Source organism: Pseudomonas sp. GWSMS-1, from assembly GCF_049847425.1.
Classification (GTDB): Bacteria; Pseudomonadota; Gammaproteobacteria; order Pseudomonadales; family Pseudomonadaceae; genus Aquipseudomonas.
This window is the reverse complement of record NZ_JBMHHV010000005.1, coordinates 396,202-510,038: the sequence shown is the minus strand read 5'-3', so window position 1 is coordinate 510,038 and position 113,837 is coordinate 396,202. Positions and strand designations below refer to the sequence as shown.

Below are 113,837 nucleotides of genomic sequence, written 5' to 3'. Positions count from 1 at the left end.
CCAGCGACTACCCGGATTACACCGACATCCCCGATAGCGCCTATTACGATGTCGAGCCGAGCCGCAACGAATACGAAAACCCCAGCCCAACGCCACAATTCGAGCGCAACAACGGCAAAGGCAGCAAGGGCAACTGGAAGAAAGATGGCGGCAAGTGGAACAAAAAGGGCCAGGGCGAGTTCGTCCAGCGCGCACCCCGCACCGCTGTCAGCGTCGAATCGCCACACCTGAGCGCCCTACGCACCCTGCTGCACCACCCGCAGCTGGCGCAAAAAGTCGAAGATGTCAGCCACTTCGCCGCCGAAGACGACACCTACGCACAATTGCTGGTCGCCTTGCTGGGCGCGCTACAGAAGAGCCCAAACCTGCGCTCACTGCAGCTGATCGCGCGCTGGCACGGCACCGAACAGGGCCGCCTGTTACGCGCCCTGGCAGAAAAGGAATGGCTAATTTCAGCCGACAACCTTGAACAACAGTTTTTCGACACTATAACTAGTCTGGTAGCCCGCCAACGCGAGCGCAGCTTGGAACATTTGCTGCGCAAAGCCCGTCAAAGTGAGCTGAGCGCAGAAGAGAAAGACCAGCTGCGCAACTTGCTGAGCCGTAATGCATCACCAGTAATCCCAAGCCCAACTGGCGCTTAGGGGAACTACTCGGGTATAATCCGCGGCTTGTTTTTTGCCCGCCAAGACCTTCAGTGGATAGGGTGTTATGTCCGGAAAAGCGCAACAACAGTCTCGTATCAAAGAGTTGATCACACTGGGTCGTGAGCAGGGTTACCTGACTTACGCAGAGGTCAACGACCACCTGCCGGAAGATATTTCTGATCCGGAGCAGGTGGAAGACATCATCCGCATGATTAACGACATGGGGATCAACGTATTCGAGGTTGCGCCAGATAAGGATTCTCTTATGCTGGCCGACGCCGACACCGACGAGGCAGCAGCTGAAGAAGCCGCTGCAGCGCTTGCTGCGGTTGAGACGGATATCGGCCGCACGACGGACCCGGTACGCATGTATATGCGTGAAATGGGCACCGTAGAATTGCTGACCCGCGAAGGCGAGATCGAAATCGCCAAACGCATCGAGGAAGGCATCCGTGAAGTGATGGGCGCTATCGCCCATTTCCCCGGCACTGTCGACAGCATTCTTGCCGAGTACACCCGTGTCACCACCGACGGTGGTCGCCTGGTTGAAGTTTTCAACGGCTATATCGACCCGGACGATGGTATCGCCCCGGCCGAAGCAGCCGCACCTGTCCCCACCACAGACGGCGACGCTGATAAAGACAGCGACGACGACGACAGTGATGACAGTGACGAAGAGGAAGAAGAAGGCGACGGCGGTCCGGATCCTGAAGAGGCCCTGCGCCGCTTCACCGCGATTGGCGAAGCCCTTGAAGCCGCTAAGAAAGCACTGAAGAAGCATGGCCGCAGTAGTAAGCAAGGCATTGCCGCGCTGAAAGAAATGGCCGAGCTGTTCATGCCAATCAAGCTGATACCCAAGCAGTACGAAGCGCTGGTTGTACGCGTTCGTAGCTCCCTTGAGCGCCTGCGCGCCCAAGAACGCGCGATCATGCAGCTCTGCGTTCGTGATGCTCGGATGCCGCGCGCGGACTTCCTCAAGCTCTTCCCCGGCAATGAAGTTGACCAGGAATGGGCCGCTGGCCTGGCCAAAGGCAAAGCCAAGTACGCAGAAGCCATCGGCAACCTGCAAGGCGACATCCAACGCTGCCAGCAAAAGCTGTCTGCCTTGGAAGCCGAGTGCGAGCTGACCCTGGCTGAAATCAAGGACATCAACCGTCGCATGTCGATCGGTGAGGCCAAGGCCCGCCGCGCGAAGAAAGAGATGGTTGAAGCCAACCTGCGTCTGGTGATCTCGATTGCCAAGAAGTACACCAACCGTGGCCTGCAGTTCCTCGACTTGATCCAGGAAGGCAACATCGGTTTGATGAAAGCGGTAGATAAGTTCGAATACCGTCGCGGCTACAAATTCTCGACTTATGCCACCTGGTGGATCCGTCAGGCGATCACTCGCTCGATCGCCGACCAGGCCCGCACCATCCGTATTCCGGTGCACATGATCGAGACGATCAACAAGCTCAACCGTATTTCCCGGCAGATGTTGCAGGAAATGGGCCGCGAACCGACCCCGGAAGAGCTGGGTGAACGCATGGAAATGCCTGAGGATAAAATCCGCAAGGTATTGAAGATCGCTAAAGAGCCGATCTCCATGGAAACCCCGATCGGTGACGACGAGGACTCCCACCTGGGTGATTTCATCGAAGACTCGACCATGCAGTCGCCAATCGATGTAGCCACCGTAGAGAGCCTTAAAGAAGCGACTCGCGACGTACTCTCCGGCCTCACTGCACGTGAAGCCAAAGTACTGCGTATGCGCTTCGGCATCGACATGAATACCGACCACACCCTCGAGGAAGTTGGTAAACAGTTCGATGTAACGCGTGAGCGGATTCGTCAGATCGAAGCCAAGGCGCTGCGCAAGCTGCGCCACCCGACGAGAAGCGAGCACCTACGCTCCTTCCTCGACGAGTAACACCAAAACCCCCGGCCCTGCCGGGGGTTTTGCATTGCGCCCTGCAAAAACACCTAAGCGCAACACACCTTCCTCACCGCCCAGCAAACGAGCCAACCCAGGCTCGCGCATTCGGCCACCCTTCTGCCGCTTTGGCGAGCAAGGGCTCAGCCAGCGTTGATAGCGGCCGAGCAGGCATGGCGACCTGCCAACCGTACCAAAGGCGCCGCATCATCAGCCTGCCGAATACCACGCCTTCATTCAGGGGATGACTCGCAGCGCGCTGCTACCGGATCAAAGTGGGCGCTGAGGCGGCATATGCGGGGATGGCACTCAGTTTCAGTGGTGACCAATACGGTGACCCAAAACCCTTAGCGCAGAAAAGAAAAAGGCCAGCTCGAAGGCTGGCCTAACTCTTTGCATTTTATGGTGGGCCCACACGGACTCGAACCGTGGACCAAAGGATTATGAGTTGCCTAGAAACGCTGCAAACCCAGTGAAATCGTGCGTAGCTTAGCGCAGGTACAGTTAGCTGAAAGCATCGTCGTAGAGCGGGTTAAGCGTAATTTAGCGAAATCTGTAAAAGCTGGGCACTGTACCGCTAGTGTACTTCTTCTGCACCTCTAGCACCCATAGGTGCAGCCGTTGGCAGTCTGTAGTGGTTTACCAGCATGGTCTGCCTATCGTTTCGGGCTGGTGAGCCTGAGGCGGATTCGGCAATGGCTTGAGAAAAATATTCGCCATGAGCGAATTTTTCTTGCGTTAAGCGAAGTCCTCATCTACTATTTGCTTGCGGTTGATGATTTGGCTCGATTGTTGTTGGCAGCTATTGACGCTGTCGTGGAGGATTTAAACCCTCTGTCCCCCGTGCCTGCGCGGATCGGTGCCCTCGGGTACCACGTTCCCCGTCAGGGCTGTGCGTCGTCGAGATCGACGCACAGTGGCTCTTAGGGGGGGGAAAGGCGCTGTTCGTACATCATCACTTTGTACCTTAGGTTGTATCGAGACGGATTTGGAGTGGTTCCAGATCTGACAACCGTAAATAAGGAGTTTGTATGCAAAGTGAAAAAGAAACCGCTGAACAGCGTTTGGCTAAACGTAAAAAACCTTTGAAAGGTCTTGATCTCGCAATGCTTCTTGTCAGGCTGATTGATATTGGCCTGAGGCTGGTAGAGAAGTTTTCCGGTGATGGCGGCGGAGGTTGATTTAGCATACCCCCCTTTTAATCCACTATCTGTAGGTGGTTATCATGCTTTCTAAAGCGCTCTTGTTACTCAGAAAATATCACGATCTTACTCAGTCTCAGCTCTCATCTGAACTGGGAGTTTCTAATTCTTACTTGTCGGAAATTGAGTCTGGCAAAAAACAGCCCTCTCTAGAAGTTCTGGGTAAATATAGCGATTATTTTGAGATTCCGTTGTCATCTATAATTTTCTTTTCAGAGCATGTTGACGATAAGAAGATTACAGAAAAGGCAAGGCTCGGATTCGCAGGGTCTATTTTGTCTATGCTGGAATGGAATCTCACAAGACATGAAAAAAAGAAAAAGCTTACTGCATAAGAAAGCTATTCCTGTCGATCAGTGTGCCTTGTATAAAGTAAGGTCAAAGCGCCGCTTATGTCAGATTTTGAACGTCCCCATCGCCTCCCTGAAAGGGCTCATGGATGATGAGCAAAACTATCATATTGTTGAGATCGAAGAGTTTGTAAATGAGTTAACTGGGCAGAGGCGGAGGGCTAGGACTGCTAGCGTCCCCAACTTCTGGTTAAAGCGACTTCACTCTAGAGTGCATGGATTGTTGTCTGCTATTGCTCCGCCTGACTATGCGCATGGGTCTATAAGGAGTCGTTCGTACATAACTAATGCGTTGGTTCATGTTAAGTCGAAAGAAGTGCTTACCATGGATTTGAGCGACTTTTTTCGATCTGTGAGAAGACATCATGTTTATTTCTTCTTTAAAGACAAAATGTGTTGCTCTCCCGACGTGGCAGGTGTGTTGAGTAACCTGCTGACCTATCAGGGGGCATTGCCAGTGGGTAGCCCTGTTAGCGCTTCACTTGCAATGTGGGTTTGCCATGATATGTTTGAGCGGTTGAGTAAGCTCGCGTCGGAGTTTCAGCTCAAATTCTCTACCTTTGTAGATGATCTAACGTTCTCAGGTGATCTAATCCCGAGTGGATATCCGCTGTTGGTGGAGCGTGCTTGCGTTAAATCTGGGTTGTCAGTACGTGAAGATAAAACGGTTTTGTATAGGAATGGTATGGCCGCTTCAGTTACTGGAGTAATAATTCATGGGGGTGTTATTAAGGCCCCACACTCACGTTATCAAAAACTTAGAAAATTGTCCGCTGTACTTAGCCAGCAAGGGGTCCACGCAGTTGTTAATGGGAAATTTGCGAAATATTCGTTCTTAGGTGGGCGAAACGAGGCGGGGCTATTGAGGAGAATAAGTCGCGCTCAGCATTCTGTCGCTACGGATTAAATTGCTCCTGATGTCGTATCTGGGGGCAAGGTGGTGAACCTCTCCTACCGTCATTCTTCATCAAAATTGTCGCTGTCCAGCTTTGCTAGCTAGAGTGTCCCTGCACTCGATAGACAGATAAATAGGATTCTCGCGATATTCCTTGCGAAGAATCCTAAATAGTCTGATTTTCCGATAGCGAAGAAATTTCAGGCCTAGTGAGCCCGGAAGGCTACATAGCCAGGAAGTCGTTTTCAGATAGTTATCCAAGATTTCTCGATCTGTGAAGACCAGTCTAAGAAGGCGAATTTGCTGTTGACTAACGCCAGGCGCAATGAGTAGGCGGTGCGGGTTTAAGTCAAGACAAATTCCACGCTTAATTGGAGTGAATGTATAGTTGCTTGGTTTAAATGCCGGTTGGCCATACCAGCCGATAACTAAGTCTACCCCGCGATCAATGCAGGGGTTCATGTTCATATCAGTATTGAGGTCCCATACATTCATCCCGCCGTCAGCGTTGAGAGGGTCATCGCTGATCGGTCGAAAATTGCGATCACGAACAATGCTGAGAGCTTTCTCTATAGATGTCGTATGACGGTAAATCGCTGTAGGGGAGGGCAATAGATTAAAGGCCACGATTTAAATTACACTCCTGAACGAAAAGGGAACGGATTTATTTTCTCCCCAGTCATTCCTCATCGAAGTAGTCGCTATCCAATTTCGGTAGTTTAAGCAGGCGTGACGTTACGCCAACCTCGTGATCCATCATCAGGTTGACCAGTCGACTGCCATCAACCAGCACCATGCCTTCTACAGAGCGAGCAAAGTCGATTGCCTGTGCTGTGAAACCTGAGGTGGTGATAAATACGCCACGCTTGGCCTTCTGCCCTGCGAGTGCGCCGTAGAAAGCCTGTAACTCTGGTCGGCCAACCGTGCCCTGCCAGCGTTTGGCTTGGACGTAGACCTTTTCCAGACCGAGCTTGTCGAGAGAGATAACCCCGTCGATACCACCATCGCCGCTGCCGCCGACGCGTTGCAGGTCGTTGCGACTAGCGCCGTAGCCAAGGCTGTGCAGCACATCCAGCACGATGACTTCAAAGCGGTTGGGGCTGACTTGCAGAAGGTTATCTAGTAGGTCTGCAGCCGTTGCCTCGCGTAGCTCACGTAGAGCCTGTTCCAGGCGGTCGTCAGGGCTAACAGTGGCTGAGCTGAGCGCCGGTGCAGGTTGCTCTTGCCCATCAAGGGGGATGGCGTCGGTCGGGCTCTTGAGTTTCACGTCCATAAAGCCGATGGCGAGCTGTTCGACCTTATCCGCAGCCAGAGGGGCAGCATGCTGGGCAGCATAGGTAATGCCTGCGTCAGTCAGCTTCCAATAGCCACGCTTTGCGCTACTGGATAGGCCGGCACGCTTGAGGCGGTCATGGGCCCAGCCTGCACGGTTTTTGTAGGTGGCCTGGCCGCTGGCAATCAGTTCTTGGCGCTGTGCTTCCGATAGGTTCAGTGCATCGGCGGCGGCCTCATGGGCGTCACGTGCTGTCGCGCCTTCGGGCGTGGCGGCTAGGTAGCGCAGGATCGGCTCAATAAACTGGTCGTAGGTAGGGACGGACATTGCGACTCCAGGCGCAGGGTGAATATGTCGTTAGGATTGGTCTGCAGTCACAGGCTCGGCTCGACTAAGCGCCCAAGGTCATCGGCACGCTGCTTGGTCATATCCAGAAAGCACGAGGCGCTGTTTATGCGGTCGATGCTGCCGCCCGTGAGGCTGCCGAGTAGGGCGCAGTCGGCATCGCGGAATTTGATCCATAGCCGCTGGGCGTCGCGCAGTTGTGTTTGTTGCGCGGGTGTTAGCGCTTGCATGGCAGCTTTGTAGTTTTGGTTCAGGCGGGCGTCTTGCTGTTCTGTCTCGCTGCCCATGCAATCGAGCATATTCATCGTCACACCGCCGGACTCATCCATGCAGGCGCTGTAGGTGGTGCTGTAGCCATCGTCCGCCGCGTGTGCGCCAGCGCTGAGCGTGGTAACGGCAATCGCCAGTAGCCAGTTTTTGCTTGAGTGCATGATGAGCGTCCTGCGTATCAGTGGATGAGGGTTAAAGGCTCTGCATGGTTCTGCACTTGGGGAATGCCGAGCATCCCCAAAACTGCTGCCCTACTTTTGCTCCCGATTTCACGGTGCGGATCAGTAGGGCGCTGCCGCATTTCGGGCATTGCCGTTCGGCTGTCGGATCGCTACGGCGTTTCAGGTTTTGCACATGCTCGCGGTGGGTGGCGAGCGTCGGTGCGCGGCGGCCGGATTGCAGGGCCTGCAACATGGCGTCGACTTCAGCTTCGCTGAATAGCGGCTGCTGGAATGACTTGATATAGCGGATAAAGCCGATGCCCTGGGTCACGTTGGCCGGCATTTCGGTTTTGAAGGTGCTGCCGCCGATAAAGGTGATGACCGAGTGCAGGTGCTCGGGATTAACGCCAAGGGTAGCTTCCAGTGCTTTGAGGTGCTTGTAGTTCTGCCTCAAAGGGTTCTGGAATTTGAAGGTGCGTTTGTAGAGCTTCTGCGTCCACTGCGCCTGCTTTTCGCTGCCGAAGATCCAACCGCTCATGTTCTTCGTTTCCAGTACGAAGATGCCGTAGGGCGAGATAAATACGTGGTCGATCTGGGTGGTGCCGTCAGGCGTGTTCAGGGTGACGTTGTGCAGGCGGCGGTAGGTCTGCTTATCCAGCTGCCAATGGGCAAACAGCCGCACCAGGAGTTCGCCGATATGGCCCTTGGCCCAGGGCGACTTGAGTAGGCCGATTAGCAGGGCCGCTGGGATGAACCAGGCCAGCATGCCCCAGACCTGAGCGACGATGGGGGAGAAGTCCATTTCCTGTCCTTGGTAATCCTGAGTTAACCGAATAGTACCGAAACTAAGCGCAAATGGACGAACGTATTCAATGGCGACAATCGGCTCATTGCGTGAGCCGAATATTCCGGCTATTCGGCTCACTCGCCTCTAGGCATCCTTTCAGGCTTGAGTTTCAGGCGCCGCGTTGATTTTTGCTGAGGTCGGCATAGTCGGTGTCGCTGCAGGCTTGGCTTTTCGCCTGATTCATCGCCTTGGCTCGCTCAGCCACTTGCCGTGCGCGCGCGATATAGTCGGTATCGCAGGTTCCTTCCGCTTCGGCCAGAAACACCTCTATATCCTCATCATCGGTCAGGTATTTGGCAGGGTCATAGGGTGTCAGCAGCTCGCTGCTCATGGCGGTACTCCTCGCTTGTCCAGATTTTCGCGTCGCGAAAATGAGGGTGTGACTTCATGGTCATGATTTTTTCGCGTGGCGAAAATCCGCAGCGGGTGATGACCTTTACCTGATTTGGAACTCACCGAGGCTGTGAGCGGTACGTCCACTGTCCATGGACTGAGGACGGCTACCCGTGCGGCTAGTCACGCCAGTATGTCACGGGTAAGGAATTTGATTTTTTACTCACAACCCTAAGAACGTGGGTAAAAAACTGGAAAATCTACCCACGTACTGCAGGCGGCAGATTGTTTATGGCATCGCAAGGCGGCGTAGTTGAGCGCAGCCTTGCGATGACGTATTGCTCAGTGCTGCTCGTCCATTTGCTGTAGGCGATTCAGCACCTCTTCGCGAGATCGTGGGTAGTAGATCCAGTTTCTGAACTTGGGGTTGTACTCGCCGCCCAGCTCGTTACGCCAGGACTTAAGCAGCTCAGCGATCTGCGGGTTGAATGACCAGGAGCCCACTGCAACTGAGCCTGTAGGTAGTATCCGGGCGAACATCCACATGCCCTTGATCTTATAGCTATGCACGATGCATTGGACTTGAGATTCCGCTGCAGGGGGCTTGGCCGGAATGGATTGCCAATCGGTTGCTGGTAGCAATGGCATTGGTGGCGGTTCGGGGTAGATCCACGATTTGTTATGCGTCTGCTTGAGGATATGGGCTGTGGCCTCTTCCGAGGGAATAGGCAACTTGCTGTAGAGCAGTTCGCTGAGGTCTATTTCGACAGTATTTATGCCAACGGTTTTGATCCGCTCCAGCTTTTCCTCGCCAATAAACGAGGTGACTGCGATTTCAATGAATAGCTGGCTGCCGTCTCTAAGGTGAGCGACCAGGTCTGGTTGGAATCCCGGCTGCGGGACTTCCTCATCCACCCGTTCGAAATCCCACCAGCTGGTTTGATCTTCGCTCTCCGGCCAAGTGCCTGGCATTGGCGGCAGTTGAAGGCCGAGGTGATTGCGGATGACTTGCTTGGCGTAAAGGTGCAGCAGGCTTTCGCGCTGGATGGAGCAGCTTTCCTTGTTTGAGTGATGGGAGAAGTGATGCTCACGAATCAGACCTTTGCGAGCGACTACCGGCTCACCGCAACATATGCAGGTGCAATTACAGGCCAGCCCGCGCAGGGCGGTTTTAATGGTGATTAGTTGGCCGTTTGGGTCGAGTGCAACGAACATGCTCATGGGCTAAGCCTCTGGTGTTAAGACGGCTTCAAGAGTCATGATTCGAGCAGGTTAAAACCTCCCCCGAACCCTGCATAAAGGGTTCGGGAGGGTTCATGGAGATGCTTGGGCCCCTTTATTTACGTGGCCTCTGGAGGGATTGTGCTGGAAGTGATGCGTTGTCTGGATGAAGAGCTGCGGCAGTCGCCTGCCCCCGATGTAAAGGCCTACAAGGTGATCCGGGTTTTGCTGGATGCCAGTATTAACGCCCTGGAAAAGGGGAACCATGACCCACAGACTTTTGATCGCGCGACCTTACTGGAAATCTGCGATCCGAAGGTGAAGGCAGCCGGCCGCGATCCTGCGCGCTGGCTATCAACCTCCACGCTGGAAACATTCCTGGACGCTCGAATGAACTCGATTCGGCGGCGTGCGGAGCAAATGGGTTTGAAGCATTTGCCGGTGATTGCCAGCAGTGAAGCGAAGGGCGGAGCAGGCAATCAGCGGATCTATTGGCTCGCAACTCGGCCGGTAGAAGCCAGTGATGGCGGCTCGTTGGTAGGGCAGGCGCATCGGCAGATCATCTACACCAGGACGGAAAACGGCGAAGTTAAGCCGGCATTATTCTTAAGGCTGTTTTTTCGCAAAGGGGTTCTGGAGAACCGAAGTTGGCGCGGTGTGTTGATGCTAAGCGCTGTACTGCTTGGTATGGGGTTCCTATTGCTTTGGGTTTTGGCATCGATATGGAGCCTCTCCGCTCTTGACCAGGCGCTCACGCTTCGCCAGCTGACAAGCAGTGCTCTCGTGGCCTTTATGGCTTGGTTCATGTGGCGCCACGTGCATCAGCCTTGGTTTCAGCTGGTAGACAATCGAGTCGTGAAGGCACCGGCTCCTTTGCTTTCACTAAAGGAGGATTCTGCCGAACTCGAAATGTACCGTGATGACGCGAAGAGACCTTGGACAAGGTTCGTGCGTTTCTCAAGCGACTGCCCATTCTGTGGCGGCCGGATTTTGCTGGCGGATGGTAAGCCCGATCACCAGATGCCGCTTGTAGGCCGATGTGGTGAAAGCCCGCATGCGCATGTGTTTAGCTTTGACCGGGCTAGGTTGTCGGGGGTGTATATCGGCCCGAGGCTTCAGGCTTAGATTTTCGCGTGGCGAAAACAACGTGGTGACTCGGAGGTCATATTTTTTCGCGTGGCGAAAATCCGAAATACGTGATGACTTCTACCTGATTTGGAACTCACCCATGATAGGAGCGGTACGTCCACTGCCCATAGACTGAGGCTGGCTACCTGGCCGAAGAGACTGGCTTCCGCCCGGAGTTGATCATCACGTTTTAGTTGCGCCTTAGCTGACCAGGCGAGCCGTTTGCGGGTCATACGCAAAATCGGTAATCGACCCATCCCGAATGCGCTCAACTGCTTCGTCGATCACATGTAGCGGCACGAGAAACCATTCCCTTGGTTTAACCGGATGGCCGAAGCGGTCTTCGATGGTCAAGTCCAGCTGCGCTGCGCCGAACAGGCGGTGGAAGATGTTTTCCAGCCTGGTGCGGTTCAGGTTGTGCAGCTTGTAAGTAGCGACCACCTCCACATCAGCCAGCAGGTAGGTGGCGTCTTTGTCTGCGCCTGCGATACGGGTTTCTACTCGGCCTCCGGTTACGCCGATCTTGTGGATCAGATCGCGGTGCTCGGCTACGAAGGGGTGGCTGGACTGGCTGCGCAGCACATAGATAGTGCCGCTTTCTATGTCGTCCGGCTCGGCGATGTCGCTGAACAGTGGGCCTGAGTCGACCTTGATCAGCCGAGATCCGGCGCGCCCCTCACTGTCCTTATAAAGCGCCCGCTGCAGGGATCGTAGCAATAGATCGCTTTCCGTCTCATTGGAGTAGATGACGCGCAAACGTCCATTGGTCTCCGCATTCGGCGTTTTGTAGGTGTCCCCGACTTCTGCGACGTAGGCAATGAGTCCGCTCAGAATAAAGAAGTCTCCGGCCTCAATACTGGCGTTCTTGCCAAAAGGCTTGGTCACCCAGCGTTTTTGCTTGAGGCCTTCTTCCACTTCATCAAACAGCGGCTTGAACTTCTCGAAGTCTTTACATGGGTTCCGAGCGGCCATCTCTTCTGCCGCCTTGATTGCCGCGCTGGAACGCACATGCCGTAGTACCGTGATGTCGTCCTGATCGATGGACTCACTGCCGATGCCCAGCTCGGCGAGCAAGGCGTCCTCATCCAGGTCATCCACATTAGTCGTGGTGACAGCAGTGCCTGACAGTAGGCCGTGACTATCGAGGCCGGCCAGAAGAGTTTGCGCCTCAGGCAGCTTGCGCAGTTGATCCAGGCGCACGGCATACAAGCGCTCGAAGATGTCGCGGTCTTCGCCATGCAGTGGGGCGCGGCCGTGGGTCTGATAGAAGCGCTGAATATCCTCGAAGCCAGCGATGATGCGCTCTTCGCGAGGAGTTCGAGTGGCTGTCTTGAGCGTGGGGACTTCTATCCCCAGCGCATCCAGCAGGTCGTCATCATTCATATCAGCCATTGGCGGATTCCCCCTGCGCCGCTTTGGCCTGGGCGCGGTAGCGTGCCAATGCGGCTACGCCTTCAGCCATGCGCTTTTCCCAGGCATCGGCGGAGTTGATATCGGGCAGGCGGCCGCGCTCGTTCTTGAACTGCAGAGCACGTCTGGCTAGCTCTCGCGCCTCATCTTCGGGGATGCTCACCTTCTTGGCCGCAATGCTTGCCTGCACCTGGCGCAGAGACTTTTCATCCATTGCCTTCGCCAGTACCGCATAGGCGGCATCGAAGGGGTTGATGCGGTCGATCAGGTCAATATCCAGCTCGCGCACGTTTACGAACTTGCGCACGCCATCCAGCAGTGCCGTGCTGCCCTGTACGTTGTCGCTACCGTTAGCATCGACCTGCGCCAGAGCCAGCTTGGCCTGCTGGGTAATGTTCATTGCGGCGATGGCGTGCTGGCGAATGGCTTCCTGGTCAATGTCGCTCAAGTCGGGGTAACGCTCGCGCACGATCTTGCCCATGCGCAGTTGGGTTAGCTCTTCCGGCAAGGTGTTTTCCTTGTCGAACAGGCCGCGCTCCAGCACGGTTTTGTCCTGCAGGAAGCTGGTTACCACCTCGTTCAAATCTTCTTTGCAGATGCGTGTGGCTTCTGTGCTCTGCGGTGTGGTCAGGCCATTAATCTCGACATGGAATTGGCCTGTGGTTTCATTTACACCCAGGTTGGTGCCACCCGTTTGATACCCCTCCGGCCCGTAATTGAAGCCTTCTTTCGGCCCGGTATCTTTCGGAGTGAACTCATAACGCGGGGCTAGCACCTGTTCCATCAGCAGGCTGGCGGAAATGGCCTTGAGCATATCGTTCACTGCTTCGGCTACAGCTGCTTGATCGGCCATAGGTTCGGCGATCAGGTTGGTGAAGCGCGAGCGTTCCTTGCCCTCGGCGTCGCGAGTGGCACGGCCAATGATCTGCACGATTTCGGTCAGGCTCGAACGGTAGCCGATGGTCAGCGCATGCTCGCACCAGATCCAGTCAAAGCCTTCCTTCGCCATACCCAGCGCGATGATCACATCCACGTTGTCGCGGTTGTTCTTCTGCGCCGGGTCTTTCAAAGCGCCGAGCACTTTGGAGCGTTTGCCTGGGTCGCTATCATCCACCAGGTCGGCCACTCTCAGCGTGCGTCCGTCCTTGGCTTTGATCAGGTGAAAGCCGGTGACCGGGTCGACACCCTGCCAATCACCCAGCGCGCTCATGATCTCGTTGACCTCGCGCTCCTTGTCCTTGAGGCTCTCGCGGGCATTTACGTTTGGAATGTGGACGATGGTTTTCAGCGCAGGGTCCAGCACCTTAGCGACCGCATCCACGTACCTTCCGGTGTAGAAGAAGTAGCCAATATCCAGAGACTTGAGCCAGCGATAGCCGTTGAGCTGTTCGTAGTAGGTGTACGTCACGGTTTCAAACTTGTTCTCTTCCGAAGGGGCCAGCACGGCCTCGCTGTCACCACGGAAGTAGGAGCCGGTCATGGCAACTAGGTGCACCTTGTCGCGATTGATAAACGCGCTCAGTTGGCTGCCCAGTTTGTTGTCTGGGTTGGCGGAAACGTGGTGGAACTCATCGATGGCAATCAGGCGGTTGTCGAATGCGTCGATGCCCAACTCTTCCACGGCAAAGCGGAAGGTGGCATGGGTGCAGACCAACACCTTGTCGGCGCTATTCAGGAAGGCGCGGACGGCATCTACCTTGGACTTGGCCACACGCGGCTCATCAATGCCAGGGGCATTACACAGGTTCCACTGTGGGGCCACCTGCCAGTCCCAGTAGAAGCCGTGCTGGCTCAGCGGCTCATCGGCAAAGCTGCCGCCAATGGAGCGCTCGGGCACTACGACGATGGCCTGCTGCAGGCCCTGGTTATTCAGCTTGTCCAGGGCGATAAACATCAGGGCGCGAGACTTGCCCGAGGCAGGGGGCGATTTGATCAGCAAATACTGTTCGCCGCGCTTAGCAAAGGCCCGTTCCTGCATGGTACGCATGCCCAGCTCATTGGCTTTGCTGGAAGCTCCGGTGTGCGCCGTGGCAATGGATACCGATGGAACTGTGTAAGCGTTGGTCGGATTGGTTGTTGTATTCATGGCATCCTTAGTCGGGCTACAAGGTGTTTGATATAGGTAATCAAAACCGCATCAAAACTTTGCGGGCCTTAGTGCTTCCAGTAACCTGTTGTTTCATATTGAATTTATTGCCTTTCGGCCGAAAAGATTCATCTGCGGATTAGCAAAATCAAAATCCGATCAAAACTTTCTGCATGGACTCATAACCGCACATAACGGCTCATAACGGCTCATAACGGCTCATTTTCTGTCGGGGTATAAAAGGCCCCGCGTCGCTCCCCATGCTGCGCCAACTTACCTGCCTCCTTTAAGCGCTGCAAAAGTTTGGCGGCCTGATCCGTGCTCAACTGACACAGCGCGATAACATCACGGCGCCGAACGCGGCCATGATGTCGTGCATGGTTCAAGACCCGAAGCTCATGATCCAGGCTAGTGAATCCGGCCTGTAGGGTGTATGCAACTTCCCCACCCTGCGCCCGATAGACTGAAGCCGACAAGGTATAGCTGCGATTACGCGCACTACCGTGGGGTTGAGCCAGCCCCGCTTCCACCAGTTGTTCTACGGTGCGGCGCGCACGGCCTGTGTCGCTGTGGATATGTCGCGCAAGCTCCTCGATGTTCAGGCGTCGCTGTTCACGCAAGGCAGCCATTACGATCAGGCTATCGATGGGTAGGGATTTCCCACTTTGTCGGTTTTCCTGCTCAACCACCAGTTGCAAGAAAACCTCGTCTGCATCCACGGTTGCGAGTTGAAGTACCACATTGTTGGCGTCGGTGCGGCTGTAGTCCGGTTCCGGACGGCCAAAACGCAGCATTCCTCGGTAAATTTTGTCCACGCCACGGCCTGAGCGTTCGACTATGCCGATGCGCTTCATGGCATCGGCCAGTGCCGGATTACGAGGTCTGGGCTCGGTCGTTAGCAGGTTGTTCAGTGTTACCCCCTCCACCAGACCACCTGGATTGCTGACTGTCAGTCCCTGGTCATCCAGCCGAACGTGTACAGCGCCAAGGCGGTGATAATCCCTATGTACCAGCGCGTTGGCCACGCCTTCACGGAAGGCACCCAGATCGACCTTGGGCACAGGTACTCGGAAAAGTCCGATTTGGATCTCTTTCTCCGGGTTATAAGGACGGAAGTTGGTTTCCAGCCATTCCAATGCCTTCAGTAGGGGATAGCGCCGAAACTCATTGAACGTTACCGTCTCACGCGCCAGTACCTGAAAGGCAAATTCATGGGTGGGCAGCAGCTCGCGTAAAGCGCTTTCTCGACCGATCACCAGCAAGCCGCTAAGAGTGGGGACTCGCTCGCCAGCCGGCGTGCGTGTTGTGAAGCCCAGCGCACCGTCCAGAGCCTCATCATCCAGCTCTAGCAGAACACGGTCACCACCGTACTGACGCACTGCCTGACGCAGGCGTTCGCGCTCCAGTGGATCAAAATCAGCCAGTGTGGCGCCTGCAACGGGCTGCGCGGAGGCATCTGCCAGCCCGAAACGGCCAGCTCGACTCAGGCGGTCATGTGGCAACATCGGCACGCATTCAGGAGTGCCATCCTGCTTCAGCCGACGGCGCAGATACACACCTGCGGTGGTCGCCACTTCGGTCGTGGACTTCGGTACGATGATCTTCGCCACGGTTGTGCCCGAAAGTTCCAGCACATTGACCGTCACCGTCAGAGAAGGGGATGTTTTGGCCGCCACGAGTCCCGGCAAGCCTGCCAGACTCTGATGCGCCGGATGCAGGCCGGTGGGTGTGCCGTCATCCTCCACGCCGAGCCAGAGTTCTCCGCCCTCGGTATTGGCCAGGCATACCAGCGCTTCCACCAGATCATCATCGGGTAGACGTTTGCGATCGCTTTTGAACTCAATCGTCAGAGTTTCAGTTAGCGGCAGGCCGGGCCATGTACCGGTATGTTCCGTGCTCATTGAGTTTTCTTCTCTTTGGCTTTTGCACCCGCCTCGGGTTGCTTGGCCGTCATCTTGGTATAGAGGTCAAACAGCTTTTCCAGCCGCTCGGTGTCGTTTCTAAAACGGCGACCAATGTAGATACGCTCCAGCACTTCATCGTTGCGCTCGTGGGCATGGCGCAGGTTGTCCGGCATATTCTCCGGGTCGTACAGGTCGGCAATGGTGGCGGGGAAGTGGGCTTCGCGGGCCAGCAGAATGGCTTCGGCACAGACTGTCAGGTCTGCTTTGTTTTGCTGGGTAAGTAAAGGTAGGGGAAAGCTGTTGTAGCAAACACCAGATGAATAACGGAAGTCGGATTTCATTCTTCCAGCGGTTAGGGCAACCCACGATAGATGCAGTCGTGAGCAAATTACTGAGAGTACATACAGCGGCGCATCGTAAATAGCTTGGGCGGCATCCGAAATGACAATGTCACTTTTCAATAGGCCGACAGGTATGTAGTTTCGCCTTTCAGAGGATACTCGCGGCACAATTATCTGAGTCTTCTGGCCAGTGATAGTGCGCTCGAATCTGTGAGGCGTATCAATGCCGAGCTTTCCGCGTTCACTGCCAGACTTGCGATAATCAACAATTGCGTCAAGACGCCTTTCAACAAAGGGTATTGAATGGGCGAGCTTGGCGTGATTATCCTCAATCCAAAGGCATGATCTCTCAATTCCGTTGATAAACTCCATTGATCCCATAACTTTTCTTACAAGTACCGAGGCTTCTGGATGGGCTTTTAGAAGAGCATCCTTCTCTTCATTTGTAAGCATGAAATTGCCTTTGTCGCGCGGAATGTTGCCTGCGACCATTGGAGGTAGTGTCGAAATGGGGGATGGACTTTTATTGATGATTATATTTGGGCCGCCCACCAAATAGGCGTTTATTCCTTTGACTGTTTGGCACTGGCTGTCGTCATAAATGTGCTTCGGTTTATTGCTTTTCTTTGAGACACCAACAACTATGCAAATAACATTTGCGTTATGAGTTGCATTGTTCGACCAGTAGAAGTCCTTGTGCGCAAAGAAAATCTCTTGCCCTCTTGAGAATATTGGCGGCCAGATAATAGGTACTTGGACGCCTTGGCAAATTGAATTAGTTGAGACAAAAGCAAATGATCCTTCGTGAGCAATATATTCGGATGCCTTCCAAAGCCACCCCGCAATATAGTCCATCGCTTTATGGCTGCTGCTTCCAGCTAGTACGCTTTTTAAGTCAGCTTTCTGCTCATTATTCTGGAATTTGTCGCCTACGTAAGGTGGGTTCCCACAGATATAGGTCTCGCCACCTTCGTTCTCAAAGTCGATTTCTGACTGATTGAGCGGTGTGCCGAATAAATCATCAGCCAGTACCTTCACTCCTGTCCCGGTTGGCGGGCAGATGCTCAACCAATCTAGCCGCAGCGCATTGCCGCAAATAATCCAGTTCTGCGCATCCAATGGTAAAAACTCAGCCAAAGCATCCTGCTGTCCGCGATAAAGCACGTCACATTGAAATTCGGCGATGATAAGCGCCAGGCGGGCAATCTCTGCCGGGAAGTCGCGCAGCTCGATACCACGAAAATTGGTCAGCGGGATTTCCGATTTATTGTGAGCCTCGCCCCGGCGACGATTGATTTCCGCCTCAATCTCGCGCATTTGCTTGTACGCGATAACCAAGAAGTTGCCGGAGCCGCAGGCGGGATCGAACACGCGAATATGTGCCATACGCTTGCGTAGGTTCAGCAGCTTGGCCCTATTGTCTCCAGCCGCCTCCAGTTGCGCACGCAGGTCATCCAGAAAAAGTGGATTCAGCACCTTAAGAATGTTGGGCACGCTGGTGTAATGCATGCCCAGGGCGCCGCGCTCTTCATCATCGGCCACGGCTTGGATCATGCTGCCGAAGATGTCCGGATTGATTTTTTGCCAGTTCAGATTGCCGGCGTGCAGCAGGTAAGTACGCGCCATGCGGGTAAAGCGCGGCACCTCGGTGCTGCCAGAGAACAAACCGCCATTCACATACGGGAATTTGTTGGCCCAGCCAGGCAGGCGCGGTTCTGCACTGGCGCGTTCGGCCAATTTGATGTTCATGGCGCGGAAAATTTCCGACAGCACCTGGTCAGTGTTTGAGCCGTCGCGCTCGCTGTAATGCTCAACTGTTGTGGTAAACAGCCCATCGCCAGTGAAGATGTCGGTGTCTTCAGCAAAAAAACAGAACACTAGCCGAGACATAAAGTGGTTCATGTCATGACGGCGTTCTGCCTTGGCCCAGTCTGGGTTTTCGTTCAGCAGTTCGACGTATAACTTGTTCAGGCGGCTGGTGGCGCGCACGTCGATGGGGTTGTCCTTGATCTCCTTGATGGTGGAGATGCCGGCCAACGGCAGCAGGAAACCGAAATGGTTGGGGAGATCCGGGTAGTCGCAGGTGATGGTTTCACCCGTGACCAGCTCTTCCGCCTCCAATGTTTGCCCATCAGTGGCAAGGATGAACTTGGCTTTGGCTTTTGTGGTGGCCGGGCTGGCACGCAACGCCTTAAGCGTGTCGCCTACTGTGCCGGGCTCGCAGGTGGCGATATGAATATTGCTGCGCAGTAGTACGCCGCCCGGTACGTCCGAGGTGTTGTTGTTGCCGGCGCGCAGACGCTTGAGCGCGGTTTCCTTGTTGCCAAATGCGGCTAGGAAGGTGAACGGAAACTCCGCCGCGTCAAATGGCTCTAGCGCCAGGTCAGAAATAGCGGACTCAATTTCTACTGCATTCATGGTTTACCACTGTCCAGATCGCTGATGCGCGAGGCGGCGATTTTAGCCGCTAAAATTTTGGGTGATGGCTACATGCTGCTCTATCGGCGTTCGTCAGCGTCGATTGCCCAGTTCTGCTCAGCCGTATTGGTTTATCCAGGATGCCACTGGCATGCGACAGCTAAGCGCCCTGAGCCAGTAGCCAAGGACTCACCCCGTACACGATGTTCGGGATGATAAAGGAAGGCGCTTCCGTAATGCGAAAAAGCCAGAGACCTAGGCGTTTGGGAGCTTGGTCCATAACTCTTCGGCAGGCATTGGGTCGCGTTCTTTCCTTGTTCCAACGGTGCTGGTCGTGGTGCTTTTTGTCGCAATGTGTTTTTTCGCGTGGCGAAAATATGGGCATAACCAAAGATTGTCGCGACGCGAAAATGGGGCTGCAGCGGTTTGTGTAGGGGGGAGACTCTACTGTTGCTTGTGCCACAGATCGTAAGCGGCCTGTTCTGCCAGCCAGATACTGGCCATGCCCAGTCCGGCCTGCTCCAGGCATTGAGCAAGACCGGTGCTGATCGGGTTGCAGCCGTTCAGTGCGGCAGCAAGTCGCTCGACAGGATATCCGAGGTGTTTAGCGAATTCTGCTTCGGTCATACCCAAGGCCGGCAGCACGTCTTCGCGTAACGCTTCGCCAGGGTGGGGCGGGTTGTGCATCGGCATTCGCGAACTCCTTTTATGGTCGCAGTCATCGGCGTGGCTGGCCGTCATGCGGTGTTGCTGGGTTTGTCTGTGGCTGAAGACGAGGAGCAAGTTGGGTGCTCATTTTTGCCTCTCGATGCTTGCTGGAACTGTACGCCCCCGCTGGCTGGTCGACTCGTAGAGGCGTCTTTTCAGGGTTTCAAAGGATCTCCTTTGGCGCGGGAATGTATACATTCCATGACGTGCCTATTGATAAAAAGGCTCTTGTTCCTTCTTTGTGCATTTGTGTGACTCTTGTGGGGCTTATGTAGGGCTTATGGAAGCTTATGTAGGGCTTATGTGTGACTTATGTGTGGCTTTAATATGCAGATGTATGTCTTTTCTGTTCTTTTGTGGTGCTAATGTATGTCTGATATGTAAAAAGTAATCAGGGTTAGGCCATGACAAATCCCCACCTTCGGGCATTACTAGAAAAGCATCGGGCACAACTGGAAACAGGCAAGTATTTCGGTTACAAGCGCGACTATTTCCAACGGAATCTAAAGCAGATTCTGGAGCTGGTAGCAGCAGGTGTGCAGCAAGAAGAAATCCTCGTAGCGTTTGAGCAGGACGGCATGAGAATGAGCAAGCGCTACTTCTCCAACTTGCTTAACGAAGTGCGTCAATACGGCCATCTGTCAGCGCCATTGCGGCAGCAGGTTCCCCAAGTGGAGGGTTGAATGAGTTTTTGGATCACTGTCTACCGGAATCCGGACGAAGAAGAGCGCAACGTGGAAAATATCCTGGCTTCGTGGGAAGGCTCCCTGCACCGTTGGGTCGACGCGTTAGACGACCTGATGAAGGCCGGAAAACTCACGCAGACGCGCTCTGACTATTTCCCGAGCCTTTACAGGGGGCTGGCGCGTGACCTGCTGCCTATCCTGCCAGCGAATAGAAAACCCAGATACTCGATCCACTTCACGCCCGAAATGCTCCAGGAGCGATTCGACCGATGCCCGCCCGATGCTGAGCTAGGCATAATGATTTGGGATATGGGCTGATGCCCACAGCAAGTGAGGTCGCCCCCTACTGATTTGCCCGCAAGTGAAACGCACAGGTCGAATGCAGTGGCATGAGGGCGCGAAGCAGCTCTTGCGCTGTGCCAACGCATAGGCTTGGTATCCGTAGGACGTGCAGCGATTCGGAGTTCGCGACGTCTGGATGAGCGTTTGGGCACCACAAACGCGCTTATCTTGTTTGGCGTCCACCAGCACCGCGCCTGCTTCGCAGTCACTGCACTGATAGCCGCCTCTTATCAGGGGCGAGTGCATGGCTAAAGGGGGGGAGGATTCCCGCTGTGGGGGGCTGCAGATCACCTGTGCTGAGCTATTTGTCGTCCGGCTCATAGGCAGAACACGTCTGCACCGTTCGGTCATCGTCATGGCTGTTATATACCCGTCGACCTAGGGCGCTGCAGAAGGCTGCCAGGACGCCTTCAGGGGGCTGCCCGCCACCTCTGTACCAGATTCCTTGCTGGCAGCTTGTGCAGGGCGTTTCTGGGCGTTCTGAGGTGGGTATTTTGGCTAGCACGGGGTTCATTGGCTCAATTCCTTGGTTTTTCGGCTGCACAGTGGCTACCCAAGTGCGGGCACCTGCTTGGTCATTACCACCTTCTGCCCTGTAAGCGCTCTCCAAAGCATCGACGTTCAGTACTCCAGGGCGTTCGTATGTGGCGTCTCTGAGCTTGGTCGTCCAGCCGTAGCCCTCGCCATTCCAGACCCCTAAGGCACCCGTGTTATGGCGGAGCCAACATAGAACGGCAAACAGTGGCGGCGATGCTGGCGTCCAGTGTGTAGGTCGTTATTGCAGCCTCTCTGCTGGGCTCGCTTTTGGCTGAGGCGCATATCGCTGATCTTTCGGCCGTTAGATTAAAATGATTAATAAGATTAAGGCGTTGCGTTCTCGATCTGGAGGCCAGAAGCGGCGAGGGCTGCAGCGGATTCAGCCTGTGGATAACTTAGCCAACAGTACGGTATTTTCTAGCCAACAGTACGGTAATTCCTAGCCGACAGTACGGTACTGCCTAGCCAACGGTACGGTACTTTGTAGCCAACGGTACGGTATCTATTTTCCGTTCCACTTGGCTTTGGATTGCTTCCTGCCCAAGTGCCGGGATTGGCTGCTGCTTGGTTTTCTCTTGATGTGCAAGTGGCCGCCACAGATCTCGTAGCTGAATGGTTGCTCATGTAGGTTGCTGGCGAGCTGCAAGGCGGCCAGTGCTCTGCGCAGGTTTTGTTCCCGACTGGATGCTGAAGTATCAAGGCTGCCTGCCATCAGCATGATTGTGTCTACTGACATAGGGATCGGTTCGGCGTGGCTAGATAGAAATCCGTGCAGCCACTGTGCAAGCGGCTTGGAGTTCAGGCTTCGACGAATAGACCAGTCAACGAGGGTGAATTCGTTTGGCCCAAACAGCTTGCTTAGCTCGGGGTTAAGGGAGATGACCAGCTCGTGCGTAATCTCGTCCCTGTAGATCGAGTCAACCAGACCTCCGGTGTAGGAATATCGTGTTGCGCTTATCTCAAGTGTGGCTGCGGCGAGGCGAAAAAGCCGCTTGTAGAGCGTTTTCCTGTTGTTGCCGGCGTCGGTCTTGCCTTGTTGTTTCAGAAGCTCGTAGGCACTGGTCTTGAAGGATTTCCCCAACATTTTTCGACGCGCGATATGCAGTAGCGCGATCCAAACATCCAGGTCGCCCTGATCCAATCGCGGCCCGGTATATCGAATCTGTGTCGGGCGTTGGCTATAAATTTCGGCGCGTTGCAAATACGTGTGGCAACTGGATCGGCTGGAGCTAAAGATCGCTGAGCGTAACGTGATATTGGGCACGCCCCTCACGCCATCTGGCCATGTAGTCAGCTGGATCTCAAGCTGTTGGGCATTGCTTTGTTCTACTGGTCGTTTGACCGTGCGATTGGAAAACGATTCTTCCAGTCGTGTCAGTGCGGCCAAGGTCGACACGGGCAGCTCTTAAGCTTCGTCAATAAAGCGTGCGATGCCGGCGACGCGGAAGTAAACGCGGCGACCGATCTTGATCCTGCATGGTTTTAGACTTCGGGCGATTTCATTATCGCCTGACAGGGTGATGCGCAGCCCTTCAGGGCTGCGATGAAGGATTTCTGCTACCTGCGACAGTGAAAGGAGAGGAGAGCCGCCATTGCTGGTCAGGATTAGTTCTTCGGTTGTCATGTTCTTGTACCTACATTGAGTAATGTAGGTGGAACAATACGAATAACTACGTTTAGATTAAGAAGAGTATTTTTAACGTTTAGGTTGACATGAAGCACGCCGATTACCTTCGCCACCGTCTGACTTGCTTCGCCAGCGATCCCCGCTGCCCGACTGATTTCGACTTGGGTCTTAAGGCAGTTATTTCGGGTATTTCAGTATCCTCCAGCCTGACATCTAGACGCTACCCAATCTGGCCTTTAGTTCGTGAACACTTAGATGGAGTCTTTGAGGACTGTATCAGGCGCTATAACAGCAAGCTGACAACGATGTTGCTGGCGGGTATTCCGCTGTCGGAAATGACACATCGCCCCCCGATCTATATGCCCCCTCCCATTATTCCCGGGCAGAGTGTTGATACCTACCTAAATGGAAAGATTACGCAGAGTTGTTTAGTGGACGTGAAGCCAGAAAATATGACCGAGATCGACTGGCAACTTCTGAACCTTGACTACTGGGATTCAAATCTGAGGTTTGTCTTACGCAGTTTGCTTCGTCCTGCGGAAGTTTTGCTTCCTAAGCTTGATGCTCTATTAGGCACTCTTGAGTCGGTGCGTGAACTGTTCCGACTCTTCAGGGGTTTTAGGCCGAAACTTACGAAGGCGCTCTGGGATTTAGATGCACTAATAGATAGCCGTACTCGTTCGCAGGGCACGGCGCACTGTGAGCTTTGTTGGCGAGAGAGCATCAGATCTAAAAAGCTGGAGGAGATCGATGCTAAACAGCGAGATGCGGTTAGAGCAGTGCTTGGCACTAGTATTGTTGATGAAGATGGAAAGGACATAATGTGGGTGCAGGCTTGTATGCCGAAGGTAGATCGGCACTTTCCCCTGAAAATTACGAAGATCCCGAGCTTAGAGGCTGCAGAGATCAATCAATTAGTTGAACGGTTCAAGATTGAGCGATTTTTTGCTGGGAATCTAAGTGATCGTTATTGCTCTATCCATAAGCCGGGCTCATCTAAGTACCATGCCGATCTACGCTACAAGTCTGCGTTTCAGCATCAACTCAAGGTGCTTATGGGCATGGCCAGGTCAGAGTTCGCGGTCAACTTTAGCCCTCCTGATGCAGCTGATATCCAGGAGGTGCGTAAGGCGGCCTATGACCAAGTGCATTCAGGCCTGCATGCAATTGCTCCAAGCCGCGGCAAGGTAATGGGGCTGCGTGAGAAAGTCTGGCTTATGCGTGATGAGGGGCTCAGTCAGTCTGAAATGGCAAGGCGCCTGGGTGTTTCGCGTCAGGCCATATCCAGGGCCAAAAAGAGCCTAGAGGAGCTGCTAAATAATCATTTCGCGGGCAACCGCCTTAATCAGATAACAGGCGAAGCGGATGTGTCTGCGCGAGTTTTGGACGAAATTCGAGATGGATTGAGGTGTGGACTGCCAATCGCAGCCATCGCAAAAGCAGTGAGGCTTAACAAAGGAACGGTAGATGGGCTGGCTCGTCTGATTGGCAGCAGTTAGCCCTGGAGTATTTTCAAGTGGAAGCCGCTTTTGTCCCGGCGAATTTTCAGTCGGAAGAAGTGACTGGAGCTATTAAAGGCTGGTGATGACTCAGGATTGTCTAGTGTCCAGTTTGTCCAATTTACTAACTAGATCCTCAGCCCTCAGGTGCGTGTAGCGCTTCAGCATCTGCATCGACTTGTGCCCGCTGATCGCGGATACCTCCTGGTCGGATAGGCCGCCCTCGACCAGCCGGCTCACAGCCTCATGTCGAAGATCGTGGAAGCGCAGGTCGGGCATGCCTAGCTTGGTTTTCAGCAAACCCCAGGTCTTAGTGAAGGCGTAGGGGCCGCGCTTGCCGCTTTTGCCCGGCTCGCCAAAGAACACTAGGTCACAGTCAATCGGGCGGATCGGGTTGTTCAGCGCCGCCTGGAATGTCTCTGTGGCCCATTTGCTGAGCGGAACAGTGCGTGCGCTGTCGTTCTTGGTGTCTGAGAGGCGCACCACGCGCTTTTTCATGTCGACCTGTTGTCTGCGTAGGGATGTGATCTCAGACGAGCGCATGCCGGTTTCCAGGGCAATGCGGACGATCCAGCCGAGCATGGGGTTGCTGTGATTGTTTACGGCTGTCAGCAGGCGGCGCTCTTCTTCTGCGGACAAGCGTCGGTCGCGGCCCTCGCCGGGGCTGGGTTTGCGGATGTTTAGCACTGGGTTGAAGCTGAGGCCTAGCCCCCATTCCTGAATCGCTACAGTGAACAGGTGGCTAAGTAGGGCAAGCTCCAGACGCACGGTGTTGTTGCTAGTGGGCTTGCCGCGATTGGTGATCGAGGCCAGGCGCGTATCGCGGTAGCTGGCGATGATTTCAGCGGAGAGCGCGGCCATGGAGTATTTGCCAAGGTGGCTGATCAGCTGTTGGGCTTTGGTGGCTTCGGCGCGCTGGGTGGTCGGTTTCTTGGTGGGGCTGATTTCGCTGAGGTAGCGTTTCAACGCCATTTCCAAAGTCATACGCTCGGAGCCGCTGCGTTGGATGTACACGCCCCTGACCATTTCGTCTTCGGTGCGGCGCGCCCAGTCTTCGGCATCGCGCTTGGTGCGGAAGGTTTTGGTGTTAGTCGGCCAGCCGGTTTTGCGCACCAGAGCCTTCCAAGTGCCGGCATCCGTTTTGACGATGGTGGCCATTTTTTCTACTCCAAAAGCGTACCGCTGTACCGGCACTGTACTGAATTTGTACCTTTGGACTATAGGACTGGTAAAGCTGTTTTTCTCGCAGACATGAAAAAGCCGCGCAATGCGCGGCTTTAAAGGTGGTGGGCCCACACGGACTCGAACCGTGGACCAAAGGATTATGAGTCCTCTGCTCTAACCAACTGAGCTATGGGCCCTCAGAGGCGGGCGGATTATACCGGTGCCTTCGCGGTAGCGCCAACCGAATGGCCTGGAGTGAGGCAGTTTTGTACGAAGGCGTCAGTTTGGATGGCGGCTAATAACAAAAATAGAGATGCCTGCGGCCTTCGGCAACGACAAGCCTCAGGGCACAACCAGCCAAATGAACGCGATTAGACCGTGAGCCGAATAGCCTCGCTAATCGGCTCACCGATTAGCAAACCCGTGAATGCCCCTGGCTCTGGCTGCAGCCCAACTGCTCGCACTTCAGCCGGCAAGCCGAACCGAGTGCTCAGCCGCCTACTCGATGGCAGTGAGCGTGGCGTTGAGACCGGCATCAGCGCCGCTCAATACCAGGCAGCAGCCAAGGCCTCTAAAGCAACGGCTACTCGCCACCTAAGCGACCTTGTGGCGAAAGGGCTGCATCGCCGCCTGCCGAGAGGTGAGCGCAGTAGTCGCTAACCGGTAAATAGCGCAGGCAATGCTCCCGCCTAAACGTCACAACGGCGCAGGCCCGCGACTACGGCTGCAATACTATCGTGCCATTACGCCAAATTTCGGTACTATCCGGTTAACTCAGGATTTTAGAACGCGAAGAAATGGACTTCACACCCGTCATCGCCCAAGTCTGGGGCATGCTGGCCTGGTTTATCCCAGGCGTACTATTGATCGGCCTGCTCAAGTCGCCTTGGGCCAAGGGCTATATTGGCGAACTCCTAGTAAGGCTGTTCGCCCATTGGCAGCTGGATAAACAGACCTACCGCCGTCTGCACAATGTCACCCTGAACACGCCAGACGGCACCACGCAGATTGACCACGTATTCCTCTCGCCTTACGGCATCTTCGTGCTGGAAACGAAGAACATGAGCGGCTGGATCTTCGGCAGCGAGAAGCAGGCGCAGTGGACGCAGAAGCTCTACAAACACACCTTCAAATTCCAGAACCCCCTGCGGCAGAACTACAAGCACCTCAAAGCCCTGGAAGCCACCCTTGGCGTGAACCCCGAGCACCTGCACTCGGTGATCACCTTCGTTGGCGGCAGCACCTTCAAAACCGAAGTGCCGGCCAACGTGACCCAGGGCATCGGCTTTATCCGCTATATCCAGTCATTCCAGCAGGCGGTGTTTAGCGCAGCTGAAATCGACGCCATGCTGCACGCCCTGCAAACCGGCCGCCGCGCGCCGACGCTCGCCACCCAGCGCGAGCACGTGCAAAACCTCAAGCGCCGCAGTGATCCGACAGCCGAGCGGCAATGCCCGAAATGCGGCAGCGCACTGCTGATCCGTACCGTTAAATCAGGGGCGAAAGCGGGGCAGCAGTTTTGGGGATGCTCGACTTTCCCTAAGTGCCGAACGATGCAGAATATTTGAGCGGCGGAGAAATGAAACGGTCAAGGACTCCCAAGGTAGAGAATAAATCTGCCTCCTTTTTCTTCTAGATTTGAAAGGTTGAATATGGCCAATGCAAGGACAACTTATCATCCCGAAGAGCACAGTATGCTTTATGCCGAGACGGGGGGAATCTGTCCGCTTTGCACTTGCGAAATAATTTATACAAAACCAGGTTCCAAGAGCCCGAAGAAAGGATACGAGGTAGCCCATATTTACCCCTTGAACCCAACTCCCGCTCAGATACTAGCACTCGTAAATCATAGCCCCCAGTAGATATCAACGGACTCGCCAATGTGATCTGCTTGTGCCCAACCTGCCATAGAAAATACGACAAAGACTTCAAGATTGAAGAATATGATAGATTGCGAAGTATAAAAGACGGATATATCCGAGATGCCAAAGCACGTAAATCAATCTCAGAACACAGCCTTCGAGAAGAAATCAAAGAACTCATTGAGACCATTTGTAACCTTGATGATGAAAACATCAACAGCTTTGATCTAAAGCTCAATGCATCAACACTGAATGACAAGCTAAAAACCGGTGCCAGCCCCTTACTCAGAAGAAACATCCGAAATGATGTAGTCGATTATTTTTTCACTATCCGGGACGAATTACGGCTACTAGAGCACCGAGACCAAGCGGCTGTAAAAATTCTACTAAATCAAGTGAACACATATTTCTGGGATATGCACAGCCAGTACCCAGCGAGCAAGGATGCTATCTTCAACTACATCGCACAATGGATAAGCACCAAGAGCGGGAAATCAATAGAGGCATCAAAAATCATTACTTCATTTTTTGTGCAAAACTGCGAGGTATTCGATGCTAGTACCAAGTAAATTCACAAAGCTTGAAGAGTCCACTATATTCAAGATGCATGTAATTTTGGCAAAAAAGCAATCTGGTGAAACAGTGGCACATGCCCTAGAGAAGACCAAAGAACATTTTCTGGACGCGTCTGAATTCCTCGCAGCAATGGACGTTTTATTTTTCCTAGGTTACCTAGACATCCAGGAAGACACAGGAGTGATTGAATATGCTTAAACAAATTAAATGCAGTCTATTCAATCAAGAAAAAATAGACTTCCAAGCTGGCCTGAACGTTGTGCTTGGTGATGATGAGGCGAAAAAACTCTATTGGTAAATCTTCGGCACTCCTAGTGATCGACTTCGCCATGGGGGGACGGAGTCTACTGATGGACAATGCAGGTGTAATCAAGACACTTGGAAATCACACATACAACATCACGTTTGAATTTTCCGGCAAGCCGCTTTATATAAATAGATCGACAGAGCACCCTGATGTCGTCGAAATATGCAGCCCCAACCACATTAAGTTCGACGAGATACCCTTGGAGGCATACAAGGAATCTCTAAAGAACCTATATGAATTAAGCTCACTCGATAGTAAATTTCGCTCTTTAGTAAGCCCTTTTTCCAGGATTTGGAATAAGGGCGAATACGATCCTGACTCTCCACTGGCGGGTGCCCCTAAGGAAAAGCTTAGCGTCGCAATTTCCAGACTTCTTGACCTATTTGAACGCACCAATGATGTATCTACCGAGCGTGCAGTTTTGCAGTCATTGAAGGAAAAGAAAGATATAATTAGAAAATCAATGACTGCGGAAATCATTCCACGGATTACGAAGACACAGTACAAAACTAACCAGCAGTTGATCACGAGTAACTCGCAAGCTATTAGTGACCTCAAGGATAATTTTGCGGGTGCAATCTCAGCATACGAAGCTCTATTTGACGATAAGTTGCGCGAGATTCAACAAGGCAAAAACGAGTTAATCCAACAGAAGAACCTAGTTTCTACGAGAAGGGAAAAACTTCAACGAGACATTTCCGGGGTTTCTCCTCGACTCACAGCAAACATTGCACTCGTAGCTGAATTTTTCCCATCTGCGAATCTCGAACGGTTGCAAGAAGTAGAAAAACTCCACGAGAAAATTGGAAAATATGTAAGCAGAGAATTAAAAACCGAACTTGAAAACCTAACCACTAGAGATATCGAGCTTACCGCAAATATAGCTTCACTCGACCATAAAATAAAACTAGCACTCAATGCAAAAGGAACACCTACAGACTTATTCTCCAAGGTCTTTGAAATCAAAGAGGCGACCGACAAGGCCAGAGATGAGAACCGTTTCCATGACCAAAAACTCTCCATTGAAGAGGGCGAAGCAGCCTCCAAAACACGCCTTGATGCTATTTATGACCAAATATTTATAGACATCGAAAACTCAATTAATCACAAGTTGAGACACTTCAATAAAGTAGTGTATGGGCCGGAGCGAAACCCGTCACAGCTTCGCATAAAGAGTGCAAACGCCTACAACTTTACCTCCCCTCTAGATACTGGAACAGGCAAGTCATACGCGGGCCTTGTAGGCTTCGATCTAGCGATACTCTCGCTTACTCGCCTCCCCTTTGTAATTCATGACTCCATGATTTACAAAAATATTGAAGTCGCAGCGACCGAAAACATTATTCGAATCCTAGGTTCGGTTAAGCAAAAACAGATATTCCTCGCTTTTGATGAAGCTAAGAAGTTCAGCAAAAAAGCTCAAGAAACTCTGCAGGCCCACAAAGTTCTGCAATTGCACCGCAATCAGTTGCTCTACATACAAGACTGGAGAGATAAAGCAAAAACGACGTAGGGTCGGCACCTTTCAACGTCGTGTCGCACCGATATCATCACGTCCATACTAAATTATTCAACCCGCGATTGAGGCGAAACTGCCGAAGCTGCTCACCAGATAAAAAGTGGACAGATTTATTTTCTTCCTTCGTCCGGTTGATCCCACTAAGTATAAGCAACGACCAATCTATGGCCGCACCCACACCTCAATCCCCGCTGTACCTTTCCCGCATTTATACGCAAAAAAGGTACAGCACAGATACACACGTGAGTTTTTGCTAATTACGCCTAAATACGCTATCGCCCAGTAACCACAATACTTTCAGCTCACTGTACCTGCACTTAGCTACGCACGATTTCACTGGGTTTACAGCGTTTCCAGGCAACTCATTATCCTTTAGCACACGGTTCAATTCCGTGTGTAACCAGCAAACAAAAAGCCGCGCATTGCGCGGCTTTTGCCTTTTTGCCCATAAACGCGAGTTGGGTTCCAGCTCAGCTGTTCTGCTGCGCTACATAGGCTTGGAACGCCTGCAGCGGCAGCGGTTTGCTGAACAGGTAGCCTTGGAACTGCGTGCAGCCGTTGCTGAGTAAGAACTGCTGCTGTTCTTCGTTCTCTACGCCTTCGGCGATCACCGTCATGCCCAGGCTTTGCCCCAAGCCGATAACCGTACGCACGATGGCTTCGCTGCTGCTGTCGGTGAGTACGTCGCAGATAAATGAGCGGTCTATTTTCAGGGTGTCGAGGGGCAGGCGTTTGAGGTGGCTGAGGGAGGAAAACCCGGTGCCGAAGTCGTCCAGCGAGAAGCGCACGCCACGTTCGGCCAGGGCGCTCATTTTGTGCTGCAGGTCTTCGAGGTCTTGCACGATCAGGGTCTCGGTTAACTCCAGGTCGAGACGCCGCGCATCAATGCCGTGCTCGTCGAGCAGCATGAGGGTGTCCGCCACAAAGCTGGGCTGACGGAACTGCTTTTGGCTGATATTGACCGCGAGGCCGATGCCTGCGAATAGCGGCTCGTTCTTCCAGCAGCGCAGTTGCCTGACGGCTTGCTCAAGCACCCACTGGCCAATCGGGATAATCATCCCGGTTTGCTCGGCATGACCAATAAACTCGGCCGGGGCTACGAGCCCACGCTGCGGGTGCTGCCAGCGGATCAACACTTCGGCACCGATGACCTGGCCCGTACGGTTGAGCTGAGGCTGGTAATGCAGCACGAATTGCTGCTCACACAGCGCCACGTGCAAATCGCGGTCAAGTATTGAGCGCTCGACGGCATCGCTCTGCAGAATATGTAGCAGCACAAACAACATCAGCATGGCCACGATGCTCTGCACCCAAGAGCCGGTCACGCGCACCTCATCCGGTAGGTTGTAGGCGCTTGATGGGGCCCAGGGTGATGAGGCCAGCGCGGTGAATAGCCCGAGACACAGCAACGCAACGCCGTAGCGCAACCACATCGGCTCATCCCGGAACGCCATCAGCGCGGCTACCGCAATGGGCAGCAGGTAAAGATGCGTGGCCCGTGGCGCCGCTGTGGTGTTGGGGTCCAGCAGCAGGGTCATGCCGACAATCACCAGGATAATCACGCCAAACAGCAGCAGGTTGGCCAGGCGCACTTGATTGCGCAGGGTCAGGATAAATACACCCAGCCCACAAAGGATCAGCAGCAGGTCCATCAAGACGATGCCCCAGCCCCCCTGCAGGGTGAAAAAGACGCCCCATAAACTACCGACAAGCACCAGCACCAGACTGGCGAGCATGCGCATACGCCGCTCACGGCGCTGACCGATCAAGAGCAGATCAGGCGAATACCAGAGTTTGGCGACCTGTTTGGCAAAGGACGAAAGAATGGTCATGAAGAATCCCTGATTGACCTATTGATTCGTGAACCGCGCCTTGGCGCACTGAGTTTTCAGCGCGGCGCTGGGGGTTACCGAGTGAGTGTAGTCGCCGCTGTGGGCGCCCTGCACGATTGCAGGCCCAGCTTAGAACTCGCTGAGGCGAACGCTAGGCATTGCGCGGCCGACCAACTGGTTACGGCCCTGTGCCTTACCGCGATACAGGCGCTGGTCGGCACAGTGGTAAAGCTGCTCGGCAGTTTGGCCGTCGCTGGGCCATTCGGCCATGCCAAAGGTCACTGTCAGCACGATCTGCTTGTCGCCGTAAGTCAGCGGCTTACTGGCGATTTGTTCGCGCAGCATTTCCACTAAGGGTTCGGCCGCACTGTGTCCGGTATTGCGCAGCAATAAGCCAAATTCCTCACCGCCCAGGCGGCCTAGGGTGTCGGTGTTGCGTAGGCGCTGGCTGAGGCTGTTGCAGATATGCTGCAGGGCCTGGTCGCCGGCAGCGTGACCGTATTGATCGTTGACCCGTTTGAAGTGGTCAACATCCAGGATCACCAGCACCAACTTGGCCTGGCTGCGCTGAGCCTCTCGTACGCTCTGCTCCAGGCTCTGCTGAAAACTGCCCCGATTAGCCACGCCCGTCAGGGCGTCAGTACGCGCCATGAGCTGCAACTGTTTATAAGCAAAGGCACGGCGGGCTTCGTAGAGGTGCACAAAAACCATGAGCAACACACCACACAACAGCGCATTACCCAGGTCGATCAACCCCTCAGCATCTAGACGCACGGGATAGGTATTGAGGTAGAGCAGGCAGGCGGCGAGCACAAAGGGCAGCGCCAGCATACTGCCGCGCTTACGCCCGAGCAGCAGGTAGGACATGACGGGAATGATGTAGACCCAGACAAATGCGGTCTTGGAGGCATTGGGAATAACGATGATGTACAGCATAAAACTGAAGGTCGGCAGCAGGTAGAGGTAGATCCAAGGCAACAGGTTGCGTGCCCTGACAATGCCCCATACACCCCACAACAGCGCCACGCAGAAGATCAGCTCAATGCTCGCAAACAGGTAATTGCCGGCCATAAACTGCAACGCGCAGAACACCCCGAGGGTCAGCCCGGTGCAGGCATAGATCATCCGAATTAGCGAACGACGGCCGAGATACTGCAGGTCGTCGACTGCAACGTTGTTATCACCGTCCATGTTGGCGCTCGACTTAAAGGGCATAACTTGCCACTTCATAGATGCTTGGTAACCTGCACTTTGCCTGAAAACCTAACCGATTAGCCAGGCTGGCAACAGCGCTCGCTCGCCGAGGCACAACAATCAGCGCGCTCACGCCCTACACCAGGCACTGATGCATCAGGCATGCAGCGCGGCAATGGCCCTACCCCTATCATTCGGCGTCCACCTACATAGCCAGTGCGAGCGTTTACCCTCGCGTTAAACCGGCTCCTGCAGACACCTCAAAGAAGCATCAAGGCCAGCCGCTCAGGCACGCGCTGCGAGCAGGGGCGGCATCGGGCAATCAAGAATATCGGCCACAGCGCGCAGCAACTCGGCCTCAGCGGCATTGATCTGGCCGTCATGTTCGATGCAGCGCGCCATGGCCTTGAGCAACTGCGGTTTCTGCAACGGCCGCAGCAGGCTTAAACGCCGCAGTGCACGTTCTAGCGCAGACAAACCACTGGCATCGGCCGCTAGCAGTTGGCCAACACTGAACGGCAGTTCGCTGCCCGCCTGGTTGAAGGCGCGTTGCGCGGCCGCCTCGTCCACGCCACCCGCACGGGCCAGCAGTGACAACACCACGCGCACTTCAGCGGCCAATTCCGGCAGCGCGTAGCGGCTGGCTTGTGCGCGAACGCCTTCGACATTGCGCTCGACAATGCGCAGCAAGGTCCACTCCAGTAGAGCAACCCGGCCATCGGCGCGAATCAGCAGCGCCAGGTTGGCTTTCAGTGCGGCGAACTGATCGACAGCCAATTGCTTGAGCGCCGGCATGGCCAAGTCCAACAGGGGTAAACGCATACCCGCGGGTAACTGACGCAGCGGCGCGCGCACGCATTCAAGCTGCGTCGCCACTTCGACGCTGATACGCGGCTGCAGCAGGGCCAACTGCTGCGCCGATTGCGCCTCAGCCGAGTCGAGCAATAGACCGTAGAGCAGCGCCTCTGCGCCATTGCAGCTGTGCGCAGCCGTACTCAAGGCCTCATCCAGCTGTGCCAGTGAGCGACGCGCAACGACAAGGTGCGGCGCCTGCGGATCACCAATGGCGCCAATTGCCTCACTCGCCGAGGCTGAGCTTAAACCCGGCACAAAGGCACTCGCACCAGACCCACGGGCGGGTGAATCACTGCCCTCTGCGGCAGGCACTGCAGCGCTGAGCGCAGGCACCTGCGGGTAACGGCCATCCCAGCCGGGAGTAATCCGGCGAATGCGCTGATCCAGTGGTGGATGAGTGGCCAGCATGCCCTCCAACGCCTGGCTGATGCCGGCGGCAAAGTACATATGGCTGAACTCGGCAGCATGCCCGGCTTGCAGTTGCGAGCCGTAGAGGTTGCCGCCGATTTTCTTCAACGCCCCGGCGATGCTCTCCGGATTGCGGGTGTACTGCACCGCCGAAGCATCGGCGAGAAATTCGTGCTGGCGGCTCACCGCCGCTTTGATCAAGTTGCCGAAAAAAGTCCCGGCATAGCCCAACACCCACAGCGTGACACCGATGGCGAGCACCACCGCCACCGAATTATCGCGACTGGAGCGACGACCGCGACCGCGACCGCTGCTGCGCAGCAGAAAACCACCGATCAGCCCCAGCAGCAGAATGCCGTGCAGCACCGACACCAGGCGGGTATTGAGGCGCATATCGCCGTGGAAGATATGGCTGAATTCATGGGCAATTACGCCCTGTAATTCATCGCGGCTGAGCTGGCAGATCGCCCCTCGGGTTATCCCAATCACCGCATCCTGCTGCGTCAGGCCGGCGGCAAAGGCGTTGATCCCGGCATCATCGAGCACATACACCGGCGGCACCGCGGTGCCCGAGGCCAGGGCCATTTCCTCGACCACATTGAGTAGCCGGCGCTCTTCGAGGTTCTGTGGCGACAGGTTGATCAAGCGCCCACCGAGACGCTCGGCAATCGCCTGCCCGCCACGGCTCAGTTGCAGCTGCTTGTACAGGCTGCCCAGCAACACCACACCGACAACCGCCAGCGCTACGCCGCCTACCAATGGCCAACTGGGCAGTAGGCTACCCGGGCCATCAAACAGGCCCTGGGAGCTCTGATGATTGCCAAATAGCTGCCAGATTGCCCCCAGCGCCAGGCTGGTCAGGGTAATCAGGCTCAGAACCGCCAGCACCATCAACATCAATAAACGCCCGCTGTGACGCCGGGCGCGATCCTGCTGCTCGAAGAAATTCATCCCAGTGCGCCCTTAGTTCAGAACGACACCTTTGGCGCGTCTTGAATCGCGGCGCTGTCGGCGAACTCCAGCAGGCTGGCGTCTTGCGCGTGACCGAAACTGGCGGCCAGTAACACCGGCGGGAATGACTGTTTATAGCTGTTGTAGGCCATCACCGCGTCGTTGAAGGCCTGGCGAGCGAAGGCCACCTTGTTCTCGGTGCTGCTCAACTCTTCACTGAGCTGCTGCATATTCGCCGACGCCTTGAGGTCCGGGTAGGCCTCAAGCGTCACATTAAGGCGGCCCAGCGCACTATTCAGCAGACCTTCTGCGCCGCTCAGTTGTGCCATGCCCTGAGCATTGCCCGGCTGCGCTGCGGCGGCCTTGAGCCCGGTTACCGCGTTATTGCGCGCGGCAATCACCGCTTCCAGGGTTTCCCGCTCATGGGCCATATAGCCCTTGGCGGTTTCTACTAGGTTAGGGATCAAGTCATAGCGGCGCTTGAGCTGCACCTCGATCTGCGCAAAGGCATTCTGAAAGCGGTTACGCAGCTTCACTAATTGGTTGTAGATACCAATCACGAAAAAAATCAGCGCGGCGATAACGGCCAGGAAAATCAGCGTGGAGATGGACATGGGGGAAATCCTTATCGCATACAGGGGAATGACCGATGGTAGCGGAAAAGCGCGTGGGGAAATGCTCACCCGCGCACCCCGCACGTGGGTCAGGACTGCGTCGCCCCACAACTCCACTTATGTCACGCCATCGCGGTGAGTGGGCGCTACTATCCGCGCGACTTCTTCGAGGCCTGCAGATGCCAGGCCGCACAAGCGCGGCGGGAGGAGACGCTGAGCTGGTTTGCCACTCTGCAGGCGCAAGGTCAAAGCAGCTGAACCACAAGCAGACTGGAGCAATCGGGCAAAGGAGAAGACGTAACGGTTGGGCGAGTGCCAAAAAAGAAAACCCCGCGATTGCGGGGCTTTTGCAGACTGTTTGCTGTCATCCTTGATCTGCTTGCCGTCCTGGCAGCTATCCCACGTATCCGTTTTTTTCAATGCGCTTCCTGCGCGACGTCCATGAGCACAGATTAGCCATCGGCCGATGCCAGGCATAGTGGCGATCCGCAGCACAGGGTGTAAGCAATGGCTTACATCGCCACAACCAAGCACCTGCTCGGCTTTATTTTGTGACGCAGGTCTTGTTAGACTCGAGGCGTCTTACCAAAACAACAACAGAGCCCGTCAACGGCGGTCACTGGGGCCACTTATGCGCTCACTGCTTCTTGTCATCGGCTGCCTGGCAGCCAGTATCAGCCCGCTTGCATTCGCCAATGGGCAAAACCAACTTTCCGATCCCAAAGCCGCCGTACAACTGTTCTGGAACCCGCTTTATGCCCAGGGCGGTACCTCGCTGTATTGCGGCAAAGCCTTTAGCGGGGAAAGCGGTCAGTTCAAAGCCAGCCCGGTTTACAGCAGCAAGCAGCTGAAAAGTGCCCTGCGCTGTGTCACCAACCGCCAGTGCGCGATCATGAATCCGCGCTACGTCTATATGGCGTCTGACCTGCACAACCTCTACCCGGCCCTGACCCGCGTCGAGCTGGTGCGGCGTAACGCGCAGTTCGGCGATCTGGACGACAGCGTGCCAAGCAAATTCGATGACATCGGCTGCGACATGAAAACCAGCTTCCAACTGGTAGAACCACGTGACGACGCCAAGGGCAACGTCGCACGGGCGATCTTCTATATGCACGTCGAGTACGGCCTGCCCATCGTCGGCCAAGTGCAGGTGTACAAGCAGTGGCACCAGATGGACCCACCGGACGCCGACGAAATAGCACGCAACGACAAGATTGCCGACCTGCAGGGCACACGCAATCGCTTTATCGACAACCCCGAACTGGTCGAGCAGCAGATCAACAACTGATCCGCAGCCTCTCGGCGCGCAGCGATTAAGCGCTACACCCAGGCACAAAAAAACCGGCGCACTGGCCGGTTTTTTTGTTATGCCAAAACGCTTAGAACTGCGCAGCATCCAGTAGATACAACGACTCGCTACCGGCTTTAACCGACGCCGTCAGCGAGTAAATACGCGGCAGCAGGCGAGCGAAGTAGAAACGCGCGGTACCCAGCTTGCTGACGTAGAACTCGTCCTGATCCTGCTTGGCCAGCGCGGTGCGTGCCATCAGGGCCCACATGTAGGCGTAGGCGGTATAACCGAACACCTGCAGGTACTCGACCGAGGCGGCGCCGACTTCGTTCGGGTTGGCCTTGGCGCGTTCCAGCAGATCGGCGGTCATCAGTTCCAGGTTGGCGATGGCGTCTTTCAGCGGCTCGATAAACTCGGCCAGGCTGCTGTCGGCGGAATCGGTGAAGGCTTTGATCTCTTCGGCGAAGTGCTTGTAGAACGCACCGCCGCTGCCAACCACTTTACGGCCGACCAGATCGAGCGCCTGAATGCCGTTGGTGCCTTCGTAGATCTGGGTGATGCGGCAGTCGCGGATCAGCTGCTCCTGGCCCCACTCACGGATATAACCGTGGCCGCCGAAGATCTGCTGGCCGTGGGTGGTGGTTTCCAGCGCCATATCGGTGAGGAAGGCCTTGGCTACCGGGGTCAGCAAAGCCACCAGCTCTTCCGCGCGTTTGCGGGTGGCGGCGTCTTCGCTGAACTTGGCGGTGTCCAGCTGCATGGCCACGTAGCTGGAGAAGGCACGGCCGCCTTCGTTCAGCGCTTTCATGGTCAGCAGCATGCGACGTACGTCCGGGTGCACGATGATCGGGTCGGCGGCTTTGTCCTTGGCTACCGGGCCAGTCGGCGCACGGCTCTGAATACGGTCGCGGGCGTATTCCACGGCGTTCTGGTAGCTGCGCTCGCCCAGAGACAGACCCTGGATGCCAACGCCCAGGCGCTCGTAGTTCATCATGGTGAACATCGCGGCGAGGCCCTTGTTCGGCGCATCGACGATCCAGCCGGTGGCTCCGTCGAAGTTCATCACGCAGGTGGCCGAGGCCTTGATGCCCATCTTGTGCTCGATGGAACCGCAGGACAGCGAGTTCTTCTCACCCAGGGAACCGTCGGCGTTGACCATGACCTTCGGTACCAGGAACAGCGAGATGCCTTTCGGCCCAGCCGGTGCGTCCGGCAGCTTGGCCAGTACCAGGTGGATGATGTTCTCGGTCAGGTCGTGCTCACCGCCGGTGATAAATATCTTGGTACCGGAAATCTTGAAGCTGCCGTCAGCCTGAGGTTCAGCCTTGGTGCGGATGATGCCCAGATCGGTGCCGGCATGCGGCTCGGTCAGGCACATGGAGCCTGCCCACTGGCCGGAATACATGTTTGGCAGGTACTTTTCTTTCAGCTCTTCGCTGGCGTGAGCGTTGATCGACAGGCAGGCACCGGCCGTCAGCATTGGGTACAGGCCGAAAGAGAGGTTGGCCGAGTTGACCATTTCCTCGACCTGGGCCGAGATCGCCTTGGGCATGCCCATGCCGCCAAAGAGCGGATCGCCACCCACGCCGACCCAGCCGCCATCGGCGTAGGTCTGGTAGGCCTCGGGGAAGCCAGCCGGGGTTTTCACCGCGCCGTCTGCCCAGGAGCAACCTTCTTCGTCGCCACTGCGATTGAGTGGGGCGATAGTACCGGACGTGACCTTACCTGCCTCTTCGAGAATGGCTGCGGCGGTGTCTTCATCCACCACTTCCGCCAGGGCCGGCAATTGGGCCCACAGCTTGGAAACTTCAAACACTTCATTGAGTACGAAGCGCATATCACGCAGGGGGGCTTTGTAGTCAGCCATGGGGCAAATCCTCGGACGAACCAGCAGGTATAAAGATGTGCAGGGAGTCTAACCGAACAACTTTTTAGACACATAGCGTCACGTAATGACCAAATAGTCACCCCGTATTTAGCCGGCCACACATAGCAAAAACCCGCCAAACGGCGGGCTTTTAGCAACACGTACCGCCTGTCAGAGCGCGAAGTGCTCGGCCGGCAAGCGCATCAGGCATTCGCTGCCCGCCTCGACACCGGCTAGGTGCATGGCCGTACGCGGCAACAGGCGCTTGAAGTAGAACTCGCAAGTGGCCAGCTTGGCCTGGTAGAACGCCGCCTCGCTCGTGCCTGCCGCCAACTGCTGCTCGGCTACCTCCGCCATGCGCAGCCAGAAATACCCCAGGATGACGTAGCCGGAGTACATCAGGTAATCCATCGACGCCGCACCGACTTCGTCCGGGTTCTTCATCGCGGCCATACCGATCTTCTGGGTCAGCGCGCCCCATTGCTGGTTGAGTGTCGCCAGTTGCGTGACATAGCCCTTGAGCTGCGGATGCTCGGCCTGGGCCTCGCAGAACTTATGCACGATCTTGGTAAACCCGCGCAGCAATTTACCCTGGCTGCCGAGCACCTTGCGCCCGAGCAGGTCGAGGGCCTGGATACCGTTGGTACCTTCGTAGATCAGGGCAATGCGGCAGTCGCGCACCAGCTGCTCCATGCCCCATTCGCGGATAAAACCATGGCCGCCGAACACCTGCATACCGTGATTGGTCACCTCCAGGCCGGTCTCGGTCATAAAGGCTTTGCAGATTGGGGTGAGGAACGCCAAGAGGTTTTCCGCCTCCTCACGTTGCTCGGCGCTGGCGCCGCTGTGCGCCTGGTCGATTAGCTGCGCAGTGAAATAGGCCAGCGCACGATTACCTTCGTTCAGCGCCTTCATGGTCAGCAACATGCGCCGCACATCAGGGTGCACGATGATCGGATCGGCGGCTTTGTCTGGCGCCTTAGGCCCGGTGAGTGCGCGCATCTGCAACCGCTCACTGGCGTACTTGATTGCCCCCTGGAAGCTGGTTTCACCCAGACACAGCCCTTGCATACCGGTACCCAGGCGCGCGTGATTCATCATGGTGAACATGCAGTTGAGGCCCTTGTTGGCCTCGCCGATCAGATAACCGGTGGCGCCGTCGAAGTTCATCACGCAGGTGGCTGACGCCTTGATGCCCATTTTGTGCTCAATCGAGCCACAACTGACGCCATTGCGCGCGCCCGCTTCGCCCTGCGCATCCGGCAAAAACTTGGGCACGATAAACAGCGAAATGCCACGCGTGCCGGCTGGCGCATCGGGCAGTTTTGCCAGCACCAAGTGAACGATGTTCTCGCTCATGTCGTGCTCGCCAGCGGAGATAAAGATCTTGCTGCCGGTGACCGCATAGCTGCCGTCGGCCCGGGGCACGGCGCGGGTCTTGATCAGGCCCAGATCGGTGCCGCAGTGGGCTTCGGTGAGGCACATGGTGCCGGTCCAGTTGCCTGCGGTGAGCTTGCTGAGGTAGGTCTGCTTCTGTGCTTCGCTGCCGTGGGCATGGATCGCCGACATCGCGCCATGGGTCAGGCCGGGGTACATGCCCCAGGACAAGTTACTGGAGCCGACCATCTCGCTGACGATTAACCCCAGTGAGGACGGTAAGCCTTGGCCGCCGTAAACCGGGTCAGCGGACAGGCCATTCCAGCCGCCTTCGACGTATTGAGCAAAGGCCTCCTTGAAGCCCTTGGGCGTGGTCACTACACCGTCATTGATCTGGCATTCTTCTTCATCGCCAGAGCGATTCAGCGGCGCCAGCACCTGCTCGCAGAATTTCGCACCTTCGGCCAGGATGGCACTGACCATGTCCGGGGTGGCATCGCTGGCACCCATCGCGGCGTAGCCTGCTTGAAAGTCGAAGACCTCATTGATCAGAAACTGCATATCGCGCTGGGGGGCTTTGTATTCGGGCATGCCGGCTACTCCATGATCTAGAACGTGGGTCAGCTCACTACGCTAAGCCTCACGCCTGACCACAACAATCACCTTGCGAATGCTGAATACACAGCCATTAGCTAGCTGCCTTAGGCGCGCACTGCCGTGCTCACAGGCTAGCGCGTGCTTTCTTTACCACCATAACCTTGTCCGAAACGCCACTTAACCGTCACCGGATGGCCGCGAATGAGCGGCCATAAAAAAACCGCCACCCAAGGGCAGCGGTTTTTTTGACCGGAAACGGACTGAGGCTTAGTAGCCCAGCGCGAAGTCTTCTTCGGCCATGTCCATCAGGTTGTTGGCGCCAGACAGCATCGCTTCTACGTGCGTACGGGTACGCGGCAGAATACGCGCGAAGTAGAAGTTTGCGGTCTGCAGCTTGGCTTTGTAGAACGCCTCGTCTTCAGCACCGGCAGCAATCTTCTCGGCCGCCAGACGCGCCATGTCAGCCCAGAAGTAAGCCAGACAGGCATAGCCGGAGTACATCAGGTAGTCCACCGAAGCGGCACCGACTTCTTCACGGTCCTTCATGGCGGCCATGCCCACTTTCATGGTGATGTCGCCCCACTCTTTGTTCAGCTTAGCCAGCGGCTCGACGAGGCCTTTGATGGCTTCGTTGGCTTCATTGGTCTGGCAGAACTTGTGCACGATCTTGGTGAAGTTCTTCAGCGCGCCACCCTGGGTCATAAGGATCTTGCGACCCAGCAGATCCAGTGCCTGAATGCCGGTGGTGCCTTCGTACATCATGGAGATGCGGCAGTCGCGAACGTTCTGCTCCATGCCCCACTCAGCGATAAAGCCGTGACCACCATAGATCTGCATGCCGTGGTTGGCGGCTTCGAAGCCCACTTCGGTCATAAACGCTTTGGCGATCGGCGTGAGGAAGGCCAGCAGTTCGTCTGCAGCTTTCTTCTCGGCTTCGTCTTTGCTGTATTTGACGATATCAACCTGCTTGGCGGTGAAGTACACCATCGCGCGGTTGCCTTCGGCGAAGGCTTTCATGGTCAGCAACATACGACGCACGTCCGGGTGGACGATGATCGGGTCGGCGGCCTTGTCCGGCGCTTTCGGGCCAGTCAGGGAACGCATCTGCAGACGCTCACGAGCGTACTTAAGGCCGCCCTGGAAACCCAGCTCAGCATGGGCCAGGCCCTGCAGAGCGGTACCCAGACGTGCAGTGTTCATAAAGGTGAACATGCAGTTCAGGCCTTTGTTGGCTGGACCGATCAGGTAACCGGTGGCGCCATCAAAGTTCATTACGCAGGTGGCGTTACCGTGGATGCCCATCTTGTGCTCGATCGAGCCGCAGGTAACGGTGTTGCGCTCACCGACATTGCCTTCAGTGCTGACCGTGAACTTCGGCACGATAAACAGGGAAATGCCTTTGGTGCCTTGTGGTGCGTCGGGCAGACGCGCCAGTACGATGTGGACGATGTTATCGGCCATGTCGTGTTCACCAGCGGAGATGAAAATCTTGGTGCCGGAGATCTTGTAGGTGCCGTCAGCTTGAGGCTCGGCCTTGGTGCGCAGCATGCCAAGGTCGGTACCGCAATGTGGCTCGGTCAGGCACATGGTGCCAGTCCACTCACCGGACACCAGCTTGGTCAGGTAGGTGTGCTTCTGATCATCGGTGCCGTGCTCGGCGATGGTGTTCATGCAACCGTGCGACAGGCCTGGGTACATGCCCCACGACCAGTTAGCGGTACCGACCATTTCGCTCAGCACCAGACCCAGCGACTCCGGCAGACCTTGACCGCCATGGTCGGCGTCGTGCGCCAGGCTCGGCCAGCCGCCTTCAACATACTGCTGGTAGGCTTCTTTGAAGCCGGTCGGAGTTTTCACGCCTTCTGGGGACCAGGTGCAACCTTCGGTGTCACCTACACGGTTCAGCGGAGACAGTACTTGCTCACAGAACTTGGCGCCTTCCTCAAGGATGGCGTCGACCATGTCTGGAGTAGCGTCCTGGCAGCCAGGCAGGCTCTGATAATGCGCTTCGTAGCCGAGCAGTTCGTCGCGTACGAAACGGATATCACGCAAGGGGGCCTTGTAATCAGGCATAGCGGTTGACCTCTGCGGTGGATTCTTAATGTGTAGGTGACCGGATATTCGGTCGTTTTCGGGAGCAATCCCGGTGCCCGACTGCCGTGTTGGCAAACAGGCTAATCAAACAAGCGTTTGAAACATACGTTTATGCCTATTTAATGTCAAGCGCCCCAAGCGCCGCTTAAGTCATCAGGTCGACAAGCGGGGTTGGCTCCTGCAAACCACTCAGCTGCGCGTACAGATCAAGACTAGGTGGCGGCGGCCGGTTCTGCTGGGTAGGCGCAGCGGACTGGCTCTCATCGACGGGCTTGCCTTCATCCTCTTGCCGCAGCTCAGCGCGCGCATCCGTGTCGGCCTGCACTTCACTGCGCTGCAGTTGCGCCAGCTGAACGCGAGCCTCGGCCTTCTGCCCCAAGGCTTGCGCCGCCACCTGACGGTCTTGCGCCGAGGGTTCGGCGGGCGCCAAAGCGGCGCGGATCACCACGTCCATTTTGCTCAGTGTGGCTTCGGGGTCATTCGCCACGGGGCCGGTATCGATACCCACTTCGCCGCCCACTGCATAGCGTTTGCCATCCGGGCCACGCGTGTAGGTATAGGTGGGTGACCCCGCATATTGTCCGCCAACCGCCGCATGAGCTTGCTCATGGCTGCGCACCTCCAGATCACGGCTGACCAGTTCAGCAATTTCGAGCTGCTCACGTTGCTGCTGCTCGGGGCTTGGCTCGCCTTGAGTGCGCGTAGAGGTATCGGCGTTGGTAGAGGTGTCGGCGGGGGTGTCGGCTTCTTCGCGCGCAGAAGCCGATTGCTCATCGGCTAACGCCTGAGGAGCAGTGACGGGGGCTTGAGTGGCGCGGGTAATGTCAGGGGAAACATCGGGGGAAACGCTCGCCGCAAGGAGGCGAGCCGGCAGAGGATTGGCTACAGCCGCAGGATAGGACGATACGCCGCCAATCTGCATGCAATGATTCCTCGCCCGGAGTTGCCTGCCCCTTTAACAGCCTTGAGTGCGTCCGGGGCGGAGACTCAGGCCGTGGTATCAATAAGAGTGCCTAAGACCTCATCGGCCGTTTTGACCACCTTGGCACCCGCTTGCGCCTCATTCTGTCCTTGGCGCAGGGCGACCAGGCTTTCTGCCAAATCGGGACGAGTCTGTTCGGCCGAGCTAGGCGCAGGATTGACCTGATTGGCCGGCGGCGTGGAATTCGGCTGCTGCGGCTGGGTGAGCGCATTGCTGGCGATGTTCGCTGCGGCCTGATCGACCCGGCGCTGGCCGGATTGAATGGTGCTGATGCCCGAGTTGAAGGCGCTGCCTGAGATTTCCATGCTTAAGCTCCCGCTTTAGCCGACCACTAATGGAGTTGATTTAAGCAGAATTTGCTCGAAAAACGTACAGACAAAAGGCTATGGTAATTCGCCTGCTTATAGCGGGTTACGCAGAATATCGAGGTTGAGATAACTGGAAACCGCAGCCGGCGTAGCCTCCGCCAGGCGCGGTACATAGCCCAAACAAGGCGCGGGCAACCACTCTGCCAGCGTTGCTAAATTGTCTTCAAGGCGCGAGGTCAGTGGGTCGACAATATTGGCTACCCAGCCGGCCAGCGGCAAACCGTCACGCAAAATCGCCTCGGCCGTCAGCCGCGCGTGATTGATACAGCCCAGCCGCACACCGACCACCAGAATTACCGGCAGCTGCAAGGCAATGGCCACGTCCGACAACGTCGCCTGTCCGGCTAGCGGTACGCGCCAACCGCCCGCGCCTTCGACCACGGTGAAGTCCGCACGCTTGTCTAGAATGGCTTGCACCGGCCCTTGTAGCGCCGCTACATCCAGCAATACATCGGCCTCGCGTGCAGCCAGGTGGGGGGCAATGGCGGGCGCAAACGCTAGCGGGTTGACCTCCTCGTAGCGCAGCTTGAGGGTGCACTCACCCAGTAACGCCAGGGCATCGTCATTGCGCAGGCCATCGGTCGTCAACACACAGCCCGAGGCAACCGGTTTGGCCGCGGCCGTAGACAAACCCGCCAGTCGCGCTGCATGTAACAGGGCGGCAGCGACGGTGGTTTTACCGATTTCGGTATCGGTCCCGGCGACGAAAAATGCCTGATTCATCTAGTTAACCTCCTTACGCAACACGCCGTAGAGCACCTGATAGGTCGCTGGCAAGCCTTGCGGCTGGCGAAACTGCTCATAGGCCTTGAGCAACGCCAGCATGCGCGCCCGCCCCGTCAGGCCACCCGGCCGACCAGGATTAAGATTGTGCGCGCCGAGGGCTTTCAGCTCATGGGTCAGGCTGCGCACATCGGGGTAATACAGCGTTTCAGGCGTGGTGTGCAGGCTTAATAGCGCCAGCTCGCTGTCGCCACATAGGCGCTGATAATCCTCAAGCTGGCGGAAGCGATTGACGTGCACAAAACCGTCCACCGCCTGCCAGCTGTCACGCAACTCCTGCAGGGTGCCGACGCACAGGCTGCTAAACGCCAGCACACCACCGGGGCGCAATACGCGCGCGGCTTCACTGAGCACCGCCGAAAAATCCGCACACCATTGCAACGCCAGACTGGAAAACACGAGGTCGCAGGACTGATCCTGCAGCGGCAGGTGCTCAGCATCGCCGGCAACAAACTGCTGCGCGCCGCCCAACGGCCGGGCGTGCTGCAACATGCCTTCGGCGATATCCAGCGCCACGCCCTGACTGGCCGGGAAACGCTCGCCCAGGGCACGACTGAAATAGCCGGTGCCGCAGCCCATATCAAGCCAGCGTGCGGGCCTGATCGAGGTGGGCAACTGCGCCAGAAGCTGCTGGCCGACCTTGCGCTGCAAAGCAGCCACACTGTCGTAGCTCTGCGCCGCCCGGGAAAAAGAGGCCGCTACCTGACGTTTGTCAGGCAGGCCGCCGCGTGCATTTTCGGCTAGATCAGTCATGATCGGCCCCCTGCAGAAAACCCTGAATAGCTGCGGCGATTGCATCGGGACGCTCAAGGACGAAGGCGTGGCTGGCGTGCTCAATCAAACCGATCTCAACATGCTTCAGCTCCGCCAATAAAGCCTGGGCCACGGCCGCGGGGACCAGCGCATCAGCGCCAGCGAACAGGTGCAGCTGCGGGCCGACAAACGTCTGCAGCGCAACTCGCGTGTCCAAGGCAGCCAGCACATCCAATCCAGCCAGCAGCGTGGCCGGCTGAGACAGCGGCGCAGCCGCGAGCAACTGCCGCGAAAGGCCACGTGCATCCGCCGCCCCTTGGGCGCAAAGCAGGGCAAAGCGCTTCACGGTAGCCACCGTATTGGCAGCACAGCCCTGACGAAATCCAGCAAAGGTTTCGCCAAGCATGGCGCTTGGCCAACTCGGCTCGGCAACAAAACGCAGGTTACTGGCCAACGTCAGCACGCCGCGACAGCGCTCGCCACGGCGTGCCGCCAGTTCAGCCGCAAGCATGCCACCCAGGGACCAGCCGCCCAGCCAAGCGTCCTGTGGCAGCCTGGCATCCAACTCATCCAGCCAGTCGGCAGGGTCGCTGGAATCCAATGGCGGCAGCGGCTCAATCGCCACATGCAGATGCGGATCAAGCCCGCGCAAGGCATCGACCAGCGGCTGCAATGGCGCAGTTCCCAAGCCCCAGCCCGGTAACAAAATCAGCTGATCACGCATGCAAGGCACCCTCGCCCGCCAACAGCGGCCAGCACTCGGCCAGGGCTTCCAGCAATAACTCCAGCTGCTCCAGGCTATGGGCTGCGGACAGGGTCACGCGCAGGCGGGCGCTGCCAGCCGGCACGGTGGGCGGACGAATTGCGGTGACCAACAGGCCACGCTCACGCAACATCTGCGACAGCTGCATGGCACGGCCACTGTCGCCAATCAGGATCGGCTGGATCGGTGTGGCGCTGTCCATCAGCTCAAGGCCGATGGCTTGCGCACCCTCACGGAAGCGCTTGATCAACGCTTGCAAATGCTCGCGCCGCCAATGCTCGCTGCGCAGCAGTTCCAGGCTTTTCAACGTGGCGCAGGCCAGCGCCGGCGGCTGGCTGGTGGTGTAGATGTAAGGCCGAGCGAACTGCACCAGGGTTTCGATCAATTCCTCGCTGCCGGCGACAAAGGCACCGGCCGTACCAAAGGCCTTACCAAGGGTGCCGACCAGCACCTGGACATCATCTATACCGAGGCCGAAATGCTCGACGATGCCCGCGCCGGTTGCGCCCAGCGGGCCGAAACCATGAGCGTCATCAACCATCACCCAAGCATTGGCGCCACGCGCTTCGGCGCACAGCGCCGGCAGGTCGGCCAAGTCACCATCCATGCTGAATACACCATCGGTGACCACCAAGGTATTGCCCGTAGCTTTGCGCAGGCGATTGGCCAGGCTCACCGCATCATTGTGCAAATAGCGGGAAAACCGCGCGTTGCTGAGCAGCCCGGCATCCAGCAGCGAGGCGTGATTAAGGCGATCTTCCAGCACGCTGTCGCCCTGCCCGACCAACGCCGTGACCGCGCCCAGGTTGGCCATATAGCCGGTCGAAAACAGCAACGCACGCGGCCGTCCGGTGAATTCGGCAAGCGCCTCTTCCAGCTCGTGATGCGGGGTGCTGTGGCCGATCACCAGATGCGACGCACCACCGCCAACGCCCCAACGCGCCGCGCCAGCCCGCCAGGCTTCAATCACCTGCGGGTGATTGGCCAGACCGAGGTAGTCGTTAGAACAGAAGGCCAGCAACTGACGGCCATCAACGGTGACCAACGGGCCCTGCGGCGACTCAAGCAGAGGGCGCTGGCGATAGAGGTTGGCGCTGCGGCGCTCGGCAAGGCGAGTGGCAAGATCGAAAGACATAGGCAAGACCCGGTGGATAACCGCAAGCGGGTTAGCCACCCTACAAAGGACTAGGTAGGGCGGGTGAAACGACGCTCACCCGCCCTCCGACTTCAGACGGCAGCGTTATAAAACAGCATGGAGTCGCGCTGCTCGACCAGGGCTTGCTCGATAGCGGCCTGGTGCACTTCATCGGCATGCTCTTCGCGCTCTTCCGGCTTGATGCCGAGGCGGGCGAACAACTGCATGTCCTTGTTGGCCTGCGGGTTGGCGGTGGTCAGCAGTTTCTCGCCGTAGAATATCGAGTTGGCGCCAGCGAAGAACGCCAGGGCTTGCATCTGCTCGTTCATCGCCTCGCGCCCAGCCGACAGGCGCACGTGCGACTGCGGCATCATGATCCGCGCGACGGCGAGCATGCGAATAAAGTCGAACGGGTCAACGTCCTGCTCATCGGCCAGTGGCGTGCCTTTGACCTTCACCAGCATATTGATCGGAACCGACTCCGGATGCTCCGGCAGGTTGGCCAACTGAATCAGCAGCCCGGCGCGGTCATCCAGCGACTCGCCCATGCCGAGGATGCCACCTGAGCAGATCTTCATCCCCGAATCACGCACATAGGCCAGAGTTTCTAGGCGCTCGCCGTAGGTACGGGTGGTGATGATGTTGCCGTAGAACTCCGGCGAGGTATCCAGGTTGTGGTTGTAGTAGTCGAGGCCCGCCTCGGCCAACGCCTGGGTCTGGTCTTTATCCAGTTTGCCCAGGGTCATGCAGGTTTCCAGGCCCAGAGCCTTCACACCTTCAACCATCTTCAGCACGTAGGGCATGTCTTTAGCCGACGGGTGTTTCCACGCCGCGCCCATGCAGAAGCGCGTGGAGCCGATGGCCTTGGCCTCAGCGGCAGCCTCCAGCACCTTCTGCACTTCCAGCAGTTTTTCCTTCTCCAGGCCGGTGTTGTAGTGGCCGGACTGCGGACAATACTTGCAGTCTTCTGGGCAGGCGCCGGTTTTGATCGACAGCAGCGTCGAGACCTGCACGCGGTTGGCGTCGAAATGCGCGCGGTGCACGGTTTGCGCGGCGAACAGCAGGTCGTTGAACGGTTGCTCGAAGAGCGCCTTGACCTCAGAGAGAGTCCAGTCGTGACGCAGGTTGGCAGCGGTGGTGGCGCTCATCGGTAATTCCTTATTGTTGGCGGCGCACTGCTAGATTCAACAGGCGCGACACGGATGCTCGGCATAATTATGGAAGGCTTATGCGCTGTCAACCTCACTCAAACCGCCAGGTTTACAATTGGTTAAAAAACAAACAAACCTGCCTACTCTGTGATGAAGCTGCAGATGGCGCACTGCCTATCTGCACCAACTGCGAGGCAGAACTGCCCTGGCTCGGCGGACATTGCCAGGTCTGCGCCCTGCCATTACCCAGCCAGGGATTGGTGTGCGGGGCCTGCCTGAAAAAGCCACCGAGCTTTAGCAAAGTTGAGGTGCCTTGGCGCTACGCCTTCCCCATCGACAGCCTGATTACTCGGTTCAAGCACCAGGCCAAGTGGCCATTGGGACGTCTGCTCGGCGAGCTTTTGTCACATCATTTGCGCCATGCCTTTGATGATGGCCTGAGCAAACCTGATCTACTACTGCCCGTGCCGCTGGCGGATAAACGCCAACGCCAGCGCGGATTCAATCAAGCAGGGTTGCTCGCTCAATGGCTCAGCCACCCGCTGCAGATACCCCTGCAGCCGCACTGGCTACTGCGGACTGTCGACACGCCGGCGCAGCAGCAACTGGACGCTGCCACACGCAAACGCAACCTGCGCAAGGCCTTTGCCTTGGCGGCGGATAGCCAGGTCAAAGGCCTGCATGTAGCGCTGGTTGATGACGTACTGACCACCGGCGCCACCGCCGAAAGCCTGGCGCGCTTATTAAAGAAAGCCGGCGCGGCGCGGGTGGATGTGTATTGCCTGGCGCGCACTCCCAAACCGGGCGACTGAGCGCGGCCAGCCATCCGCAGCGACATAAGGGTTACACTTTGCGGCCCACTCACCGGAGTCGCCCATGTCCCATCCATTTGCTGCACTCACGCCCGACCTGGTGCTGGATGCCGTGGAGAGCATCGGCTACCTCAGCGATGCCCGCGTTCTCGCGCTAAACAGCTATGAGAACCGCGTGTATCAGGTGGGTATAGAGGATGAAACGCCGCTGATCGCCAAGTTCTACCGCCCGGATCGCTGGACCGATGCCGCGATCCGCGAAGAGCACAGCTTCACCTTCGAACTGGCCGAATGTGAGGTGCCGGTGGTGGCCCCACTGGTGCGCGATGGCGAAACCCTGTTCGAGTATTCCGGCTTTCGCTTTGCGCTATTTCCCCGGCGCGGCGGGCGCGCACCGGAGCCGGGTAACCTCGACCAACTTTACCGCCTCGGCCAGCTGCTCGGCCGCTTGCATGCCGTGGGCTCACTCAAGCCGTTTGCCCACCGTGAAGCCTTACAGGTAAGCAACTTTGGCCACGCATCACTGGCCACCCTGCTCGATGGCAACTTTATTCCGCGCAGCTTGCTGCCGGCTTACGAGTCCGTCGCACGCGATCTACTCAAGCGCCTAGACACGCTGTTCGCCGCCAACCCGGTGCAAGCGATTCGCCTGCACGGTGATTGCCACCCCGGCAATCTGCTGTGCCGCGACGACACCTTCCACATGGTCGACCTCGACGACTGCCGCATGGGCCCAGCCGTTCAGGACTTGTGGATGATGCTCGCCGGCGACCGCCATGAACGCCTCGGCCAGCTCTCGGAGTTGATGGACGGCTACCAGGAATTCCACGACTTCAACCCGCGCGAGCTGCCGCTGATCGAGGGTCTGCGTGCCCTGCGCCTGATGCATTACAGCGCCTGGCTGGCGCGGCGCTGGGACGACCCGGCCTTCCCCATGAGCTTCCCCTGGTTCGGCAGCGAGCGTTACTGGGGCGATCAGATTCTGATCCTGCGCGAGCAAATGGCGGCACTGGATGAAGAGCCGCTAAAGCTGTTCTGATCGGCGCGCTGCCCCGCACCTCACAATGGCAATGCCCTGGAAGGCGAGAGCTCGAGGCGCCCCCCATCAGCGCGTAATACTGGGGATCGCGCCGCGCCCCGAACCTACGACCTGCGCCCAACGACAGCGAATAGAGGGCGCAGACCTAACAGTTACTCACACCGTGTAACGTCAGATTTACACTAATTCTGTGCAGGCCCCTGACAGCCAAGCTGAACGACCAGACAAGCCCCTGCGCCGCGACTAGAATCCCCGGTCTTTAGTTAGCAGCCTAAGCAAGGACCCAGCATGACCACCGTCAACCCGCGTCGCGGGTACATTCTCGGCATAACCGCTTACATCATCTGGGGCCTGTTCCCGCTCTATTTCAAAGCCATACAAAGCGTACCAGCGGTGGAAATCATCGTGCACCGCGCGCTCTGGTCTGCAGTGTTCGGTGCCTTGCTGCTGTTGGTGTGGAAGCACCCCGGCTGGCTACGCGAGCTGCTGGCCAACCCCAAACGCTTTGCCGTGCTGGCACTCAGCGGGCTGCTCATCGCCAGCAACTGGCTGGTCTATGTGTGGGCGGTGAATGACGGGCGCATGCTCGAAGCCAGCCTGGGCTACTACATCAACCCACTGGTCAACGTGCTGCTGGGCATGCTGATTCTCGGCGAGCGCCTACGCGGCTTGCAGTGGCTGGCCGTGGCCTTGGCCGCGCTGGGCGTGCTGCAGCAACTGTGGCAGGTTGGCAGCATTCCGTGGGTATCCCTGGTGCTGGCACTGACCTTCAGTTTCTACGGGCTGATTCGCAAACAGGCGCCTGTGGCGGCCCTGCCCGGCCTGGTGGTGGAAACCTGGCTACTGCTGCCTCTGGCAATCGGCTGGCTGCTGCTGAACCCCGTCGCCATGAGCACTCAAGCGGACTTCTGGAGCACCCCAGAAGCGCTCTGGCTGATCGTCGCGGGCCCGATCACCCTGGTGCCCCTGGTGTGCTTCAACGCCGCCGCCCGCCACCTGCCCTACACCACCCTGGGGTTTCTGCAGTACCTGGCCCCGACCCTGGTACTGCTGCAGGCGATCTTCCTGTTTGGCGAGCATTTCGACCCGAGCAAGTTGCTGGCCTTTATCTGCATCTGGGCTGGCCTGGCGATCTACAGCCTCGACGCCTGGCTGACCCTGCGCAAACGTCGACCTGTTTAAAAAACAACCAGCCCGCTGCAACACATAGCCCGCCTGGGCTGCAGCGGGTTGCCCCACGGTTATCCACAGAAGCATCCCCGGCCTTTGTGCACAACCCTGCGTTAAGTGCTTATTTTTTAAGCAGTTAATCAAAAGCCCCGGGGCACTAAGCAGTGCTCCGGGGCTCCTCATGCTACCCACAGAGTTATCCACACGGGGCGTGGATAACACCCACACGCTACTCCTCGACCCGCAGCTTCAGCTCCACCATCAGGTCATCGGCCAGGCTTTCCAGGTGCCCCTGCAGGTGTTCCAGGCTCAGGCTCTGCGGCACGCCCAGCAACGCTTGGGCTTGAAACAGCAGCTCGCCACTCATCGGCGCCGGCACCACCTCGGTGCTCAAGCTTTCCAAGTTGACGCCCTGACTGCTCAGCAAACGGGTGATATCGCGCACGATACCCGGGCGATCATTGCCCACCAGCTCCAGGTGAATCGGCTGCCAGATGCTCGTCGGCGCATCACCACCCAACGCGATCTGCACGCGAATACCTTGCGCCTGCAGCGCCTCCAGCGCCGAGACCAGCCCGGCATGCGCTGCCAGTGGCACATCGACCCGCAGAATCCCGGCGAACTGGCCGGCCATGCGTGACATACGGCTTTCCAGCCAATTGCCACCATGCTCGCTGATGCAATGAGCCACACGCTCGACCAGCCCGGGCTGATCCTGGGCGATAACCGTCAGTACCAGATGATCCATGTTCTGCTCCTTAATTCAGCGGCTGCTCAATTCAGCCCCAGCCAGTAAGTATAAAAGGCCTCATCACGCACATAACCCAGGCGCTCATAGAGGGCTTGTCCTGGCAGATTGCTCTTTGCCGTCTCCAACTGCAAACCGCAGGCACCGGTGGCTTCGGCGTGCGCGCGAGCGGCGTTCATCAAGGCCTCACCGACACCCTGACGGCGTGCCGGCTCGCAGACATACAAATCACTCAACAACCAAGCCGGCTGCAACGCTAGCGAGGCGAAAAAGGCATAGAGCTGAACAAAGCCCAATGCGCCGCCTTGCGCGTCACGGGCCAGCAGAATCGTCGAGTCGGCGTTGTCCAGCCGAGCGGCAATAAAGTTGCGCACCTGCGCTGCGGGTTTGGCCACGTTATAAAACCCAAGATAGGCGCCAAACATCTCGCTCAGCTCATCCAGGTCTGCGGCTGTGGCGGCGTGTATAGGCATAAGATTCGCACTCCCTAAAAGGTGCAGAGCAGTATAGGTAAGCCCGCACAAACAGATTGAGCGCGATAAACACAATTAACTGTGTACTGTTTTTTGCTTTATATGAAACAATATTAAGAGATTGTAGCGACAAAAAGTCGCACAGAGTGACTGCAAAGCACTTCCTAGTCGCAGCGCGACGCGCACCGACTGATTTTCCCCTGATCTTGATGTAGTATGCCGCGCCTCGGACTACATGACTTATTACCCATGTCCGACGCGGCTATTGAGTAGAGCTGAGCAGAGTGAGGCAAGTGATGACTGAACGCGTTCAAGTAGGCAGCCTGCAGGTTGCCAAAGTGCTGTTCGACTTCGTGAACAACGAAGCCATCCCCGGTACCGGCCTGAGTGCCGAGACGTTCTGGGCAGGTGCCGAAGCGGTCATCAATGACCTGGCACCGAAAAACCACGCCCTGCTCGCCAAGCGCGACCAGATCCAGGCACAGATCGACGCATGGCACCAAGCCCGCGCCGGCCAGGCCCATGATGCAGCGGCTTACAAAGCCTTCCTGCAGGAAATCGGCTACCTGCTGCCAGAGCCGGCTGACTTCCAGGCCACAACCCAGAATGTCGACGAAGAAATCGCCCGTCTGGCTGGCCCGCAGCTGGTTGTACCGGTGATGAACGCGCGCTTCGCCCTGAACGCCTCCAACGCGCGCTGGGGCTCGCTGTACGACGCACTGTACGGCACTGATGCGATCAGCGAAGAAGGCGGCGCCGAAAAAGGCCGTGGCTACAACAAGGTTCGTGGTGACAAAGTCATCGCCTTCGCCCGCGCCTTCCTCGACGATGCCGCACCGCTGGCTGCTGGCTCGCACGTCGACTCCACCGGCTACAGCATTGTTGACGGCAAGCTGGTCGTCGCCCTCAAAGGCGGCAGCAACAGCGGCCTGCGTGATGACGCGCAACTGGTTGGTTTCCAAGGCCCTGCCGAAGCGCCAATCGCCGTACTGCTCAAGCACAACGGCCTGCACTTCGAAATCCAGATCGACGCCAGCACCCCAGTCGGCCAGACCGACGCAGCCGGCGTTAAAGACGTGCTGATGGAAGCTGCGCTGACCACCATCATGGACTGCGAAGACTCCATTGCCGCGGTCGATGCCGACGACAAAGTCGTGGTCTACCGCAACTGGCTGGGCCTGATGAAGGGCGACCTGTCCGAAGAAGTGGCCAAAGGCGGCCAGACCTTCACCCGCACCATGAACCCGGACCGCGTCTACACCCAGACCGACGGCTCCGAGCTGACCCTGCACGGGCGCAGCCTGCTGTTCATTCGTAACGTCGGTCACCTGATGACCAACCCGGCGATTCTCGATGCCCAAGGCAACGAGATTCCGGAAGGCATCCAGGACGCGCTGTTTACCAGCCTGATCGCCGTGCACAACCTGAATGGCAACACCAGCCGCAAAAACACCCGCACCGGCAGCATGTACATCGTTAAGCCGAAGATGCACGGTCCAGAAGAAGTGGCATTCACCACCGAGATCTTCGGCCGCGTTGAAGACGTCCTGGGCCTGACGCGCAACACGCTGAAAGTCGGCATCATGGACGAAGAGCGTCGCACCACCGTTAACCTCAAGGCGTGCATCAAAGCCGCCAGCGAGCGCGTGGTGTTCATCAACACCGGCTTCCTCGACCGCACCGGTGACGAAATCCACACCTCCATGGAAGCCGGCGCCGTCGTGCGTAAAGCCGCCATGAAAAACGAGAAGTGGATCGCCGCTTACGAGAACAACAACGTCGATGTCGGCCTGGCCACTGGCCTGCAAGGCCGTGCACAGATCGGTAAAGGTATGTGGGCCATGCCCGACCTGATGGCCGGCATGCTTGAGCAGAAAATCGCTCACCCACTGGCCGGGGCCAACACCGCCTGGGTTCCGTCGCCGACCGCCGCCGCGCTGCACGCGCTGCACTACCACAAGGTCGACGTGTTCGCCCGTCAGGCCGAACTGGCCAAGCGTGAGCGCGCGTCCATCGACGACATCCTGAGCATTCCGCTGGCCAAGGACACCAACTGGTCGGCTGATGAGATCCAGAACGAACTGGACAACAACTCCCAGGGAATCCTCGGTTATGTAGTGCGCTGGATCGACCAGGGCGTCGGCTGCTCCAAGGTGCCGGACATCAATGATGTCGGCCTGATGGAAGACCGCGCTACCCTGCGCATCTCCAGCCAGCTACTGGCCAACTGGCTGCGTCATGGCATCGCCACTGAAGAGCAGATCGTTGCCAGCCTCAAGCGCATGGCACCGGTGGTTGACCGTCAGAACGCAGCTGATCCGCTGTACCGTCCGCTGGCACCGAACTTCGACAGCAACATCGCCTTCCAGGCTGCCCTGGAACTGGTGGTCGAAGGCGCCAAGCAGCCGAACGGCTACACCGAGCCAGTCCTGCACCGCCGCCGCCGCGAGTTCAAAGCCGCCAACGGCCTGTAACCCGCAGCTGAAGCCACATAAAAAACCGCCCTTCGGGGCGGTTTTTTATTATTGGCTGCCAGCAAAGCACAGGCACAGTGACTTGCATCAGGCTGGCGGCCTCGCTTTTGTTCGACAATTTCAAGCAGATACTCACTTTATTGGCTATAGGAATAGGCATGCCAGCCGAAACCATAATATAGCCATAACGGAATATGACTAAAAAATGACCGAAAAGCGGCATTACGCCACTATATGAACTCGGTATACTCCGCGCCCCTCTTTGGGTACATCTGCCATGTTGAAAAATCTCTCGCTGACACTGAAGTTCTTACTGCTGCCCGCCATTGCCTTGCTGGGTCTGCTGCTGTTCGTGGGCTACACCTCGCTACAACTGGCAAACAACGATGTGCGCCTGGTCACCCTGGAAACCAATAGTTTCCCGACCCTTGAGAAGGCCGATGCGGTGATCTTCCAGTACTCACGTTTACCGGGCCTGCTTAATAGCGCAGTCGCCGCCGGAGAGCTGGAAACCCTCGATGAAGCGCGCAAAGTCCTGACTGACATTGCGGACATGCAGCAGGAACTGCAGACCCTGGTCACCCAAGCGGACCGCCGTCAGGAACTGGACGCCTGGCGGAGCGCAATACAGCGTTACGCGGACAACGCCCTGCCCGCCTCAGAGCAGCTGATTAAAGGCAGCGCCAGCTTTGAAGACCTGGCGCCCAACCTCGGCCGCATGGCCAGTGACTTGGGTGAAGCGCAAAAACTCGGCAATGCGTTCCGTACCCATGCATATGAAGACTTTCAGGAAACCCTGGCGCAAACCCGCACGGACAACGCCACCACCACCCGCGTAGGCTTTGCTCTGTCAGCCATTCTGGTACTGCTAATCAGCATTGCTTCAGTGCTGGTAATTCGCGGCACCATGACCAACGTGCGTGGCGTGATCACCTCACTACAGGCAATCGCCCGGGGTGATGGCGACCTGACTCGCCGAGTGAATGTCGACTCCAATGATGAAATCGGTGAAATGATTCAGCTGTTCAACAGCTTTATCGACAAGCTGCAAGGCACCATCCGCCAGATCATCGAAGCTGCCAGCCCGCTCGCCGGCATGTCCCAGGAACTGTACCGGCTGACTCAAGACTCCAAGGAAAACTCACGTTCGCAGCAAGGCCATACCGACTCGATCAGCCGTGACATTCTGACGATGACCAACAGCATTCAGGAGGTTGCCCACCGTTCACAACAGGCCTCCGAAGAAGCCGGGGCAGCCTCGCAGCAGGCGGATCAGGCGCGCAAGAACATCGGCAGTCTGTCGAGCAGCATCAGCGACCTCGGCAGCAGCGTAATGGGTGCTGTCAGTGCCATGCAGCAGCTGGAAGAGGAAACCCAGCAGGTGGGCTCAGTACTGACCGTGATTCGCAGCATTGCCGAGCAAACCAACCTGCTGGCACTCAACGCCGCCATCGAGGCCGCGCGGGCAGGCGAGCAGGGCCGGGGTTTTGCCGTGGTGGCCGATGAAGTGCGCAACCTGGCCTCGAAAACCGCCGCCTCCACCGCCGAAATCCAGAACATCATTCTGCGTCTGCAGAACAGCGCCAATGGCGTACTCAGCGTGATGACCGCCAATGGCGAAAAAGCTCAGGCGAGCATCGAGCGCTCCGTGCAAGCCACCCAGATACTCGAAGCGATTGCCGGCGCCGTCGGCCATATTAATCAGCTTAATGCTGGTATCGCGCAGTTCACCCAGGAACAAATCGGCCTTTCCAGTTCCATCCAGCAAGATACACAAGTGTTGCAGCAGGACGCACAAGCAACCGCTCAAGGTGCAGAAGCAACGGCTCGTCTCGGCGAACAGTTGGTCAGCACAGGGGATCATCTGCGCGCGGCGACTGCCCAATTCCGCGTTTAACCTGAACACAGGAGCATCACTGCATGTTTAAAGCTCGTCTGCTTCCCTTGGCCATCTGCCTGGCCGCTGCTCCAGCTTTCGCGCTGGAGCAAGGCGAACACCGCTTCAATACCTTTGGTACGGTCGGCATCACCCACCTCGGTGGCGAAGATGATGGCCGTAGCTATGGCATCACCGGCCAAACCACTGACTCCTGGCGCGGCGACCAGCTGTCCAAATTCGGGGCCCAGATCCAGTACGGCCTGACCGATACCGTGGGCATCACTGCGCAAGTCACTGCCAAGCCGGCGCAGGACGACTGGCAGGCCAATATCGAGTGGCTGTACCTGTCCTGGCAGACAACTGACAACCTGATGCTGCGCGTCGGCCGCCTGCGCACCCCGGTGTACATGTACTCGGAAAGCATCGACGTAGGCTTCAGCTACCCGTGGCTGCGCTTGCCTGACGAGGTGTACAGCCAAGTCCAGCTGTCCAACTACGAAGGTGTAGACGCGGTCTACAACATGCCGCTGTCCTTCGGTTCACTGGCCTTCCAAGTCGCCGGTAGCCAAGCTAAAAACCGTGACATCTTCGCCTTCGATGAGATGCACGACATCGACTACGAGAAAGTCTTTGCCGCCAATATCAGCCTGGCCACCAATGACTTCGGTACCCTGCGCGTAGGGTATGTAGAAGCGGATCTCAGCACCGAGATCGAAGACTTCGTCAACCGCCCGAACATCCCTTTCCTCGGCTTGAATGGCCCAGGCGTTCAGCGCTTCCAGACCATTGATAAGCAAAAGGGTAAGTTTACTTCCATTGGCTATCAGTACGACAACGGCACCTGGCTGACCAGCAACGAGTGGACCTCGCGTAGCATCGAAGCTGACAACAGCGGCACCATTGATGCGTTCTACCTGATGGGCGGCCGTCGCTTCGGCGAGTTCCTCACTCACGTGACTTACGCCCAACTGGACGACGATGCTGGTCGGCAGAACTCCTGGACTCTGGGCCTGAACTACAACCTGCTGCCCAACGTCGTGTTGAAAAGCGAATACAAACGCGTAGACACCTCCGGTGGCTATGACGGCGTATTCGTCCGTACCGCACAGGAAGCCTTCGACAACGCCCTGTCCGACAGTTCCAACGGTGCCCTCGGCAGCCCAGCCCGCAACTTTGACGGTGACATCATCAGCGTCGGCGTCGACTTCGTATTCTGAGGAGAGCATTGATGAAGCATTCCATTCAAACGCTCTGCGTCGCCGTGTGCCTCAGCGTTAGCGCGCTGGCTCAGGCCGAAGTCGCAGTAATCGTTAATCCGGGCGCGGCCAAGGCTCCAAGCCAGGCAGACGTCAGCAACATCTTTCTGGGCAAAGACAAATCCATGAAAGGCGTTGACCACAAGGATTGGTCTGCAACCAAGGACAAGTTCTACAGTGCAGTGACCAACAAGAGTGAATCACAGCTCAAATCATACTGGTCTGGACTCGTTTTCACCGGCAAGGGCCAACCGCTACCAAGCGTTGGCGGCGACGCTGATGTCATCGCCAAGGTGGCCGCTGAAGCCGATGCGATTGGCTATGTAGATGCCGCCGCAGTGAATGACAGTGTGAAGGTTCTCTTTACCCTGCCTTAATCATTGCAGCATCGTCATCAGAGCCCTTGGATTGAAAAATCCAAGGGCTTTTTTATGCCTCTTACACAGGGCACCCAACGCCTAGACTTACGTCCAATGGCCTACCCCACAGCGCCAGTCGATCATGCTCATAGAGCAAACCGTGAGGCCACCCATGAGCAGCGCAGATGCAATCGCCCAAGCCGGCAAAACGGCGGTGCTGCAGAACATCCATGGCACCATGGCCTTTCTGCAGAAATTTCCGCCGTTCAATCAGATGGATACCGCTCACCTGGCGTATCTGGTGGAGAACTGTCAGCTGCGGTTTTATGGCGAAGGTGAAACAATCATCAAGCCGACCGACGGCCCGGTTGAGCACTTCTATATTGTCAAACAGGGCCGCGTGCATGGCGAACGCCCGCATTCGGCACGGCGCGGCACGGAAACCACCTTCGAGATCACCAGCGGTGAATGCTTCCCGCTGGCTGCGCTGATCGGCGAGCGCGCCACCCGCACCGAACACCTGGCCGCCGAAGACACCTTCTGCCTGCTGCTGAATAAGCCCGCATTTATCAAACTTTTCGCCCTGTCCAATCCGCTGCGCGACTTTGCCCTGCGCGGGGTCAGCAGCCTGCTCGACCAGGTCAATCAGCAGGTGCAGATGAATGCGGTGGAAACCCTGGGTGCGCAGTATTCGCTGGATACCCGTCTTGGCCAATTGGCCATGCGCACGCCCGTCAGCTGCGCCCCAGAAATGCCGCTGCGCGATGCGGTCAAACTGATGCACGAACAGCAGGTCGGCAGCATCGTCATCGTCGACCCCACACATAAACCTCTGGGCATTTTTACCCTGCGCGACTTGCGCCGAGTGGTGGCGGACGGCAGTGTGCTGGAACAACCCATCGCCAGCCTGATGACCCCTGCACCGTTCTACTTGCCGCCGGATGCCAGTGCCTTCGATGCCGCCATGGCCATGACCGAGCGGCATATCGCCCACGTCTGCCTGGTCGAGCACGACAAACTCTGCGGTGTGATCTCCGAGCGCGACCTGTTCAGCCTGCAACGGGTCGACCTTGTGCACCTGGCGCGCACCATTCGCCATGCCGGACGGGTGGAAACCCTCGCCGCGCTGCGCAGTGATGTCTGCCAACTGGTCGATAACATGCTCGCCCATGGCGCCAGCTCGACACAGATCACTCAGCTGATCACCCTGCTCAACGACCACACCGTGTGCCGGGTCATCGAGCTGACCCTGGAGGACATGGGCGACCCTGGCATCCCATTCACCTGGCTGGTGTTCGGCAGCGAAGGCCGCAGCGAACAGACCCTGCACACCGACCAGGACAACGGCATTCTCTTCGAAGCTCCTGACGCCGCCGAGGCGGCGGCGATACGTGGACGCTTATTGCCACTGGCCCATGAGATCAACCTGCGCCTGGCCCAGTGCGGCTTTACCCTGTGCAAGGGCAATATCATGGCCGGCAATCCTGAGCTGTGCCTGTCGCGCCAGGAGTGGAGTAAGCGCTTTGACAGCTTTGTTCAGGCAACCACCCCGGAAAACCTGCTGGCTTCCACTATTTACTTCGACCTGCGCGCCGTCTGGGGCGCGCCGCAGGGCTGCGAACAATTGCGTCAGGGCATGCTTAAACACGTGGCGGGCAATAGCCTGTTTCAGCGCATGATGGCTGAAAACGCCCTACGCCAGCGCCCACCGGTTGGGTTGTTCCGCGACTTTGTGGTGGCCCGTAAAGGTGCCGAGAAAGACACCCTTGACCTCAAAGTGCAAGGCCTGACGCCCTTCGTCGATGGTGCGCGCTTGCTGGCCCTGGTTCACGGCATCGGTGCCTGCAACACCCTCGAACGCTTGCGCGCGCTAATCGCCCAAGGGGTTATCGAGGCCCAGGATGGTGCGGCCTATGAAGAGGCCTACCACTACATCCAGCAGGCACGCATGCAGCAGCACCAGCTGCAGGCGCGCAATGGCCAAGCCTATTCCAATCGCGTCGACCCCGATAACCTCAACCACCTGGATCGACGCATCCTGCGTGAGTCCTTCCGCCAGGCGCAGCGGCTGCAGAGCAGCCTGGCCGTGAGGTATCAGCTATGAGCACGTTTACCTGGCTGACCGGGCACAAACCGGCACTGACCGAGGCGCAGCTTGAGCGCCGCCAACAGTTAGCCGAGGCTGCGCCCCTCGACAGCCGCACACTGCAGCAGCGCTTCGTCGTCCTCGACCTGGAAACCAGTGGCCTGAACATGCGCCGCGACGTGGTGCTGTCGATCGGTGCGGTGGTAATCGAAAACTCGGCCATCGACCTGAGCCAGCAATTTGAATGCACGCTGCAACGCGAAGGCCACCAGGCCAGCGCCAGCACCCTGATCCACGGCATCGCCCCCAGCGAAATTGCCATGGGCGATGAGCCTGCTGAAGCATTGCTGGCCTTTATGGAGTTTGTCGGCGACAGCCCGCTGCTGGCCTTCCATGCCGAGTTCGACCAACGCATGCTAGCCCGCGCCCTCAAACAGAGCCTGGGCTACCGCTTGCAGCATGCGTTCTTTGATGTCGCCGAAATCGCCCCCCTGCTGTGCCCCAAGGCCAACGTGGGCAACGCCGGCCTGGACGGTTGGACGCAGCATTTCGGCCTGCAGGTGCAGCAGCGCCATCACGCCAGCGCCGATGCGCTGGTCACCGCCGAACTGGCGTTGATCCTGTTTAGCAAGGCGCGCCAGCAAGACCTCGACAACCTGCCGGCGCTGCAACAGCAGCTCAACAGTCGACGCCGTCAGCGCGCGCATTCAATGTAGTCTTCAAACCTCAATACCCTAGAGGGCGGACATACCGAAGTATTGTCCGCCATTGCGCAGGCACAGAATGTAGGGTGGATGACGCTCTTTTCATCCACCACGGGGTAGGCCAGCAATCCTGGTGGATGGATAAAGCGTCATCCACCCTACGCATAACCCTATAAATCGCGCATCAGCAGGCCATAGCCCACCTGCACCTCCGGCGGCACGGGTAGGTACAGCACATGGCCGTCACCAGGGGCGACGGACATCGCCTGGCCGTTACGGTTTTCCAGCTGTTCAAGGCTGAAACGCAGGTTGCCCTGGGGGTCATCAGCTCCAGGCCATCGCCGATGGCAAAGCGGTTTTTCACCTTTACCTCAGCCAACTCGCCGCGCCGCTCGCCCGTCAATTCACCGACAAACTGCTGCTGCTCGGAGACTGAGCTGCCGCGCTGGTAGTTCTGGTATTCGTCGTGCACATGGCGGCGCAGAAAGCCCTCGGTGTAACCGCGATGCGCCAGGGACTCCAGGGTGTTCATCAGGCTCTTGTCGAACGGTTTGCCGGCCACGGCATCATCGATGGCCTTGCGGTACACCTGAGCCGTACGCGCCACGTAGTAGTGGGATTTGGTGCGGCCCTCGATTTTCAGTGAGTGCACGCCCATCTGCACCAGGCGCTCAACATGCTGCACCGCGCGCAGGTCCTTGGAGTTCATGATGTAGGTGCCGTGCTCATCTTCAAACGCCGGCATGGGCTCGTCCGGGCGCGAGGCGTCCTGCAGCAGAAACACCTGTTCGGTGGGCGCGCCAACACCGAGGGTCGGCTCAACGATGCGCACGATATCGCCCAACTCGTTCTGAGCGCCCTGCTCGGCCTTGTATTCCCAGCGGCAGGCATTGGTGCAGCTGCCCTGATTAGGGTCGCGCTTGTTGATATAGCCCGACAGCAGGCAGCGCCCGGAGTACGCCATACATAGCGCACCGTGAACGAATACCTCCAGCTCCATGCCCGGTACTTCACTGCGAATTTCGGCGATTTCTTCCAACGACAGCTCGCGCGACAGGATTACCCGGCTCAGCCCCTGCTGCTGCCAGAATTTCACGCTGGCCCAGTTCACCGCATTGGCCTGCACAGAAAGGTGAATCGGCATCTGCGGGAAATGTTCACGCACAAGCATAATCAAGCCTGGGTCGGACATGATCAACGCATCCGGTGCCATCTCGATTACCGGCGCCAGGTCCTTGAGAAAGGTCTTCAACTTGGCGTTATGCGGGGCGATATTCACCACTACATAGAACTGCTTGCCCTGAGCGTGTGCCTCGGCAATGCCCAAGGCCAGATGCGCGTGGTCAAACTCGTTGTTGCGCACCCGCAGGCTGTAACGCGGCTGGCCGGCATACACCGCATCCGCGCCATAGGCGAAGGCATAGCGCATGTTCTTCAGGGTCCCCGCCGGGGACAACAATTCAGGATAAGCAGGGAGAGTGGCCATAAACCGCGAACTCGGGAAACCAAGGGGGTCGCGATTTTAGGGAGCCCGCCAAAGGGCTGTATTGATCTGTGTCTATGACACGGCCTCAAGCGCTACGCGCAGGCTGACCGCGAGGGCGGAACAGAGAACCCAAGCGTTCTAACCTGCGCCCAGACGCTCAGGAGCAAACATGCTGGTAAAGCACACCATCACGCTCTATGCGCTTCATCTGCTGCAGCAGCGGCTTTTTCTGCGCATCAAGCGGCAGCAGCTCGGCGGTGGTGCAGTTGAGCAAATGGGGCTGATGACTGACCCGATCAACATGCTGCTTTTCAAAGCGGTACAGGTTGAACGCCACCAGGTTGCTGCCCGCAGCCTCCTCGCGCAGCAGACTTTTGCTGTCGAGCACGGTAAAGGCCGTGGTCATTGGCCGGAAGAACGTCCACGGCCGCCAGAACACCTCGCCTGACTCACTGGATACCAGCACGGACTCCGCCGGCTGACGCTGTAGCTGATGCTCGAACCAGGAGTACTCGTAGTAAATCTGATAGCTCAGCATGCCCAAGCCGCCAAGCGCGGGGATGATCCACTTCGGCAAACGATTGCCCGTCAGTTTGCGCAGCAGCATGGCAATACCCGCCGCCCCCAAGCCCGCAACCCCGATGGCAAGTAGTGTCCACAACATTGACTGACTCCCGAAATAAAACGGGCCTCACAAAGAGGCCCGCTGATAAAACCCTGATCAGCATTGATCAGGCTTGATTATGCTCAGTGGCTCAACGCGCCACCAGCACCTTTGGGAGTACGTACGCTTTCCACCAGGTCTTGAATCTCTTGAGGCGGGGCCACAGTAGAGAGGGACACGGCGTAGGCAACCGCGAAGTTGATCACCGCACCCACAGTACCGATGGACAGCGGCGAGATGCCAAAGATCCAGTTATCCGGGGTGTTAGCGAAGGTCGCAGTGCCCGGAATAAAGAACCAGCCCAGGTACAGGAAGATGTAAACGACGGTGAACACCAGGCCTACCAGCATGCCGGCAATCGCGCCCTTATCGTTTACCCGCTTGGAGAAGATCCCCATCATCAACGCCGGGAATAGCGTGGCCGCAGCAATACCGAAGGCCAATGCCACCACCTGCGCCGCAAAGCCGGGCGGATTAAGCCCCAACCAAGTCGCTAACAGGATCGCCACCGCCATGGAAATCCGCGCAGCGCGCATTTCCCCCTTCTCACTGATTTTTGGATTGATCATGTTCTTGATCAGGTCATGACTCACTGCCGAAGAGATGGCCAGCAACAGACCCGCCGCCGTCGACAATGCAGCCGCAATTGCACCCGCTGCGATCAAGCCAATTACCCAGCTCGGCAGGTTGGCAATTTCCGGGTTAGCCAGTACCAGAATATCGTTGTTAACAGTCAGCTCATTGCCCTTCCAGCCACGTGCTTCAGCAGTCGGAGTAAAGGCTGGGGAGGCATCGTTATACAGCTGAATACGGCCGTCGCTGTTCTTATCTTCCCACTTGATCAAGCCAGTCGTTTCCCAGGTTTTTACCCAGTCCGGACGTTCTTCATAGGCCAGCGCTGGCGCAGCATCACCCTGCGGGTAAACGGTGGTCAGCAGGTTCAGGCGAGCCATGGATGCCACGGCAGGCGCAGTGAGATACAGCATGGAAATGAAGATCAGGGTCCAACCAGCCGACCAACGCGCATCAGCCACTTTCGGCACTGTGAAGAAGCGAATGATTACGTGCGGCAGACCAGCCGTACCAATCATCAGCGACAGGGTGAACAGCACCATATTCAACTTGCTGCTGATATCCCCGGTGTAAGAGGTGAAGCCCAACCCCATAACCACTTCATTGAGCTTCTGCAGCAGCGGCACACCTGACTCAGTGTGCTCGCTGAACATGCCGAACATCGGAATCGGGTTGCCCGTCAGTTGCAGGGAGATGAACACCGCCGGAATGGTGTAGGCAATGATCAGCACCACGTACTGAGCCACCTGGGTGTAGGTGATGCCCTTCATGCCGCCGAACACCGCGTAGCAGAACACCACGCCAGCTGCGATCCAGATACCGGTGGAGTTACTTACTTCGAGGAAGCGCGAGAACGCCACACCGGCACCGGCCATTTGGCCGATTACGTAGGTGACGCAGATGATGATCAAGCACACCACGGCAGCCAGGCGTGCGCCGTTGCTGTAGAAGCGATCGCCGATGAAGTCTGGCACGGTGAACTTACCGAACTTGCGCAGGTAAGGCGCCAGCAGCATAGCCAGCAGCACATAACCGCCGGTCCAGCCCATCAGGAAGGTGGAATTGGCATAACCGCCGGCAGCGATCAGCCCCGCCATGGAAATAAAGGAAGCGGCCGACATCCAGTCAGCCGCAGTGGCCATGCCGTTGGTGACGGGGTGAACACCACCGCCGGCGACATAGAACTCTTTGGTCGAGCCGGCACGGGCCCAGATGGCGATGCCGAAATAGAGCACGAAGGAAGCGCCCACAAACAGCATATTGATTACAAACTGGCTCATGGGTTATTCCTCGACACCGAATTGTTTATCGAGTTTGTTCATTCTCCACGCATAGAAGAAAATGACCCCGACAAAGGTGATGATCGAACCTTGCTGGGCGAACCAGAAACCAAGGTCGGTACCACCAACAGAAATGCCTGCCAGCATGGGTCGAAGCAGTATGGCGAAGCCGTATGACACCAGTGCCCAGACAATCAGGCTCCACGTGATCAGCCGAACATTCGCCTTCCAATACGCTGCAGCGTTAGCTTTTTCAGAAGTCATAAACTCCTCCGGTTATTGTTATTCTCGTACAGCCTCAAGCTAGCAGTAGGACACCACAAGCCGACAGATAGACATTGGTATTAGCTGCCAGGCACCTCGCTGAATTTTTATATTTCTCCTTAATTAACAGTCACCTTGCTCCAAATTACGGTACCCCAGCGGGCCACCACACCACCTTGGTCTAACACCCTGCGCAGTGCGGCCTGCCAATACCTGCGCACAACAGCTCCGTACGCGGTACCTCAGACAAAGCGACAGGCGCATTTAACCGCTCGGAGATGGCCGCGGCCGGGTAAGCGTAGCAGCTGAAAAAACAGGGATTAATGCAAGCCCTGATCGTTGGGCCGCGTCGCCGCCTGCACCGCTCGCACAGGCTGAAGTCGACAAAACAATATGACGCCGTCAAATCGGCCTTAAAACAGGCAGTTCTACCCGACACGATTTATTGCAGTGCGCAGAACATTATCCCGATTATTAACCCGCACCCCTGCCGTTAAAAACTCAAGGCTGTGCCGCGTAGATAAAACGCGCTTTCGTACAGGGCGCCTACGGTCTAAAACAAACCGCTGAACACTAATGGCTCGCACCGCACTAAAACAGCCCCTCTATCGCCGCGCGAAACTAAAACACATAGTCCTCGCACAACCGGCAGCACGCCCCGAGCCCGCCAGGCAGCGGGCTTGCTTATATTCCTAGATGCATTATGGTAGCGGCCATAGACTGCTGACTGACAATAAAACAATCTGTTTACTGCGCCTTTAAATAACCACTGACCTACCGACATAAAACGCCGAGAACGCCTAACTTCTTGCATTGCATCGGTAATAGCTGATTATTCATTAAACTCTTAGGCACAATAAAACATTATTAACTTAGCAACCCCACCCAACACCGAAGCCCGCTTATTTAACCCACTAATAAACACCCATACTCGTCTGTTTATTCAACCGGTTTAATCCGGACTTGTTGCGTCTAGGAGACACCATGACGTTGCATACACGCAAAGCCCTGTTAAAAAACGCCCGCGTCTGTTTGATTGGTCCGCGTGACCTGACAGCGCTAATCGGCAAACTTGATCGCATCGAGCGCTTACGCTCGACCGGCCACCTGGCTCAGGTGGCCAGCATCGGCAGTACGCTGAAGCTACTCGACCTAGAGGCCGACAGCATGGCCGAACTGACGTTGGTGGCAAGCAGCCAAAGCAGCCCGGAGATCCATGAGGTTTCAATTTTTTCGCCACTCGGTAGCGCGCTACTTGGCGCGGTATCAGGCGAAGTCATTTCCTTGCAAAACTACGCAAGAGGCTGTCGGTACTTGGTGATCAACGTGGCGGACTCAGACGCAGAGACCGCCTAACCAGCCCTCTCAACGCCACGCCTGCAGGCACTGCAGCTCGTTTCAGCGGCCATCCGGCTTATCGCTTGGCCGCTGCACAGGCGCTATCGGCTGATAGGGACGAGCCTGCCAAGCGCGCGCACTCGGGCGCGGAAACAACCGAGCAATCTGCACGGCCAACTGCGCACCAAGCCGCGCGTCCTCACGCAGCCCAACATAGCCGCTCACCGTGCATACCACAGGCGAAAAAAGCCAATAGCCAGCAGCAGTGCGACCTGCCCCAGCGCCGTACACAAACTCAAAAACGATTGCACGGCACGACTCTGAGCGGCGTTGACCAGCCCGGTTAGGCCCTCCCAGAACGCCTCCGGCAACAGCAGCAGACTCAACTGCGCCAGCGGCTGACCGGTTAGCTGCAGGCCTTTGATCAGGTCAAACTGGCCACAGAACATCAAACCCAATAGCACTGCTATGGCCACCGCCAGGCCCAAGGCGAAACAGGCGGAAAACTGAATGAATAAACGCATTGTGTTTGCCTCTCCAAGACGGGCGCAGCCTGAGCGGCGCCCTGGCTAATCAAAGGCTGCTAGCCGGACTGGCTTTACCCACGCCATACCAGTCGAGTTTGCGCGTCAGCACCATCACCCCGGTCAGCACAGCAAACACCAGGACCGAGCCCATCAGCAGGGCGTAACCCTCAGCCCCGAGCAGACCGAACAACATGCCGTAGAGCAGCGCCAACAGCGCGCCGAAACCCGCGCCGCGCAGGGCGCTGTGCAACACGTAGCTGACGTAGAAGCCAATCAACAGCACACAGGCCGTCGCGGCAATGCCATAGGCCAAGGCAAAACTCAGGTGCTCGGACAGCGACAACAACAGCAGGTAAAACAGCGCCAGGGACATGCCCACCAGGGCGTATTGCACTGGGTGCACGGCCATGCGTTTGAGCACTTCAAAGAGGAAGAACACGGCGAAGGTCAGGCCGATAAACAACAGCGCGTATTTGATCGCCCGTTCGGTTTTCAGGTACTGGTCCACCGGGTCGACAAAGCTCACGCCAAAGTGGCGAGTGGTCAGCGCCTTGCAGCTGTCACCCCGCACACAATTGGCCAACGCTTCTTCCAGGTTGGTGGCGAAGAAACTGGTCTGCCACTGCGCCTGGAAACCCTTGGCTGTGATTTCTCGGCTGCTCGGCAGGTATTCACCGATAAAGCTCGGATGCGGCCAACTCGATGTCAATTTAACCCGGCTATCACGGCCCACCGGGGTGATGCTCAGTTGCTCGGTGCCCTGCAGTTTCAGGTCAAAGGCAAACTCCAGGCTTTGCCCGCCTTGGGTATTCAGCGCCGGCAACGGTGCATGCACACCGGCACCGAAACGCTCATCGGCACTGCCAGGGGCAAAGCTCAGGTTTGTGCCGTTGAAACGCAATTGCAGGTCATTGCTGATGCCGCGAATGTCGCTGATGCCGACAGAGAGGAAGGGCCGGTCGAACTGGTACAGCGCCAGATCATCCCCCAACCCAAGCCGAACCGGCAGCTTGAAGGCGCCACTGATCTGGTTGTCGCTGCGGTACAGCAAAGCCTTGTAGATGCCACGCGCACGCTCTTCAGTGCTGACCGTACCGTTGAGCACAAAACGCTCCGGCAGGAAGTACAAGCGGCCTCGACTCTTCTGCTCTTCTAAGTAACGCTCGCCGGTCTTGGCGTGAGTTTTCCACTGATTCCACACCTTGGTGTAAGGCATGACCAGAATTGGCCCGGTGAGCTGTTGCCGATAACTGGAGCTGCGGGCGATATCCTGCAGTACCTGAGCACGCTGGTGCTGCCGCTCGCCCACTAGCCCGCCGATCATCAGCAACGGTATCAGCAACAACACGATCAATAAGGCGATAGCGCCCAGCTTGAAACCCAGAATGCGGTTCATGGTGCAACTCTCCGATACGGTTTAGGTAGACGGAGTCTGGGCAACATGCATGGTGGCTGTATGGAGGACAGATGGAGAGTGTGTGGAGATGCACGGCGAATAGACAGCGCTGCGGTATGTACGTAGCGTGCCACTGATTGCCCATTAGGGATGACGGTTGGCGGTGGCGGCAAGCCGCGCTTTATCGATTAACACTGATGCAGCCATCAGCACCTAAGCCAAGGACAGCCTATGAAAAAGCTCGCGCTACCGCTGATCACCCTCCTGACGTTCAGCGCCTACACCCTCTATGTGATGCTGCATGCGCAGCAGTCGCTGCTGCAGTTCGGTATGCAGTTGATGTCCAGCCCTGACACGGCCCAGATAGTCATCGACCTTTACATACTCGCGGCGCTGGCCTGCGTTTGGATGTACCGCGACGGCCGTGCACGGGGCAAATCACTGGCCTACCTGCTGCCATTCTTTGCCCTGACTGCACTGTTTGTCTCTGTCGGCCCACTGCTCTATCTGGTGCTCAGGGCTTTGCAAGGGGATAAGCCGGTTGTTCAAGCGGTGACCTCAGCGAAGGTCACCCAATAAACAACCACACCTGCTCAGCGTCGGACCGGGCTTACTCGCCGCGAATATATTGTTCCAGCTGCTGAATCAGGCTGGCTTGTTCGGCGATGGTGGTTTTGACCAAGTCACCAATCGACAACAGGCCGATGAGTTCGCCTTCAGCCAATACCGGCAAGTGGCGTAAATGGCGGTCGGTCATAAGCTGCATGCAATGCTGCGAAGTGTCGCGCGGGCTAACCGTTAAGACATCTGCTGTCATAATTTCGCTGATCGAAATGTCGGCCGCAGAGCGCTCCAACAGCACGACTTTACGCGCGTAGTCACGCTCGCTGACGATGCCGGCCAGGCGGCCCTTGTCCAACACCACCAGCGCACCGATGCCTTTTTCGGCCATCAGTTTGATCGCTTCGAGTACCGAAGTGGTCGGGGTGACGCTATAAACCGCGGCCTGCGGCTTGGCACGGAGTATCTCGGCGACTGTGATCATGCAGTGGCTCCTGCTCAGTTTCTTCTTAGACATTATGGATAGTGCGCGGACTGGCACTCGTCGCCAACCCAACGACTTGATCAGAGCATCTGCCCGAACTCAACGCAACCATTGGCAACCTGCAAAGACAGCGCCAGGCGAACCGCTCAGTCACCCACGAAACGCGGTAATCGCACACACACCTCGACGCCGCCTTGGGCATTGCAAATCTGCAATGCGCCGCCATGCAGTTGCATCACCTCCTCCACAAAGTTCAGCCCCAGGCCGGTGCTCTTGCGCCCGTTATTGGGGCGCGGCAGTGAGTAGAAACGTTCGCTCAGGCGCGCCATGGCGTAGTCGGGGATGGGCTCGCCCTGGTTGAATAGGCGCATTTCAATCTGCTCTCCACGCGCCTGCGCATTAAAGCGGATCAGGCCACCAGGGGGCGTGAAGTCCAGGGCGTTATCGAGCAGATTAGCCAACGCCTGACGCAGCAGAAACGCCTCACCGCAAACACTGAGCGCGGGCTCAATCAGGTTCTCAATTTGTAATCCGCCGGCCTCAATGCGCGCCATCTGCGCCTGCAATAACGCGTCGATCAGTGACCGCAGCGGCACGTCCACCTGCTCTTCCAAGCCTTGCCTTTGCTCGACCTGGGCCAGGTGCAGCAGGCGCTCAATCAGTTGCTGCATACGCGCACTCTCCTGCTCGATATTGGCCACGAAGCGCTGGCGTTGTGCAGCCGGCATTTCGCCGTCGAGTAATTCCGCCGCGCCGCGAATCGCCGCCAGCGGGCTTTTCAGTTCGTGGGTCAGCGTGTGCACATAGCGCTCGACATAGGCCTTGCCTTCCAGCTCGGTGCGCATGTGCTCGATAGCCTCGGCCAGTTGCGCCAGCTCGCCACCGCGCACGCTGGGTAACTCGGCACGCTGCCCCGCACTGACCGCCTGGGCGTAGCGGGTGAGCTTGCGCAGCGCGGCGCTGAGCCACCAGGACAGCAACGCACCAATCAATAAACCGAGCACGATCAGCCCGCCGCCGAGCCAGGCTAGGCGCTGCTCGGAACGTTCGATATATGGCTGCAGGGTGCGATTGGGTTTGGCCACCGAGACCACGCCGATAATCTGCGCGCCATCCATGATCGGTGCGGCCACGTACATCACCGAGGACTCCGGGTCGTTCGGGTCTTCCTTGGTCGAACGCGCGCCGTATTCGCCGCGCAGAGTCAGCAGCACATCGTTCCAGCGTGAGTAATCCTGGCCCACCGCTGCACCCGATGAGTCGAGCAACACAACGCCCTTGGCATCGGTGACATAGATGCGGTGATTGACCTGGGTTTTCTCTACGCCCCAGATCTGCGCGCGCGGCTGGCGCTGACCGTAGGCCTGTAACACCTGCGGTAAACGGCTCTGTTGCAGGCGGCCGGCCTTGACCTCATCGCGCAAAATCTCCGCCAGCAGGTTGGCGGTATCGACCAGGGTCTCCTCGGTGGACTGACGCACGCCGGGGCGGATTTCGTCCATCACCGTGCTCAGGACAAACCAGCCGGCCAGGCCGACAAACAGGAAATACACCAGAAAGATGCGGATCCCTAAGGGCATCAGGCGTGCCTCGGCGAGTAGCTGTAACCCAGGCCGCGATGAGTTTGGATTGGCTCCGCCGCGGCGCTCACCTGGCGCAGCTTGGCGCGCAGGCTTTTGATATGGCTGTCGATACTGCGCTCGTAGCCGGCATCGGCGGCGACACCCAGACCATCGAGCAGTTGCTCACGGGAGAACACCCGTTCGGGTTGCGCCAGCAGGCTTTGCAGTAAGCGGAACTCGTGACGAGTCAGGCTGAGTAACTGACGGTGGTAGTGGATCTGCACCCGCCCGCTGTCGAGCTGGAACGGCCCGTCGACCGGGCTCGCTGCGGGCACTTCACGCGGAACCATACGCTTGAGGATGGCTTTGACCCGCGCCGCCACTTCCCGCGGGCTAAACGGTTTGACCACGTAATCGTCGGCCCCGATTTCCAGGCCCACCACACGGTCGATCTCCTCACTGCGCGCCGTGAGAAAAATCACCGGCACCTCGGAGAAACGCCGCAGGCGCTTGCAGGCCTCAAAGCCGCTGATATCCGGCAGGCCAACATCGAGAATCAACAGATCCGCCGGATTGCGCTGCTGTTCGGCCAGGGCGTGCTCGGCCAGGCTTAACCAGGTGGTGGTAAAACCTTCGCTCTGCAGAGCGAAGATCAAGGTGTCGGCGATCGCGGCTTCGTCTTCGACAATCAGAATGTGCGGCATGGCGTCCTGCTCGTGGCAACTCGGCGAGGAGCCTGCGACAGCCAGCCGATAGCGTCAAGGTCGGGCGCGGAGCCGGTGGAAAAGCTGCGCGTTGTCCACCCTACACCTGCTCCTATAAATAGGCCGCAGCCTAAGCACCTATTAAAGATCTCGCGAGCTAGAGTCTGTTTTTAACGCAGCAGGGCCGACGCGCAGCAGATCGCAGACAGATCCTCAATCGAGCTTGAAGCGCGCGGTGTTCTGCGCCAGCACCTGACTCCCCTGGCGCAGCTCTTCGGCCGCGTGACTCACCGCTTGCGCACCTTCAAGCAAGGCACTGGCGGCCTGATCGACCTGCTGAATATTACCGCTGACCTCATCGGCCGTAGCCGCCTGCTGCTCGGCAGCCGTGGCGATTTGTGCCAGCCGGTCGGTCACCAACTGCACCGACTCGACAATGGCGTTCAGGTCTTCGCCCATGGCCAGCACGCTGCCCACATCCCCCTCGGCCTGACGCACAGCTTCCTCCATCTGGGTAACCGACTGGCCGACCACGCGGTGCAGGTTGGCTACCGTTTCGGCAATTTCCGCGGTGGAGTTTTGCGTGCGTTGCGACAGCGAACGCACTTCATCAGCGACCACCGCAAAACCGCGCCCCTGCTCACCGGCCCGCGCGGCTTCGATGGCCGCGTTTAGCGCCAGCAGATTGGTTTGCTCGGCAATGCCCTTGATCACATCCACCACGCGGGTGATCTGTTCGGTTTGCGTGCGCAGTTGCTGCAAGGTGGTGGCGCTGTCGCCCAGACGGCTGCTGAGCTGGCGCATGCTCTGGCTGGTGCGGTTGCTGCGCTGGTTACTTTGGCTGGCGATCTCACGGGTTTGATTGGCCTCCACCGCAGCTTGCTCGCAACTTTGCGCCACGCTTTGTGCGGTGGCGGCCATTTGCGTAGCGGCGGCGGCAATCTGGCTCATTTGCGCCTGTTGTTGCTCGACCGACGCCAACGCATTGCGCGCTTCGCCATTAAGCGCCTGCACCGTACCGCCTAACTGTTGGCTCTGCTGGTTAACCCCCTGCATGGAGCCACGTAACTGCTCAACGGCGGCATTCAGGGCCATGGCGATGCTGGCCAGATCGTCCGCGCCATGCACCTGCATGCGCACACGTAGATCACCGTCGCGCAGCCCCTCAGCGGCCTGGATGATGCTGGCCGTGCTGCGACGGATAGAGGCATTCAGGCAGAACAACACATACAGCGCCAGCACACTCAGCAGGCTGAATACACCGACGACCTCAAGCATGGCGACCTGAGCCTTCTGCCGATAATAGCCGAGGCTGCCAGCAAACTGCTGGTACAACGCGGCCTGCAAACCAAGCAGCTGACCCTGCAGGGTTTCGATGCGCTGCACGAACTGCTCTGGGGTCAGGGCCATCGGGCTGGCTTCAAACATGTCGCGGTCGATACCCGCGAGGAAGGCCTCATACCCCTGCAACGCTTCATCATAAGGGCCTTGCAGCTGCTGCATTGCGCGCGGCGCTTCGAGGCCAAGGGTCGATTGCGCCTTGAGCAACTGACTGCGCGACTCATCCAGGCTGCGCCGCAGGTCACGGATCAGTACGCGGCTCTGCAGGGTGAAATGCTGCGACACCACCGCGCCATAACCCTGGCTGGCAAAACTGCCCAGCTGTTCGAGCAGACGCGGCAGGGTGTAGGTCAGCTGCTCCATCATCAGGTAGGTGTCGAGCTGCGGGTCGAGGATCAAGCCACTGTCGGTGGCCACCTGCTCGCGCAGGGCAAGCAGGCCCAACAGGTTCTTTTGGTAACGCTCGAGGGCATCCGGCAGGGCTACTTTACCCAGCACATCAAGGCTCAAATCAGCCATCCCGGCGTTGAGGGTCTGCAAATGCTGGCGAGCCTGGTCACTCAGTAGCGCTGATTGGAGTGGTTGCTCCAGGGCCTGCAAGGCAGACCCTAGGTCCGCCTCACGCTCACGCAACAAAGCTTCGGCGGCTTTCTCGGTACCCTTCCAGCGCGACAGCAAGGTGCGCTGCTGAATCAATGCGTGTTGTACGCCGGCCATGACCTGCAGGGCGCTGCTGCCTTCGAGCTCATGGTCAATGGCGTTGAGCCGATCCAGGTTATTGCTAATGATGACCCACAGTGAAAACCCCAACGGCAGAGCAAACAACACAAACACCAGCTGAAATTTACGCGCGAAGCTGAAACGTTCCAGCAGCCGCACGCCCGGTTTGAGTACTCCAGTCATACACACCTCAACCTGTGAAGCGCGCCAACTACAAGGGCGCGCCAAAGCAAAACCTCAAGCAAGAAGCACGCCCAAGCAGCGCATCTGCCGGTGTTGATGGACATGAGCAACGGTGAGTGGCGCATGGCGCGAGCACGGCAGGCCGCCGACTCGGCGAACGCGGTTAATTGGCAATACCGCTCCAGAGCTCGTCGACATGGCGAAAACCCCACGTTTCAGCGGTCTCACGACCGACGATCTTGTCGCGCCCGCTCAACTTGCTCAGGTCGAGAACTTCCTGGGGAATCGGGATTTTTGCTTTAGCCGAAAAGAACACTTTGACCTTGGGTGCGAGCAGGGATTTAGCCTGCTGCTCAATGACCACACCAATGCGCCCGCTTTCCAGGCGCACCAGCGAGCCCACCGGGTAGATGCCCACGGTTTTGACAAACGCCTGAAACACCACAGGGTCAAAGTGGCCTTTCCACTCGGCCATTTTGCGGATTGATTCAGCCGGGTCCCAGCCTTGCTTATAGGGCCGATTGGAGGTGATGGCGTCATAGACATCGCACACGGCGCCCATGCGCGCATACAGACTGATTTGCTCACCGACCAGACGATGCGGATAGCCGCTACCGTCCATTTTCTCGTGGTGGTGCAGGCACACGTCCAGCACCAGCGCACTAACCTGCTTGCTCTCAAGCAGCATGCGCGAGCCGGCCTCGGGGTGATCGCGCACCGTGGCAAATTCATCATCGGTAAGCTTGCCCGGCTTATTCAGCACGGTATTGGGAATCGCCATTTTGCCGATGTCATGCAACAAGCCGGCAAGCCCTGCTTCACGCACCTGCCCTTCGTTAAGGCCTAAATTGCGCGCCAGGGCGATCATCAGTGCACAAACGGCCACCGAGTGCATATAGGTGTATTCATCGGCGTTTTTCAGCCGCGCCAGGCTGATCAACGCATTGGGGTGACGCAGGACCGATTCGGAGATTTCCTCGACCAACTCGCCGGCCTGCCCAAAGTGCAGCGCCTGACCCATGCGCGCATCGCTAAACATGCTAATAACCGCTGCCTTGGAGCGGGCGCAGAGTTTGACCGCACGCTGCACCTCGTCCTCCATCGACATTGCCAGGCTGACGACGGGGGCCTGCACGGCCGCTAGCAATTTCGCCTCGGCTTGGGCTTCCACCTCTTCGGGGCTCACGCTGGGGACGCCGGCGTCGACATCCAGCCCCTTGCTGACATCGATCCACAACTCGCCAATGCTACTGACCTTGATCCGCTGCAGGTCTTTTTCCGATTTGAGCAAAAATTTGGATTTCCAAAATGGGTGGTCCATCCATGCGCCACAAAACTCATGGATATACATACCGATACGCACGTCGGCTACAGCAATGCGCTTCAACATGGATTGCCTCAGGTGAAAAAATCAATACCGCATAAACAGAGTAGATGATCGCGAGGACTGTATTGGTATGACCTTAGGCAGTCGATGGCAATAAGACATCAGTCGCGGACAAGCCCCCTGTCGACGGCGGCCTGATTTCTTGCCACCTGCCATCTACCACAATATCTTTTATGTGCTTTTAGCCGAATATAACGACCCATTCACGCACAATTACGCCAAAACCTCACGCTGCGAGCATCACCTTGATGCACTCGCGCGCGCCCTACTAAAGCGCCAAGCCCTTCCTTGAGCGCAAAAACGCATAATTTCAGTTCATTCCGAGCAAAACACCGCACTCAATCGCACGCTGCCTGCAGCAAATCGGCCTTCATTCAGAGCGACTCAACCACGACCCTGCGGCTGGTTTTTTATTGCCCGATCACACACTTTTTGGCTGCCGCCAGTAACGACTTTTTTGTTTTAGACTGAACAGTCAAACAACAAAAACAACTTAAAAAGGCCTTCGTTCAAAAAAAATTACAGCTTTTTGCGATTGCCGCGCAGCCCCCTAACCACCTTACCTGCGGCCGATTCAAAGACTACGCGCCACGGCTGGCGCGGCCTCCAGCCTTGCCCAAGGCAGCGAAACATCTGTTATGGTTTTTATAGGCAGTCGCTAGGCCGCCACACTTCAGCACGCTCACTCTCGCGATTTTCGCCGCTGATCGTTAACGATTTGCCGGTGAAGGTCACGCCCCGCTGAAGCCGTTCGCCATGGCGAACACGACCTGGCTGACGCTCGAACTAACAACGCACCTCGTGACGAGATGTGTTTGCCCGAACCATCGGGCGGTTTTACCTGCAGAGGATATGGATCACGGTTTGCAATACGGCAAAGAACGGTTTACTCAACAGCACTCCCGCGTTTCGCCCACGGTCATTGCGTACCTGGAGCGGGGCCGCCCCCATGCCCGACGCCACCCGCGTCACCCCGCCGTGTCATCCCTCCCTGCCTACACCCACTCAAGCCTGCCACGCTCGCCATTGTCAGCGCGCGCTGTCCGTTATTGCCTTGGCATTTGCCCCGCGCAGCTACGCAGGCCCCTTGAAGGGACACCCACTGCATGCCATCTGGAAAAATAGTTGTCGAAAATCTCTACAAGGTCTTCGGCGACAATCCACAAGACGCCATCGACCTGCTCAAACAGGGCTGGGATAAAGAGCGCATCCTCGCCGAAAAAGGCGCTGTAATCGGCGTTCGCGACGTTTCATTCAGCGTCGAAGAAGGTGAGATTTTTGTGCTGATGGGCCTCTCCGGCTCCGGCAAATCAACCTTGATTCGCCTGATCAACCGCTTGGTCGAACCCAGCGTTGGCAACGTCTTTATCGACGGTCAGAACGTCGCCAAGATGCCCCAAGCGGAGCTGGTGGAATTGCGCCGCCGCGACATGAGCATGGTCTTCCAGTCCTTCGCCTTGATGCCTTCGCTGAGTGTGTTGGATAACGCCGCCTTCGGCCTGGAAGTGGCCGGCATGGCGCGCAAGGAGCGCGAAGAGAAAGCCATGGAGGTGCTCACCCAGGTCGGCCTGGACAGCTTCGCCGACAAGTATCCGCACGAGTTGTCTGGCGGCATGCAGCAACGCGTCGGCCTGGCTCGCGCCTTGGCGGTCGACCCGTCGATGATGATCATGGACGAAGCCTTCTCCGCCCTCGACCCACTCAAGCGCCGCGAGATGCAGGACCTGCTGCTGGACCTGCAGAAAGAGCACCAGCGCACCATCATCTTCGTCTCCCACGACATCGAGGAGGCCATGCGCATCGGCACCCGCATCGGCATCATGGAAGGCGGCAAACTGGTGCAGGTCGGCACGCCACAAGAGCTGGTGGATAACCCCGCCAACGATTACGTGCGCAATTTCTTCGACACCGTCGACACCAGCCGCTACCTCACCGCCGGGCAAATCATGACCGACACGGTGCCGCTGTATGTGCACAACGGCGAAGCGCCGGATGCCGCGCAGATCTGCCAGGAACTGCAGGACCAGGATCAGCACTACGCGTTTATCGTCAATGAGAACAACGAATTCCAAGGCTCCATCAGCCTGGAAAAAATCGCCCTGATGGTCAACGGCGATGCCGTTCAACCGTTAGAGAGCGACGCCCTGCAACAGATCGAGCCGCTGTCCCATGACATGTCGCTGGAGCAGATCATTGGCCGCGTGGTGGAAACCGACGGCCCAGTGCCGGTAGTCGACGAGGACGGCCAATACAGTGGCTCGATTAGTAAGGGCAGCCTTCTGAGCCGCATGCAGGGAGAATCCAATGAGTGAGAAAAAAATCGACCTGGGCACCTGGGTCAACGACGGTGTGGAATACCTGCTGGATAACTACAGCGGCGCGTTCGACAGCATAGGCAGCGTGGTCAATGGCTTCTCCGAAGCCCTGGAAAACCTGCTGATGTGGCCGCCTGCCTGGCTGCTGATTACCCTCTTCGTCGTGCTGGGCTTGTGGCGCATCGGCGTTAAGTTCGCCGTGTTTACTGCCGTCTCCTTTGCGCTGATCGTGCTGACCGGCTTCTGGGAGCAGACCGTGGTGACCCTCGGCCTGACCTTCTCCGCCACCCTGATCAGCCTGCTGCTGGGTATTCCACTGGGCATCTGGGCTGCCAGCAGTGAGCGGGTGGCCACCACCATTCGTCCGGTGCTGGATTTCATGCAAACCATGCCGGCGTTCGTTTACCTGATCCCGGCGGCCATGCTGTTCGGTCTCGGCCGCGTGCCCGGCATCATCGCCACGGTGATCTTTGCCATGCCACCGGCGGTACGCCTGACCAACCTGGGCATCCGCCAGGTCAACAAGGAAATCGTCGAAGCCGGCCAGTCGTTCGGCTGCACCGGGCGCCAGCTACTGTTCAAGGTGCAGCTGCCCAACGCCATGCCTTCGATCATGGCGGGGGTTAACCAGACCATCATGATGGCCCTGTCGATGGTGATCATCGCCTCAATGGTCGGTGCTGGCGGCTTGGGCAACGAGGTACTGGCCAGCATCCAGCGCTTGGATATCGGCCTAGGCTTTGAAAGCGGCATGGCTGTGGTATTGCTGGCAATCATCCTCGACCGCATCACCGAAAGCTTCGGCAACCCGCAAATCGCTAATCGTCCCGGCGTGTTCGCCTGGCTCAACGCCAAACTGCAACGCGCGTAACGCCCCACTTTTTGCTCAAGGAATTAGCCATGAACCCGATCAAAAACCTTGCTGGAGTCACCCTTATCAGCTGCGCCCTGACCCAAGCCGCCTGGGCCCAAGAGCCAGAAAGCTGCAAACAAGTGCGCTTCGCCGAAATCGGCTGGGCCGACATTGCCGCCACCACCGGCGTGGCCATGACCCTGACCGAAGGCCTGGGCTACCAGCCGCGCAAAATCATGGCCTCGGTGCCCATCGCCTTTACCGGCGTGAAGAAAGGCCAGATTGATGTCTTTCTCGGTTACTGGGCACCGTCCATGGACGCGGTGATCGAGCCGTTCCTCAAGGATGACGGGGTAAAAGTGCTGCCCAAAGCCAACCTTGAAGGTGCCAAGTACACCCTGGCGGTGCCGACTTACGCCGCCGAAGCGGGCCTCAAGAGCTTCCAGGATATTGCCAAGTTCAAGGACCAGCTGGGCGGCAAGATCTATGGCATTGAGCCCGGCAATGACGGCAACCTGCTGATCGAGAAAATGATCGAGGACAACCAGTACGCGCTGGGCGACTTCCGCATGGTCGAGTCCAGCGAAGCCGGCATGCTGGTGCAGGTGCAGCGCGCCGTGAAGAAGCAGCAGCCGGTGGTCTTCCTCGGCTGGGCCCCGCACCCGATGAACACTCAGTACGACCTGACCTATCTGGATGGCGGTGACGCCGTATTCGGCCCCGATTACGGCGCCGCCAAGGTTTATACCGTCGTCTCGAAAGACTATGAGGCGCGCTGCGCCAACGTCGGCAAACTGCTGAACAACCTGCAGTTCAGCGTCGAGATTGAAAGTCAGCTGATGGAAAAGGTGCTGCAGAAAGAAGACCCAGCCAAGGTCGCCAAAGACTGGATCCGCGCCAACCCACAGGCGCTCGACCAGTGGCTGCAGGGCGTGACCACGTACGACGGCAAAGACGGCGCCGCGGCTGTTAAGCAGTACCTGAAGCTCTAACCCCGCCGGGCAGGCCTCAGCGCCTGCCCACACTTCTATATGTTCGCCAACCTCACCGCTGTTACTTAGCGGCTACCTGATATGGAGCACACTTCGTATGCGCACAATCAAGACTCGTTGCCTGCAAGCACTCGGCGTTGCCACCCTGGCGCTGGGTATGTCCAGCGCCATGGCGGCCGACCCGGTCACCCTCAAGATCGGCTACGTAAATGGCTGGGACGACAGCGTAGCAACCAGCCATGTGGCCGCAGAAATCCTGCAAAGCAAGCTGGGCTACGACGTAAAACTGCTGCCGGTTGAACCTGCAATCATGTGGAACGGCCTCGCCCGCGGCGACCTCGACCTGACCCTCAGCGCCTGGTTGCCGGTCACTCACGGCGAGTATTACGCCAAGGTCAAAGACAAGGTCGAAAGCCTCGGTACCAACTACAACGGCGCAAAAATCGGCCTGGTTGTGCCGAACTACGTCAAAGCTAAAAGCATCGAAGACCTGAACACCTACGCCGACGACTTTAACGGCCAGATCACGGGCATCGATGCCGGCGCAGGCATCATGCGTCGCACCGAAGAAGCTATTGACGCCTACAAGCTCGACCTCAAGCTGCTGAGCAGCTCAGGCCCAGCCATGGCTTCCGCCTTGGCGCGCGCCGAGAAATCGCAAAAAGCCATTGTCGTACCGGGCTGGGTACCGCATTGGATGTTCGCCAAGTGGGACCTGCGCTTCCTCGAAGACCCGAAGAATGTCTATGGCGATGCCGAGCATGTCGACACCATGGCCAACCCAGCCGTGAAGGACAAAGCACCGGAAGCCGTAGCGTTCCTCAACAAGTTCAACTGGGACAGCGCTGAGATTGGCTCGGTCATGCTCGCCGTACGCGACGGTGCCAAGCCCGCTGCAGCGGCCAAAGACTGGGTTGCCAAGCACCCAGAGCGCGTCGCCGAGTGGCTCAAGTAAGCAGCCCCGGCTGATATAAAAAAGGCGAGCTAATGGCTCGCCTTTTTTAGGCCTACTCGTCGATGGCCGCCCGCACCTTAGCTGCCTGGCGGCGCAGGATTGTCATGGCATGGCGACGGCCTTCGCCCCGCCACGCTCGGCCCACTGCAGTGAAAAAGCCGCGCTAGCGTGGCAAACTGGCTGGCCGTTTAGGCCGTGACGCCTCCATCCTTCACCCAACGACTCAAGAGGTTTACATGACCTGGACTGTCTATCTCTCCGGCGAAATTCACAGCGACTGGCGCCAGCAAATCATGTCGGGGGCCCAACAACTTGGCCTCGACATCCACTTCACTTCCGCCGTCACCGACCACGAAAGCAGCGACGCGGCCGGTGATGTGCTGGGCGCCGAAAGCCAGCCCTTCTGGCGTGACCACAAGTCTTCCAAGGTCAACGCAATCCGCACCAAAAACCTGATTGAACAGTGCGACATTGCGGTGATCCGCTTCGGTGATAAGTACAAGCAATGGAACGCCGCCTTCGACGCTGGTTACTGCGCGGCGCTGAGCAAGCCGTATATCACCCTGCACAATGACGACATCATTCACCCGCTGAAGGAAGTCGACGCCGCCGCCATGGCGTGGGCGCAAACCCCTGAGCAGGTGGTCGAACTGCTGCGTTACGTCACGCACGCGTAAGCACCTGGGCATCTGCACAGCCCTTGCAGGTGCCCACACTGCCCTCAACCTGCACACGGAGTCCCAATGCCCAAGGTTGGCATGCAACCCATCCGCCGCTCGCAACTGATTAAGGCCACCCTGCAAGCTGTCGACCAAGTCGGCCTGGGTGACGCCAGCATTGCCTACATCGCGCGCCTGGCCGGGGTGTCTAACGGCATCATCAGCCACTACTTCAAGGACAAGAACGGCCTGCTTGAGGCGACCATGCGTCACCTTATGCATGCGCTCAATCTGGCGGTCCGCGAACGCCGCGCCGCGCTGCCCAAAGACAGCGCGCGGGCGCACCTGCGCGCCATCATCGAAGGCAACTTCGACAGCAGCCAGGTCAACGGCCCGGCCATGAAAACCTGGCTGGCATTCTGGGCCAGCAGCATGCACCAACCCTCCCTGCGCCGCTTGCAGCGGGTCAACGACCAGCGCCTGTATTCCAACCTGTGCAGCCAATTCCGCCGCACGCTGCCAGTTCCCGAGGCGCGCCAAGCGGCGCGAGGGCTGGCGGCCCTGATCGATGGTTTGTGGCTGCGCGGCGCCCTGACCGGGGAAACCTTCGACACCCAGCAAGCCGCCAAAATCGCCTGCGATTATCTGGATTTACAACTGGGCATCAACACGCCCTGACCTTTAGACAAGGCCTACGAAAACGCTGCACGCCACGAATGGCAAGGGCTGCGGCTTGCCCCAGGGTTTTTATTGATTGAACGATCAATAAAAACAACGTAGGCTCAACCACTAATTCCCCGCGCCGGGCGGCTCCTACGTCCGCGCTTCACCGACGAGAGGAACGATCATGCCGCGCTTCCCCGAACAGCCCCTTTACATCCATGGCGCACACAGCGCCGCCAGCAGCCAGCAAACCTTCAACAGCCTCAATCCGGCTAATGGCGAGCTACTGGCCGTGGTGCAACAAGCCAGCCAGGCCGACGTCGAGCGCGCCGTAACCAGCGCCGCCGCCGGGCAAAAAGTCTGGGCCGCGATGACCGCCATGCAGCGCTCACGCATCCTGCGCAAGGCCGTGGATATTCTGCGCGAACGCAACGATGAGCTGGCCGAGCTGGAAACCCTCGACACCGGCAAACCGCTATCGGAAACCCGCTACGTCGATATCGTCACCGGCGCTGACGTACTGGAGTACTACGCCGGTCTGGTTCCGGCCATCGAAGGCGAACAGATCCCGCTGCGCGACAGCAGCTTTGTCTACACCCGCCGTGAGCCGCTGGGTGTGGTCGCGGGCATCGGCGCATGGAATTACCCGATCCAGATCGCCCTGTGGAAATCCGCCCCAGCGCTGGCCGCCGGTAACGCGATGATCTTCAAACCCAGCGAAGTCACACCGCTGTCGGCGCTCAAACTGGCCGAGATTTACAGCGAAGCCGGCGTGCCGGATGGCGTCTTCAACGTGCTGACTGGCGACGGCCAGGTGGGCCAGTGGCTCACCGAGCACCCAGGCATTGAGAAAGTCTCCTTTACCGGCGGCACCGTGACCGGCAAAAAGGTCATGGCCAGCGCCTCCAGTTCGTCACTGAAAGAGGTGACCATGGAACTGGGCGGCAAATCGCCCCTGATCATCTGCGCCGACGCCGACCTTGATCGTGCGACCGACATTGCAATGATGGCCAACTTCTACAGCAGCGGCCAGGTGTGCACCAACGGCACCCGGGTGTTTGTGCCACGCGCGCTGCTGGCCAGCTTCGAAAGCAAATTGCTTGAGCGGGTCAAACGCATCCGCATCGGCGACCCGCAGGATGAAGCCACCAACTTCGGCCCACTGGTCAGCCTTGCCCACCTGGAAAAAGTCATGGGCTATATCGACAGCGGCCGTGCCGAAGGCGCCCGCCTGCTGATTGGCGGCCAACGCCTGGAAGACGGCGAACTGGGCCAGGGCGCTTATGTTGCGCCGACAGTGTTCACCGACTGCACCGACAGCATGCGCATCACCCGCGAAGAAATCTTCGGCCCAGTGATGAGCCTGCTGGCCTACGACAGCGAAGACGAAGTGATCCAGCGCGCCAACGCCACCGACTACGGCCTGGCGGCCGGCGTGGTGACGTGCGACGTTAACCGCGCGCACCGCCTGATCCATCAGCTGGAAGCTGGGATTTGCTGGATCAACACCTGGGGCGAATCCGCCGCGCAAATGCCTGTGGGCGGCTACAAGCAGTCCGGCGTCGGCCGCGAAAACGGCCTGACCACCCTGCAGCACTACACCCGCCTGAAATCCGTGCAGCTCGAACTGGGCGACTTCGCCTCAGTGTTCTGATCGAGATCGTAGGGTGGGTTAGCGGCGCGGCGCAGCACGTTCATGCGCACCGCAGAGCAAGACGCCGCGTAACCCACCCGCTCGTCAATCCGATCGACCCGGTGGGTTACGGCGCACCGAGATCGGATGCATAACCAAGCCCGGTCTTGCGCCTAACCCACCCTACGGGTTGCACAGACCCGCTATTACAGGTGACGTCCATGTCCCAAGAATTCGACTACATCATCATCGGCGCCGGCTCGGCCGGTAACGTACTGGCCACCCGCCTGACTGAAGACGCCGACGTCAGCGTGCTGTTGCTGGAAGCCGGCGGACCCGATTACCGCCTGGATTTCCGCACGCAGATGCCCGCCGCCCTGGCCTTCCCGCTGCAGGGCCGGCGTTACAACTGGGCTTACCTGACCGACCCCGAGCCGCACATGAACAACCGCCGCATGGAGTGCGGGCGCGGCAAAGGTCTGGGCGGCTCGTCCTTGATCAACGGCATGTGCTACATCCGCGGCAACGCCCTCGACTACGACGGCTGGGCCAAAGAGCAGGGGCTGGAAGACTGGAGTTACCTGGATTGCCTGCCGTACTTTCGTAAGGCGGAAACCCGCGACATCGGCGCCAACGCCTACCATGGTGGCGACGGCCCTGTGAGCGTGACCACGCCGAAGAACGGTAACAATCCGCTGTTCCACGCCATGATCGAAGCCGGCGTACAAGCCGGTTACCCGCGTACCGACGACCTCAACGGTTACCAGCAGGAAGGCTTCGGCCCGATGGACCGTACCGTCACGCCCAAGGGCCGGCGCGCCAGCACCGCGCGGGGCTACCTCGATCAGGCCCGTGAGCGCTCCAACCTGACCATCATCACCCACGCCCTGACCGACCGCATTCTGTTCGACGCTAAGCGCGCCATCGGCGTCGACTACCTGCACGGCGACAGCAGCACACCCACCACCGTCAAGGCACGCCGCGAAGTGCTGCTGTGCAGCGGCGCCATCGCCTCACCCCAGGTGCTGCAACGCTCCGGCGTCGGCCCAGCGGCGCTACTGCGTGAGCTGAACATCCCGCTGGTGCATGACCTGCCTGGCGTTGGCGAAAACCTGCAAGACCACCTGGAGCTGTACCTGCAGTACGCCTGCAAGGAGCCGGTGTCGCTGTACCCCGCGCTGCAATGGTGGAACCAGCCGATGATCGGCGCGCAGTGGCTGTTCCAAGGCAAAGGCATTGGTGCCAGTAACCAATTCGAGGCCGGCGGCTTTATCCGTTCCAGCGCAGATTTCGAGTGGCCGAACATCCAGTACCACTTCCTGCCGGTAGCGATTAACTACAACGGCAGCAACGCGGTGAAGGAACACGGCTTCCAGGCGCACATGGGTTCCATGCGCTCGCCCAGCCGCGGGCGTATCCAGGTCAAATCCAAAGACCCACGCCAGCACCCGAGCATCCTCTTCAACTATATGAGCAGCGAACAGGACTGGCGCGAGTTCCGCGACGGTATCCGCATCACCCGCGAAATCATGGCGCAGTCGGCGCTGGACCCTTACCGCGGCCGCGAGATCAGCCCAGGCCGGGACGTGCAAACCGACGCCCAACTGGATGACTTTATCCGTGAACACGCGGAAACCGCCTACCACCCATCCTGCTCCTGCAAGATGGGTGAAGACGCCATGGCTGTGGTTGATGGCCAGGGCCGGGTGCATGGTGTGCAAGGCCTGCGCGTAGTGGATGCGTCGATCATGCCGCTGATCACCACCGGCAACCTGAATGCCCCGACCATCATGATGGCCGAGAAGATCGCCGATAAAATCCGTGGCCGCAGCCCGCTGCCGCGCAGCACGGCGCCTTATTACGTGGCGGGTAGCGCCGCCGCACGTGGCACGGCGCAACGTTCCGCATAAATAGCGCTAGCCCGTAGCCCGGATGCAATCCGGGAGCAGCTTTGCAGGTGTCGACGAGCCCCGGATTTCATCTGGGCTACTCATCCGCGCGCCTACCTTTAACCGGAGAAAACCACAGGCTGCTTGAAGCTGCAGGCGAAGGGCGTCGATAATGCGCAGTTTTCAACCAGCGCCTTTGTGCGCCGCCGCCCCAACGGCCGACCGAGCAGACCATGAAAGACACCATTCGCCACCTGATCCAGCAAGCCCTGACCCGCCTCACTGCCGAAGGCGTGCTGCCTGAAGGCCTGAGCCCGGCTATTCAGGTGGAGAACACCAAAGACAAGACCCACGGTGACTTCGCCAGCAATATCGCCATGATGCTGGCCAAGCCGGCCGGCATGAAGCCGCGCGACCTGGCTGAAAAGCTCATCGCCGCACTGCCCGCGGACGCAGCCATCAGCAAAGCCGAAATCGCCGGCCCGGGCTTTCTCAACTTCTACCAGAACACTCAAGCCCTGGCCGCACGCCTGGATGCCCTGCTGGCCGATGCCAAGCTCGGCGTGCGCAAAAACGGCACCGCGCAGCGCGTAGTGGTCGATCTGTCGGCCCCTAACCTGGCTAAAGAGATGCACGTGGGTCACCTGCGCTCGACCATCATCGGTGACGGCGTGGCGCGGGTGCTGGAGTTCCTCGGTGACGAAGTGATCCGGCAGAACCACGTGGGTGACTGGGGCACCCAGTTCGGCATGCTGCTGGCTTATATGCAGGAAAACCCAGAGGCCGCCGAAAGCGAGCTGGCCGACCTGGAAGGCTTCTACCGCGCGGCGAAAAAGCGCTTCGACGACTCGCCCGAGTTCGCCGAGCGTGCCCGCGAGCTGGTGGTGCAGCTGCAGGCCGGTGACGCCGAGTGCCTGCGTTTGTGGCACCGTTTCAACGATATTTCCCTGAGCCACTGCCAGGCGTTGTACGACCGCCTTGGCGTGAAGCTGAGCATGGCCGACGTTAAAGGCGAGAGCGCCTACAACGACGACCTGGCCAATGTGGTCGCCGACCTCAAGGCCAAGGGCCTGCTAAGCGAAAGCGACGGCGCCCAGTGCGTGTTTATGGACGCGTTCAAGAACGCAGAAGGCAACCCGCTGCCGCTGATCGTGCAGAAGGCCGGTGGCGGCTACCTGTACGCCACCACGGACCTGGCTGCCACCCGCTACCGCGCCAACGTGCTCAAGGCCGACCGCGCCCTGTACTTCGTCGATCAGCGCCAGGCCCTGCATTTCCAGATGGTCTTCACCGCAGCGCGTCTGGCCGGCTTCGTCCCTGCCACCATGCAGCTGGAACACATGGGCTTCGGCACCATGAACGGCGCCGACGGCCGCCCATTCAAGACCCGCGACGGCGGCACGGTGAAACTGGTCGACCTGCTCGATGAGGCCGAAGAACGTGCCTATACCCTGGTCAAAGGCAAAAACCCCGAACTGGACGAAGCCGAACTACGCCAGATCGCCCGCGCAGTGGGCATCGGCGCCGTGAAGTACGCCGACCTCTCCAAACACCGCACCAGCGACTACCGCTTCAACTTCGAGCTGATGCTGAGCTTTGAGGGCAATACCGCGCCGTATCTGCTGTACGCCTACACCCGCGTGGCCAGTGTGTTCCGCAAGCTGGGCAAGGGCTTCGATGAAATTCAAGGCAGCCTCAACCTGCAGGCCGCCCACGAAATCGAACTGGCCGGCAAACTCGCACAGTTCAACGAAGTGCTTGGCAGCGTCGCCGACAAGGGCGAACCGCACCTGCTCTGCGCCTACCTGTATGACCTGGCCGGGCTGTTCTCCAGTTTCTACGAGAACTGCCCGATCCTCGCCGCTGAGGACGAGGCCACGCGTAACAGCCGCCTGCGCCTGGCCGCACTGACCGCTCGCACCCTCAAGCAGGGCCTTGAGCTGCTCGGCCTGGAAACCCTGGAGCGCATGTAAGTGGCGGTGAAAAAGAAGCCCGCCGCCAAGCGCGGCGCCAGCCGTTACAAGGCGCCGGCGAAAAAGCCGGTGCCGGGCTGGTTCTGGCTGGTCTGCGGCCTGGTGATCGGCGGCTTTATGGTGTTTTTGTTCAGCCTCGAACCCGGCCGCGATGAAATCAAACGCAGCAAGGTCGAACAAGCCCGCGCCAACCAGGCCAGCAAAGCGGCGAGCGCCAAGCCCGCCACTCAGGAGCCGACCAAGCCCAAGTACGACTTCTACACCCTGTTGCCGGAGTCGGAAGTGATCTTGCCGCAGCAGGCCGTCGAAGAGCCTGTGGTTGCACCGCCGCAGAAGCCGGTGACGCCGGAAGAAGCCGCCAAGATCGATGCGGCACGCGCCCAAGCGGCGCTCAATGGCCAGGTGCCGCCACCGCCTCCGGTGGTCGCCAAAGGCCCGATCAGCTCGCAGTTTTTCCTCCAGGCTGGCTCATTCCGCCGCAAGGGCGACGCCGACAGCCTGCGCGCGCAGATCATCCTGCTCGGGCAGAACGTCAAAGTGGAATCCGGCACCGTGCGCGAGGAAACCTGGCACCGCGTGTTGGTTGGCCCCTTCGCCAGCCGTGAACAGCTCGGCCAAGCGCAAAAATCCCTGGCCGCCAGCGGCTTTAGCAATCTGTTGTTACAGCAGCGCCAGGTGCAGTAAACCCCGCGATTTCAGGCCTTGTGGCGCGCTCTGACGACTATTTGTCGGACAGCGTGCGCTACAGGGCTTGAAGCAGGGCGCCGCTGCCCCCACTTCATTCGGCATTGGGCACTTTCGCCCCGCTGCGTGGAGACTCTCCCCTTGACCACCATCGTTTCAGTACGCCGCAACGGCAAAGTCGTCATGGGCGGCGACGGCCAGGTGTCCCTTGGCAATACCGTGATGAAAGGCAACGCGAAAAAAGTTCGCCGCCTGTACCACGGCCAAGTACTCGCCGGTTTTGCCGGCGCCACCGCCGATGCCTTCACCCTGTTTGAACGTTTTGAAGGCCAACTGGAAAAACACCAAGGTAATCTGGTCCGCGCGGCCGTCGAGCTGGCCAAAGACTGGCGCACCGACCGTTCCCTGAGCCGCTTGGAAGCCATGCTGGCCGTCGCCAACAAAGATGCCTCGCTAATCATCACCGGCAACGGCGACGTGGTTGAACCCGAGCACGGCCTAATCGCCATGGGTTCCGGCGGCGGCTTCGCCCAAGCCGCGGCCATGGCTTTACTGCAGAAAACCGAATTGAGCGCCCGTGAAATCACCGAAACCGCGTTGAACATTGCCGGTTCCATCTGTGTCTTCACCAATCAAAACCTGACTATTGAAGAGGAAGACTGCGCCGAGTAAGGCGCGGTCTTTTCTGGAGTACCTCCGCATGTCCATGACGCCCCGCGAGATCGTTCACGAGCTCAACCGCCATATCATCGGTCAGGACGACGCCAAGCGCGCCGTGGCCATTGCCCTGCGCAACCGCTGGCGGCGCATGCAGCTGCCGGTTGAGCTGCGCGCTGAAGTCACGCCCAAGAACATTTTGATGATCGGCCCAACCGGCGTCGGTAAAACCGAAATCGCCCGGCGGCTAGCCAAGCTGGCCAACGCGCCGTTTATCAAGGTTGAAGCCACCAAATTCACCGAGGTTGGCTATGTCGGCCGTGATGTCGAATCGATCATCCGCGACCTCGCCGATGCGGCGATCAAGATGCTGCGCGAGCAGGAGATGATCAAGGTCCGTCACCGCGCCGAAGATGCCGCCGAAGAGCGCATCCTCGATGCGTTGCTGCCGCCGGCCCGCACCGGTTTCAGCGAAGAAGCCGCGCAGGGCAACGATTCCAACACCCGCCAGCTGTTCCGCAAGCGCCTGCGCGAAGGCCAGCTGGACGACAAGGACATCGAGATCGAAGTGGCCGACGCCCCAGCCGGTATCGAAATAATGACTCCGCCGGGCATGGAGGAGATGACCAACCAGCTGCAGAACCTGTTTTCCAGCATGGGCAAAGGCAAGCAGAAGAGCCGCAAGCTCAAGGTCAAGGAAGCCCTCAAGCTGGTCCGCGATGAAGAAGCCGCGCGCCTGGTCAATGAGGAAGAACTCAAGGCGCAGGCCCTGGAGGCCGTGGAACAGAACGGCATCGTGTTTATCGATGAGATCGACAAGGTAGCCAAGCGCGGCAACACCAGCGGCGCCGATGTATCCCGCGAAGGCGTACAGCGCGACCTGCTGCCGTTGATCGAAGGCTGCACGGTGAACACCAAGCTGGGCATGGTGAAAACCGACCACATCCTGTTTATCGCCTCCGGTGCGTTCCACCTGAGCAAGCCGAGCGACCTGGTACCAGAGCTGCAAGGCCGCCTGCCGATTCGCGTCGAGCTGAAAGCCCTGACCCCGGAAGACTTTGAACGCATCCTCACCGAGCCGCACGCCTCGCTCACCGAGCAATACGTCGCGCTGCTAAACACCGAGGGGCTGGGCGTTCAGTTCGTCGCTGAAGGTATCAAGCGAATCGCCGAAATCGCTTATCAGGTCAACGAGAAGACTGAGAACATCGGTGCACGCCGCCTGCACACCCTGCTCGAACGCCTGCTGGAGGAAGTCTCCTTCAGCGCCGGCGACCTGGCGGGTCAGCAAAATGGCACACCGATCGTGATCGACGCGGCCTACGTCAACAGCCACCTCGGTGAGCTGGCGCAGGACGAAGACCTCTCGCGCTATATTCTGTAACCCCCGCTGCAATCAGCCCGGCCGCGCTTACCGCGGCCAGGCTGAGCGACCTCTAACGGAAAGCAGACATGCGCATCCCCACCGCGATCAAATTGCACAAAGCCTCGAAAACCCTGGAGCTGCACTACGGGCCTGACGAGCAGTACACCCTGCCCGCCGAGTTTCTCCGTGTGCATTCGCCCTCGGCGGAAGTCCAAGGCCACGGCAACCCTATTTTGCAAACCGGCAAGCTCGGCGTTGGCCTGAGCAAAATCGAACCTGCCGGTAACTACGCACTCAAGCTAAGTTTCGATGACGGCCACGACAGCGGCCTGTTCAGCTGGGACTACCTTGAGCAATTGGCCCTGCGCCAAACCGAACTGTGGCGTGACTACCTGGCCGAGCTAAGCGCTGCCGGCAAATCCCGCGACCCCAGCGAAAGCCTGGTCAAGTTAATGCTCTGAAGCGCCAAGCGCACACAGCCTCAGCAATTGCCCCAAACGCTCGGCATTTTCCCCTATCCGCGATCTTTGCTGCGCGATAACCCGCGGCGCCACCTCAGCCCTTCTAGCCGGTGGTTACTGGCCGGTTAGAGCGCATTTTCTAATCCTTCTCTGCATACTTCCTCCATATACCGCCCAGCATGCGGCTCGCTTGCACAAAGTCATAAACTCGGGTAACCAAGTAACTGGAAAATCTCTCGTGGCTGGCCTGGCCAGTTACACGACGATTGCGGAACGATCCGCCCTTGGTAATCCGGGCAATACCTGGCCTTTAGAACGTGTTCAAAGCCTCGTGAGCTAGAGCCATGCAAGACGCCGGTATTTCGTCTCAGGACAATGGAGCGTTGTAGATGACAAATAAGAATAATGATGACCTGAAGCGCCAAGCTTCAGAAAACACCCTAGGCCTCAACCCGGTCATTGGTATCCGTGGTAAAGACTTGCTCAGCTCCGCCCGCATTGTGCTCAAGCAGGCTCTCAAGCAACCGCTGCACAGCGCCAAACACCTGGCCCACTTCAGTATCGAACTGAAGAACGTGATGCTCGGCCAATCCGAACTTACGCCGAACGACGGCGACCGGCGCTTTGCCGACCCGGCCTGGAGCCAAAATCCGCTGTACCGCCGCTACTTGCAGACTTACCTGGCATGGCGCAAAGAACTGCATGACTGGGTCGAACACAGCAACCTGTCCGAGCAGGATGCCAGCCGTGGTCACTTCGTGATCAACCTGATGACCGAAGCCATGGCGCCCACCAACACCATGGCCAACCCGGCAGCGGTCAAACGCTTCTTCGAAACCGGCGGCAAAAGCCTGCTCGACGGCCTGGGGCATCTGGCGAAGGACATCGTCAATAACGGCGGCATGCCCAGCCAAGTCGATATGAATGCCTTCGAGGTCGGCAAAAACCTGGCCACCACCGATGGTGCAGTGATTTTCCGCAACGATCTGCTGGAGCTGATTCAGTACAAGCCAATCACCGAACAGGTGCAGGAACGCCCACTGCTCGTGGTGCCGCCGCAGATCAACAAGTTCTACGTATTCGACCTGTCACCCGAGAAAAGCGTGGCGCGCTTCTTGTTGCGCAACGGTATCCAGACCTTCGTGGTGAGCTGGCGCAACCCGACCAAAGCGCACCGTGAGTGGGGCCTGTCGACCTATATCGAAGCGCTGAAAGAAGCCATCGACGTAGTCAGCGCCGTCACCGGCAGCAAAGACATCAACATGCTCGGCGCCTGTTCCGGCGGCCTCACCACCACCTCTCTGCTCGGCCACTATGCGGCGCTGGGTGAGAAGAAGGTGCATGCCCTGACCCTGCTGGTCAGCGTATTGGATAACCGCCTGGAAACTGATGTCGCACTGTTTGCCGATGAGAAGAGCCTGGAAATGGCCAAGCGTCGCTCCTACCAGGCCGGCGTGCTGGAAGGCAAAGACATGGCCAAGGTGTTCGCCTGGATGCGCCCCAATGACCTGATCTGGAACTACTGGGTCAACAACTACCTGCTGGGTAACGAGCCGCCCGTGTTCGATATCCTCCACTGGAACAACGACACCACGCGCCTGCCGGCCGCTCTGCATGGCGAGTTTATCGACATGTTCACCTCCAACCCGTTGATCCGCCCGGGCGCACTGGAAGTGTGCGGCACGCCAATCGACCTCAAACAGGTCACCACCGATTTGTTCTGCGTAGCGGGTACCACTGACCACATCACACCGTGGGAGTCATGCTACAAGTCGGCCAACCTGTTCGGCGGTAACGTCGAGTTCGTACTGTCCAACAGCGGGCATATCCAGAGCATTCTTAACCCGCCGGGCAACCCGAAAGCACGCTACATGACCAACACCCAGATGTACGCGGACCCGAAAACCTGGCAAGCCAGCTCAACCAAACACGCCGACTCCTGGTGGCTGCATTGGCAAACCTGGCTCGCCGCGCGCTCCGGGGAACTGAAAAAAGCACCGACCCAACTGGGCAATAAGAAACACCCCGCCGGCGAAGCCGCCCCCGGCACTTACGTTCACGAACGTTGATCACTGCGCATTGCGCAACATTGCCCGCGGCACTGGACGTGCCGCTCCCCCACCCGCTCATTGGCAGAGGTGGGGCGAACCAGGCTTCGCCCTGGCGCTTCTGAAAAAGACCCGGAGGGTCTGATTCAGCGTTTTAACTGACTAGGGCCTCTGCGCATGTCGCTACCTTTCGTATTCCGCACCATCGAACTGGACGGCCAGACCATCCGTACTGCCGTTCGCCCCGGCAATGGCGAGATGACGCCCCTGCTGATTTTCAACGGCATCGGCGCCAACCTTGAGCTGGTCATGCCCTTCGTACGCGCCCTCGACCCAGGCCTGGAAGTGATTGCCTTCGACGTCCCCGGCGTTGGCGGCTCCTCCACACCTAGCACGCCGTATCGCTTCCCTGGCCTGGCTAAACTGGCCGCACGGATGCTCGACTACCTCGACTACGGTCAAGTCAATGCGATTGGCGTGTCCTGGGGCGGCGCCCTGGCGCAGCAGTTCGCCCATGATTATCCGGAACGCTGCAAGAAGCTGATCCTTGCCGCCACCTCAGCCGGCGCGGTGATGGTCCCTGGCAAACCCAAGGTGCTCTGGTGCATGGCCAGTCCGCGGCGCTATGTGCAGCCGTCCTACGGCGTACAGATTGCTCCGGAGATTTATGGTGGTGCGTTCCGCCGTGACCCCAAGCTGGCCTTGGCGCATGCCAGTAAGGTCCGTTCGGGCGGTAAGATGGGCTACTACTGGCAGCTGTTCGCCGGCCTCGGCTGGACCAGCATCCATTGGTTGCACAAGATCCGTCAGCCGACCCTGGTGATGGCCGGTGACGATGACCCGCTGATCCCACTGGTGAATATGCGCCTGCTGGCCTGGCGCATTCCCAACTCGGAATTGCACGTGATCGACGATGGCCATCTGTTCCTGGTGACCCGCGCTGAAGCGGTTGCGCCAATCATCATGAAATTCCTGGAAGAGGAACGTCAGCGCGCAGTCATGCACCCACAGCCCTTGCCCGCGCGCACTCACGGTTAATCACCACCCACACAAGCTGTTCGCACCGGGAAGGTGCTGACAGCGCAGCGCTTGACCCACTTTCGGGCACGTTGTATTACCTGAGAATTGCCGCGCGGCAGTCTGGAATGCACTTGCGCGCGCCTTGGTACAAGGCTTGCTGACCAAGGGTCTGTTGCTGTTTCACTTGCGCGTCACGTAGCCGCGCACCAGCAGCAATAAACGCAACTAGCAATTTTGCAGTCTCACGGTTTGACGACGGAGTGTTGCCCAATGCGAGACCTACCCGCCAAACGCGCGTTACCCGCTAACAAAAGCGTGATGAACGTACAAAATGCGGTGGTCGGCCTGCGCGGCCGCGACCTGCTCTCCACCCTACGCGCGCTGGCCCTGCAAGGGGTCAAGCAACCCATCCACAGCGCTCGCCATGCACTAGCCCTCGGTGGCCAACTGGGTCGCGTACTGCTCGGCGACAAGCCGTTCAAGGTCAATCCGCAAGACCCGCGCTTTGCCGACCCGACCTGGCGTGAAAACACACTCTACAGTCGCAGCCTGCAAGGCTATCTGGCCTGCCAGAAACAGCTGAACAGCTGGATCGATGAGAGCAACCTGGACGCCGACGATCGGGCCCGTGCGCGCTTTGTCACCACCCTGCTCGGTGATGCCCTGGCGCCGTCTAACACCTTGCTTAATCCACAGGTAATCAAAGAACTGTTCAACAGCGGTGGCAGTAGCCTGTTTAAAGGCGCGAGCCACTTGTTTGATGACTTGGTGAACAACGACGGCATGCCCAGCCAGGTCAGCAAGCATGCCTTCGAGGTCGGCCGTAACCTGGCCACTACCAGCGGCGCCGTGGTGTTTCGCAGCGAACTACTGGAGCTGATCCAGTACAAGCCGATGAGCGAAAAGCAGTACGCCAAACCGCTGTTGATCGTGCCGCCGCAAATCAACAAGTTCTATATCTTCGACCTCTCCAGCGAGAAGAGCTTCGTCCAATACGCCCTGAAAAACGGCTTGCAGACGTTCGTGGTCAGCTGGCGAAACCCCGATCCCAAGCATCGTGAGTGGGGCCTGTCGAGCTATGTGGAAGCCCTGGAGGTCGCCATTGATGCCTGCCGCGAGATCACCGGCAGTAAAGACGTCAACTTGCTCGGCGCCTGCGCTGGCGGCCTGACCATTGCCGCCTTGCAGGGCCACCTGCAGGCCAAACGCCAGCTGCGCAAAGTGGCCAGCGCCACCTATATGGTCAGCCTGCTCGATAGCCAGATCGACAGCCCAGCCATGTTGTTTGCCGACGAGAAAACCCTGGAAGCCGCCAAACGCCGCTCTTATCAGCAAGGCGTACTGGATGGTCGCGACATGGCGCGGGTGTTTGCCTGGATGCGCCCCAATGACCTGATCTGGAATTACTGGATCAACAACTATCTGCTCGGCAAACAGCCACCGGCCTTCGACATTCTCTACTGGAACAACGACAACACCCGCCTGCCCGCCGCCCTGCATGGCGACCTGATCGACTTTTTCAAACACAACCCACTGACCCACCCACGCGGCCTGGAAGTCTGTGGCACACCGATTGATCTACGCAAAGTCAACGTGGATAGCTTCAGCGTCGCGGGCATAAACGACCACATCACCCCTTGGGATGCGGTGTACCGCTCGACCTTACTGCTGGGCGGTAACCGGCGCTTTATCCTGTCCAACAGCGGGCATATCCAGAGCATTCTCAATCCACCGGGCAACCCCAAATCCAACTACCTGGAAAGCCCCAAACTCACCGGCGACCCGCGCGCCTGGTATCACGACGCCGAACACCTGCCGGGCAGTTGGTGGCCGGTATGGCTGAGCTGGATGCAAGAGCGTTCCGGCGAACAGCGCGATACCCAGATGACGCTGGGCAACCCGGACTACCCGGCCATGGAGGCTGCACCGGGCACTTACGTGCACGTGCGTTAACGCACCGCCCCAACCATCATCAACCGTGGCGCAGCCTGCTGCGCCACGCCACTTCAAACTCTCTGCGCACAGAATAAGAAGAACCAATGAAGACCCGTGACAAAATCCTTGAGTGCGCCCTGCTGCTGTTCAACCAGAAGGGGGAACCGAATGTCTCCACCCTGGAAATCGCCAACGAGCTGGGCATCAGCCCGGGCAACCTGTACTACCACTTTCACGGCAAAGAACCGCTGATCCTTGGTTTGTTCGAACGTTTTCAGGCCGAACTCGCCCCGCTGCTTTCGCCGCCCGAAGACGCGCAGCTGGATGTGGAAGACTACTGGCTATTTCTGCACCTGATCGTCGAGCGCCTGGCCCACTACCGCTTTTTGTTCCAGGACCTGTCCAACCTGACCAGCCGCCTGCCCAAGCTTGAACGCGGCATGCGCCATTGGCTCAATAGCTTAAAACGCACCTTGGCCGAACTGCTGGCGCAACTGCAGATCGAGGGCCAACTGCGCAGCGATACCCAGGCGCTGGGGCAACTGGTCGAGCAGATAACCCTGACCCTGATGTTCTCCCTCGACTACCAGCGCATCATTGGCCGCGAAGGTGAGAGTCGCCTGGTGGTGTATCAAGTGATGATGCTGGTAGCCCCGCACCTGGCCGAAGAACCCCGTTACGCCGCCGAACACTTGGCGCAGCGCTACCTGGAAGATTAAGCCCGCACAAACGCAAACGCCCGGCATGAGCCGGGCGTTTGCGTGAGCTGCAGCGCAGTCTTACGACTGTGTGGCAGGTGTTACCGGTGCAGCTGGCACAACGGCCACAGCAGGCGCGGCAGGTGCAGCGACTACCGGCGCAGCGGGCTTGGCCGCAGCAGGTTTGGCTGCCGGCTTAGCGGCGGGCTTGGCCGCTGGTTTTACCGCAGGCTTCGCAGCGGCTTTAGCAGCTGGCTTAGCCGCAGCCTTGGCGGCTGGTTTAGCAATGGCTTTGGCAGCGGGCTTCGCCGCAGGTTTAGCGGCCGGCTTGGCGGCTACTTTCTTGACGGCAGGCTTAACCGATTTGACCGAGACACCGGTCAGCTGCTCGATCTGCTTGGTCAGGCTTTCAACTTTTGCATTGAGCGCTTTCACTTCATTGCGGCTCGGTACACCCAGGCGCGAAATGGCATTGTTCAGACGCTTATCGAAGGCTTCTTCCAGCTCGTTCCACTTGCCCATCGCCTTGTCTTTAACTTCATCAACGCGCGACTTAGCGGTGTCCACTTTCATGTTCACGTTGCTTTTCACAGCGCCAACTTGCTTGTCGACTTCGCTCTTGGCTTGCTTCTCAGCTTTTTCGCCATCCTTGACCAGCGTGTCGAACAGCTTGTTGCCGTCCTTGCTGACCTTGGAATAGGCGCCCAAACCTGCCAACCAGATTTGACGCGAGTATTTTTCGACTTCGCCGACCCAAGAGGTGGCTTGCTTTTCAGTTTTCTTTTTGACGGCCATTCTGCAGCTCTCCTTATTTGGTGCGCGCGACGTGATCGAGCAACGCGCTCAACTCGTCGAGCTTAGCAGACAGGACTTCTACGTCCTGCTTAGACGGGATGCCCAGGCGGTTTAGGGCACTGGCTACACGGTTATCGAACGCCTTCTCGATTTTGTCGAGACGCCCCTCAAACTTATCTTTGACGCTGCTGACATTGCTGGTGACGGTGTTCTTCACACTGTCGATCTGGCTGTTGGCCGCTTCAACTTGTTCGTTGACCAGCTTCTTGCCTTGTTTTTCAACGCCTTCGCCGCTTTTCACGAGTTCTTTGAAGTACTCGGAACCTTCTTGACCGGCTTTGGCGTAAGCGCCCAGACCCGCCAGCCAGATTTTGCGGGCGTAAACTTTTGCGTCGCTCAGCACGCTGCTGGTTTCTTCAACGACGGCTTTCTTTTTAACGGCAACTTTCGACATGGTGCACCTCACTCTAATGTTTCGAGGAAACGCCCACGGAATGCAGGCTTAGCAACACGGTATCGATGAAAATTAGAAACCGCATACTAAGCCGCTTAAAAACTGCCGAAGCCTGTTGTCAGGCCTGCAGGTTCTTATCCAGCGCGTCTTCGATTTCGCGCTTGATGCTGCTGCTCATCGCCGAGAGCAACAAGCCCAGGCTGAGCTGCACACGCACACTGCTTTCATGCACCTCAATACGGCCGTCAGCACCGCTGCGTTTGAATTCCAGGTTGTCGCCATTCCAGCGGTAACGCACGTCATATTCGCGCGCCAGTCGTTCGGCCAGTTGCTCGGCTTTCTCACGGGCGGCCTCGCGGCCTAGGTTGTGGGGGCGTTCAACGGTGATCTTGGCCATGGCATTTCTCCTCGCCAGTTAACTGCGACCTTAGGGTTTGTTATCGTTTCAGCGCGGCCGCGCCGAAGCCTGTTTTAGCGCGAGACAAGGCACGAGACACGAAGTTTGGCGTTCCAAATGAGTGTCGAGAAACGCCGTATCGCGCTAAAACAGGCACGGCCCTTCGGGTTGCGCGCAAAACCTCGCCAAGCGGTGTTGGAGGACTTGGCAAGGGAACACCATTACCAGCGTCCTCCGCCTAGCCTGGCGAGGTTTTGCGCGGCAACGCGACTCGTGCCGAAACGACAACAGACCCTAGATTGCGAGACTATAGCAAGCTGCACACATGCAAAGCCCTTAGGCTTTTACTTCACGCGTGCGGTTTGGAGCCTATGCCCGCATTTAGGTTTAGAATGGCCGCCTCTTTGATTCAGCCTCTCTGTTTAGGAAAGGGCACGATGAACGACCCGCGCAAGAACAGCGACAGCGAACCCACCACGCATTTTGGCTTCCAGGATGTGCCGGAAAGCCAAAAGGCGGAAAAAGTCGCCGAAGTTTTCCACTCGGTGGCAGCCAAGTACGACCTGATGAACGATGTGCTGTCCGGCGGCATGCACCGCCTGTGGAAGCGCTTCACCATTGAACTGTCCGGCGTGCGCAGCGGCAACCGGGTGTTGGATATCGCCGGCGGTACCGGCGATCTGGCCCGCAAGTTCTCCAGCCTGGTTGGCCCAACCGGCGAAGTGGTACTGGCCGATATCAACGAGTCGATGCTGCGCGTTGGCCGTGATCGTCTGCTCGACAAAGGCGTGGCCGGCAACGTCAGCTTCGTCCAGGCCGACGCGGAGAAACTGCCGTTCCCAGATAACCATTTCGACGTGGTGACCATCGCCTTCGGCCTGCGCAACGTGACGCACAAAGAAGACGCCATCCGCTCAATGTTGCGGGTGCTCAAGCCCGGTGGCCGCCTGCTGATCCTGGAGTTCTCCAAGCCTTCCAGCCCGCTGCTGTCGAAGTTTTACGACGCGTATTCGTTCAAGTTCATGCCGTTGGCCGGCAAGCTGATCACCAACGACGCCGAAAGCTACCGCTACCTGGCCGAATCGATCCGCATGCACCCGGATCAGGACACCCTCAAGGCGATGATGGTTGAAGCCGGCTTCGAGCGCGTGACCTTCCACAACATGACCGGCGGTATCGTCGCCCTGCACCGCGGCATCAAGCCCTGATGTTAATCACCGGGCTGCTGGCCGGGGTCGAGCTTGGCCTCAATCGCGTATTGGCCATGGACAGCACGGCGCTGCCACGCCTGGCGCGCTTGAGCGGCCGAGTCATCGCCGTGGAATGCACGGCGCCGAGCCTGCAACTGTTTATTCTGCCCAGCGCGACCGGCCTGCAATTAGCCGCGCAGTGGGCCGGTGAGGCCGATTGCAGCCTACGCGCGCCGGCGGCCAGCCTAGTACGCCTGGCCACCAGTAAGAATAAGACCAGCATCCTGCACAGCCCCGAAGTCAGCCTGGATGGTGACAGCGCCGCCCTGCTGGAACTGGCCGGCATCCTTCAGGACCTCGAACTGGACTGGGAGTATGAGCTGTCACGCTGGCTCGGCCCGGTTGGCAGTCAGTTGCTCGGGGGCCACTTGCGCAGCCGAGTGAGCTGGAGCAGCCAAGCTCTCGACAGCCTGCGCCTGAACCTGGCTGATTACCTCAGCGAAGAGTCCCGCAGCCTGGTCGGCCAGCGTGAGGCCGATGCGCGCTTCGCCGAACTCGATCACCTGAAGCTGTCACTCGACCGTCTCGATGCCCGCATTGAGCGCCTTGCCCAAAACCATAAGCCTATCGAATGAAGCTGCTTGCCGTCCGTCGTCTGCTGCGCATTCAGCGCGTGGTTATCCGCTATCAACTGGATGACCTGTTGTTCGCCCTGCCGCTGCCCTTGTGGGCGCGCGTGCTGCGCTATGCCTTGCCGTGGCGCTGGCTGCCGCGCACCTCGCTCGACCTGTCACGCGGCGCACGCCTGCGCTTGGCATTGGAAGAGCTGGGGCCGATCTTCATCAAATTCGGCCAGGTGCTCTCAACCCGCCGCGACCTGCTGCCACTGGATATCGCCGATGAGCTGGCCAAGCTGCAGGACCGGGTGCCGCCGTTTGATCCGGCCAAAGCCCAAGCCCTGATTGAAGCGCAACTGGGGGCCAAGGTCAGCGAGGTGTTTGCCCGCTTCGATACCCAGCCGCTGGCGTCCGCCTCGGTGGCGCAGGTGCATGGCGCACAACTGAAAAGCGGCGAAGAAGTGGTGGTCAAGGTGATTCGCCCCGGCCTGGAACCGGTGATCGAGCAAGACATCGCCTGGCTGTTCCTGCTCGCCAAAATAGCCGAGAAGTCCTCCGCCGATGCACGCCGCCTGCGCCCGGTGGAAGTGGTCAGCGATTACGAGAAAACCATCTACGACGAACTTGACCTGCTACGCGAAGCGGCCAACGCCAGTCAGTTACGGCGCAATTTCGAAGGCTCGCAGCTGCTCTATGTCCCTCAGGTTTACTGGGACTTGTGCCGACCGAAAGTACTGGTGATGGAGCGCATCTATGGCATTCAGGTCACCGATCTGGCGACCCTGGCTGACCAGCGCACCGACATGAAGCTGCTGGCCGAACGCGGCGTAGAGATCTTCTTCACCCAAGTGTTCCGCGACAGCTTCTTTCACGCCGACATGCACCCCGGCAATATCTTCGTCAGCACCCGCACACCGTGGAACCCGCAGTACATTGCCATCGACTGCGGCATCATCGGCAGCCTGACCGCCGAAGATCAGGACTACCTGGCGCGTAACCTGCTGGCCTTTTTCAAGCGTGACTACCGCCGTGTGGCGCAGCTGCATATCGACTCTGGCTGGGTGCCCGCCGAGACCAAGGTGAATGATTTCGAGGCCGCCATCCGCACCGTCTGCGAACCGATTTTTGAGCGGCCACTGAAAGATATTTCTTTTGGCCAGTTGCTGCTGCGTCTGTTCCAGACCGCGCGGCGCTTCAATATGGAAGTGCAACCGCAGCTGGTCCTATTGCAGAAGACCCTGCTGAATATCGAAGGCCTCGGCCGCCAGCTCTACCCGGATCTTGATCTGTGGAGCACTGCTCAGCCGTTCCTTGAGCGCTGGATGCGCGAGCGCATCAGCCCCCTGCATCTGCTACGGAACCTGCAACTGCAAGCTGAGCAGGTCCCGCACCTGTCGCAAATCGCCCGCGAGACGCTGGAGCGGCTTAACCAGCAACCCGCGCAGCGTCAGGAGCAGCCGGCGACTACTCAGCACTGGCTGGGACGGCTGTTGGGCGCGGCACTGATTGCCGGTGCCGTCAGCCAAGGCCTGACCTTGACCCTGCTCGCCTGGCCGAGCTGGGTAATGGCTGTGGCGGGGGTTTATCTGGTGTTGCGATAGCCACACTGGGTGCGCACTGGCACACTAGCTTTCTGAACCAAGCAGCCCGTTACGGGCGGATATAGCGATGACTGACTGGCTCGACGAAATCAACTGGAACAGCGACGGCCTGGTGCCGGCAATCGCTCAGGACCACCAAACCGGCCGTGTACTGATGATGGCCTGGATGAACCGTGAAGCCCTGGCGCTGACGGCCACCGAGCAGCGCGCCGTCTACTGGTCGCGTTCGCGCGGTAAGCTGTGGCGCAAGGGTGAAGAGTCCGGCCATGTGCAGAAGCTCCACGAACTGCGCCTGGACTGCGATGCTGACGTGATCATCATGAAGGTCGAACAACTGGGCGGCATCGCCTGCCACACAGGCCGCGAAAGCTGCTTTTACCGCGTATTCGATAACGGCAGCTGGAAAACCGTCGATGCGGTGATCAAAGATCCGCACGCCATTTATGCAGCAGGACACAACCATGAGTGACACGGCCATGACCGACACCCTGAGCCGCCTGGCCGACGTGCTGGAGTCGCGCAAAGGCGCGGCCGCCGACAGCTCCTATGTCGCCAGCCTGTACCACAAGGGCCTGAACAAGATTCTGGAAAAGGTCGGTGAGGAATCGGTGGAAACCATTCTGGCGGCCAAAGATGCTGCCGTCAGTGGTGACTGCAGCGACGTCATCTACGAAACCGCCGACCTGTGGTTCCACAGTTTGGTCATGCTTGCCGCCCTCGGCCAGCACCCGCAAGCGGTACTGGACGAACTGGACCGGCGCTTCGGCCTGTCCGGACACGCGGAAAAAGCCGCTCGCCCACAAAACTAATCAACCTCTTACTACGGAGTACGCGTTATGGGATTCGGTGGCATTAGCATCTGGCAACTGGTGATCATCCTGCTGATCGTGGTCATGCTGTTCGGCACCAAGCGCCTCAAGGGCCTGGGCTCCGATCTCGGCGATGCGATCAAGGGTTTCAAAAAATCCATGGGTAACGAAGACGACAAACCTGCCGTAGAAGACCCCAAAGGCCAGACCATTGACGCCCAGGCGCGCAAGGTCGAAGAGCCGGCGAAAAAAGACTAAGCCATGTTCGATATTGGTTTTACCGAGCTGCTGCTGGTGGGCATCGTCGCCCTGCTGGTATTGGGCCCTGAGCGCCTGCCCGGTGCTGTGCGCACCGCCGGGCTGTGGATCGGCCGGATCAAACGCAGCTTTAGCGCGATCAAGGCTGAGGTCGAGCGCGAGATCGGCGCAGACGAAATCCGCCGCCAGCTGCATAACGAGCAGATTCTCGACCTTGAGCGAGAAATGAACGCGGCCAAGCAAAAACTCAATGCGCCACTCAGCAGCCTGGGCGAAACCACCCCCACGCCCGAAAAAAGCAGCCAGGATAAAAGCCCGCAGCCATGAGCCAACGACCGGACAGCGACCAGGAAATGCCCCTGGTCTCACACCTGACTGAGCTGCGCACCCGCCTGCTGCGTATTGTCGGGGCCGTATTCCTGCTATTTGCCGGGCTGTTCTATTTTTCCCAGGACATTTACGCCCTGGTTGCCGCACCGCTGCGCGCTTACTTGCCGGAAGGCGCGACGATGATCGCCACTGGCGTGGCCTCGCCCTTCCTCACACCCTTCAAGCTGACGCTGATGGTCGCGTTGTTCCTGGCGATCCCGATCATCCTGCATCAGATCTGGGGCTTTATCGCGCCGGGCCTGTACAAGCATGAAAAGCGTATTGCCGTACCGCTGCTGATTTCCAGCATTCTGCTGTTTTACGGCGGCATGGCCTTCGCCTACTTTGTAGTATTCCCGATCATGTTTGGCTTCTTCGCCAGCGTGACCCCGGAAGGCGTGGCGATGATGACCGACATCGGCCAGTACCTGGATTTTGTCCTCACCCTGTTCTTCGCCTTTGGCGTCGCCTTCGAGATCCCGATCGCCACCTTCCTCCTGATCTGGATCGGCGTGGTTGATGTCGCCACCCTGCGTAAAAGTCGCCCCTACGTGGTGGTTGGCTGCTTTGTGGTCGGCATGGTGCTGACGCCGCCCGACGTGTTCTCGCAGACGTTGCTAGCACTGCCCATGTGGATGCTGTTTGAGGCCGGTTTGTTGTGCGGCAGCCTGGTCAAGCGACGCACTGAAGAAGATGCAGCGGAGAACCCCAACAGCGAAGACGCGCCCAACGATCAACCGCCAGCCGCACAACCTTGAACCTGCTGCTACTCGAAGACGGCGACTTTATCGCCGCCGACCGCGTGCTGCTGAGCGGGCGCCGTCTTAAACACCTACAGGACGTGCACCGCGCAGAGGCCGGCGACAGCCTGCGGGTCGGACGCCTCAACGGCCTGATGGGCAGCGGCCAGCTGCTGCGCCTGGATGCCGAGCAGGCCGAACTGTCGGTGCAGTTCGATCAAGCGCCGCCTGAGAAACTGCTGCTTACCTTGCTACTGGCCCTGCCGCGGCCGAAGATGCTGCGGCGCGTGCTGCAAACCGTCAGCAGCATGGGCGTACCTCGGCTGATTCTGCTCAATAGCTACCGGGTAGAGAAAAGCTTCTGGCAGACCCCCTTTCTGGAGCCAGCAGCCATTCGCGAACAGCTGATTCTCGGCTTAGAGCAAGCCCGCGATACTGTGCTGCCCGAGGTGATCATCGAGAAGCGTTTCAAACCCTTCGTCGAAGATCATCTGCCACACCTCGCAGCCGGCACTCTCGGCCTGACCGGCCACCCCGGTGATTACCCCGCATGCCCGCGGGCTGTCGAGCAGCCCGTCACCCTGGCGATCGGCCCCGAAGGCGGCTGGATTCCATATGAAGTGGAAAAGCTGCAACAGGCCGGCCTGCAACCGGTGCAGCTGGGCGAACGCATTTTGCGCGTGGAAACAGCGGTGACCGCCTTACTGGCGCGGCTGTTCTAGTGAGCTGGCACCGGGCTGGCCGGGAGCGGCCTGCCTCTTAGCTTTCCAGCAAAAGTGTCACCGGCCCATCATTGACCAGATGCACCTGCATATCGGCACCGAACTGCCCGGTAGCCACTTGTGGGTGCTTGGCACGGGCTTGGCTGACCAGCTGATCAAACAACTCAGCCCCCAGCGCCGGCGGCGCAGCGCTGGAAAAGCCTGGGCGCAGGCCGCTCTTAGTGTCGGCCGCCAGGGTGAACTGCGAAACCAGCAACAGTCCGCCACCAACATCGCTGAGCGACAAATTCATCTTGCCCGCGGCGTCGCTGAACACCCGGTAATTGAGCAGCTTGTGGAGGATTTTTTCGACGCTGGCTGGAGTGTCTTGCGGCTCGACGCCGACCAGCGCCAGCAGGCCCTGATCAATCGCACCGACCACTTCGCCTTCTACTTCTACTCGGGCGCCACGCACCCGCTGAATCAGTGCCTTCATGCTTCATCCGGAGTCAGGTTGAGCAAGCGCCGCGCCATTTCATCTGCTGCCCGCACCAGGGCATCGGTAATGCCGACTTCAGCGGCGGAATGACCGGCGTCGCGAATGATCTGTAGCTCGCTGTTAGGCCAGGCCTGGTGTAGGGCCCAGGCGTTATCCAGCGGGCAGATCACGTCATAACGGCCATGCACGATGACCCCGGGCAGATGGGCGATCTTCGGCATATCACGCAGCAACTGATCCGGCTCAAGAAAGGCGTTGTTGACGAAATAATGGCATTCGATCCGGGCAATCGACAGCGCGCGATGGCTGTCGGTGAAGCGGTCGACAACGTGTGGGTTAGGCCGCAGGGTGGCAGTGCGACCTTCCCAGGTCGACCAGGCCTTGGCCGCGTGCATTTGGGCGATCTGATCAGGGCCAGTCAGGCGCTTATAGAACGCGTGCACCAGGTCAGCGCGCTCATCCAGCGGGATCGGCGCCAGGTAATCCTCCCAATAATCAGGGAACAGCCGGCTGGCACCAGCCTGATAAAACCAACTGATTTCCTGCGGACGACAAAGAAAGATGCCCCGCAGAATCAGCCCATGCACGCGTTGCGGATGTGCCTGCGCATAGGCCAGGGCCAAGGTCGAGCCCCAAGAGCCGCCGAACAGTACCCACTTGTCGATACCCAACTGCTCGCGGATCACTTCCATGTCCTCGATCAACGCCTGGGTGGTGTTGTTTTCCAGGCTGGCGTGAGGGGTGGATCGCCCACACCCGCGCTGGTCTAAGGTCACGATGCGGTAAAGATTAGGATCGAAATAGCGGCGACTGGCCGCATCACAACCCGCACCAGGACCGCCATGGATAAACACCACGGGCAAGCCATCCGGCGAACCGCTTTCGTCCACATACAGCACATGCGGTGCCTGCACCGCCAGCTCATGACGGGCGTAGGGTTTAATCTCCGGATACAAGGTCTGCATGGCATGCTCCTGACTTGACCTGAATAAAGCGTTGCGTAACGTTGACGAGCTTGCGCAGGATAACCGCGGCGCAGCCGCTTGACGCTCTGCCGGGCATCATAACCATGAAACAGGAGTTGAGCATGCCAACACGGATATTTGCCTTGGCTTTCGTACTGTTTTGCACCCTGCTCGCCGGTTGCGGCGCTAAGGACGAGCCGCAGGCCGCGCTGGAAGCCGCCGTGCAACAACTGCAGGACAACCTGGAAGCGAAGAACAACAGCGCAGTGCTTGACCAGTTGCACCCACAGTTCTCGGCCCAAGGAGAATTGGATCGCGATTGGGCGAAGCGCACCCTGTTGCTGCTGTTTATGCGCCACAAGAACATCAAGGTGCTGGCCCTGAGCAAGCACAGCGACCTCGACGCGACCTACCGTGAGAAAGGCCACACGGAGGCTCAGATTGGCCTGACCGGCGCCGAAGGCCTGATCCCCGACAGCGCGCGCCATTACAGCGTGAAGCTGGAGTGGTGGCGGGAAGGCGATGAGTGGAAGCTGGCACGCTTGAACTGGTGAAGCCCGCCGCGCCCTTGGGCGCGACGGATTAGCGACTTACAGATCCCAGTTGAGAGACAGGTTGAGCCCATGCAGACGGTCATCAGTACCGCGGAACTGGTACGCCGCGCGCACCTGTAGCCCCTCGGCCAAAACATGACTGACACCGACCCCGGCGAGGGTCTGGCCGCTGGCGGCTGTATGCCCTTGCAACTCGAAATCATGGCCGGGTACCGAATTGAGGCCCATGCGCAGATCGCGGCGATCATCCTCAAACTCACGCTCACGGGCGATCTCGGCAAACACCTCGGTCGCGGCAGTGAGTTGGTAATTGGCTTGGATACCCACGCCCAGGCGCTGGCTGTCACGCTGCTGCTTGCCGTAGTTGAGCGCCGTCGAACGCACGCCATCCTCTTGGTAGCCGTCTACATCCATCTGGGCATAGTCACCGCTGACAAACGGACTGACCCGCCAACCCGTCCCTGCATTGGCCAGGTCATAACCCAAACGCCCGGACAAGGCCCAGAGCTGCCCATCGGTAGAGCCTTTCTCGCTGCGCTGGGAAATACCCAGGGCGAACTGGCGGTTGAGGTCGTTGTAATCCAAATAACCCACACTAAGGCCGGCATCAGCCCACACACGGCCCTGCTGATACTGGGCAAAGGCGCTGAGCAGGTAGCTACGCAGGTCGTACTCAGAGTCCGCCGCCCCCACCTCTAAAGTCTGTTGCTGTAGACCCAGAGCAAGACCTAGACGCCATTGTTGATTGAGTCGGTAGCTCCCCCCAGATTGATGCCCAGGCCATTACTGTCACCGCCTGCCACCGTGTCGGCACGCTCAAACCGCTGACGCAGGCCACTGGCCCCCACAATGCTGCGCCACTGGCCAACCGCCTGCCAAGTGCCGCGGTCAGCCTGCCACTCACTGCGCAAATATTGCTGATGACCGTTAAGGCTGGCCATGGCCATCTCTGGCAGCAGCGACACTTCCCAAGGTGCGCCGAGAATCGAATAGATATAGTCGGCACTGATCTGCTGCACGGCAGAGGTGGGGTGCACACCGTCATTGAACATCAGTCGATTCGGGTTCGGCGTCAGCCCGCCAATCCCCCATGTGGGGTCGGCCAGGCAGCTGTCCCCGCTGAAACAAACGTCGGTCTGACTGACGAGTGGGTCAAAGCCGAACGTTGCCAAGTCCCCCTTTACTTCGTTTAACAGGCTGCGGAAGTTAAGCAGAATGACGTTACCACCGAGGGCTGAAAGTTGACTGCCCAGTTCGGCGTTAAGCAGCCCGGAAGCGCCCGACCAGGCCGCGCGAAAACCGCTACCAAAGCCCGCCGGGGTTAACCCCACATCCGGCAAATCAGACACGACAATGGTTCTTGCCCCCGCACGTTGCAGCTCCGCGACACCTGCCACTAGATCTGCTGCGGCCGCTGCAGCAGTGGCCTGATTGGTCACAATACCCTGCAAGACATCATTACCGCCGCCATTGATATAGAACAGCGCATTGGGGTCCACCCGTGGCACGTCCACTAAATAACCATTGCGTGTACGCACGGTCCCACCTCCCGCATCCACCACCGAGCCATTGGCAGAGGTGATCGACGCCAGTACTTGATCCGTGCGATAGCCACCCACCGCATAGTTAGTGCCATCGGCGTTGCCCGTTAAGGCTTGCGGCAAAATAGGGGTTGAGGGTAGCGCCTGCAGCCCCAGCATCGACGCCAAACGCTGAGTTGAAACAGCATCGAAATACTCGGTGTTATTACCTAGGTAACTTGGCCCCGTACGGTTGGTGAAGCGCAGACCGCCAGTGGGGTTACCGCCCAGCAAAGGACTACCGAGATCCGGGAACTGACCGCTATCGCTCAAGGAGTCGCCGAAGATGACCAGCTGAGAGTACGGCATGGCATGCGCCGCAGTGGACAACCCTGCGAGCAGAACTGCAGAGGTTAAAACTTTGAGAGAGGGAAACATGGCGCACCTTTTTGTTATTTTTTTACCGAAGGGACGCAAGGAAATTAGTGAGAACACGTGCACACAACTATCCCCCAAACGGGTGAGCTGGGGCGTTATTGAGCCCATGAATAGGCTCAGATCGTTCGTGGAGACAACATGTTGCAACGCTTCAGAAACTGCGCCAGACACCCAGCATCACGCCTGGCGAGTCAGCCATGAATTCATGGCTGACCAAGCGCGCAAGGCTGCAGGTCGAGTCATTAAGCTGCTTGCAGAGCACGCAGGGTGGTGAGGCAAACAACGGCGGGCGGATATGCCCGCAGATACCGCTGGCTATCTACTGAAGGCCAACAGCGGGGCGCAGGCGGCATGGGTGAGCGCCGCCGAGCAGAAATACGTACACACGCTGCGCTGAGTTAGCGCGATTGCTCCATCTCGGCATCCGTGCGCCGCCAGATCAACTCACGCGTGTCATAGCCGCGACTGCGCGCTTCTTCGAGTAGCGTTGCGCGGTTTTGCGAGCTGAGCTCCTGATCACGCGTCAACAGCCAGAGGTACTGGCGATTGGGGTGGCCGACCAGTGCTGTTTGATAGTTGTCATCCAGGTAGAGCACCCAGTACTCGCCCTTGGTCAGACCGGGCAGTAAGTTACTGGCCCAGTTATCGAAGCGCACCCACAGCTTGCTGGTTTCGCCTGGCACCTGAGCCACGGCCTGGCCCTGCACTTGCTGCACGTCGCCATCGAAGGTACGGCAGCGGTTGATCACGCCAAGCGCGCCACCTTCTTGCACGCTGTAAATGGCCTCGGACTGCGCGCAGTTGCGCTGGAAGAACATCGGCAAACGCGCCTGTTCATACCACGTGCCCTGATAGCGCTGCAGATCAACCTGCTCCACGGTTTTCGGCGGCACTGTTCCCGTACCGGAGTTCGCACATCCCGCCAAGGCTACCGCTGCGGCCAACACCGCCAGCAGGCGCATCACTGCAGTCCCTTGCCGGAAAACAGCAAGACCTGCTCACCCGCGTACTGCACGCTGATAAAGCGCTGCTCATTGCCCCAAGTGCAGCTGGAGATACCGAGGGCACCGGAACACTCAGATGGTTTACCCAGCAAGTTTTCGACCTCGACCTTGCTCATCCCCGGCTTAAGCTGGGCGTAATTATCCTGATTGACCTTGTTGCAAGCCGCCAATAACAGGCAACTGGCAAATAGTGCGGCAACACGCAGAGACATAAAGAACTCCAGAGGGAATAACCAAGACCAGCTTGGCATAGCAATAACCAACCTGCTCGCTTGGACGCTAAAAGCGCGAGCCTGGTTCCAGCAGAAAGGCAGATTCTTCAGCGCTGGAGCTACGCCCAAGAATTTGATTGCGATGGGGGAAACGGCCAAAACGGGCGATGACCCGCTGATGACGCTCGGCATAGTCCAAGTAACCGGCAAACAGCTCGTGCTCGGCGGCTGTCGCCTCCTGAGTAAGCGCTTGAAACAGCCGAACGGCCTGATTCTGTAGCGCCAGGTCCTCGGCATGTTCGAGCACCAGGTAGACAAATACCCGCTGAATCGGCGGTAACTGCTGATCCCACCCTTGGGCCAGCCCGCGCAACGCTGACGCACGGGCCAGTGCGTCGCCAGCAAAGGCGCGCGGGGTGTCACGAAAAATCATGCGCGGCAGCTGATCGAGCAATAGCAAGGTTGCCAGCCAGCCTGCAGGCTCGCCAAGCCAGTCGTGCAATTGCCCGGCGAGCGCCTGTTCGACCAGCCCGCCAAATTGCTCGCGGGCCAGTTCATCCTGGCGATCCTGCTTGGCAAACCAGAGCGCTGTGCGGCTGGCGGCCACCTCAGCAGCTGTCGCATCGGGACCGCTGCCGGCCGCACCGAACCACCAGTCGAGCAACGGCTGCCAGGGCGCGCTCATTGCTTACTCGCGGTGATAGGCGCTGATGCGTAGCACTTCTTCCTTCGAACCGAGGAAGACCGCGACACGCTGGTGCAGCGAGGTCGGCTGAATATCGAGGATACGCTGGGTGCCGTTGGTGGCCACGCCGCCAGCCTGTTCGATGATCATCGCCATCGGATTGGCTTCATACATCAGGCGCAGCTTGCCCGGCATTGACGGGTCACGGCTGTCGCGTGGGTACATAAATACGCCGCCACGGGTGAGGATGCGATGCACATCGGCAACCATCGCTGCGACCCAGCGCATGTTGTAGTTCTTGCCCAACGGTCCGGTCTCGCCTGCCAGCAACTCACTGACGTAACGCTGTACCGGCGCTTCCCAATGGCGCTGATTGGACATGTTGATGGCGAACTCTTTGGTGGCTTCCGGCACCTTGATGTCATCGTGGGTCAGAACGAAGCTGCCCAGTTCGCGGTCGAGGGTGAAGCCTTTGACGCCGTCACCGAGGGTCAACATCAGCATGGTCTGCGGGCCGTAGATCGCATAACCGGCGCACACCTGCTCGGTACCCGGCTGCAGGAAGGCTTCTTCGCCCAGGTCACCCTCAGCGCCGTTGCGGTCTGGGCAACGCAGCACCGAGAAGATGGTGCCGACCGAGACGTTCACGTCGATGTTGCTGGAGCCGTCCAGCGGATCGAATACCAGCAGGTAAGCACCTTTCGGGTACTTGCCAGGGATCTGGTAAGCGTTGTCCATCTCCTCGGAGGCCATGCCGGCCAGGTGACCGCCCCACTCGTTGGCTTCCAGCAGAATCTCGTTGGAAATCACGTCGAGCTTTTTCTGCACCTCGCCCTGCACGTTTTCGGTGCCCATGCTGCCCAATACGCCGCCCAGTGCGCCCTTGGATACCTGATGGCTGATTTCCTTACAGGCGCGGGCCACTACTTCGATAAGAAACCGCAAATCCGCCGGAGTATTGTTGCTGCGGGTTTGTTCAATCAGGTAGCGGCTGAGGGTAACGCGGGACATGGAGGGCTCCGGAGGGTATGAAATCGCGCGCAGTTTACCTCTTTAGAGGGCAACGTGCCTTAGCGCTGGATGGAAGGCTGCGTCCAGCCACTCAGGCCAGACTGCACACCCGATTACGTCCTTCGTGCTTGGCCTGATAAAGCGCGGCATCGGCCACTTGCAACAACTCATCCAACGCCTGCCCTTGCTCAGGCCACAGCGCCAGGCCAGCCGACAGGGTCACATAGCGGGCGCCGCCGCGTGTTGGCAGCGGGTGGGCCGCTAGCTCACGGCAGATGGAATCCAAGCGCGCGCGTGCCTCTGGAGCATCGGCACGGGGCAGAATCAGCAGGAACTCTTCGCCACCAATGCGAAATACCGCATCCGAACTGCGCAGATTCTCCAACAAGTGCTGCGCGACGCCCTTGAGCACATCATCGCCTTCTAAGTGACCGTACTCGTCGTTGAGTAGCTTGAAGTGATCAAGGTCGATCAGGGCCAGTGAAATCGGCGAATGCTCACGCTGCGCCACCGCCAGCTCACGGGCAAAGAACTCATCCAGATAACGGCGGTTGTACAGCCCAGTGAGCGGATCACACAGTGCCTGTTCCTGCAGCTGCTCATGCAGCCTGGTGATGGTGCGCAAACGCTCTTCACTCAAGGCAAGGGCTTCGGCCAGTTTCAATTCGCTGAGATGCCGCTGGGTAACATCACGCAAATAGAGCATTTGCCCCAGCGTTAACGTGCCACGCTGGGTAATCCGCTCGATGGCGCGTATGCGTACTTCGAAATAACGGGCTGAGCTGGCCAGGGTCAGTAACCGGTCATGCTCAACCTGCACCGATTGGCTCAACAGCTGGTGCAAATCCGCGCCGAGGATCGGCCAATCCACCAACTGTCGCCCCTGCCAGCCACTGCGCAGGCCAACCAGCTTTAAGGCTGCCGGGTTGGCCTCAATCACGCGCAACTGTGCATCCACCACCAACACCGGGTCGAGCAGCGCATCCAGTAACAGATGACGGGCCACGGGCAGTAGGTCAAACAGCCGCACCCCCACAATCAACCAGGCAAACGCCACCAAGGTAAAAGCAAAACTGAAGGGCGTCGGGTCGAAGCCGAACAGCATCCAGCCGAACACCACATAGCTGATATTGGCGACCCAGGGCACCGCCGTGACGACAACGAAGGCCAAATAGTGGCGACGGTGTACGCCATAGCTGACGATGGCCGCGCGCAGCACCACGCCCATGCAGAAGGTCATAAACAGGTAGACATACACGGCCGCGGCGTAGAACAGCGGCCCATGTTGGTAGCGGATGGGCGCGCCCGGCGCATCGCTCATTGGCGCCGTGCCGGCAGCGTAAAACAAGCCATGCCAGGGATTGCTTAGGGCAACCAGCCAAATCAACAACGGCACCACGGCCAGGCCTAGCGTGCTGCGCAGCGGCAACGGCTGCCGTACGCTGTTGACGTACTGCCAGAGGAATACCGCCCAAAAGGTCGGCGTCATCAGAATCCCCGGCCAAGCCATGCTCGCCCAGAACACTTTGCACTGCGGGCCTTGCGCCGCCATTTCCAGACTCGCCGCAACCATCCACCAGAGACTGGCCAGATGCAGCACGATAAAGCTCTCGCGCCCGGGGAAATAGCGCTGGCGCTTAACCCAGCGCGCCAGCAACAGCACGCCAATGCACACCGCGCCCGTCAAAAGCACCGGGGCACTCAGCGCCCAGCCGGAATTACCGCAGGCATTCATCGGGAGGGCACTGTCAGGGAGAACAGCTGTATGTGATCGCCCGTCACATCCGGCAAGCACGCGGAGAAGCCCAAAAGACGGGTCATAGTTGTAATACGCAAGGGCCTTCCTGACCTCTAACGCCGAACAATTGAAGGCGCTAACCATACTGCAAAATCGTTAAAGGGCCTGCCTTTATTTCTGCGTGCAAGCGCTACCCGGTACTCGGCTGGCAAACAGACGCCGCGCCGCCGAGGCAGCCGCATCCTATCTAATAGCGCGAAACACTCGACGCATCAGCGCAAACAAGACCATTCCTCCGCCACGCAGCCGTACAAAAGATGACCAGCGAGCAGATTGTCATTCCAAAAAACTTCAGGCCCGCTATCATCGCCCGCCGCCTAACCGACGCACGCCCTCGCTGATGAAAAACAACCTGATTGCCGCA

Annotated in this window: 103 protein-coding genes, 1 tRNA gene and 3 pseudogenes (2 of these 107 only partly in view); 55 read left to right on the top strand and 52 right to left on the bottom strand. The window is 58.4% G+C overall.

Annotated elements, in window-relative coordinates; genetic code table 11:
• The 5 genes from dnaG to ACEPAJ_RS05705 all read left to right on the top strand — a co-directional run.
• A protein-coding gene (gene dnaG / locus ACEPAJ_RS05725) for a DNA primase (RefSeq protein WP_425914065.1) crosses the window boundary here: on the top strand, window positions 1-644 show its 3' end. The gene continues 1,342 nt to the left of window position 1, outside the view; the window shows 644 of its 1,986 coding nt (coding positions 1,343-1,986); its start codon lies off the left edge, out of view; its stop codon occupies window positions 642-644.
• Between the two features lie 67 nt (window positions 645-711).
• Entirely contained in the window at window positions 712-2,556 is a 1,845-nt protein-coding gene (rpoD, locus tag ACEPAJ_RS05720) for an RNA polymerase sigma factor RpoD (protein ID WP_425914064.1), read from the top strand.
• A gap of 1,034 nt (window positions 2,557-3,590) precedes the next feature.
• A complete protein-coding gene (locus ACEPAJ_RS05715) occupies window positions 3,591-3,740 on the top strand; it encodes a hypothetical protein (protein ID WP_425914062.1) in 150 nt (49 codons plus the stop codon).
• Window positions 3,741-3,784: 44 nt separating this feature from the next.
• Complete coding sequence (locus tag ACEPAJ_RS05710) at window positions 3,785-4,096, top strand: helix-turn-helix transcriptional regulator (protein ID WP_425914061.1); 312 nt, start codon at window positions 3,785-3,787, stop codon at window positions 4,094-4,096.
• Window positions 4,068-5,018 (top strand): reverse transcriptase family protein, encoded by a 951-nt coding sequence (locus ACEPAJ_RS05705; protein ID WP_425914060.1) that lies wholly within the window; start codon window positions 4,068-4,070, stop codon window positions 5,016-5,018. Before ACEPAJ_RS05710 ends, ACEPAJ_RS05705 begins: the two co-directional genes overlap by 29 nt.
• A 667-nt stretch (window positions 5,019-5,685) precedes the next feature.
• Here the strand turns inward: ACEPAJ_RS05705 and ACEPAJ_RS05700 are convergent.
• The 5 genes from ACEPAJ_RS05700 to ACEPAJ_RS05680 all read right to left on the bottom strand — a co-directional run bounded on the left by ACEPAJ_RS05700 (window position 5,686) and on the right by ACEPAJ_RS05680 (window position 9,456).
• The gene (locus ACEPAJ_RS05700; protein WP_425914059.1) at window positions 5,686-6,606 is read right to left on the bottom strand and encodes a restriction endonuclease; all 921 of its coding nucleotides are present in this window, start codon (window positions 6,604-6,606) and stop codon (window positions 5,686-5,688) included.
• 47 nt (window positions 6,607-6,653) lie between these two features.
• A complete protein-coding gene (locus tag ACEPAJ_RS05695) occupies window positions 6,654-7,055 on the bottom strand; it encodes a lysozyme inhibitor LprI family protein (protein ID WP_425914057.1) in 402 nt (133 codons plus the stop codon).
• 31 nt (window positions 7,056-7,086) lie between these two features.
• Entirely contained in the window at window positions 7,087-7,857 is a 771-nt protein-coding gene (locus ACEPAJ_RS05690) for an NERD domain-containing protein (protein ID WP_425914055.1), read from the bottom strand.
• 154 nt (window positions 7,858-8,011) lie between these two features.
• Window positions 8,012-8,233, bottom strand: coding sequence for a hypothetical protein (locus ACEPAJ_RS05685; protein WP_425914054.1), 222 nt, complete (start codon window positions 8,231-8,233; stop codon window positions 8,012-8,014).
• A 344-nt stretch (window positions 8,234-8,577) separates the two neighbouring features.
• On the bottom strand, window positions 8,578-9,456 hold the full coding sequence (locus ACEPAJ_RS05680; RefSeq protein WP_425914053.1) for a competence protein CoiA family protein: 879 nt from the start codon (window positions 9,454-9,456) through the stop codon (window positions 8,578-8,580).
• A gap of 141 nt (window positions 9,457-9,597) precedes the next feature.
• Here ACEPAJ_RS05680 and ACEPAJ_RS05675 point away from each other — a divergent pair, with 141 nt between their 5' ends.
• Complete coding sequence (locus ACEPAJ_RS05675; protein WP_425914052.1) at window positions 9,598-10,581, top strand: hypothetical protein; 984 nt, start codon at window positions 9,598-9,600, stop codon at window positions 10,579-10,581.
• Between the two features lie 204 nt (window positions 10,582-10,785).
• On the opposite strand, the gene ACEPAJ_RS05670 is transcribed toward ACEPAJ_RS05675, so the two are convergent.
• The 5 genes from ACEPAJ_RS05670 to ACEPAJ_RS05650 all read right to left on the bottom strand — a co-directional run bounded on the left by ACEPAJ_RS05670 (window position 10,786) and on the right by ACEPAJ_RS05650 (window position 19,436).
• Window positions 10,786-11,976, bottom strand: a complete 1,191-nt coding sequence (locus ACEPAJ_RS05670) for a GIY-YIG nuclease family protein (RefSeq protein WP_425914051.1) — start codon at window positions 11,974-11,976, stop codon at window positions 10,786-10,788.
• Window positions 11,969-14,080: a DEAD/DEAH box helicase gene (locus ACEPAJ_RS05665; RefSeq protein ID WP_425914050.1), complete on the bottom strand. Its 2,112-nt coding sequence runs from the start codon at window positions 14,078-14,080 to the stop codon at window positions 11,969-11,971. The genes ACEPAJ_RS05670 and ACEPAJ_RS05665 overlap by 8 nt, the downstream gene beginning before the upstream one ends.
• A gap of 209 nt (window positions 14,081-14,289) precedes the next feature.
• Window positions 14,290-15,981 carry an ATP-binding protein gene (locus ACEPAJ_RS05660; protein WP_425914048.1) on the bottom strand — a complete coding sequence of 564 codons (1,692 nt, stop codon included), beginning with the start codon at window positions 15,979-15,981 and terminating at the stop codon, window positions 14,290-14,292.
• Window positions 15,978-18,743, bottom strand: coding sequence for a class I SAM-dependent DNA methyltransferase (locus ACEPAJ_RS05655; RefSeq protein ID WP_425914046.1), 2,766 nt, complete (start codon window positions 18,741-18,743; stop codon window positions 15,978-15,980). Before ACEPAJ_RS05655 ends, ACEPAJ_RS05660 begins: the two co-directional genes overlap by 4 nt.
• A 444-nt stretch (window positions 18,744-19,187) precedes the next feature.
• Window positions 19,188-19,436, bottom strand: coding sequence for a HigA family addiction module antitoxin (locus ACEPAJ_RS05650; protein ID WP_425914044.1), 249 nt, complete (start codon window positions 19,434-19,436; stop codon window positions 19,188-19,190).
• 419 nt (window positions 19,437-19,855) lie between these two features.
• Here ACEPAJ_RS05650 and ACEPAJ_RS05645 point away from each other — a divergent pair, with 419 nt between their 5' ends.
• Together ACEPAJ_RS05645 and ACEPAJ_RS05640 are read left to right on the top strand one after the other, a co-directional pair.
• Complete coding sequence (locus ACEPAJ_RS05645; protein WP_425914043.1) at window positions 19,856-20,134, top strand: hypothetical protein; 279 nt, start codon at window positions 19,856-19,858, stop codon at window positions 20,132-20,134.
• Complete coding sequence (locus ACEPAJ_RS05640; protein ID WP_425914041.1) at window positions 20,135-20,455, top strand: hypothetical protein; 321 nt, start codon at window positions 20,135-20,137, stop codon at window positions 20,453-20,455.
• A 1,063-nt stretch (window positions 20,456-21,518) separates the two neighbouring features.
• Here ACEPAJ_RS05640 and trfA read toward each other — a convergent pair.
• Complete coding sequence (gene trfA / locus ACEPAJ_RS05635) at window positions 21,519-22,412, bottom strand: plasmid replication initiator TrfA (protein WP_425914039.1); 894 nt, start codon at window positions 22,410-22,412, stop codon at window positions 21,519-21,521.
• 9 nt (window positions 22,413-22,421) lie between these two features.
• On the bottom strand, window positions 22,422-22,640 hold the full coding sequence (locus ACEPAJ_RS05630) for a DNA-binding protein (protein ID WP_425914037.1): 219 nt from the start codon (window positions 22,638-22,640) through the stop codon (window positions 22,422-22,424).
• 89 nt (window positions 22,641-22,729) lie between these two features.
• Here ACEPAJ_RS05630 and ACEPAJ_RS05625 point away from each other — a divergent pair, with 89 nt between their 5' ends.
• Window positions 22,730-24,142, top strand: coding sequence for a MarR family transcriptional regulator (locus tag ACEPAJ_RS05625; RefSeq protein WP_425914036.1), 1,413 nt, complete (start codon window positions 22,730-22,732; stop codon window positions 24,140-24,142).
• Between the two features lie 90 nt (window positions 24,143-24,232).
• On the opposite strand, the gene ACEPAJ_RS05620 is transcribed toward ACEPAJ_RS05625, so the two are convergent.
• Both ACEPAJ_RS05620 and ACEPAJ_RS05615 read right to left on the bottom strand, forming a co-directional pair.
• Entirely contained in the window at window positions 24,233-25,300 is a 1,068-nt protein-coding gene (locus ACEPAJ_RS05620) for a tyrosine-type recombinase/integrase (RefSeq protein ID WP_425914034.1), read from the bottom strand.
• A gap of 126 nt (window positions 25,301-25,426) precedes the next feature.
• A tRNA-Ile gene (locus ACEPAJ_RS05615) sits at window positions 25,427-25,503 on the bottom strand.
• A 289-nt stretch (window positions 25,504-25,792) separates the two neighbouring features.
• Between ACEPAJ_RS05615 and ACEPAJ_RS05610 the strand changes: the two are divergent.
• From ACEPAJ_RS05610 to ACEPAJ_RS05590, 5 genes and pseudogenes are all read left to right on the top strand, one after another.
• Window positions 25,793-25,966 (top strand): annotated as a pseudogene (locus ACEPAJ_RS05610) (DUF4172 domain-containing protein); the annotation flags it as partial.
• Between the two features lie 137 nt (window positions 25,967-26,103).
• Window positions 26,104-26,874: an NERD domain-containing protein gene (locus tag ACEPAJ_RS05605; RefSeq protein WP_425914033.1), complete on the top strand. Its 771-nt coding sequence runs from the start codon at window positions 26,104-26,106 to the stop codon at window positions 26,872-26,874.
• 314 nt (window positions 26,875-27,188) lie between these two features.
• A complete protein-coding gene (locus ACEPAJ_RS05600; protein WP_425914031.1) occupies window positions 27,189-27,737 on the top strand; it encodes an ABC-three component system protein in 549 nt (182 codons plus the stop codon).
• Window positions 27,721-27,942, top strand: coding sequence for an ABC-three component system middle component 7 (locus ACEPAJ_RS05595; RefSeq protein WP_425914029.1), 222 nt, complete (start codon window positions 27,721-27,723; stop codon window positions 27,940-27,942). The genes ACEPAJ_RS05600 and ACEPAJ_RS05595 overlap by 17 nt, the downstream gene beginning before the upstream one ends.
• A gap of 152 nt (window positions 27,943-28,094) precedes the next feature.
• Window positions 28,095-29,564, top strand: coding sequence for a DUF2326 domain-containing protein (locus tag ACEPAJ_RS05590; RefSeq protein ID WP_425914027.1), 1,470 nt, complete (start codon window positions 28,095-28,097; stop codon window positions 29,562-29,564).
• Window positions 29,565-30,040: 476 nt separating this feature from the next.
• On the opposite strand, the gene ACEPAJ_RS05585 is transcribed toward ACEPAJ_RS05590, so the two are convergent.
• The 4 genes from ACEPAJ_RS05585 to ACEPAJ_RS05570 form a co-directional block, all read right to left on the bottom strand.
• Window positions 30,041-31,402, bottom strand: coding sequence for a putative bifunctional diguanylate cyclase/phosphodiesterase (locus ACEPAJ_RS05585; protein ID WP_425914026.1), 1,362 nt, complete (start codon window positions 31,400-31,402; stop codon window positions 30,041-30,043).
• Between the two features lie 129 nt (window positions 31,403-31,531).
• Window positions 31,532-32,632 (bottom strand): GGDEF domain-containing protein, encoded by a 1,101-nt coding sequence (locus ACEPAJ_RS05580; RefSeq protein ID WP_322949813.1) that lies wholly within the window; start codon window positions 32,630-32,632, stop codon window positions 31,532-31,534.
• A gap of 249 nt (window positions 32,633-32,881) precedes the next feature.
• Window positions 32,882-34,810 carry a M48 family metallopeptidase gene (locus ACEPAJ_RS05575; protein ID WP_425914025.1) on the bottom strand — a complete coding sequence of 643 codons (1,929 nt, stop codon included), beginning with the start codon at window positions 34,808-34,810 and terminating at the stop codon, window positions 32,882-32,884.
• 17 nt (window positions 34,811-34,827) lie between these two features.
• Window positions 34,828-35,424, bottom strand: a complete 597-nt coding sequence (locus ACEPAJ_RS05570; RefSeq protein ID WP_425914023.1) for a LemA family protein — start codon at window positions 35,422-35,424, stop codon at window positions 34,828-34,830.
• A gap of 631 nt (window positions 35,425-36,055) precedes the next feature.
• On the opposite strand from ACEPAJ_RS05570, the gene ACEPAJ_RS05565 reads away from it, so the two are divergent.
• Window positions 36,056-36,712 (top strand): endonuclease I family protein, encoded by a 657-nt coding sequence (locus ACEPAJ_RS05565; RefSeq protein WP_425914021.1) that lies wholly within the window; start codon window positions 36,056-36,058, stop codon window positions 36,710-36,712.
• Between the two features lie 91 nt (window positions 36,713-36,803).
• Here the strand turns inward: ACEPAJ_RS05565 and ACEPAJ_RS05560 are convergent, their stop codons facing one another.
• The 10 genes from ACEPAJ_RS05560 to bioB all read right to left on the bottom strand — a co-directional run bounded on the left by ACEPAJ_RS05560 (window position 36,804) and on the right by bioB (window position 48,582).
• Window positions 36,804-38,582: an acyl-CoA dehydrogenase C-terminal domain-containing protein gene (locus ACEPAJ_RS05560; RefSeq protein ID WP_425914019.1), complete on the bottom strand. Its 1,779-nt coding sequence runs from the start codon at window positions 38,580-38,582 to the stop codon at window positions 36,804-36,806.
• 171 nt (window positions 38,583-38,753) lie between these two features.
• A complete protein-coding gene (locus tag ACEPAJ_RS05555) occupies window positions 38,754-40,550 on the bottom strand; it encodes an acyl-CoA dehydrogenase C-terminal domain-containing protein (RefSeq protein WP_425914017.1) in 1,797 nt (598 codons plus the stop codon).
• Between the two features lie 273 nt (window positions 40,551-40,823).
• Window positions 40,824-42,629, bottom strand: a complete 1,806-nt coding sequence (locus ACEPAJ_RS05550; protein ID WP_425914016.1) for a phenylacyl-CoA dehydrogenase — start codon at window positions 42,627-42,629, stop codon at window positions 40,824-40,826.
• Between the two features lie 166 nt (window positions 42,630-42,795).
• On the bottom strand, window positions 42,796-43,572 hold the full coding sequence (locus ACEPAJ_RS05545; RefSeq protein ID WP_425914015.1) for a putative metalloprotease CJM1_0395 family protein: 777 nt from the start codon (window positions 43,570-43,572) through the stop codon (window positions 42,796-42,798).
• Window positions 43,573-43,637: 65 nt separating this feature from the next.
• On the bottom strand, window positions 43,638-43,937 hold the full coding sequence (locus tag ACEPAJ_RS05540) for a hypothetical protein (RefSeq protein WP_425914013.1): 300 nt from the start codon (window positions 43,935-43,937) through the stop codon (window positions 43,638-43,640).
• A 96-nt stretch (window positions 43,938-44,033) separates the two neighbouring features.
• Window positions 44,034-44,723 (bottom strand): dethiobiotin synthase, encoded by a 690-nt coding sequence (bioD, locus tag ACEPAJ_RS05535; RefSeq protein WP_425914012.1) that lies wholly within the window; start codon window positions 44,721-44,723, stop codon window positions 44,034-44,036.
• Window positions 44,724-45,536: a malonyl-ACP O-methyltransferase BioC gene (bioC, locus tag ACEPAJ_RS05530; RefSeq protein WP_425914011.1), complete on the bottom strand. Its 813-nt coding sequence runs from the start codon at window positions 45,534-45,536 to the stop codon at window positions 44,724-44,726. It abuts the gene before it with no gap.
• Window positions 45,529-46,260: an alpha/beta fold hydrolase gene (locus tag ACEPAJ_RS05525; protein WP_425914009.1), complete on the bottom strand. Its 732-nt coding sequence runs from the start codon at window positions 46,258-46,260 to the stop codon at window positions 45,529-45,531. The genes bioC and ACEPAJ_RS05525 overlap by 8 nt, the downstream gene beginning before the upstream one ends.
• Window positions 46,253-47,434, bottom strand: a complete 1,182-nt coding sequence (gene bioF / locus ACEPAJ_RS05520; protein ID WP_425914008.1) for an 8-amino-7-oxononanoate synthase — start codon at window positions 47,432-47,434, stop codon at window positions 46,253-46,255. The genes ACEPAJ_RS05525 and bioF overlap by 8 nt, the downstream gene beginning before the upstream one ends.
• A gap of 92 nt (window positions 47,435-47,526) precedes the next feature.
• On the bottom strand, window positions 47,527-48,582 hold the full coding sequence (gene bioB / locus ACEPAJ_RS05515) for a biotin synthase BioB (protein WP_425914006.1): 1,056 nt from the start codon (window positions 48,580-48,582) through the stop codon (window positions 47,527-47,529).
• A gap of 80 nt (window positions 48,583-48,662) precedes the next feature.
• Between bioB and ACEPAJ_RS05510 the strand changes: the two genes are divergently transcribed.
• The 3 genes from ACEPAJ_RS05510 to rarD all read left to right on the top strand — a co-directional run bounded on the left by ACEPAJ_RS05510 (window position 48,663) and on the right by rarD (window position 51,618).
• Window positions 48,663-49,397, top strand: a complete 735-nt coding sequence (locus ACEPAJ_RS05510) for a ComF family protein (RefSeq protein ID WP_425914005.1) — start codon at window positions 48,663-48,665, stop codon at window positions 49,395-49,397.
• Window positions 49,398-49,461: 64 nt separating this feature from the next.
• A complete protein-coding gene (locus ACEPAJ_RS05505) occupies window positions 49,462-50,436 on the top strand; it encodes a serine/threonine protein kinase (RefSeq protein ID WP_425914003.1) in 975 nt (324 codons plus the stop codon).
• Window positions 50,437-50,724: 288 nt separating this feature from the next.
• Window positions 50,725-51,618: an EamA family transporter RarD gene (gene rarD / locus ACEPAJ_RS05500; RefSeq protein WP_425914001.1), complete on the top strand. Its 894-nt coding sequence runs from the start codon at window positions 50,725-50,727 to the stop codon at window positions 51,616-51,618.
• A 217-nt stretch (window positions 51,619-51,835) separates the two neighbouring features.
• Here rarD and ACEPAJ_RS05495 read toward each other — a convergent pair whose 3' ends face one another.
• Window positions 51,836-52,354, bottom strand: coding sequence for a glycine cleavage system protein R (locus ACEPAJ_RS05495; protein WP_425914000.1), 519 nt, complete (start codon window positions 52,352-52,354; stop codon window positions 51,836-51,838).
• 26 nt (window positions 52,355-52,380) lie between these two features.
• Window positions 52,381-52,827 (bottom strand): GNAT family N-acetyltransferase, encoded by a 447-nt coding sequence (locus tag ACEPAJ_RS05490; protein ID WP_425913999.1) that lies wholly within the window; start codon window positions 52,825-52,827, stop codon window positions 52,381-52,383.
• Between the two features lie 296 nt (window positions 52,828-53,123).
• On the opposite strand from ACEPAJ_RS05490, the gene ACEPAJ_RS05485 reads away from it, so the two are divergent.
• From ACEPAJ_RS05485 to ACEPAJ_RS05460, 6 genes are all read left to right on the top strand, one after another.
• Window positions 53,124-55,301 (top strand): malate synthase G, encoded by a 2,178-nt coding sequence (locus ACEPAJ_RS05485; protein ID WP_425913998.1) that lies wholly within the window; start codon window positions 53,124-53,126, stop codon window positions 55,299-55,301.
• Window positions 55,302-55,578: 277 nt separating this feature from the next.
• Window positions 55,579-57,198, top strand: a complete 1,620-nt coding sequence (locus tag ACEPAJ_RS05480) for a methyl-accepting chemotaxis protein (protein WP_090255050.1) — start codon at window positions 55,579-55,581, stop codon at window positions 57,196-57,198.
• A gap of 23 nt (window positions 57,199-57,221) precedes the next feature.
• On the top strand, window positions 57,222-58,397 hold the full coding sequence (locus ACEPAJ_RS05475) for a porin (protein WP_425913996.1): 1,176 nt from the start codon (window positions 57,222-57,224) through the stop codon (window positions 58,395-58,397).
• 11 nt (window positions 58,398-58,408) lie between these two features.
• A complete protein-coding gene (locus ACEPAJ_RS05470) occupies window positions 58,409-58,813 on the top strand; it encodes a phosphate ABC transporter substrate-binding protein (protein WP_090255046.1) in 405 nt (134 codons plus the stop codon).
• A 154-nt stretch (window positions 58,814-58,967) separates the two neighbouring features.
• Window positions 58,968-60,899, top strand: coding sequence for a putative nucleotidyltransferase substrate binding domain-containing protein (locus ACEPAJ_RS05465; protein ID WP_425913994.1), 1,932 nt, complete (start codon window positions 58,968-58,970; stop codon window positions 60,897-60,899).
• A complete protein-coding gene (locus ACEPAJ_RS05460; RefSeq protein ID WP_425913993.1) occupies window positions 60,896-61,597 on the top strand; it encodes a 3'-5' exonuclease in 702 nt (233 codons plus the stop codon). The genes ACEPAJ_RS05465 and ACEPAJ_RS05460 overlap by 4 nt, the downstream gene beginning before the upstream one ends.
• Before the next feature lie 158 nt (window positions 61,598-61,755).
• Here ACEPAJ_RS05460 and yegQ read toward each other — a convergent pair.
• The 4 genes and pseudogenes from yegQ to ACEPAJ_RS05440 form a co-directional block, all read right to left on the bottom strand.
• A pseudogene (gene yegQ / locus ACEPAJ_RS05455) lies at window positions 61,756-63,071 on the bottom strand (tRNA 5-hydroxyuridine modification protein YegQ).
• 157 nt (window positions 63,072-63,228) lie between these two features.
• Window positions 63,229-63,735, bottom strand: a complete 507-nt coding sequence (locus ACEPAJ_RS05450) for a hypothetical protein (RefSeq protein ID WP_425913991.1) — start codon at window positions 63,733-63,735, stop codon at window positions 63,229-63,231.
• Window positions 63,736-63,818: 83 nt separating this feature from the next.
• Window positions 63,819-65,588 (bottom strand): sodium:solute symporter family protein, encoded by a 1,770-nt coding sequence (locus ACEPAJ_RS05445; RefSeq protein ID WP_425913990.1) that lies wholly within the window; start codon window positions 65,586-65,588, stop codon window positions 63,819-63,821.
• A 3-nt stretch (window positions 65,589-65,591) separates the two neighbouring features.
• Window positions 65,592-65,852: a DUF4212 domain-containing protein gene (locus tag ACEPAJ_RS05440; RefSeq protein ID WP_425913988.1), complete on the bottom strand. Its 261-nt coding sequence runs from the start codon at window positions 65,850-65,852 to the stop codon at window positions 65,592-65,594.
• Window positions 65,853-66,175: 323 nt separating this feature from the next.
• On the opposite strand from ACEPAJ_RS05440, the gene ACEPAJ_RS05435 reads away from it, so the two are divergent.
• Together ACEPAJ_RS05435 and ACEPAJ_RS05430 are read left to right on the top strand one after the other, a co-directional pair.
• Entirely contained in the window at window positions 66,176-66,349 is a 174-nt protein-coding gene (locus ACEPAJ_RS05435) for a hypothetical protein (RefSeq protein ID WP_425913987.1), read from the top strand.
• Window positions 66,350-66,836: 487 nt separating this feature from the next.
• Entirely contained in the window at window positions 66,837-67,208 is a 372-nt protein-coding gene (locus ACEPAJ_RS05430) for a GreA/GreB family elongation factor (RefSeq protein WP_425913986.1), read from the top strand.
• A gap of 203 nt (window positions 67,209-67,411) precedes the next feature.
• Here the strand turns inward: ACEPAJ_RS05430 and ACEPAJ_RS05425 are convergent, their stop codons facing one another.
• Window positions 67,412-67,714 carry a hypothetical protein gene (locus tag ACEPAJ_RS05425; protein ID WP_425913984.1) on the bottom strand — a complete coding sequence of 101 codons (303 nt, stop codon included), beginning with the start codon at window positions 67,712-67,714 and terminating at the stop codon, window positions 67,412-67,414.
• A gap of 49 nt (window positions 67,715-67,763) precedes the next feature.
• Window positions 67,764-69,113, bottom strand: a complete 1,350-nt coding sequence (gene creD / locus ACEPAJ_RS05420) for a cell envelope integrity protein CreD (protein ID WP_425913982.1) — start codon at window positions 69,111-69,113, stop codon at window positions 67,764-67,766.
• A 231-nt stretch (window positions 69,114-69,344) separates the two neighbouring features.
• On the opposite strand from creD, the gene ACEPAJ_RS05415 reads away from it, so the two are divergent.
• Window positions 69,345-69,692, top strand: a complete 348-nt coding sequence (locus ACEPAJ_RS05415; RefSeq protein ID WP_425913980.1) for a DUF2834 domain-containing protein — start codon at window positions 69,345-69,347, stop codon at window positions 69,690-69,692.
• 31 nt (window positions 69,693-69,723) lie between these two features.
• Here the strand turns inward: ACEPAJ_RS05415 and ACEPAJ_RS05410 are convergent, their stop codons facing one another.
• The 5 genes from ACEPAJ_RS05410 to ACEPAJ_RS05390 form a co-directional block, all read right to left on the bottom strand.
• Window positions 69,724-70,158, bottom strand: a complete 435-nt coding sequence (locus tag ACEPAJ_RS05410) for a CBS domain-containing protein (RefSeq protein ID WP_425913979.1) — start codon at window positions 70,156-70,158, stop codon at window positions 69,724-69,726.
• Between the two features lie 146 nt (window positions 70,159-70,304).
• Window positions 70,305-71,738, bottom strand: a complete 1,434-nt coding sequence (gene creC, locus ACEPAJ_RS05405) for a two-component system sensor histidine kinase CreC (protein ID WP_425913977.1) — start codon at window positions 71,736-71,738, stop codon at window positions 70,305-70,307.
• Window positions 71,738-72,424 carry a two-component system response regulator CreB gene (gene creB, locus ACEPAJ_RS05400; protein ID WP_425913976.1) on the bottom strand — a complete coding sequence of 229 codons (687 nt, stop codon included), beginning with the start codon at window positions 72,422-72,424 and terminating at the stop codon, window positions 71,738-71,740. Before creB ends, creC begins: the two co-directional genes overlap by 1 nt.
• Window positions 72,425-72,637: 213 nt before the next feature.
• The gene (locus ACEPAJ_RS05395) at window positions 72,638-73,345 is read right to left on the bottom strand and encodes a methyl-accepting chemotaxis protein (RefSeq protein WP_425917951.1); all 708 of its coding nucleotides are present in this window, start codon (window positions 73,343-73,345) and stop codon (window positions 72,638-72,640) included.
• 1,486 nt (window positions 73,346-74,831) lie between these two features.
• Window positions 74,832-76,058 carry an HD-GYP domain-containing protein gene (locus ACEPAJ_RS05390; RefSeq protein WP_425913975.1) on the bottom strand — a complete coding sequence of 409 codons (1,227 nt, stop codon included), beginning with the start codon at window positions 76,056-76,058 and terminating at the stop codon, window positions 74,832-74,834.
• Window positions 76,059-77,161: 1,103 nt separating this feature from the next.
• Between ACEPAJ_RS05390 and proV the strand changes: the two genes are divergently transcribed.
• The 17 genes from proV to ACEPAJ_RS05305 all read left to right on the top strand — a co-directional run bounded on the left by proV (window position 77,162) and on the right by ACEPAJ_RS05305 (window position 96,877).
• Window positions 77,162-78,367: a glycine betaine/L-proline ABC transporter ATP-binding protein ProV gene (gene proV, locus ACEPAJ_RS05385; protein WP_425913974.1), complete on the top strand. Its 1,206-nt coding sequence runs from the start codon at window positions 77,162-77,164 to the stop codon at window positions 78,365-78,367.
• Window positions 78,360-79,241: an ABC transporter permease gene (locus tag ACEPAJ_RS05380; protein ID WP_425913973.1), complete on the top strand. Its 882-nt coding sequence runs from the start codon at window positions 78,360-78,362 to the stop codon at window positions 79,239-79,241. Before proV ends, ACEPAJ_RS05380 begins: the two co-directional genes overlap by 8 nt.
• A gap of 29 nt (window positions 79,242-79,270) precedes the next feature.
• Entirely contained in the window at window positions 79,271-80,215 is a 945-nt protein-coding gene (locus ACEPAJ_RS05375) for a choline ABC transporter substrate-binding protein (protein ID WP_425913971.1), read from the top strand.
• A gap of 97 nt (window positions 80,216-80,312) precedes the next feature.
• A complete protein-coding gene (locus ACEPAJ_RS05370; protein ID WP_425913970.1) occupies window positions 80,313-81,170 on the top strand; it encodes a glycine betaine ABC transporter substrate-binding protein in 858 nt (285 codons plus the stop codon).
• A gap of 236 nt (window positions 81,171-81,406) precedes the next feature.
• Window positions 81,407-81,847: a YtoQ family protein gene (locus tag ACEPAJ_RS05365; RefSeq protein WP_425913968.1), complete on the top strand. Its 441-nt coding sequence runs from the start codon at window positions 81,407-81,409 to the stop codon at window positions 81,845-81,847.
• Window positions 81,848-81,913: 66 nt separating this feature from the next.
• Complete coding sequence (gene betI / locus ACEPAJ_RS05360) at window positions 81,914-82,507, top strand: transcriptional regulator BetI (RefSeq protein ID WP_425913967.1); 594 nt, start codon at window positions 81,914-81,916, stop codon at window positions 82,505-82,507.
• Between the two features lie 169 nt (window positions 82,508-82,676).
• Window positions 82,677-84,146, top strand: coding sequence for a betaine-aldehyde dehydrogenase (gene betB, locus ACEPAJ_RS05355; protein WP_425913965.1), 1,470 nt, complete (start codon window positions 82,677-82,679; stop codon window positions 84,144-84,146).
• Window positions 84,147-84,346: 200 nt separating this feature from the next.
• The gene (gene betA / locus ACEPAJ_RS05350) at window positions 84,347-86,035 is read left to right on the top strand and encodes a choline dehydrogenase (RefSeq protein WP_425913964.1); all 1,689 of its coding nucleotides are present in this window, start codon (window positions 84,347-84,349) and stop codon (window positions 86,033-86,035) included.
• A 212-nt stretch (window positions 86,036-86,247) separates the two neighbouring features.
• Window positions 86,248-87,987, top strand: a complete 1,740-nt coding sequence (gene argS, locus ACEPAJ_RS05345; protein ID WP_425913962.1) for an arginine--tRNA ligase — start codon at window positions 86,248-86,250, stop codon at window positions 87,985-87,987.
• Complete coding sequence (locus tag ACEPAJ_RS05340) at window positions 87,988-88,671, top strand: SPOR domain-containing protein (RefSeq protein WP_425913960.1); 684 nt, start codon at window positions 87,988-87,990, stop codon at window positions 88,669-88,671.
• Between the two features lie 141 nt (window positions 88,672-88,812).
• Window positions 88,813-89,343 (top strand): ATP-dependent protease subunit HslV, encoded by a 531-nt coding sequence (gene hslV, locus ACEPAJ_RS05335; protein ID WP_298184841.1) that lies wholly within the window; start codon window positions 88,813-88,815, stop codon window positions 89,341-89,343.
• A 28-nt stretch (window positions 89,344-89,371) separates the two neighbouring features.
• On the top strand, window positions 89,372-90,712 hold the full coding sequence (hslU, locus tag ACEPAJ_RS05330; protein WP_425913958.1) for an HslU--HslV peptidase ATPase subunit: 1,341 nt from the start codon (window positions 89,372-89,374) through the stop codon (window positions 90,710-90,712).
• Between the two features lie 68 nt (window positions 90,713-90,780).
• On the top strand, window positions 90,781-91,155 hold the full coding sequence (locus ACEPAJ_RS05325; protein WP_425913956.1) for a gamma-butyrobetaine hydroxylase-like domain-containing protein: 375 nt from the start codon (window positions 90,781-90,783) through the stop codon (window positions 91,153-91,155).
• A 389-nt stretch (window positions 91,156-91,544) separates the two neighbouring features.
• Window positions 91,545-93,224: a class II poly(R)-hydroxyalkanoic acid synthase gene (phaC, locus tag ACEPAJ_RS05320; protein ID WP_425913955.1), complete on the top strand. Its 1,680-nt coding sequence runs from the start codon at window positions 91,545-91,547 to the stop codon at window positions 93,222-93,224.
• 156 nt (window positions 93,225-93,380) lie between these two features.
• Entirely contained in the window at window positions 93,381-94,241 is an 861-nt protein-coding gene (phaZ, locus tag ACEPAJ_RS05315; RefSeq protein WP_322949901.1) for a poly(3-hydroxyalkanoate) depolymerase, read from the top strand.
• 252 nt (window positions 94,242-94,493) lie between these two features.
• Window positions 94,494-96,176, top strand: a complete 1,683-nt coding sequence (gene phaC, locus ACEPAJ_RS05310) for a class II poly(R)-hydroxyalkanoic acid synthase (protein ID WP_425913953.1) — start codon at window positions 94,494-94,496, stop codon at window positions 96,174-96,176.
• 86 nt (window positions 96,177-96,262) lie between these two features.
• A complete protein-coding gene (locus ACEPAJ_RS05305) occupies window positions 96,263-96,877 on the top strand; it encodes a TetR/AcrR family transcriptional regulator (protein ID WP_425913952.1) in 615 nt (204 codons plus the stop codon).
• Window positions 96,878-96,937: 60 nt separating this feature from the next.
• Here ACEPAJ_RS05305 and ACEPAJ_RS05300 read toward each other — a convergent pair whose 3' ends face one another.
• From ACEPAJ_RS05300 to ACEPAJ_RS05290, 3 genes are all read right to left on the bottom strand, one after another.
• The gene (locus ACEPAJ_RS05300; RefSeq protein WP_425913950.1) at window positions 96,938-97,651 is read right to left on the bottom strand and encodes a phasin family protein; all 714 of its coding nucleotides are present in this window, start codon (window positions 97,649-97,651) and stop codon (window positions 96,938-96,940) included.
• Window positions 97,652-97,664: 13 nt separating this feature from the next.
• Window positions 97,665-98,105 (bottom strand): phasin family protein, encoded by a 441-nt coding sequence (locus ACEPAJ_RS05295; protein WP_274087601.1) that lies wholly within the window; start codon window positions 98,103-98,105, stop codon window positions 97,665-97,667.
• Window positions 98,106-98,223: 118 nt separating this feature from the next.
• On the bottom strand, window positions 98,224-98,502 hold the full coding sequence (locus ACEPAJ_RS05290) for a polyhydroxyalkanoic acid system family protein (protein ID WP_274087602.1): 279 nt from the start codon (window positions 98,500-98,502) through the stop codon (window positions 98,224-98,226).
• A 437-nt stretch (window positions 98,503-98,939) separates the two neighbouring features.
• Here ACEPAJ_RS05290 and ubiE point away from each other — a divergent pair, with 437 nt between their 5' ends.
• The 9 genes from ubiE (at window position 98,940) to ACEPAJ_RS05245 (ending at window position 104,808) form a co-directional block, all read left to right on the top strand.
• Window positions 98,940-99,710, top strand: a complete 771-nt coding sequence (gene ubiE, locus ACEPAJ_RS05285) for a bifunctional demethylmenaquinone methyltransferase/2-methoxy-6-polyprenyl-1,4-benzoquinol methylase UbiE (RefSeq protein ID WP_425913947.1) — start codon at window positions 98,940-98,942, stop codon at window positions 99,708-99,710.
• Window positions 99,710-100,327: a ubiquinone biosynthesis accessory factor UbiJ gene (locus ACEPAJ_RS05280; RefSeq protein WP_425913945.1), complete on the top strand. Its 618-nt coding sequence runs from the start codon at window positions 99,710-99,712 to the stop codon at window positions 100,325-100,327. Before ubiE ends, ACEPAJ_RS05280 begins: the two co-directional genes overlap by 1 nt.
• Window positions 100,324-101,910, top strand: coding sequence for a ubiquinone biosynthesis regulatory protein kinase UbiB (ubiB, locus tag ACEPAJ_RS05275; RefSeq protein ID WP_425913944.1), 1,587 nt, complete (start codon window positions 100,324-100,326; stop codon window positions 101,908-101,910). The genes ACEPAJ_RS05280 and ubiB overlap by 4 nt, the downstream gene beginning before the upstream one ends.
• A 67-nt stretch (window positions 101,911-101,977) precedes the next feature.
• Window positions 101,978-102,379 (top strand): phosphoribosyl-AMP cyclohydrolase, encoded by a 402-nt coding sequence (hisI, locus tag ACEPAJ_RS05270; protein WP_425913943.1) that lies wholly within the window; start codon window positions 101,978-101,980, stop codon window positions 102,377-102,379.
• 7 nt (window positions 102,380-102,386) lie between these two features.
• Window positions 102,387-102,719 (top strand): phosphoribosyl-ATP diphosphatase, encoded by a 333-nt coding sequence (locus ACEPAJ_RS05265; protein ID WP_425917949.1) that lies wholly within the window; start codon window positions 102,387-102,389, stop codon window positions 102,717-102,719.
• Window positions 102,720-102,746: 27 nt separating this feature from the next.
• On the top strand, window positions 102,747-102,977 hold the full coding sequence (gene tatA / locus ACEPAJ_RS05260) for a twin-arginine translocase TatA/TatE family subunit (protein WP_425913941.1): 231 nt from the start codon (window positions 102,747-102,749) through the stop codon (window positions 102,975-102,977).
• A gap of 3 nt (window positions 102,978-102,980) precedes the next feature.
• The gene (tatB, locus tag ACEPAJ_RS05255) at window positions 102,981-103,304 is read left to right on the top strand and encodes a Sec-independent protein translocase protein TatB (RefSeq protein ID WP_425913940.1); all 324 of its coding nucleotides are present in this window, start codon (window positions 102,981-102,983) and stop codon (window positions 103,302-103,304) included.
• Window positions 103,301-104,104, top strand: a complete 804-nt coding sequence (gene tatC, locus ACEPAJ_RS05250) for a twin-arginine translocase subunit TatC (RefSeq protein ID WP_425913938.1) — start codon at window positions 103,301-103,303, stop codon at window positions 104,102-104,104. Before tatB ends, tatC begins: the two co-directional genes overlap by 4 nt.
• Entirely contained in the window at window positions 104,101-104,808 is a 708-nt protein-coding gene (locus ACEPAJ_RS05245) for a 16S rRNA (uracil(1498)-N(3))-methyltransferase (protein ID WP_425913937.1), read from the top strand. The genes tatC and ACEPAJ_RS05245 overlap by 4 nt, the downstream gene beginning before the upstream one ends.
• A gap of 37 nt (window positions 104,809-104,845) precedes the next feature.
• Here ACEPAJ_RS05245 and dtd read toward each other — a convergent pair whose 3' ends face one another.
• Both dtd and pip read right to left on the bottom strand, forming a co-directional pair.
• Window positions 104,846-105,283: a D-aminoacyl-tRNA deacylase gene (gene dtd, locus ACEPAJ_RS05240; protein WP_425913936.1), complete on the bottom strand. Its 438-nt coding sequence runs from the start codon at window positions 105,281-105,283 to the stop codon at window positions 104,846-104,848.
• Window positions 105,280-106,251, bottom strand: coding sequence for a prolyl aminopeptidase (pip, locus tag ACEPAJ_RS05235; protein WP_425913934.1), 972 nt, complete (start codon window positions 106,249-106,251; stop codon window positions 105,280-105,282). Before pip ends, dtd begins: the two co-directional genes overlap by 4 nt.
• A 122-nt stretch (window positions 106,252-106,373) precedes the next feature.
• Here pip and ACEPAJ_RS05230 point away from each other — a divergent pair, with 122 nt between their 5' ends.
• On the top strand, window positions 106,374-106,805 hold the full coding sequence (locus tag ACEPAJ_RS05230) for a hypothetical protein (RefSeq protein ID WP_425913933.1): 432 nt from the start codon (window positions 106,374-106,376) through the stop codon (window positions 106,803-106,805).
• 36 nt (window positions 106,806-106,841) lie between these two features.
• Here the strand turns inward: ACEPAJ_RS05230 and ACEPAJ_RS05225 are convergent.
• The 6 genes and pseudogenes from ACEPAJ_RS05225 to ACEPAJ_RS05200 all read right to left on the bottom strand — a co-directional run bounded on the left by ACEPAJ_RS05225 (window position 106,842) and on the right by ACEPAJ_RS05200 (window position 113,410).
• A pseudogene (locus ACEPAJ_RS05225) lies at window positions 106,842-108,763 on the bottom strand (autotransporter domain-containing protein).
• A 398-nt stretch (window positions 108,764-109,161) separates the two neighbouring features.
• Window positions 109,162-109,725, bottom strand: a complete 564-nt coding sequence (locus tag ACEPAJ_RS05220; protein ID WP_425913931.1) for a lipocalin family protein — start codon at window positions 109,723-109,725, stop codon at window positions 109,162-109,164.
• Entirely contained in the window at window positions 109,725-109,979 is a 255-nt protein-coding gene (gene bamE / locus ACEPAJ_RS05215) for an outer membrane protein assembly factor BamE domain-containing protein (RefSeq protein ID WP_425913930.1), read from the bottom strand. Before bamE ends, ACEPAJ_RS05220 begins: the two co-directional genes overlap by 1 nt.
• Before the next feature lie 67 nt (window positions 109,980-110,046).
• Window positions 110,047-110,664 (bottom strand): DUF924 family protein, encoded by a 618-nt coding sequence (locus ACEPAJ_RS05210; RefSeq protein ID WP_425913929.1) that lies wholly within the window; start codon window positions 110,662-110,664, stop codon window positions 110,047-110,049.
• Window positions 110,665-110,667: 3 nt separating this feature from the next.
• Window positions 110,668-111,675 carry a class 1 fructose-bisphosphatase gene (locus ACEPAJ_RS05205; protein ID WP_274087619.1) on the bottom strand — a complete coding sequence of 336 codons (1,008 nt, stop codon included), beginning with the start codon at window positions 111,673-111,675 and terminating at the stop codon, window positions 110,668-110,670.
• A 91-nt stretch (window positions 111,676-111,766) separates the two neighbouring features.
• Entirely contained in the window at window positions 111,767-113,410 is a 1,644-nt protein-coding gene (locus ACEPAJ_RS05200; protein ID WP_425913927.1) for a histidine kinase N-terminal 7TM domain-containing diguanylate cyclase, read from the bottom strand.
• A gap of 400 nt (window positions 113,411-113,810) precedes the next feature.
• Between ACEPAJ_RS05200 and ACEPAJ_RS05195 the strand changes: the two genes are divergently transcribed.
• Window positions 113,811-113,837 carry the 5' portion of a YkgJ family cysteine cluster protein gene (locus tag ACEPAJ_RS05195; protein ID WP_274087687.1) on the top strand. It continues 372 nt past the right edge of the window, so only the first 27 of its 399 coding nucleotides appear in the window; its start codon is at window positions 113,811-113,813; its stop codon lies beyond the right edge, outside the window.

Excerpts from the sequence above, each read along its gene's own strand:
- ubiE (WP_425913947.1), top strand. The coding sequence starts at position 98,940 with ATGAACGACCCGCGCAAGAACAGCGACAGCGAACCCACCACGCATTTT.
- ACEPAJ_RS05300 (WP_425913950.1), bottom strand. The coding sequence starts at position 97,651 with ATGGCCGTCAAAAAGAAAACTGAAAAGCAAGCCACCTCTTGGGTCGGC.
- pip (WP_425913934.1), bottom strand. The coding sequence starts at position 106,251 with ATGCAGACCTTGTATCCGGAGATTAAACCCTACGCCCGTCATGAGCTG.
- ACEPAJ_RS05580 (WP_322949813.1), bottom strand. The coding sequence starts at position 32,632 with ATGAAGTGGCAAGTTATGCCCTTTAAGTCGAGCGCCAACATGGACGGT.
- ACEPAJ_RS05435 (WP_425913987.1), top strand. The coding sequence starts at position 66,176 with ATGCAAGCCCTGATCGTTGGGCCGCGTCGCCGCCTGCACCGCTCGCAC.
- ACEPAJ_RS05685 (WP_425914054.1), bottom strand. The coding sequence starts at position 8,233 with ATGAGCAGCGAGCTGCTGACACCCTATGACCCTGCCAAATACCTGACC.
- ACEPAJ_RS05605 (WP_425914033.1), top strand. The coding sequence starts at position 26,104 with ATGGACTTCACACCCGTCATCGCCCAAGTCTGGGGCATGCTGGCCTGG.
- hisI (WP_425913943.1), top strand. The coding sequence starts at position 101,978 with ATGACTGACTGGCTCGACGAAATCAACTGGAACAGCGACGGCCTGGTG.
- ACEPAJ_RS05470 (WP_090255046.1), top strand. The coding sequence starts at position 58,409 with ATGAAGCATTCCATTCAAACGCTCTGCGTCGCCGTGTGCCTCAGCGTT.
- ACEPAJ_RS05695 (WP_425914057.1), bottom strand. The coding sequence starts at position 7,055 with ATGCACTCAAGCAAAAACTGGCTACTGGCGATTGCCGTTACCACGCTC.
- ACEPAJ_RS05700 (WP_425914059.1), bottom strand. The coding sequence starts at position 6,606 with ATGTCCGTCCCTACCTACGACCAGTTTATTGAGCCGATCCTGCGCTAC.
- ACEPAJ_RS05650 (WP_425914044.1), bottom strand. The coding sequence starts at position 19,436 with ATGCCGATGCACAACCCGCCCCACCCTGGCGAAGCGTTACGCGAAGAC.
- bioF (WP_425914008.1), bottom strand. The coding sequence starts at position 47,434 with ATGTCTTTCGATCTTGCCACTCGCCTTGCCGAGCGCCGCAGCGCCAAC.
- ACEPAJ_RS05210 (WP_425913929.1), bottom strand. The coding sequence starts at position 110,664 with ATGAGCGCGCCCTGGCAGCCGTTGCTCGACTGGTGGTTCGGTGCGGCC.
- tatC (WP_425913938.1), top strand. The coding sequence starts at position 103,301 with ATGAGCCAACGACCGGACAGCGACCAGGAAATGCCCCTGGTCTCACAC.
- phaC (WP_425913955.1), top strand. The coding sequence starts at position 91,545 with ATGACAAATAAGAATAATGATGACCTGAAGCGCCAAGCTTCAGAAAAC.
- ACEPAJ_RS05465 (WP_425913994.1), top strand. The coding sequence starts at position 58,968 with ATGAGCAGCGCAGATGCAATCGCCCAAGCCGGCAAAACGGCGGTGCTG.
- ACEPAJ_RS05200 (WP_425913927.1), bottom strand. The coding sequence starts at position 113,410 with ATGAATGCCTGCGGTAATTCCGGCTGGGCGCTGAGTGCCCCGGTGCTT.
- creB (WP_425913976.1), bottom strand. The coding sequence starts at position 72,424 with ATGCCGCACATTCTGATTGTCGAAGACGAAGCCGCGATCGCCGACACC.
- betI (WP_425913967.1), top strand. The coding sequence starts at position 81,914 with ATGCCCAAGGTTGGCATGCAACCCATCCGCCGCTCGCAACTGATTAAG.
- ubiB (WP_425913944.1), top strand. The coding sequence starts at position 100,324 with ATGAAGCTGCTTGCCGTCCGTCGTCTGCTGCGCATTCAGCGCGTGGTT.
- ACEPAJ_RS05660 (WP_425914048.1), bottom strand. The coding sequence starts at position 15,981 with ATGAGCACGGAACATACCGGTACATGGCCCGGCCTGCCGCTAACTGAA.
- ACEPAJ_RS05425 (WP_425913984.1), bottom strand. The coding sequence starts at position 67,714 with ATGCGTTTATTCATTCAGTTTTCCGCCTGTTTCGCCTTGGGCCTGGCG.
- ACEPAJ_RS05510 (WP_425914005.1), top strand. The coding sequence starts at position 48,663 with ATGCGCTGTCAACCTCACTCAAACCGCCAGGTTTACAATTGGTTAAAA.
- ACEPAJ_RS05645 (WP_425914043.1), top strand. The coding sequence starts at position 19,856 with ATGACAAATCCCCACCTTCGGGCATTACTAGAAAAGCATCGGGCACAA.
- ACEPAJ_RS05205 (WP_274087619.1), bottom strand. The coding sequence starts at position 111,675 with ATGTCCCGCGTTACCCTCAGCCGCTACCTGATTGAACAAACCCGCAGC.
- ACEPAJ_RS05380 (WP_425913973.1), top strand. The coding sequence starts at position 78,360 with ATGAGTGAGAAAAAAATCGACCTGGGCACCTGGGTCAACGACGGTGTG.
- ACEPAJ_RS05375 (WP_425913971.1), top strand. The coding sequence starts at position 79,271 with ATGAACCCGATCAAAAACCTTGCTGGAGTCACCCTTATCAGCTGCGCC.
- ACEPAJ_RS05630 (WP_425914037.1), bottom strand. The coding sequence starts at position 22,640 with ATGACAACCGAAGAACTAATCCTGACCAGCAATGGCGGCTCTCCTCTC.
- rarD (WP_425914001.1), top strand. The coding sequence starts at position 50,725 with ATGACCACCGTCAACCCGCGTCGCGGGTACATTCTCGGCATAACCGCT.
- ACEPAJ_RS05620 (WP_425914034.1), bottom strand. The coding sequence starts at position 25,300 with ATGGCCACCATCGTCAAAACGGATGCCGGCACTTGGAAGGCTCTGGTG.
- bioC (WP_425914011.1), bottom strand. The coding sequence starts at position 45,536 with ATGACTGATCTAGCCGAAAATGCACGCGGCGGCCTGCCTGACAAACGT.
- ACEPAJ_RS05595 (WP_425914029.1), top strand. The coding sequence starts at position 27,721 with ATGCTAGTACCAAGTAAATTCACAAAGCTTGAAGAGTCCACTATATTC.
- betB (WP_425913965.1), top strand. The coding sequence starts at position 82,677 with ATGCCGCGCTTCCCCGAACAGCCCCTTTACATCCATGGCGCACACAGC.
- tatA (WP_425913941.1), top strand. The coding sequence starts at position 102,747 with ATGGGATTCGGTGGCATTAGCATCTGGCAACTGGTGATCATCCTGCTG.
- ACEPAJ_RS05570 (WP_425914023.1), bottom strand. The coding sequence starts at position 35,424 with ATGTCCATCTCCACGCTGATTTTCCTGGCCGTTATCGCCGCGCTGATT.
- bioD (WP_425914012.1), bottom strand. The coding sequence starts at position 44,723 with ATGAATCAGGCATTTTTCGTCGCCGGGACCGATACCGAAATCGGTAAA.
- ACEPAJ_RS05485 (WP_425913998.1), top strand. The coding sequence starts at position 53,124 with ATGACTGAACGCGTTCAAGTAGGCAGCCTGCAGGTTGCCAAAGTGCTG.
- ACEPAJ_RS05665 (WP_425914050.1), bottom strand. The coding sequence starts at position 14,080 with ATGAATACAACAACCAATCCGACCAACGCTTACACAGTTCCATCGGTA.
- ACEPAJ_RS05445 (WP_425913990.1), bottom strand. The coding sequence starts at position 65,588 with ATGAGCCAGTTTGTAATCAATATGCTGTTTGTGGGCGCTTCCTTCGTG.
- ACEPAJ_RS05710 (WP_425914061.1), top strand. The coding sequence starts at position 3,785 with ATGCTTTCTAAAGCGCTCTTGTTACTCAGAAAATATCACGATCTTACT.
- ACEPAJ_RS05715 (WP_425914062.1), top strand. The coding sequence starts at position 3,591 with ATGCAAAGTGAAAAAGAAACCGCTGAACAGCGTTTGGCTAAACGTAAA.
- ACEPAJ_RS05410 (WP_425913979.1), bottom strand. The coding sequence starts at position 70,158 with ATGATCACAGTCGCCGAGATACTCCGTGCCAAGCCGCAGGCCGCGGTT.
- ACEPAJ_RS05325 (WP_425913956.1), top strand. The coding sequence starts at position 90,781 with ATGCGCATCCCCACCGCGATCAAATTGCACAAAGCCTCGAAAACCCTG.
- ACEPAJ_RS05265 (WP_425917949.1), top strand. The coding sequence starts at position 102,387 with ATGACCGACACCCTGAGCCGCCTGGCCGACGTGCTGGAGTCGCGCAAA.
- ACEPAJ_RS05505 (WP_425914003.1), top strand. The coding sequence starts at position 49,462 with ATGTCCCATCCATTTGCTGCACTCACGCCCGACCTGGTGCTGGATGCC.
- ACEPAJ_RS05460 (WP_425913993.1), top strand. The coding sequence starts at position 60,896 with ATGAGCACGTTTACCTGGCTGACCGGGCACAAACCGGCACTGACCGAG.
- rpoD (WP_425914064.1), top strand. The coding sequence starts at position 712 with ATGTCCGGAAAAGCGCAACAACAGTCTCGTATCAAAGAGTTGATCACA.
- bioB (WP_425914006.1), bottom strand. The coding sequence starts at position 48,582 with ATGAGCGCCACCACCGCTGCCAACCTGCGTCACGACTGGACTCTCTCT.
- ACEPAJ_RS05475 (WP_425913996.1), top strand. The coding sequence starts at position 57,222 with ATGTTTAAAGCTCGTCTGCTTCCCTTGGCCATCTGCCTGGCCGCTGCT.
- creC (WP_425913977.1), bottom strand. The coding sequence starts at position 71,738 with ATGCCCTTAGGGATCCGCATCTTTCTGGTGTATTTCCTGTTTGTCGGC.
- creD (WP_425913982.1), bottom strand. The coding sequence starts at position 69,113 with ATGAACCGCATTCTGGGTTTCAAGCTGGGCGCTATCGCCTTATTGATC.
- ACEPAJ_RS05545 (WP_425914015.1), bottom strand. The coding sequence starts at position 43,572 with ATGCAGATTGGCGGCGTATCGTCCTATCCTGCGGCTGTAGCCAATCCT.
- phaZ (WP_322949901.1), top strand. The coding sequence starts at position 93,381 with ATGTCGCTACCTTTCGTATTCCGCACCATCGAACTGGACGGCCAGACC.
- ACEPAJ_RS05490 (WP_425913999.1), bottom strand. The coding sequence starts at position 52,827 with ATGCCTATACACGCCGCCACAGCCGCAGACCTGGATGAGCTGAGCGAG.
- ACEPAJ_RS05655 (WP_425914046.1), bottom strand. The coding sequence starts at position 18,743 with ATGAATGCAGTAGAAATTGAGTCCGCTATTTCTGACCTGGCGCTAGAG.
- betA (WP_425913964.1), top strand. The coding sequence starts at position 84,347 with ATGTCCCAAGAATTCGACTACATCATCATCGGCGCCGGCTCGGCCGGT.
- tatB (WP_425913940.1), top strand. The coding sequence starts at position 102,981 with ATGTTCGATATTGGTTTTACCGAGCTGCTGCTGGTGGGCATCGTCGCC.
- ACEPAJ_RS05395 (WP_425917951.1), bottom strand. The coding sequence starts at position 73,345 with ATGGCCGCCACCGCACAAAGCGTGGCGCAAAGTTGCGAGCAAGCTGCG.
- ACEPAJ_RS05575 (WP_425914025.1), bottom strand. The coding sequence starts at position 34,810 with ATGAATTTCTTCGAGCAGCAGGATCGCGCCCGGCGTCACAGCGGGCGT.
- ACEPAJ_RS05220 (WP_425913931.1), bottom strand. The coding sequence starts at position 109,725 with ATGCGCCTGCTGGCGGTGTTGGCCGCAGCGGTAGCCTTGGCGGGATGT.
- ACEPAJ_RS05480 (WP_090255050.1), top strand. The coding sequence starts at position 55,579 with ATGTTGAAAAATCTCTCGCTGACACTGAAGTTCTTACTGCTGCCCGCC.
- ACEPAJ_RS05365 (WP_425913968.1), top strand. The coding sequence starts at position 81,407 with ATGACCTGGACTGTCTATCTCTCCGGCGAAATTCACAGCGACTGGCGC.
- ACEPAJ_RS05560 (WP_425914019.1), bottom strand. The coding sequence starts at position 38,582 with ATGGCTGACTACAAAGCCCCCCTGCGTGATATGCGCTTCGTACTCAAT.
- ACEPAJ_RS05430 (WP_425913986.1), top strand. The coding sequence starts at position 66,837 with ATGACGTTGCATACACGCAAAGCCCTGTTAAAAAACGCCCGCGTCTGT.
- ACEPAJ_RS05290 (WP_274087602.1), bottom strand. The coding sequence starts at position 98,502 with ATGGCCAAGATCACCGTTGAACGCCCCCACAACCTAGGCCGCGAGGCC.
- ACEPAJ_RS05625 (WP_425914036.1), top strand. The coding sequence starts at position 22,730 with ATGAAGCACGCCGATTACCTTCGCCACCGTCTGACTTGCTTCGCCAGC.
- ACEPAJ_RS05450 (WP_425913991.1), bottom strand. The coding sequence starts at position 63,735 with ATGTTGTGGACACTACTTGCCATCGGGGTTGCGGGCTTGGGGGCGGCG.
- hslU (WP_425913958.1), top strand. The coding sequence starts at position 89,372 with ATGTCCATGACGCCCCGCGAGATCGTTCACGAGCTCAACCGCCATATC.
- ACEPAJ_RS05295 (WP_274087601.1), bottom strand. The coding sequence starts at position 98,105 with ATGTCGAAAGTTGCCGTTAAAAAGAAAGCCGTCGTTGAAGAAACCAGC.
- ACEPAJ_RS05525 (WP_425914009.1), bottom strand. The coding sequence starts at position 46,260 with ATGCGTGATCAGCTGATTTTGTTACCGGGCTGGGGCTTGGGAACTGCG.
- ACEPAJ_RS05565 (WP_425914021.1), top strand. The coding sequence starts at position 36,056 with ATGCGCTCACTGCTTCTTGTCATCGGCTGCCTGGCAGCCAGTATCAGC.
- ACEPAJ_RS05540 (WP_425914013.1), bottom strand. The coding sequence starts at position 43,937 with ATGGAAATCTCAGGCAGCGCCTTCAACTCGGGCATCAGCACCATTCAA.
- dtd (WP_425913936.1), bottom strand. The coding sequence starts at position 105,283 with ATGAAGGCACTGATTCAGCGGGTGCGTGGCGCCCGAGTAGAAGTAGAA.
- ACEPAJ_RS05670 (WP_425914051.1), bottom strand. The coding sequence starts at position 11,976 with ATGGCTGATATGAATGATGACGACCTGCTGGATGCGCTGGGGATAGAA.
- ACEPAJ_RS05370 (WP_425913970.1), top strand. The coding sequence starts at position 80,313 with ATGCGCACAATCAAGACTCGTTGCCTGCAAGCACTCGGCGTTGCCACC.
- ACEPAJ_RS05230 (WP_425913933.1), top strand. The coding sequence starts at position 106,374 with ATGCCAACACGGATATTTGCCTTGGCTTTCGTACTGTTTTGCACCCTG.
- bamE (WP_425913930.1), bottom strand. The coding sequence starts at position 109,979 with ATGTCTCTGCGTGTTGCCGCACTATTTGCCAGTTGCCTGTTATTGGCG.
- ACEPAJ_RS05585 (WP_425914026.1), bottom strand. The coding sequence starts at position 31,402 with ATGACCATTCTTTCGTCCTTTGCCAAACAGGTCGCCAAACTCTGGTAT.
- ACEPAJ_RS05555 (WP_425914017.1), bottom strand. The coding sequence starts at position 40,550 with ATGCCCGAATACAAAGCCCCCCAGCGCGATATGCAGTTTCTGATCAAT.
- ACEPAJ_RS05390 (WP_425913975.1), bottom strand. The coding sequence starts at position 76,058 with ATGTTGAAGCGCATTGCTGTAGCCGACGTGCGTATCGGTATGTATATC.
- ACEPAJ_RS05705 (WP_425914060.1), top strand. The coding sequence starts at position 4,068 with ATGAAAAAAAGAAAAAGCTTACTGCATAAGAAAGCTATTCCTGTCGAT.
- proV (WP_425913974.1), top strand. The coding sequence starts at position 77,162 with ATGCCATCTGGAAAAATAGTTGTCGAAAATCTCTACAAGGTCTTCGGC.
- ACEPAJ_RS05305 (WP_425913952.1), top strand. The coding sequence starts at position 96,263 with ATGAAGACCCGTGACAAAATCCTTGAGTGCGCCCTGCTGCTGTTCAAC.
- phaC (WP_425913953.1), top strand. The coding sequence starts at position 94,494 with ATGCGAGACCTACCCGCCAAACGCGCGTTACCCGCTAACAAAAGCGTG.
- ACEPAJ_RS05495 (WP_425914000.1), bottom strand. The coding sequence starts at position 52,354 with ATGGATCATCTGGTACTGACGGTTATCGCCCAGGATCAGCCCGGGCTG.
- ACEPAJ_RS05690 (WP_425914055.1), bottom strand. The coding sequence starts at position 7,857 with ATGGACTTCTCCCCCATCGTCGCTCAGGTCTGGGGCATGCTGGCCTGG.
- ACEPAJ_RS05640 (WP_425914041.1), top strand. The coding sequence starts at position 20,135 with ATGAGTTTTTGGATCACTGTCTACCGGAATCCGGACGAAGAAGAGCGC.
- ACEPAJ_RS05680 (WP_425914053.1), bottom strand. The coding sequence starts at position 9,456 with ATGAGCATGTTCGTTGCACTCGACCCAAACGGCCAACTAATCACCATT.
- ACEPAJ_RS05440 (WP_425913988.1), bottom strand. The coding sequence starts at position 65,852 with ATGACTTCTGAAAAAGCTAACGCTGCAGCGTATTGGAAGGCGAATGTT.
- ACEPAJ_RS05280 (WP_425913945.1), top strand. The coding sequence starts at position 99,710 with ATGTTAATCACCGGGCTGCTGGCCGGGGTCGAGCTTGGCCTCAATCGC.
- ACEPAJ_RS05590 (WP_425914027.1), top strand. The coding sequence starts at position 28,095 with ATGGACAATGCAGGTGTAATCAAGACACTTGGAAATCACACATACAAC.
- ACEPAJ_RS05550 (WP_425914016.1), bottom strand. The coding sequence starts at position 42,629 with ATGCCTGATTACAAGGCCCCCTTGCGTGATATCCGTTTCGTACGCGAC.
- argS (WP_425913962.1), top strand. The coding sequence starts at position 86,248 with ATGAAAGACACCATTCGCCACCTGATCCAGCAAGCCCTGACCCGCCTC.
- ACEPAJ_RS05415 (WP_425913980.1), top strand. The coding sequence starts at position 69,345 with ATGAAAAAGCTCGCGCTACCGCTGATCACCCTCCTGACGTTCAGCGCC.